Here is a 110659-nt window from a genome sequence, read left to right as displayed (position 1 = left end):
TGAGGTCTGGGCCGGAGCCGACATTGGCGGCAACCGCCGCCTTGGGGCGAATGTCCTCCCAGCTTTCCTTGTCGACTCGAACCTCGACGCCTGTGGCCTCGGTGAACCGTTTGGTATTGGCCAGCCATTGGTCCTCATCGCCCTGCACGAACGGCGACCAACGCAGCAGCCGCAGCTTTGCACCGTCCTCGGGCTTGTATGTCAATGCCTGCTGGGCGAAGGCGGGAGAGCCGGCGAAGCGGCTTCCCAGGACGCCCGCCGCGGCGCCGGCGGTGGTGCGGATCACGTCACGTCTGGTGAATTTCATGCTCGTCTCCTCCTGTCGATTTCCTTGCCGTGAGGTCCTACTGCTCGGCTCGTGTTTCAAACCGCTGTCCGGTTTCACCGTGAAAGAGATGGATGAGGCCGGGCTCTGCCGTAAGCCGGACGGTCTCGCCCGGCGTGAAGGAATGGCGTTCCCGGAAGTTCGCGACGATCTCTTCGCCACCTTCTGTCCGGCCTATGAGCTGCACTTCGGACCCTGTCGGCTCGACCACCGCGACGGTGACCGGAATGCCCTGGTCGTCGGACAGCCGCAAATGCTCGGGCCGTATTCCCAGCACCACCGGCTCGCCATTGCCGACGGAAAGTGCCGAGGCCAGCGGGACTGAAATCCCTCCCGAGCCGCGAAAGGACGGGGAGCCGTCGGTGGCAATTTCACCCCTGAGCAAATTCATCGCCGGCGAGCCGATAAAGCTGGCGACGAAGAGATTGTTCGGCCGGTCATACAGTTCCAGCGGCGGCCCGATCTGCTCGACGATGCCGTCGTGCATGACCACGATCTTGTCGGCCATGGTCATGGCTTCGATCTGGTCGTGAGTGACATAGACTGTCGTCGTCTTCAGGCGCTGGTGCAGTTCCTTGATCTCGGCGCGCATCTGCACGCGGAGCTTGGCGTCGAGATTGGACAGCGGCTCGTCGAAGAGGAAGACAGCCGGATCGCGCACGATCGCCCGACCCATGGCGACGCGCTGGCGCTGGCCGCCGGAAAGCTGTCGCGGATAGCGCGCCAGCAACGGCACCAATCCCAGGATTTCGGCGGCGCGTTGAACGCCGGCACCGCTTTCGGCCTTCGAAACACCCTTGAGCATCAACGAGAACGCCATGTTCTCGGCGACTGTCATGTGCGGGTAGAGCGCGTAGTTCTGGAAGACCATGGCGACGTCGCGTTCTTTCGGCGCCAAATTGTTGACGACACGGTCGCCAATCGCGATCTGGCCGCGCGAAATCTTTTCCAGGCCGGCTATCATCCTGAGAAGGGTCGATTTTCCGCAGCCCGACGGCCCGACCAGCGTGACGAACTCGCCGTCTTTTATATCCACGCTGACGCCGTGGAGGATCTCGACGGACCCGAACGATTTGTAGACATCGCCGATCGCGACTGAGGCCATCAATTTCCTCCCGACAGACTCCTGCGACGTCGTCGAAGGAAACCGCTTTCTATCTGGCCGCGACAGCTCCCAAGCTCCTCCCTGGTCACGCGCGATGATGAAACGGTAGCGCTACCAGACCTGCCTGTAAAGGCAAACGCCTGCCGAAAGTGGCATCAAGAATCCAGCAAGCAAGAGTTCATTATCTGGGAGAGAGGCCGTCGAACAGGAAGTCGAGGCCTTTCCGGAAAGCACCATCCCAATCGTCATCCAACAACAGGCGGAAGCCGTGGTCATTCTGGAGTAGGGCGGTGCTCTACCACGATCTGTTGGCCAACCAACGAATCTCTGCTTAGGTGTATCGTCGCACGCGATCCAGTCGGGCCAAAGCCCAATGCGGTGAAAGCGCACTTTCCGGAGGCATTCGATGCGTCGTTTGGTTCTTGCCGCTCTGCTGCTCGCCGCGCCCGGCGCCGGCTTAGCCCAGGAAAGCCTGACCGCGCTTATGTGCCAGGCCAAGCCGACACAATCCTGCGCCCTCGACATGGCCGCGGACGCGATCCGCACCGCGGCACCGCTGACGACGGAGAACTTGCCCTACGGTAGCATGGTCGAGGCAGCGTCTCGCGCTGGGCGACTCGATCTGGCGCTCGAATTCGCGGCTCAGTTGAAGAAGACGGACACGATCGCGTTGGCCGACCTGATCGCCGCTTTTGCCCGCGCCGACCGTCTGGCCGATCTGCAAGCGACCCTTTCACGCCTCGAAACGTCGGAGACTGAATACGCCTTCGTCATCGGCCCGGTTCTTATTGAACTGGGCCGCGAGGACAAACTCGCAGCCTTGCTGAAAGCCATCCAGCCTCAGTATCCGTTCCAGCTTAGCTATTGGCAGGTGCTCGGCAATTTACGCGCCGGCCGTGTGGCGGAAGCGGTGAAGCATCTGGGCGACGTGCCGGAGACAGAGCGGGAGGAGTTGGCCGGGCTGGCCGCGGAAGCGCTCTATTTCGGCGGCGAGACCGAGCGCGCCAAACCGATGCTGCCTTACCTGACCTCATCCGATCCAAGCGCCGTTCGCCGCAAGGCCTACATTGCGACGAAGACGAAGGACAAGGCGGCGGCCGACGCGGTCCTGGTCTCGTTGGCGCAGGTGCCGCCCGACGACTACCCCTATGTCGCGCCGGAAGTGATCTATGCACTGGCCGCCACGGGGCAGTGGCAAAAGGCAATCGACCTTGCACAGACACTTCCTGCGTCCGACCGGGCCTATGCCTTCATCAACGTTGCGGAACGTGCCCGCCAGCCGGAAGTCTTCGCCGTCATCGAGAAGGCGATGCGCGATGACCCTATCAACTTCAACCGCGACCGTATGGCCCGTGGCCTGGTTCGAGCGCTGACCTTGTCCGGCTACCTGCCGGTTGCGCAAACCTTCATCGATTCCGCGACGAACGACTACGACAAGGAAACGCTGGTCACCTTCGCCGCCGCCGCGCTTGCCGAAACGGGCAAGCCGTCCGAAGCGCTGCAATTTACGCGGGCGGTGGCGGACCCACGCCGCAAAGCCTGGGCGCTTTGGGAGGTTGCTTCGAAGATGCCTTGATGTCCCCCATCCCCATCAATCAAAGTCGCATAAGATAGATTATGGAACTGACACGTTGGCCAGGGGCCGAAAATTGCTTCTGATTTTCATAGGCTTGAGCCAATTGTGGCGTATTGCCTTGAGCGGATAGCCAACGCTAGGCTGTCGAAATGAAGAAGGCAAACGGCGACATCGAAGCGGCGATCGAGGTGTTCGTGCATGGCTACAGCGCCGACAGAAGCCGCACCTTTCCTTACGAGGCCAGCCGCGTCGGACCGTTGTGGCTGATGCGCGACGCCGCGCGCAAGAATCCTCGCGACTACCGCGGCGAGGAATGGGTCGTCCACGACGTCGCCGCTCAACAGGCCGATACCATAGTGCGGCAGCATGCACGGCCGGGCTTTGCCATTTCCGTTGTGATCGCGAACGAGGATCCGGACGAGCCGACACGAACCGCCTACAAAGCTCTCGGCTACCGGCTGCTTCGGACAGAAGGCTTTTTCGTCCACCGATTGCACCAGATTCCGAGCCCGCCAGCGGTTGCTTCGGTCGAACGCGTAGAGACGGCCGAACGGGCGGCGCAGTTGGGAAAGATCATCCGCAGGCAGCCGATTGCTGAGGATTTGCTCGGCGACAGCGCGCCGTTCCGCCAGTATGTGGCAGTCGATGGCGTCGATATCGTTGGGCGCGTGCGCAGCTTGGATGCCGTGGGAGCCACGTGGTGTTCGAGCATGTATGTCGAGCCTTCGCACCGGCGTCGCGGCATTGGCCAGGCTTTGATGTCGAAAATGCTGCACGACGATCGGGCGCGTGGGTCGAGGTGCTCGGTGCTGGCTGCAACCCATGCCGGGGCGCTGCTTTATCCCCGGATTGGCTACGAGCGGATTGGGACGCTGCTGATATTTGCGCCAAGGAGCCAAAAGCCCTCATGAACCTCTATTCGCATCACACTGATTCATAAGGGATTTCAATCGCCATCCCATCATAGGCCGGATCGACGTTGGCAGGTGTCTCGGCCATCACCGTGGCGTAGTCGAGCGGCACATGCATATGCGTCAGCACGGCGTGTCTTGGCGCCAATCGCCCGATCCATTCAAGCGCCTCGCCAAGCGACAGGTGACTTGGGTGCGTCCGGTACTGCAGCGCGTCGATGATCAGCACGTCGAGGTCGCGCAGCCGTTGCGCGGTGGCCTCCGGAAAGCCGCTGATGTCGGGGCAATAGGCGAGCGCGCCGATGCGAAAACCGAGCGATATGATGTCGCCATGGATCTGCGGCAACGGCTCGAGGGTGAGGGCACCCCCCTCTCCTTCGATGACCACCGGCCTGGCATGGTCGATGAGATGCGGCCTGACGATCGGCGGATAGGAACTGCCTTGCGGCGTCTCGAAACAATATCCGAACGCTTCCCGCAGCCGAAGCATCGTCGCCATGTCGGCATGGATATCGATCAGCTGGCGCTGGTCGAGAACGAAACCGCGCAGATCGTCGATGCCATGGATATGGTCGGCATGCGGATGCGTATAAACGGCCGCGTCAAGGCGCTTGACCGACGCCAGCAGCATCTGCTGGCGGAAATCAGGCCCGGTGTCGATGACGACAGTCGTGCGGCTGCCGTTGGCCGCGATCCGCTCGACCAGTGCAGCGGTGCGCATGCGCCGGTTCTTCGGATTGTCCGGATCGCAATTGCCCCAGTCGCCGGTGATGCGCGGCGTGCCCGGCGACGAGCCGCAGCCGAGAATGGTGAGGCGCAGCCGGTCGGTCATCGTTCAGGCGCTTTGCTCGACAGGCCGCGGCATCTTGCCGAACAGCCGAAAGAAATTGCCCGTCGTTAGATCAGCGATTTCAGTCTCGCTGACGCCGATCGTTTCGGCCAGCACCTTGGCTGTGTGCGCGACATAGGCCGGCTCGTTGCGTTTGCCGCGAAACGGTACGGGCGCCAGATACGGCGCGTCGGTTTCGACCAGCAGGCGGTCATGCGGCACATCGGCGGCAATGGCGCGCAACTCAGCCGAATTCTTGAAGGTCAGGATGCCTGAGAACGACACGTAGCCACCGAGAGCGACGCCCACCTCGGCAAGTCGGCGTCCGGAAGAAAAGCAATGCAGGATGAAGGGGAAGGCGCCCTTCCCTGTTTCATCCTCGAGAATATCAGCCATATCGTCATCGGCATTGCGCGAATGGATGACCAGCGGCAGCCCTGTCTCACGCGCTGCGGCGACATGGGTGCGAAAACTTTGCGCCTGCGCATCGCGTGGCGCCTTGTCGTAGAAATAGTCGAGACCGGCCTCGCCGATCGCCACCACCTTGGGGTGAGATGCCAGGCGAACAAGCTCGTTGGTGGTGACGTCCAGCTCCTCCGCCACATTGTGCGGATGCGTGCCGACGGAGCAATAGACTTCGTCGAAAGCCTCTGCAATTTCAAGAATTTGCTGAAACCGCTTCACGCGGGTCGAGATCGTCACCATGCGGCCTATACCGGCCGCCCTGGCGCGGGCGACAATGGCCGCCCGCTCCTCGGCGAAATCTGGAAAATCCAGATGGCAGTGGCTGTCGACGAGCATCAGACGTTCGCGTCCGGCTGGTCGACATAACGCGGAAACACCCCTTCGGGCACGGGCAACGCAGTGCCGGGTACCAGCGCATGGTCCGCGTGGACATGCGCGAAATCGCGGCTCTCCGCCGGCACCGCCAGCAGGTCCAGCAGTTTGTTGGCCGAGCCCGGAACGAAGGGCTGACACAGCACCGCCACGCGGCGCACGACTTCGGCGGTCGTCCACAGCACCGTTTCCATGCGTACGGGGTTGGTCTTTTTCAACGCCCATGGTGCCTCGCCGGCGAAGTAGCGATCGGCTTCCGCCACCACGCCGAAGATCGCTGCCAGCGCCAGATGGATGCCCTGCTCGGCGATCGCCTTGCGCGCGGTGTCGAGCGCGGCGGCGGCCTGATCCAGGATCGCTCTGTCTGCATCCGTCAACTCGCCACGCTGCGGCACCACGCCGCCGCAGTTCTTGGCGATCATCGACAGCGAACGCTGCGCCAGGTTGCCGAGACCATTGGCAAGATCGGCATTGGTGCGGTTGACGATCGCGTCATGGCTGTAGCTGCCGTCGTTGCCGAACGGCACCTCGCGCAGGAAGAAATAGCGCACCTGGTCGAGGCCGTAGTGCTCGACCATCGCGAAGGGATCCACGACGTTGCCAACCGATTTCGACATTTTCTCGCCGCGGTTGAACAGGAACCCATGCGCGAAAACGCGCTTCGGCAACTCAATGCCGGCTGACAGCAGAAAGGCCGGCCAATAGACCGCATGGAAGCGGACAATGTCCTTGCCGATGATGTGCGTGGCCGGCCAATAGCGCCATTGCTCGGACTTTATGTCGGGATAGCCGGCGGCGGTGATGTAATTGGTCAAGGCGTCGACCCAGACATACATCACATGCTTGTCGTCGCCGGGCACCGGCACGCCCCATTTGAAGGTCGTGCGCGAGATCGACAGATCTTTCAGCCCGGACTGGACGAAGCTCTGCACCTCGTTGCGCCGTTCGGCCGGTCCTACGAAGTCGGGCTGGCTGTCATAAAGGGCCAGCAATTTGTCCTGATAGGCGGAAAGCCGGAAGAAATAGCTTTCTTCCTCGTTCCATTCGACCGGCGAACCAAGCGGTTCACGCCGCACGCCATCCTCACCGACTGTCGTCTCGCCTTCGTCGAAATAGGCTTCCTGGCGGACCGAATACCAGCCGCTATAGCGGTCGAGATAGATGTCGCCATTGGCGGCCATCGCCTTCCAGATTGCCTGGCAGGATTCGTAGTGGCGCGGCTCGGTCGTGCGAATGTAGTCGTCATTCGAGCCGCCCAACGCCTCGGTCATCGCGCGGAAAATCGCCGAATTGCGGTCGGCCAGCGCCAGAGGCGTGATGCCTTCCTTCTCGGCCGTCTGCTGCATCTTCAGGCCATGTTCGTCGGTGCCGGTCAGGAAGAACACGTCCTTGCCGTCCAGGCGCTGGAAGCGAGCCAGCGCGTCGGTTGCAATGACCGTATAGGCGTGGCCGATATGCGGCTTGCCGTTCGGATAAAAGATCGGGGTGGTGATGTAGAATTTGTCGCGTGACATGAATGGACCGTCATGAATGTCTGAATGGAAAGGCGTGGCGGTGGATATCGTATCGGGGCAGAATTTGCCATCCCGATCCCGGAAACCCAGTCACATTCGCATTGCAGAATTCAGGCGGTCGATCATGGTCAAAGCGTGCTGCTTCTTGTCGAGATTGTAGGTGTCGGTCTCAGATATAGCGTCCAGCGCCTCATGCCAAGTGTCCGACAGCGTTTTGGCCCGTAGGAGATCGCCCGCCAATGCTGCCTGGCTTGCCGCATCCGACAACAAGTCCAGCGCGCGGCGGTTGAAGATATCGAACTGGATCGCCTGGTCGCGGCCGGCCACGGCTTCGGCAAGGCGATACGCACCGCCGACATCGCTCTTTTCGCCCGTCACCAACGCGTCGAGCGTCGAAGCGATCTCCAACCCGCCATACTGCGTCAACAGGATCGCATTGCGGGCGCTGCCCCCTGCCCGCTCGGCCAGTGCCGCGCGCGCCGCCGGATCGTCAGGTGGCGCCGGCTCGGTCGTTTCCAGCACCGCCATCAGGTCGTCGGCGTCGAGCGGCGTCAATCGCACCACCTGGCAGCGTGACCGGATCGTCGGCAGTAGGCTGCCTGGAGCATGGACGATCAGGATGAAAAGCGTTCGTGCCGGCGGCTCTTCAAGATTCTTCAGCAAGGCATTGGCGGCATTGGCGTTCATGTCGTCGGCCGGGTCGACGATGACGACCCGGTAGCTGCCGTCATGCGAGGTCAGCGACAGGAAGCGGCTGACCTTGCGGATTTCATCGACGGTGACGACCGACTTGAAGCTCTTGGTCTTGTCGTTCAACGGCCGGGTCAGATGCAACACCGAAGGATGCGCTCCGGTGGCGATCTGGCGAAACAGCGACGAAGCTGGATCGGGAATGGCTAGGCTTTCCGGCGCCTGCACGAAATCCGGGTGCTTCAACAAATGATGCGCAAGATGGAAGGCGAGCGTCGCCTTGCCGATGCCGACCGGTCCGGAGAAGATCAGCGCATGCGGCAGCTTTCCCGAACGATAGGCGGCGGTGAGCATGCCCGCGGCTTGGCTGTGCCCGATCAGAAATGGCGTTTCGGATGGCTCCGGCACGCCGTCCAGCGTGTCGTGCTGCTCGGGTGCGATGCGTTCGAAGATCATGCCGGTGTCGCCTGCCTGTTGCGCGCCGGCGTTCTTGCCTCCAGCGCCGTGAACACGGCAGCAGTGACGACATTCTCGACCGCATCGGGATCGGCGGCTGCGTCGACCACGATACAGCGTTCCGGCTCGGCAGCCGCGATCGCCAGGAACGCCTCGCGGCGAGCCTGGTGGATTGCCAGCGTCTCCTTTTCGAAGCGGTCGGCGACTGCCTCGGTGCCGCGCCGCAGCGTTGCGCGCCTCAGGCCTTCCGCCGGATCGATATCGAAGATCAGCGTCATGTCGGGCATCATGCCGTTGATGGCGACCTGCTCCAGCGCCTCCATGAACGCCGGGTCGATGCCGCCGGTGACGCCCTGATAGACGCGTGAGGAATCGAGGAAGCGGTCGCAAAGCACGACGGAGCCACGCTCGACCGCCGGCCGGATGACTTGTTCGACATGGTCGGACCGCGCGGCGGCAAAAAGCAGCGCCTCCATCTTCGGCCCGAATGGTTCGGCCGCGCCCGAAAGCAGCACATGCCTGACGGCTTCGGCGCCCGGCGAGCCGCCTGGTTCACGGGTAAGCAGGACATCGTATTTCTTGGCGCGCATCTTCCTGGCCAGCCGCTCGATCTGCGTCGACTTGCCTGCTCCTTCGCCGCCTTCGAAGGTGATGAAAAATCCGCGTGCCAACCGAGAGGCCTTCTTGTCCATGCCTGAAATGGGATTGTATTGCTCTAGATAGTCCGCGCTCGGCAAAACGTCCATGCCGTCAATTTTTTGCCTTTATGCATGTCGTTCGCCCAAAAACCGCGAGGTTATGCATATGGAATTCCTGAGATGTCTGCCCGGCACGGACCCCCACCCCAACCCCTCCCCACAAGGGGGAGGGAGACTTCCGTTGGCGCCTACCCTGGGCAAATCGCCTGTCTTTTCGGCGCCAAAGAAGAGTTAGAGGCACGCGGCAGCGTTCCCTCCCCCTTGTGGGGAGGGTTAGGGTGGGGGTCCTTCTTCGCAAGAATCCGTAGGCGATAGCCCTGCCCCAAAGCCGGGACCACTTTTGAGCGACATGCCTTAGCGCAGCCAGCCGACCGCCAGTTCCTTGACGGCATCGAGCGCGCGCTGCGGCAGTGTGCCGACGCCGATCGATTCGGCGGCGAAAAGCGGCGTCTCCTGGCTAAGCGTATCGCCGATCCAGACGCGCAGCGCGCCCACCGGTTGCCCCTCCTCCACCGGTGCTGCAACCGGGCCGTTGTAGACGATCCTGGCCGTCAGCTTGTCGCGGTTGGTGATCGGCAGGAAGATGTCGATCGGACCCTTGGCCTTCAGCATCACCCCGGATTTCGCGCCGCCGAAAACCTGGGCCTCGCCGACCACCTCATCCTTGGCGAAGATTTCGGTCTTCTCGAACGAGCGAACACCCCAGTCGAGCAGCTTTCGCGCCTCTTCGGCACGCTCCTTGTCCGAGGCCAGCCCGCTCATCGCCGCGATCACCCGTGTGCCGTTGTGGCTGACCGAACCGACGATGCCGAAACCCGACGCCTCGCTGGCGCCGACCACCAGGCCGTCGGCGCCGATGTCCATCGCCAGAAGCGGATTGCGGTTCCGCTGCAATATCTTGTTCCAGGTAAAATCCTTCTGGCCATAGTAGCGATAGAAATCCGGATAATCGCGCCATAGGTGTACGGCCAACTGCGCCAGTTCGCGCACGGTCGTCTGCTGGCCATCCGCCGGCAGGCCGGTCGAATTGACGAAGGTCGATGTCTTGAGACCGATCTGGCGAGCGCGTTCGGTCATCTGCGCGGCAAAATTGTCTTCGGATCCGGACATGCCTTCGGCGATGACGATGCAGCCGTCATTGGCCGCCTGCACGGTCACGCCCAGAATCAGGTCCTCGAGCCGGATCGACGATTTGAGCTTGGCAAACATCGTCGATGTTCCCGAAGGCGCGCCACCTCTGCGCCAGGCGTTTTCGCTGACCACGAACGTATCGTCGAGCTTCAGGCGGCCGGACTTGATGGCGTTAAACACCACTTCCATGGTCATCAGCTTGGCCATTGAGGCCGGAGGGATCGGCTTGTCGGCATCCTTCGAAAACAACACCGTTCCGGTCTCGGCGTCGATCATGAAGGCCTGCGCGGCCTTGGTCTCGAACAGCTGTGCATGGGCTGGGTTCTGGGAAAACAGCAGGAGGCCGAAAACCAGAAGCCCGGCGAGAGGCTGGAGCAAGCGAAATTGCATGATGTTCGACCCGTTGGCCGGCACCGCCGGCAAGCCCGCGAAAAGTATCAGGCTTTTCCCGCAGCGGATCAACCGCGCGTTTCGCGGCGGATCAACCGCGCAGCGGAAATCCGACCTGGCTTGCGCTCAGTTGCGCACAGCCAGTGCATCCGGCGCGCCATGCGACCATGCTGCCTGGAGCAAATCGTCCAGATTGCGGTGGCCATCGGGATAGAGATTGACCGAATACCAATCTTCGCCATCGAGCTCCGAACGCTGGATCTCGATCTTGCCGAATGCGGCAAGCTGAGCGGCAATGCGCTTGGCCTCCGCTGCATCCTCGAACGAACCGGCCGCGACGTAGTCGGTGGACAGACCGGCCGGCGGCTGCTGCCGCTTCCACGATTGAAGGATGTCGGATGGCGACATGCCGTCGCCATCCAGCGCGGCGAAAACATTGGAGGCGCGTTCGACCCGCTCGTCCGCATAGGACAGCGAAGCCATGGCAAACGGCGATTGCGGCGGCAGATTGATCTGCGGGCGCTCAGGCACGATCGGCCCGAAATCGGGCAGCGCCAGATCGCCATAAGCCGGCGCTTGTGCCGACATCACCGGCTGGACAGCCCCGGAATCTGTCAACTGGCCCGGAAACGGCACGGCAGCGGTGCCGGCAGGCAGGCTTGGCGACGGCCCGTTCATGGCCACCATGACGCCGGTCGGCAGTCCATCCGACGGATCCGGCGCCCTGTTGCCGGGGTGGTAGGAAGCCATCAGATACTGGTCGTCATTGCCGTCGAGCGGTGCACGGCCGACATATTCGACCTTCACCTGGGCGGTGCCGGTGTTGGCATAGTCGAGCATCTGGGCGGCACGCTCCGACACATCGATGATGCGGCCTTCGTGGTATGGACCGCGATCGTTGACGCGAACGATGACCGAACTGCCGGTCTTGAGATTGGTGACGCGGGCATAGCTTGGCAGCGGCATGGTTGGATGCGCCGCCGTCAGATGCGTCATGTCGTAGACTTCGCCATTGGCGGTAAGCCGGCCATGGAAGGCATCGCCGTACCAAGAGGCCAGGCCGACCTTGGCGTAGCGCTTGTCTTCCTTGGGGTAATACCACTTGCCGCGGACCTGATAGGGTTTGCCGAGCTGATCCCTGCCGCCGCCGCGCTGGATGCGCCCGTTCCGGGAGAAAACACGCGGACTTGCCTTCACGCCATATTCGGATTCGGAGAAATATTCCTTAGAGCGGGTCTTCTTGTAGACCATCGCTTTCGGCTCAGGCTGCGACGCGCAAGCCGCCAGCAAGGCGGCCGACATAGCGAACAACGCGACTGTGGCAGCGCGACGAAGACGCGGTTGCGTCACAGCCTGCATTTTCCTGATGTCCCCTTCAGTCTCAACTCAAGACGCCGCGTTCAACCATCAGAGGAGCCAAAACACTCACCCGACAAATACCAACGACGCCTAAAACCCCGATCCTTTGTGCGCAGGAATTGTTTATCACGGTATTAACCGATTGTGGCCGGAACCGGGCAAGATTGTGACGGCGGGCCATACCGAGCACCCTGAAAAGTCACCGCTTTTCGTTCTTCCGCACGAAGGTCATGTCCTGCCCCCTGCCACAGAGCGCCCAGTCCCCGCTTCTGCCGGGCCATGCCTGGCGGTTGACAGGGCTTTGTCGGGCACACTAGAGCAGTGGACCGCGACAGCTGGAGGAATGGCCGAGCGGTTTAAGGCACCGGTCTTGAAAACCGGCGTGGGTGCAAGCTCACCGTGGGTTCGAATCCCACTTCCTCCGCCAACCCGCTGATTGTATTCAGCAAAGTTTGTTGACGGAACCCTGGAGTCCTGTGGCACACCCTGCAATTTTCTACGATGCCGTTGCAGCAATAACGCAACAGCTACCGTGTTTGCAGCCTGCCTCCATGACCCGATTCGAATGCAAGGAGCATTGGAGATGTGGGGAAGCGATTAGCAGGGTTTAATCAGGTATGCTGTCGAGCCATTCAGAAACGGCTTCTGTGTATCTCTCTATGATGTCGGCGCGACCACAAAGGGTCGGAGAGGCCAGGAAGCTATAGGTCTGATTGACGACCTGCCTCAACTCATCTGCCGATAATTCGGCAGAGAACACGTTGATCACATCGAGGATATCAACCACTGCGATATCCTGGGCATACGGTTCTATGAAACGCAGCATGGCGGTTGGCGTAGCCAGCTGATCATCGGAATTCACGCCTGATGCAATGATAATGTATTTCCGTAGCCCCGCGCCATGCATCTTCGCGCGAAAATCGCTTACTCGATTCTTCCAGTCCGGCCGAACTGTTACCTCATAGGCCGAGACCAATACGTCCTCCCGGAACTCTTCGATATCGCTGAAGGTCGCGTCGAACTTATCGGAGGCATGAACATGATGCGTTCGAATCTCGTGGCCGAATCGCCGTCGATGAACATGAAGGAATCCCGCGATTAGAAACTGCTGCACGTTTCCTTCAGAGGGGATTCCTATCAGACGATAAAATAGGAGACGCGCGCGCGCATAGGTCAACACATCGGCGCCAACCGGAGGCAGAGGAGCAACCAGCTGGCGCGTTTCGGCGAAACGATATGCCATGTAGTCTGCGGCTGTCGCTCGCTGTTCGGGCGCCAGGCTCTCAAGCATTCCAGCCAGTCGATTGAAACGATTGTCGCCCTTGAGGCGAGCCGCCGACACGTTCCCCTTCCAGCCAAGGTTTTCGCCGAACGCCGTGATCGAATTGTGTAATGCGATGTGTCGGAGGTTGAGTTCGTTTGCGAGCCGTTTGTCCCCCCACTTTCCACGGATGCCGATCGGTATGGAGCTGAAATCCCACGCCGCGTCCTGGAGCTGATAGAACGTGAAAAACAAGGATGCCAAGCGGACACTGTTGGAGCCGTGGCCGAGCTGGGCATCAAGGACAGCCCGTAGGTCGCCCTTCGGAATCCTTGCCAACCGCTCGCCATCAATGAAGGCGTCGACACGCCCCAGCGCCTGACTGACAGCTTCCTCGACGAATCTGTTTCTCGTGCTCACTACGCAGCCACAAAGAGAGGCGGTGCCGCATCCGCTGGGCAATGCGTGTCATCGGACACCGCATGCCCGTTCAATTGGCTCACGACCGCTCTGGCTACCACCTCTGCCAAATCCGGAGGAACGGCATCGCCTACCTGCGTATATTGGGAAGACCGCGATCCGAAAAAACGCATCTCCCGTGGGAAGGTCTGAATGATGGCTGATTCCTCGACGGTCATGCGGCGAGCACCGGGCACTTCGCCAACCCACGGCTCGCCTCCTTCCAGGAGGTGTCGATTGTAGGCGACCGCAACATTGAGGGTATCAATCCAGTGAGTCTTGTAGCCGCCGGCTGCCGCTAGGATGGTGTGACAGGGTGCCTTGAGATCTATAGGGCGCCCGCCCCCATTGTAGACATGTCCGGCGTAAGGGCTCTTTCGCGGATCAGGAAATCTGGCAAAGACCACTGGGCATTCGGGCGGCTCGCCAATTGGGTCATGCGAGATCAAGCTGCCTGAGGCCACATAGGCCTTTCCCGTGGTCGGGCCGTGGGTGGGTTTCGGGAACCGGAAGTTGCCTCGCCGGAAACCCACGATGAAGAGCCTCCGACGCTTCTGGGATACCCCATAGTCCGCTGCATGAAGGACCCGCCAAGAGACGTTGTAACCCATCGCCTCAAACTCAGCGATGAGCGAGGCGAGATAGCCAATGCTGTTGCGCGTGGTAAGTCCTTGGACGTTTTCGGCAACGAAGGCTTCCGGGCGGACCTCACGCAGGACGCGAGCGAACTCCGGGAACATGTTGCGTGTGTCGGCGGTTGCGCGGCGGAGGCCTCCCGTGGAGAAGGGCTGGCAAGGTGGGCCGCCGTATACGACGTCGATCTTCCCCGCATAGCGCGTGAACGAGAGCCGCCGGATGTCTGTACAGAAATGCTCGGCGGCAGGCGTGTGGCCGCTATAGGTCACCACAGCATCCCGACGATGTTCCACACAGGCAAGCGGAATGATCCCGGCCCGCTTGAAGCCAATCGTCATCCCGCCGGGTCCAGAAAACAGATCGAGGCCAATCATCCGCTCTATTGAGCAGATTCGACTTGGTGCCGCAAATCCCCGCGAAAAGTCAAGTTAGCCATAGTTTAAGGCACCGGTCCTGAAAACCGGCGTGGGTGCAAGCTCACCGTGCGCTCCTCTGTTCCAGGTCGATGTATCCGAGATCATAATGCATGCCGGCCGCCCTCCTTCAGGCATGGGCGGCCGTCTTTTGGAGCGGGATGATGCGGCTCGACAAGCAGTCAGCATGTTGGCGCTGGATCGCTCAAAACTTTCGTCACCCCCGCCCAGATCAACCCGTGGTGCTCGGCACCGGCGTGTTGAGAAGCTGCTGCTCCCAAAGATACGCGATGCCGCTGCCGCCGAAGTGCTGGATGAGAATCTCGGTCAGCTCCTCGACATGCTCGGTGCGCGCCCAATCGCGTTGCCATTCGCCAGCGAGCGCCATCACGGTCATCACGTTCGCGCCGGCCGCGATCATGCGCTGGATGGCAACTTCATGAGACTCCTTCGAAATCCCGCCCGACGCGTCGGTGATCACGGTCACGTCCCAGCCTTCGCCGACTGCCTGGATCACAGGCATTGCGACGCAGACCTCGGTCCACAGGCCGGCGATGATCAGCTGCTTGCGGCCGGTCGCCTTGACGACGTTCACCACATTCTCGTCCTGCCAGGTGTTCACCCAGGTGCGATCGATGACTTCCTGGTTCGGAAATACGTCGGTGATCTGCTTAAAGAGAAGTCCACCGCGCGCCGCGATCACGCTGGTGAGAATGGTAGGCACCTTGAAGGCCTTGGCGAGCTTGGCCAGACCTGTCGAGTTGTTGACCACCATATGGGGATCGTGGCTGTTCAGGCTCGCGAGCTGGTAAGGCTGGTGGTCGATCAGAACGAGGACCGAGTCTTCTGGACGAAGAAGCGAATCAAGGCCGTTACGAGGGGTCATCAAGACTTCCTTTCTCTGCCGCTCTGGATGGCAATGGGTTCACGGGAGACATACGCCAGTGGGCGGGCGTTGCCTGGGACGCAATTTGCCGTTCCTTCTGGTGATGCGGTAGTGCCATACTCGGACAAGCTGTGTCGCGAAATGAGGAACGCCGAATTTGGACATCGAAGATCTACAGACATTCGTCGCAGTGGCCGATGCCGGGGGCGTATCGGCCGCCGCGCGCCGGCTCGGCGTCTCCAAGTCAATCGTCAGTCGGCGGCTCTTTCGGGTTGAAGCAGAACTTGGCGTCCAGCTGCTTGCACGAACGACCCGCGGGGCAGCGCTTACGGAAGCGGGGATCACGTTCAGGGACCATGCGGCCCGAGCCAGCGCCGAGATCGATACGGCCAGGGAAACGATCCTCCCGACAGGTGAGCTGCGCGGCCGCCTGAGGGTTGCCATGCCGCTCACTTTCGGCGCGACCCATTTCGCCCCCGTGCTCGCGGAAATGGCGCGTCTGCACCCGAAGCTTCACATCCATACTTCCTACAGCGATCGCTTCGTCGATCTCATCGCAGAGGGTTTCGATTGCGCGATCCGGGGCGCCTACCTTCAAGACTCCAACCTGATCGCGAAGCGCGTCGGGCCGATCCATGGAAAGCTTGTCGCAAGCCCGGATTATATTGAAGCGCACGGGTCACCCGAGACTCCGGACGAACTTGTCACCCATCAGGCCCTCATGCAGGGAACGGAAGCCTGGCAGTTCATGGATGGCAGCAAAATTGTTACCGTCCAGCCGCAGGGCAAGTTCAAGGCCGATAGCGCCACCGCGCTTGCCGCCGCCGCGGCGGCAGGTCTCGGCATCGCCTGGCTCCCCGATTGCATCACACATGAATATGTGGCCTCCGGCGCGCTGGTCCCGATCATGACACGCTATCCGGTACCTCCGGGGGCCGCGTATATCGTCCGCCCGCCGGGGCAGCATCCTACGCGGAAAGTGCGGGTGCTCACTGAGATGCTGATTGAGTATTTCAAACGCAACCCGGATCTTTGGGGTCTTGACGGCTAGGACACGAACGACCGCGCGCGTCGGCGCAAAAGCCAGAGCCTTTAACCTTTGGAAAGGGGAGATGTGGTCTTCTCAGGGGCGCAGACGGCGCGCTGGGGCGAATGAATGGATATCTTTGGCATCAAGGCGCTTTTAATCTGCGCGCTGATCTTCATTCCGTTCGAACATCTGTTTGCCGAGCGGCCGCAGAAGATTTTCCGCAAGGGGTTGGCTGTCGATCTGATCTACCTGCTGTTCAACGGCTTCATCATAAAGCTGGCCCTCATCATGATCGCGGCCGGTGCCCTCGGCGCCGCTGCAATGCTGGTTCCGCAATCGATAACGCAAGCCGTCAGCGGTCAGCCCGTCTGGCTGCAGGTCGCGGAAATCATCGTGATCACCGATATCGGCGTCTATTGGGCACATCGGGCCTTCCACAAAATCCCTGCGCTTTGGAAGTTCCATGCGGTTCACCACGGCATCGAGGACCTGGACTGGCTCGCGGCTTTCCACAATCATCCGGTCGACGCCATCGCAACAAAGGCGATATCGCTGACGCCGATCTTTTTCCTTGGCTTCTCCGAACCCTCGATCGCGGCATTTTTTATCATTTACCTTGGACACACGCTGCTTGTTCACTCGAACCTGCGCATTCCGTTCGGCCCTTTGAAGTGGCTGATAGCCAGCCCGCAGTTCCATCGCTGGCACCATGCCAACCAGCGCGAAGCCTACGACAAGAACTTCGCCGGGCAGTTGCCTTTCCTAGACATGCTCTTCGGCACCTATAATCACACCGGTGACAAGGTGCCGGAGAAGTACGGCGTCGATGATCCGATCCCCTCCACATACTTCGGTCAGATCGGCTATCCGCTCCTGCACCGCGGGAAGCTATCGGATCGAGTAACGCCGAGCACCGAAGCCTGACGGCTAATATCGCAACGCGGCCTTCGGTTTCGCGACGCACATGTGCGGCATGGTCCAACTTACGACGAGGCGATGTGGTGCATGCGCAATTCCCAACCAAGGCTGGCATGCAATCCGTCTTCATTCGCGCAATGGTTCTGATCTGGGCAGCGCTAAGTGTCCTGCTTGCGGTGCATTGGTTTGTCGACCTTGGTATGGTGGGCTTTCCGGATGGCTACATATCGCCCTTTGCAAGAGCGACCAGCCCGCTTCTCCATAGTCTGGCCACGGCATGCCTCGCCCAAGGTTTGTATGTCCTCGCTAGTGCCGCAGCGTCATCTGCGAGCTGATGCCGCTGCCAGATCTCGAATTGCCGCCGCCCCATGGAGGCAAACATTGCCTCACCCTGTCACGGTGTCGCCTGATGGCAGTAGTCGATCCGTGTCGGGTTGATTTTGGCGGGCGCCGGCAATAATTGCGGGTCTTCCCCGTTTGCTTCGAGGCGTTTCCAGCATGGAATACCACGACGACGACCTTAAGAAATTCGAAGCGCATGGCGCCACGCCTCTGCCCGCCACCAATGACGCAGGCCAGGTGGAACACGAGGGTGCAAAAATCTGGTACGCCACATATGGGGCCGGTCCTCCCGTGATTTTGTTGCATGGTGGCCTCGGCCACAGCGGCAATTGGGGCTTTCAGATTCCAGCGCTGGTCAAGGGCGGCTATCGGGTCGTGGTGATCGACAGCCGGGGCCACGGGCGCAGCACCCGCGATGAACGGCCGTACAAATACGAACTGATGGCCTCCGACGCTCTGGCCGTGATGGACACTCTGCAATTGAAAAAGGCGGCTGTGGCGGGTTGGAGCGACGGCGCATGCGTGGCTCTGATCCTTGGCATGAAAGCAGCCGATCGCATTAAAGGTGTGTTCTTCTTTGGCTGCAACATGGACCCCAGTGGCACGAAGGAAGTCGAGCCTGGTCCGGTTCTCGACCGGTGTTTCGGCCGGCACGCCAAGGACTATGCCGGACTATCGACTACCTCAGACCAATTCGCCGCATTCGTTAAGGCCGTCGGCCTGATGATGAAGACCGAACCCAACTATTCCGCCGCCGACCTGGCGCAAACGCGTGTGCCCGTGGCGATCGTTCAAAGTGAGCATGACGAGTTCATCAGGCATGAGCACGCCGACTATCTCGCCCGGAGCATCCCGGCATCGGAATTGATCATCCTGCCTGGCGTGAGCCATTTCGCGCCGCTGCAACGACCCGAGCAATTCAACCGCGTGCTGTTGGCTTTCCTCGGAAAACTTCATTCCTGAGGACATACTGCGCCACGCTCCCACCCCGGGCGCGCCGTAGGACGCCGCATGGCCGGAAGGCTTTCGAGCCCGAATCGGCTAAACCTTCGGCGCATGAATGAGACCTCACTCTATGCGCCGGTGAAGCGGTTCCTCGAAAACCTCGACTTCGTCGTGAAAGGCGAGATCGGCGGCTGCGACATCGTCGCGCTGCGCGAGGGCGAGCCGCCGATCGTCGTCATCTGCGAGCTGAAGCTGCAGTTCAATCTGGAATTGGTGCTGCAAGGTGTCGATCGCGCCGCGGCCTGCGACGAGGTATGGCTGGCCGCGCGCCTTTCGGCCCGCGGCAAGGGACGCGAAAGCGATGCCAGGTTTCGCAATCTCTGCCGCCGGCTTGGCTTCGGCCTGCTTGGCGTGACCGCGGCCGACCGGGTCGAGGTGCTTCTCAGCCCGATCGCACTGGCGCCGCGCAAGAATGCGCGCCGGCGCTCTCGCCTGGTCGACGAGCACCAGCGCCGTCGTGGCGATCCTGTTGCCGGAGGAGGATCGCGCAATCCTATCATGACGGCCTATCGCCAAAGCGCCCTCGCCTGCGCAGCCGCCATGGCGGACGGACCCAAACGTCCGCGCGATCTGAAGGCGCTGACGCCGATCGCGCCAAAGGTCCTGCAGCACAATGTCTATGGCTGGTTCGCGCGCGTCGACCGCGGCCTCTACGATCTCACCGATGCTGGCCGCGCCTCGCTGGTGCGTTGGCCGCAGCCATCGCACGATGAATCCCGACACGGAATTTTGAACGCACCGTCCAAATGATTGAAGATTCCCGCGGGGTCCGAGGCGGCCCGCTTGGTTGATTTATCCGACAAAATATGTTGCTTGTCCCGCCCATGAAGAAGCTCTGCATGACCGCCTTGGCGTCGGTGACACTGAGTTTTCCAGCCAACGCGATGGACAATGCATTGCGTGCCGGCCTGATGAAACTCGATCCTCAAACACGCCTTGAACAGCGTTGCGACGCCGAAGTGCTCGACCGCATCACCCATGACGATCGCAAGTTCAAAGCCGATCGCGTTGTCGCCTACGCCTTTGCGACGCCCGAGATGGGCGCTGACGCAATCAAAAGCCCGGGCGCTGCGTTTCGCAGCAAGGGTCAATGGTACCGGCTGAAATTCAAGTGCCAGACGGCGCCGGACCATATGGAAATTCTGCAGCTCCGCTACCGGATCGGCGACGAGATTCCGGAAGCCGATTGGGCAAAGTATAATCTCTACGATTGATTTGATCGGCCACGGTTTTGCCCGGCTGTCGGCGAGTGCCGCGGATCCCTGATCCGGCTTTGACGCAACGATGCTTCGGTGATGTCGTCACGCGTCATCCCTTGACGCCAAGGGGTCACCAAGTTAGGGCCGTCTGGATAATCGACGAACACTCGGCAAATCAGCAAGGGCTTCCGGTCGATGGACATTTTTTTCAGCGCTGCCAGCCTGACCGCCCTGCTCCAGGTCATCGCCATCGACCTCGTGCTGGCCGGTGACAATGCGATCGTCATCGGCCTGGCCGCTGCCGGCCTGCCGGTCGAACAACGCAAGCAGGCGATTCTGATCGGCGTGCTGGCGGCAACCGTTCTGCGCATCGGTTTTGCCGCGGTCACCGTCAAGCTGCTGGCAATCGTCGGCCTGCTGCTGGCCGGTGGCATTCTGCTGCTGTGGGTCTGCTGGAAGATGTATCGCGAATTGCGCACATCCCATGCCGACGAGTTGGAAGCGACCGAGGCGCTGTCTAACTCCGATCTCGACAGCGATAATGCGGTGGCCGGCAAGACGAAGCGCAAGACGCTCGGCCAGGCAGCCTTGCAGATCGTCGTCGCTGACGTGTCGATGTCGCTCGACAACGTGCTGGCGGTCGCGGGTGCCGCGCGCGATCATTTTCCGGTGCTGGTCATCGGCCTGGTGCTGTCGATCGCGCTGATGGGGCTCGCCGCGACATTCATCGCCAAGCTGCTGCATCGTCACCGCTGGATCGCATATGTCGGCCTGCTGATCATTTTCTATGTGGCTTTGGACATGGTCTATCGTGGCGCGGTGGAGGTCTGGCCGCACGTAAACGGCGCCGTCAGCTGAGATCGCGTCAGCCGCGGCTTCGATCCGGAAAGCTCGGTCCGCAGCGCAATCGCCGTGCGTTTTGCCGCATCGCGGCGCTGCCCATACCAATGCCGCAATAAGTGTGGTACTGCGCCGGCAATCCTGAAAAGCCCGGAAAACCCTTTATGTCCGCTCCCCGCGTGAGTTTTGTCAGTCTTGGATGCCCGAAGGCCCTTGTGGATTCGGAACGCATCATCACGCGCCTGCGCGCCGAAGGCTACGAAATCGCCCGCAAGCATGACGGCGCCGACCTTGTCGTCGTCAACACCTGCGGCTTTCTCGATTCCGCCCGCGACGAGTCGCTCAATGCCATCGGCTCAGCGCTTTCGGAAAACGGCCGGGTCATCGTCACCGGCTGCCTCGGCGCAGAGCCGGATGTGATCCGCGAAAAGCACCCCAATGTGCTGGCCATCACCGGGCCGCAGGCCTATGAGAGCGTGATGGCCGCCGTGCACGAGGCGGCACCGCCTTCGCACGATCCCTATATCGATCTCTTGCCGCCACAGGGTGTCAAGCTGACGCCGCGCCACTACGCCTATCTCAAGATTTCCGAAGGCTGCAACAACCGCTGCACCTTCTGTATCATTCCCGCACTGCGTGGCGACCTCGTCTCGCGGCCGGCGGCCGATGTACTGCGCGAGGCCGAGAAACTGGCCAAGGCCGGCGTCAAGGAACTCCTCGTCATCTCGCAGGACACCAGCGCCTACGGCATCGATATCAAGTACCAGACGTCCATGTTCGGCGACCGCGAAGTCCGTGCGAAATTCCTCGATCTCTCCGAGGAACTGGGCAAGCTCGGCATCTGGGTGCGCATGCACTATGTCTACCCCTACCCGCATGTCGCCGACGTCATCCCGCTGATGGCCGACGGCAAGATCCTTCCTTACCTGGATATTCCGTTCCAGCATGCTTCGCCGCAGGTGTTGAAGAACATGCGCCGGCCCGCGCACGGCGAAAAGACGCTCGAGCGCATTCGCGGCTGGCGCGAGGTCTGCCCGGATCTGGCCATCCGCTCGACCTTCATCGTCGGCTTCCCCGGCGAGACGGATGACGATTTCGAGATGCTGCTCGACTGGCTCGACGAAGCCAAGATCGATCGCGCCGGCTGCTTCAAATACGAGCCCGTCCGCGGCGCCCGCTCCAATGATCTCGGTCTCGAACAGGTCCCGCAGGAGATCAAGGAGGCGCGCTGGCACCGCTTCATGCAGCGCCAGCAGAAGATTTCAGCGACACAACTGGCCAGGAAGGTCGGCAAGCGCCTGCCGGTGCTGATCGACGAGGCGCACGGCACATCGGCAAAGGGCCGCACCAAATACGACGCGCCCGAGATCGACGGCTCGGTCCATATCCAGTCGCGCCGTCCGCTACGCGCCGGCGACATCGTCACCGTCAAGATCGACCGCGCCGACGCCTATGACCTCTATGGTTCGGCGGTCTGACAGTCGGCTATCTCGCCCCTGCGTTTACTACATCGAGCGATAATTCAGGCCGCTTAACCCGCTCAGCCGCGATCCGCTTTATGGTTCCCGGACGGTAAATGCGGGAAAGCGGATGAACACCAGACCTGCGGAACAAAATTACATCGCGACGCTGGACCTGCTCAGGCTGGCGGCCGCACTTGCTGTCGTGTTCTTCCACTATTTCTTTCGCGGCGCTATCGCCGAAGGCTATCTCGCGGAAGGTTATCCGCTTGCCGCGCCATTTGCCCTCTACGGCTATCTGGGCGTCAATCTGTTCTTCCTGATCAGCGGTTTCGTCATTGCCTGGTCGGCGGAAAACCGCAGATGGGACCAGTTTGCGGTGGCGCGGTTCGTTCGCCTCTATCCGGGCTACCTGATCTGCATGACGATCACCTTTGTGGTTCTCATTCTTGCCGGCACAACGTTGCTTTCAGCCTCGTTCAGCCAATACGCCGCCAATCTGTCGATGTTCGCACCAGCCTTCGGTCAACCTTTCATGGACGGCGTCTACTGGTCGATCGTGCTTGAACTGGTTTTCTACGGATGGGTGACGCTGGCCCTGTTCACCGGGCTCTTCCAGAAACGCAAGCTGGAGCTGGTTTTCGTCTGGCTGGCGATCTCGGCTTTGAACGAATTCTTCATCGGCAGTGGCGCGGCAAGGCTGCTGTTCATCACCGAGTTCGGACCGTTCTTCGCCGCCGGCGTGCTGGTCCACCACATCCACGCGCATGGCCGTTCACTGCCGGCCCTGCTGCTGCTCGCCGCCGCCTTCCTGATCTCCTGCGGCACTCTGTCCGTGACGCAGCACTGGATGCTTGGCCATTACGGCATCGCCGTTTCGTCGGCCAATCTCGTCGTCGCCAATGTCGTCATGCACGCGGCCTTGATCGGCGCGGTGCTGCTGCGCCACCGTGTCAGGGCATCGGCGCTCACTCTGGCGCTGGGCGGGCTGACCTATCCGCTCTACCTGCTGCACCAGGATATCGGCTATCTCGCCATCAATGCCGCGGCGCCCCTGGTCGGCAAATGGTTCGCCGCCTTCGGGTGCGTCGCGCTCATGCTCCTTGTCTCGTGGGCGATCTGGCGCAGCTGCGAACGACCCGCGCAGCGGCTGCTGAAGGTTTGGCTCGGCCGCGCGGTCGATGCCGGGCTGGCGCGGTTTCGTAGAGTCTCCGCCGAGGCACAGCCCGCCGAATGAAAAAGGGCGCCTCGCGGCGCCCTCCTCATTCGATGTTTCGCGCCGCTTACTGCGGCAGCTTGTCGTCGACGCCCTTCACATAAAAATTCATGCCGAGCAGCGTGCCGTCGTCGGCGACTTCGCCATCCTTCAGCCACGGCGTGCCGTCCTGCTTGGCGATCGGCCCGGTGAAGGGGTTCCAGCCGCCGGCGATCTTCTTCGTCGTGGCTTCAGCCATTGCCTTCACGTCGTCGGGCATGTTGGTGAAGGGCGCGAGCTTGACCGCGCCGTCCTTGATGCCGAGCCAGACATTGTCCGGCTTCCAGGTGCCGTCGAGGGCCGCCTGGACCCGGCTGATGTAATAGGGACCCCATTCGTCGGTGAGCGAGGTCAACTGTGCGTTCGGCGCGAATTTGATCATGTCGGACGATTGGCCGAAGCCGTGCAGCTTACGCTCCTCGGCCACCTGCAGGGCAGCGGTCGAATCGGTGTGCTGGACGATGATGTCGGCGCCCTGGTCGAACAGCGCCTTGGCGGCGTCGGCTTCCTTGCCCGGATCGAACCAGGAATTCACCCAGACGATCTTGGCCTTGAAGTTCGGGTTGATCGACTGGGCGCCGAGCATGAAGGAATTGATGCCCATCACCACTTCGGGGATCGGGAAGGAAACGATATAGCCGGCAACGCCCGCCTTCGATTCCTTGGCGGCGATCTGGCCGAGCACATAGCGGCCTTCATAGAAACGCGCATTGTAGATGCCGAGATTGTCGCCGGTCTTGTAGCCGGTGGCGTGCTCGAACATCACCTTGGGGAATTTCTTGGCGACCTTCACTTCCGGGTCCATGAAGCCGAAGGACGTGCCGAAGATGATCTTGCAGCCTTCGCGTGCCAGGCGCTCGAAAGCACGGTCGGCGTCAGGGCCTTCCGAGACGTTTTCGAGATAGGCGGTCTCGACCTTGTCGCCAAGCGCCTTCTCCACCTCGAGCCGGCCCTGGTCGTGCTGGTAGGAATAGCCGAAGTCGCCGATCGGGCCGGTGTATACCCAGCACGCCTTCAGCTTGTCCGCGGCCTCGGCCGATGTCGCCAGCGATAGGGCGGCGGTCGTGGTCATCAGGGCAATAAGCAGTTTTTTCATTGTGTTACCTCTCTGAGTTAAGCCTTGGAGCTTCCCGTTTGTTTTTATTGTCAACGATCCGGAACGAATGGCTGCCCCAAGGAAGCCGGCGTGTTCATCATCGTCAGACGCTTGTTGCGCGAGATTAGAACGAGAACCACGACGGTTGCCAGATAGGGCAGCGAAGAAAGGAACTGTGAAGGCACCGGAATGCCAAAAGCCTGTGCATGAAGCTGGCCGATCCACACCGCGCCGAAGATGTAGGCGCCGGCCAGTACCCGCCACGGCCGCCAAGAGGCGAACACCACCAGCGCCAGCGCGATCCAGCCGCGGCCGGCACTCATGTTCTCCACCCATTGCGGCGTGTAGACCAGCGACAGGTGACCGCCGGCGAGGCCGGCACAGGCGCCGCCGAAGATCACCGCGAGATAACGGTAGCGGATGACCTGGATGCCCAGCGCATGGGCCGAAGTGTGGCTGTCGCCGATCGAGCGCAGCGTCAGTCCGGTCCGGGTCTTGAACAGGAACCACATGACGGCTGCGGTCAGGGCGATCGAGATGTAGAAGATCGGATCCTGGCCGAACAGCAGCCTGCCGACTACAGGGATTTCTGTCAGGCCGGGAATGTAGAGGTTGGGCAGCCTTTCGCCGGGCTGGCCGACGAAACTGGTGCCCATCATGCCGGACAGGCCGAGGCCGAGCAGCGTCAACGACAGGCCGGTCGCCACCTGGTTGGTGGCTAGCGACAGCGTCATCACGGCAAACAGCAGCGAGAACACCGCGCCCATGGCAATTGCCGCCAAAAGGCCGATCCAGGGTGATCCCGTGAGATAGCTGGCGCCGAAGCCGCCGACGGCGCCCATGATCATCATGCCTTCGACGCCGAGATTGAGCACGCCGGAGCGCTCGACCACCAGTTCGCCGATGGCCGCGATCAGAAGCGGTGTTGCCGCCGTGGCGATGGTCAGAAGGATGTTTACGGTGATGTCCATCAACGGGCTTCCTTCAGCTTTGGCGTGGCTTCGAGTTTGGCTGCACCTTCCGGCTTGGTCAGCGCCAGGCCGACCAGGCGGATGCGGTAGTGGATGAGCGTGTCGCAGCCGAGCACGAAGAACAAAAGCATGCCCTGGAACACGCGCGCCACCTTGTCGGAGATGCCGAGCGCGCTTTGCACCGCTTCGCCGCCGAGATAGGTCAGCGCCAGCACCAGTCCGGCGGCAACGATGCCGAGCGGGTTGAGGCGGCCAAGGAACGCCACGATGATGGCGGTGAAGCCGTAGCCGGGCGAAATGACGGGCTGCAGCTGGCCAATAGCGCCCGAGACCTCCGAGATGCCGGCAAGCCCTGCCAGCGCACCCGACAGCAGGAAGGCAAAAAAGACCATGCGGTTGAGGCCGAAGCCGGCGAAGCGCCCTGCCCGCGGGCTCGAGCCCAGCACGCGCACCTCGAAACCTTTCAGCATGCGGCTCATCAGGATCCAGACCAGCACTGCGGCGACCAGCGCGAAGACAAAACCCCAGTTTGCCCGTCCGGCATCCGGCATCAGTTCCGGCAACACGGCCGAATCGTTGAACTGGATGGTCTGCGGGAAGCCATGGCCCTGCGGATCGCGCCAGGGTCCGCGCACCAGCCAGTCGAGGAAGAGCTGCGCGACATAGACCAGCATCAGGCTGGTCAGGATTTCGTTGGTGCCGAAGCGGGTCTTGAGCAGAGCCGGGATCGCCGCATAGGCAGCGCCGCCGACCATGCCGAGCAAAAGCATCAGCGGCAGCACCAGCGGGCCTTCGAACTGCGGAAACAGCACCGGAATGATCGAACCGACAATGCCACCGAGGATGAACTGGCCCTCGGCGCCGATGTTCCAGATGTTGGCCTTGTAGCAGACCGACAGGCCGACGGCGATCAGGATGAGCGGCGCTGCCTTGATCGCGAGCTCGTGCAACTGCCAGACCTGGCTGATCGGCTCGATGAAATAGATGCGGAATGCTGTCAACGGATTGACGCCGAGCAACGCGAACAGGACCGCACCGGCAATGATCGTCAGCGCAAAGGCGATGAATGGCGACAGGGCCGAAAACAGCGCGGAGCGCTGCGGGCGTTTGACGAGTTCGAGGCGCATCATGCCGTCTCCAGCGTGTGTTCGGCGTGGCCGGGCTCGGCGCCGCCCATCAGCAGACCGACCTTCTCGAAGGTCGCTTCGGCGATCGGCAGCGGCTTCGACAGCTCGCCATTGTGCATGACGGCGATCGCATCCGAAATTTCGAACAGCTCGTCGAGATCCTGACTGATCACCAGCACCGCCGACCCGCTGCGCGACAACTCGATGAGCGCCTGGCGGATGTGGGCGGCAGCACCGGCGTCGACGCCCCAGGTCGGCTGGTTGACCACCATGACGCTTGGCCGTCGGTCTAGTTCGCGGCCGACGATGAATTTCTGCAGATTGCCGCCCGAAAGCGCGGCGGCCTCCGGATCCGGCGCGCTCTTGCGCACATCCATCGCCTCGATGATGCGCTGGGAGGCGGCTTGGATGGCGCCGCTTTTCACCATCCCGCCGGAACCGACGAACGCCTTGCCGTCGGTTGCATGGCGCGACAGCAGCAGGTTCTCGGAAAGCTTCATGCGCGGTGCGGCGCCATGCCCGAGACGTTCTTCCGGCACGAAGGCTGCACCCAGCAGACGGCGTCCGGTGATGGTGAGGCCACCCGCGTCCTTACCGCGAATGCGCACCGAGGCGGCATCCTGCTGCAGCACCTCGCCTGAAACGGATTCGAAGAATTCGCCTTGGCCGTTGCCGGCGACGCCAGCAATGCCGATCACCTCGCCGGCGCGGACGTTCAGGCTGATAGCCTTGAGCGGGATCGAGAACGGCGTTGCCGGCTTGCGGCTGAGGTTGCGGATTTCGAGCAGCGATTGCGCCGTGGCGATGCCCTCGACCGGCGCGCGCACCACCGCCTGCACCTCGTTGCCGACCATCATGCGGGCCAGCGAAGAGGCAGTTTCCTCGCGCGGATTGCAGTGGCCGACGACCTTGCCGTGGCGCAGCACGGTGGCGCGGTCGCAGATGCGCTTGACCTCTTCGAGCCGGTGCGAAATGTAGAGGATGGATTTGCCCTCCGAACGCAGGCGCTCCAGTGTCTCGAACAGCTTGTCGGCTTCCTGCGGCGTCAGCACCGAGGTCGGTTCGTCCAAAATAATGAGCTGCGGCGTCTGCAGCAGGCAGCGGATGATCTCGATGCGCTGGCGCTCGCCCACCGACAGGTCGCCGACCAGTGATTCAGGATCGAGCGGCAGGCCATAGCTGAAGGAAAGCGCCCTCGCCTTCGCCGCGATGCTGCTGATCGGCGAGCCATCGTCCAGCGAGAGCGCGATGTTTTCGGCCGCGGTCAACGCCTCGAACAGCGAAAAATGCTGGAACACCATGCCGATGCCGAGCTTTTTCGCGACGCCCGGACTGGAAATCCTGACGGCCTGGCCGTTCCAGAAGATCTCGCCGGCATTGGGCTCCAGCGAGCCGAACAGCATCTTGACCAGCGTCGATTTGCCGGCGCCGTTTTCGCCGAGCAAAGCATGGATTTCACCCCTGGCGATGTCGAGATCGATATGATCGCACGCCGTCAGCGTGCCGAATATCTTGGTGAGTCCACGCACCTCGAGCAGGTTTGTGCCGTTTTGATTTGCACTCACAGTGCCTCCCATCTGGTTTGCCAGATATGTTCTGTGTTCCCGCAAGCATGGTAGGCGCGGCCAGCTCCCATCGGAAAGCGGCACGCGTCTTGAAAGAGCTTCAAGAATTTCAGCGGAAATTCAAGGGATAGCAAGGCAGAACGGACTAAGGGATGAGAATGGTCGTCCCTGTCGTTCTGCGCCCTTCCAGGTCGGAATGCGCCTTGCCGGCGTCCTTGAGCGCGTAGCGCTGGTTGATCTTGATCTTGACGGCGCCACTGAGCACGACCTCGAACAGGGCAGCGGCGGAGGCTTCGAGGTCCTCGCGTTTTGCATTGTAGACGAACAGCGTCGGCCTTGTTGCGAACAACGAGCCCTTCTGTGCCAGCAACGACATCGAGAACGGCGGGATCGGTCCCGAGGACTGGCCGAAGCTGACGAACATGCCAAGCGGCCTCAGGCAGTCGAGCGAAGCCGGAAACGTGTCGTTGCCGACAGAATCGTAGACGACGTCGCACTTCCGGCCGCCGGTGATGGCAGCAACCCCGGCAACGAAATCCTGTTCCTTGTAGTTGATGACATGGTCGAAACCATGCGCCTTGGCGAGTTCGATCTTGTCGGACGAGCTGGCGGTGCCGATAACGTTCGCGCCGAGGTGTTTTGCCCATTGGCCGAGGATCAGCCCGACGCCGCCGGCCGCGGCATGGAACAGGATCGTGTCGCCGGCCTTCACCTTGAACGTCCGGCGCAGCAGATATTCCGCGGTCATGCCCTTCAGCATCATCGCGGCAGCCTGTTCGTCGCTGATGCCATCCGGAACCTTGACGACGCGGCTGGCATCGATGACGCGTTCTTGCGCATAGGCCCCGGTCGTCACCGCATAGGCAATGCGGTCGCCCGACTTCAGCCAGTCGACGCCCTGGCCGACTTCCAGCACGACGCCGGCGGCTTCGCTGCCAGGGACAAGCGGGAACCCGCCCGGCGGCGGATAAAGGCCCGAGCGATGATAGACATCGATGAAATTGAGGCCGATCGCCGTGTGCCGGACCAAGATCTGCCCCGATCCCGGCTGGCCGGGGTCAGCGTCCTCATAGGTCAGGACTTCCGGGCCGCCATTGGCGTGGATGCGGATCGCTTTGGACATGGGCTAGGCTTCCTGTGGGAGTGGCTGATCAGGCCTTTTTGGCACCGAGATTTGGAAAGAACTGCATGATGCCACCGATGCAGGCAAGGTAAAGCCCTGTTATGGTGATGCCGATCTTGGTGAAGGTGCCGACCTGTTCGCCCAGCACGCCGATCTGATCGTAGAAGGCGGCAAGTGCCGCCTGCGCCAGGGCAAGCGCGCCGAAGGCGCACCACAAAAGGGTCATCGCAAGATTGATGCGCCGCAACCGCACCACCCGCACCGGATGGATGAAGTTGATCGGCACGAAAGTCAGGATGCCGGCCACCACCACCACCGCGAACGAAACCCATTGTCCGGGCTCGATGACGAACAGCGTGAACACCACCATGTTCCAGACCACTGGAAATCCCTTGAAGAAATTCTCCTTCGTCTTCATGCCGGTGTCGGCATAATAGATGGCGCTGGAGACGACGATGATCGCCGCCGACAGGAACGACAGGCCCTCGCCCATGAAGCCGCGCTGGTAGAGCGCGAAGGCGGGAATCAGGACGTAGGTCACATAGTCGATGATGTTGTCGAGCATTTCGCCCGACCAGGTCGGCAGGATTTCCTTGACCTCGAGCTTGCGCGCGATCGGCCCATCGATACCATCGACGAACAATGCCAGCCCGAGCCACCAGAACATCGCCGTCCAGCGCTCCTCGCTTGCCGCCACCAGCGACAGGAAGGCCAGGAACGAGCCTGACGCGGTCAAGAGATGGACGGAAAACGCCCTCGCCTGCGGCCAGGTGACCTTCTTCTTCGGCCGCGGAATCCGGTCGGTGATCTTTTTGGCGGCTTTTCGGGCCGTTGTGTTCTTGCTCACGGGCCACGCCAATCCAGCTTGCAGATTTCGGCCGACCGACCGGCGAAATTCCAGTTGCGGCCGAAAGCCCGCATCTTGCTCTTGTCGGACCTGGCCACGATGATCTCGGGCGCGATCCAGTATTGCGAATTGCTGATCACCGTATCCTTGTCGCGATCCTGGCCTTGGATAGGTGTCACCGCTCCGTCGATGATCTTCGGTATCTGGAAGATACGCGTTTTGTCACGCGTCTCATAGGTGATCGGCACCTGCTCGACGCCGAGGAATTTGCCGACGAGGATGGAGAGCAGCGATGTGGTTCCGCCTGCCTTGCCGGTGAAGATCTTCGTCAACGCCTTGACCGCGTAGACCGAGGCGCGGCTGTCGATGAACAGCCCCGCGGTCCAGTTGCCACGGCTCATGTAGCCGGGGATTTCCATGACCAGCCCGAGATTGAGGCCGGAGAGGTCGTCGTCGCCGAAATGGCCGGCATCGATGCGAAACCCGGCCCAGGTCTGGCAATAGCCTTCGGTCGGCGGATGACTGCCGAGGGACAGCACGCAAGGGCAAAAAACCGTGCAATTGCAGGAGAGTACAAGCTCCCCCTTCATTGCCCAGCTTTGGTCTGCCATCGAAATTTCCCCCACTATAGCGAGACTACTAGCAGCGCGGCTGCCCAGACAAGCAGTATCGCACCGGCCAGCCGGGTTGGAACCCTGCTTGCTGTTTGTTTTTCGATCAGGGTGAACAGCCCGATCAACGCCATCCAGAACACGTTCATGACGCCGACGGCGAACATCACCAGCATCAATGCCCAGCAGCAGCCGAGGCACCACAGGCCTTGGGCGATCCCAAGCTGGAAGACACGAACCGGTCTCGCGCTCCAATTCGAAAACAGGATCGAGAACGGGTTCCTGCATTTCTTCAGGCAGGCTTCCTTCAGGCCGCTGAACTGATAGAGGCCGGCCGTCAGGAGCGCCAGCGCACCGGCAATGCCGACGACCGGATCGAGCATCCCGCCTGACGAGGCGAATGCATGGGCGGCCAGCGTCATCGCCGTGAACATCACGGAGGCGGCGAGCCAGACACCGAGGTAACCGGCGACCAGCACCAGCGGATGGACGACAGGCTCGCTCTTGATGCGTGCCGTGTCGGCGATTTCGCAGTAGGTGCGGATCATCGGCGCGGCGGAAGGCAGCATCGTCGCGATGGCCATCAGGAACCACATCAAAACGAGCGCACCGGCCTGCAGGCCGAGGCTTGCGTCCAGCGGCACCGGCGAGAGGCAGAGCGCAAAGAAGCGTTCCAGGAAATCCGGCAGCGGCAGTTGCGGCAGGTTGCGCAGGATTGCGTCGCCGGGGGCGGTTACGCCCGCAATCCCGCCTTCGGCGCCGCGGATTGCCATCGCGGCAAGGGACAGCCAGGCAAGCAGAATACAGGCGCCGACAACGACGTTTACCGTGACGCGGGGATTTCGCGCGATGCTAGCCATGGCGCGGCCGGCGCGGTCGAGATGGCTGAAGTTGTCTTGCTGGCCGGTCATGTCATCCGAATGAGCCGAATCGCCGCGTTGATCAAGCGGCATGAATTGACCTATATGCTCATCGAACGGCGGGTGGACCGCCTCGCACTGCAAGCCGGAAGCCGATCTTGGAGCATGAGCAAACCGCGCGGATATTGATTGCTGGTACGGGGCCGGCAGGACTGATCGCGGCGCTTGGTTTTGCCGCCGCAGGTTTCCCGGTGACGCTGGTCGGGCCGCAGGCCACTGCCCCCGATGGCCGCACGACGGCCCTGATGAACCCCGCCTTGAAAGTGCTTGAGCGGCTGGGCGTGCTCGAAGACGTCAAGCCCAAGGCGGCGCCCCTGAAAGTGATGCGCATCGTCGACGCGACCAGCCGTCTGATCCGCAGTCCGGTCGTCACCTTCCGCGCCAGCGAGATCGACGAGGACCAATTCGGGCTGAACCTGCCCAACAGCGTCCTCAGTCCGGCACTCGCCGGCGCCGTTGCCGCGCATGCCGGCATCGAATGGCGCCGCACGATGGTGGCAAGCTGGCATCTCGAAGCCGGGCACGCCCATGCCGTCCTGGCCGACGGCACCACGGTGGACGCATCGCTGGCGGTCGCCGCCGATGGGCGGTTGTCGCCGGCGCGCCAGGCGGCCGGCATCTCGACCTCGGCTCGCGCCTACCCGCAGGCGGCGCTCGTCCTCAATTTCCGCCACAGCGGCGACCATGCCTTCACCTCGACCGAGTTTCACACCGAGACCGGTCCGTTCACGCAGGTTCCCCTGCCCGGCAATCGCTCGAGCCTGGTCTGGGTGGTGAAGCCCGAGACCGCGACCGAACTCGCCGCATTGGACGATGCGACGCTTTCGATGCGGGTCGAACAGCAGATGCAGTCGATGCTGGGCCGGGTAACGGTCGAGCCGGGCCGGCAGATCTACCCGCTTTCAGCGGTGACGCCGCTTCGTTTTGCGCGAGACCGGATCGCGCTGGTCGGGGAAGCCGCCCATGTGTTTCCGCCGATCGGCGCACAAGGCCTCAATCTCGGCATCAGGGATGTCGACGATCTGATTGGAATTGCTTGTGAAAATCGTAGTGATCCAGGTGCCGTCAAGGCACTTGCGGCCTACGATTTCAAGCGCCGGCCCGACATTCTGGCACGCAGCAGCGCGGTCAACCTGCTCAACATGTCGCTGCTCTCCGACATGCTGCCGGCCCAGATTGCCCGCGTTGCCGGGCTCGGCGTGCTCGGTGGTTTCGCGCCGCTTCGCGCTTTTTTCATGCGCGAGGGGCTTCGTCCCGGCAGCGGATTCGCGGCGCTGGCCAGCGGCCTGAGAAGGCCGGCACGCTGATAGCGACCTTCTGGACGGTCCGACAATTTGCGTCACCGCGCCTAGAGCGTCGGGCGAATTGGGTGAATCGATGTGATTCCCTTTTTGGTGGAACTGTGATTCCCTTGGGCACGGAGGTGCTTCATGGGAAAAATAACTTCGGCTGATTTGCGACTTCGGATGGTGCGGGGCATTGCAGCTGGTAAGTCGCGGCGAGCGGTGGCGGCTCAATTTGAGGTGGCTCCGTCAACGGCGGTGCGGGTGCAAGCGCGGTATGCTGCGACCGGTTCACTGGCGCCGGCGCGGCAGGGCCGCCCGGCCGGCTCTGGCAAGCTGGGGCCGTTGCGGCAGGTCATTTTGGATAAGGTGCATGCCAAACCGGACATCACGATGCCGGACCTTGGCGCCTGGCTCGAGGCTGAGCACGGGGTGAAGGTGGACCCTTCGAACCTGTCGAAGTTTCTGTGCCGGGAAGGGCTTACCTATAAAAAAAGCGCTGCTGGCGTCGGAGCAAGAACGCCCCGACGTGAAGCAAGCCAGGCGTGACTGGCGCGAGCGCCGCCAGCCGCTGATGCGATGTCAACCGGCGCGGCTGGTCTTCATCGACGAAACCAGCGTCAAGACCAACATGACGCCGTTGCGTGGCCGCGCCCCTCGCGGCGAAAGGCTGCGGGCCGACGCGCCTTTCGGCAAATGGCAAACCCAGACCTTCATCGCCGGATTGCGCTGCCATGAACTCGTGTCGCCCTGGATCATCGAAGGAGCCATGGACGGCGCGGCTTTCGATGCCTATGTCGAGACCCAGCTTGCACCAAGCCTGAGCCGTGGCGACATCGTCATCCTCGACAATCTCAACGTTCACAAAAGTCCGCGCGCCGCACAGGCCCTGGCCGAGCGCGGCGCGTGGTTCCTGTTCCTGCCCAGATACTCCCCAGACCTCAATCCCATCGAGATGGCCTTCGCCAAGCTCAAGACACTGCTGCGCAAAGCCAAAGCGCGAAACTATGACGATCTCTGGCGCGCCATCGGCAATATCTGTGATCAGTTCAGCCCAACCGAATGTTGGAACTTTCTCAAAGAGGCCAGCTATGTTGCATGTTAATCGCCCGACGCTCTAGACATCCGTTGCATGCGGCAAACTTTTGCGCCGCGTCCTGCGTAGCTTCGAGGCGCGCTTAACGCTTCGGGATTGAATTGATGCGCGGTCTGCGCCAAATAAAGCCAAGGAATTCAGTGGTGAGTACGATGAAAACAGCCAAATTCGCAATCGGACAGGTGGTTCGCCACCGGCTGTTTCCATTCAGGGGCATCATTTTCGACGTCGATCCGCAATTCGCCAACAGCGACGAATGGTACGAAGCCATCCCCGCCGACGTGCGGCCACGCAAGGATCAGCCCTTCTACCATCTGCTCGCCGAGAATTCGGAGACCGAATACATCGCCTATGTCTCCGAGCAGAATTTGCTGGAGGATCAGTCGGGCGAGCCGGTCCGGCATCCACAGATCAAGGAGATGTTCGACAAGAAGCCTGACGGGGGCTACCAGCCGAAACGGCAGTCAAGGCATTAACCTACTGAAAGACCGACGCAAAAAAGCGGGGCATGCCCGGGCATGCCCCGCTTTTTTCATTGGTCCGATAAAAATCGGCCGATCAGTTGGCGGTTTTCGCCTTGTCCTGCTCTTCCTTGAGCTTCTTGGCGAAATCCTGGTTGTTCTTGGCGACGAAATCCTGAAGCTTCTTCTGCCGGTCCTCGATGTCCGACTGCTGCAGCGCCGGGCCGTCATAGGCACCGCTGAAGCCCTGCAGGGCGATCTTGATCGGATTGGGCTGATTCTGGAAATTCACCGAGGTCAGCGTGATCGCCTGGCCCTTCTTGAACGCGGCGACGAGCTGATCGGTCAGCGGCACTTCCGCCACGCAACGATCGGGGAAGCAGATCACATAGTCGAGCTTCTGCGCCTTGCCGGTGTCGATCTGCAGGCCGATGCCGGGAGGCACCAGACGACCGGTCGGGACCGTCACCTGGAACACCTTGCGGTTCACCTTGCCCTTCAGCTCGATCAGGCTGACGCCGGTGACCAGCTGGCCGTTGCCGGCGGTGGTGATGTTCTGGACATTGCAGATATCGACGTCTTCCTGCTTGGTGCAGGCCTTGAACCAGCCTTGCGGAATCTGCTGTTGCTGCTGTGCGGAAGCAGCGGGAAGTCCTGCGCCGAGAAAGCCGACCACGCCAGCGGCCATGACCGACAGGCGATACGCGTTGCTGTTCAGGCTCGTCATGTCGTGCACTTCCTCTCAAATGATCCCGGGACCGGCTTCTTCGTGCCGTGTGGTCCAGCTACCTGTTGCCGAAATGAGGCAACAGAATGACTTCGGAGGGCGTGTTACACTGCAAGCGGTGTCGAATCCAGCCCGCTACTAGCAATTGTTGAACGTCTGGTTGGCCGGCGCGCGGCTGCCTCATGCTAGGGTGCGCACCGAATCATCAAGCCGACCTTTTTAGGAGACGGTCATGGGCCGCGTTCTTGTTTGGCTGATCACCGCCATATCGTTTCTCGCCGTTTCGCATCAGCCGGCCGCGTCTGAGCCGAAGCACGCTATCGCCATGCAGGGCGAGCCGGTGTTGCCACCCGACTATACGCATTTCAACTACGTCAATCCCGATGCGCCGAAGGGTGGCTCGATCACCTATTGCGTCGTCGGCAGCTTCGACAATCTCAACCCGTTCATTCTCAAGAGCCTGCGCACGACGGCGCGCGGCATGATGGACACGATCTTCGGCAATCTGGTCTTCGAGCCGCTGATGCAGCGCAACGCCGACGAGGCTTTTACGCTCTACGGGCTGCTGGCCGACAGCGCCGACATGGACCCGGAGCGCAAGAGCATCGAATTCCATCTCAGCCCGAAGGCCAAATGGTCGGATGGCCAACCGGTGACGCCCGAGGACGTGCTGTTCAGCTACGACGTCTACACCGAGAAAGGCCGCCCGCCTTACAGCGACCGCATGGCCAGGGTCGCCAAGCTCGAAAAGACCGGCGACCGCAGCGTGCGGTTCACCTTCAACGAAAAGGCCGATCGCGAATTCCCGCTGATCATCGCGATGACCCCGATCATCCCGAAGCACGCCTTCGACAAACAGACTTTCGACAGGACGACGCTCAAGCCGGTGATCGGCAGCGGCCCATATACGATCGCGCAGGTACAGCCCGGCCAGCGCATCGTGTTCAAGCGCAACCCGGATTACTGGGGCAAGGACGTCCCCGCCAAACGCGGTTTCGACAATTACGACCAGATCACCATCGAGTATTTCCTCAACGCCAACGCCAAGCTCGAAGCGTTCAAGAAAGGCCTTTGCGCCATCGACGACGACGGCGATCCGGTGAAGCGCGAGCGCGATCTCGATTTTCCGGCCTTCCACAAGGGCGACGTGATCGCCGAAACCTTCAACACCGGCATTCCGCCCGTGGTGACCGGTTTCCTGTTCAACACGCGGCTGCCGAAATTCGCCAACCCGGTCGTGCGGCGCGCGCTCGGCATGCTCTACGACTTCGAATGGGCCAACAAGAACCTGTTCGGCGGCAAATACACGCGCACGATGAGTTACTGGCAGAATTCCGAGCTTTCCGCGATCGGCCATCCGGCCGATGACAGAGAGAAAGCACTTCTGGCGCCCTACCCCGGTCGCGTGCCGGCCGATGTCATGGACGGCACCTACCGGCCGCCGGTGACTGACGGATCCGGCCAGGACCGCCGCGTGCTGAAGGCAGCTTTCGACCTGCTGAAAAGTGTCGGCTATCACGTGCAGAATGGAACAATGCTCGATCCCGACGGCAAACCTTTCGGTTTCGAGATTCTGACCGCCTCGCAGGACGAGGAGCGCCTTGCCGGCATCTACCAGCGCACGCTGGAGAAGATCGGCATCGATCTCACCATTCGCAGCCTCGACGGCGATCAGATCCAGTCGCGCAAGCAGCGCTTCGATTTCGAGGTTCTGGTCGGTTCAAGCGGCTTCAACAATTCGCTGTCGCCCGGCATCGAACAGACCGGGCGTTGGAGTTCGGCGGCGGCCAGGACGGAAGGCTCGTTCAATCTCGCCGGCGTCGCCGATCCGGCGGTGGACGCGGCAATCGAGGCGATGCTGCGCGCCCGCTCGAAGGAGGATTATGTTGCCGCCGTTCGCGTTCTCGACCGACTGCTGATCTCCGGCAACTACATGGTGCCGATGCAGCACAACACGCAGCAATGGATTGCCTACTGGAACTACCTGGAACATCCGCAAAAGACGCCCATATTTGGGTATCAACTGCCAAGCTGGTGGCGCAAGCCGAATTGAGGATTCAGGAGATCGAGATGAGCGAGCTGAACGCCATCACCGTCGATGTGGTGTCCGACGTCGTCTGTCCGTGGTGCTTCATCGGCCAGAAGCGGCTCGACAAGGCGATATCAGCCGTCGAGGGCACCGAGGTGCATATCCGCTGGCGGCCGTTCCAGCTCGATCCGACCATTCCGCCGCAAGGCAAGGATCGCCACGACTACATGCTGGCCAAGTTCGGCAGCGACGAGCGCATTCGCGAGTTTCATACCCGCATCGAGCCGCTGGGCGAAGCGGAAGGTATCTCCTTCGCCTTCGACGCCATCAAGGTGGCGCCGAACACGCTGGATGCGCACCGTCTGATCCGCTGGGCGGGTGCGGCCGGCGAAGCCGTGCAGAACAGGCTTGTGCGCCGGCTGTTCCAGCTGAATTTCGAGGAAGGCGCCAACATCGGCGACCATGCCGTGCTGATCGAAGCCGCCCGCGAGGCCGGCATGGACGCGTCCGTCGTTGAAACGCTTTTGCCGACCGATGCCGATGTCGAGGCGGTTCGCACCGAGATCGCCACCGCGTCGCGTATGGGCATTTCAGGCGTGCCGTGCTTCCTGCTCGAGGGCAAATACGCGGTCATGGGCGCGCAGGATGCCGATGCGCTGGCTGATGCCATTCGTCAGGTGGCGGCTGCCAAGGCGCGCGGCGAACTGGAAAAGACCGGCTGAGGCCGGCCACCCGCTCCTTCCCGACAAGAGCTACTTCACCGTCACCTTGGCCTGCAGCAACCCTGCTCGCCTGGATTCTTTGGCGTCGCACAGACGATTTCCGCTCACTTCTGTGCCTCCCGCAAGGCAATCCGGAGGATCACGGACGCAACATTTTCAGCTGTTCAACTCGGTCCTCGGTGAGAAAATCAATCGGTCCGTACGATTTTGAGTTCACAAAACCGTGTGAAAACCTTCCCTAAGGGAAGCTTCCAAGAAAATTGATACGCGATCGCCAACAATTTGAAATCAATGGCGATATTCTGATTTTTTCGCCCGATCCGACGGGGTTCCAGGCCGGCGATCTGTTGCCTCATGGCAACGGCTGCGGGGGTAATCAGTTTGGCCAGCTTTAAAATTAATGGAAAATGATCAATTGGTGTTACCATCCGTAACAAAAGAAAAAAGGTTTGGGCGGGATCGTGATTCGGGTCGGTAGACCATCGCAAGAGTCAGTACCGGAAAAAACACCGCGCGATGCCGCAGGGCGATCGCTTCTGACGCCGGTATCGTCGATGCGCAGCTTCTGGGGCCTGATGCGGGCCTACTGGTTCTCGGACCGCTGGAAGGAAGCCTGGACGCTGACGCTGGTCATCGCGCTGCTCACGGCGCTGTCCAGCAAGGCCGGTGTCTGGTTCGCCGAAGCCTCCGGCGAACTGGTCAACTCGATTGCCTTCTTCCATGACGCCGCCAACACCACGCCGCTTCGCTCGCTGCTGGTCAATGCCGGCATCCTCGTGCTGCTGGTCGTGCTCAAGGACGCCGGCTTCACCGGCATCCGCAACCTTGTCTCGGCGACATTGCACCGCAAATGGCGCGGCTGGCTGGACAGCCGCTTCAATGAAGCGCTGCTGGATGGCAATCATACGCATTTCCATGCCCAGCACACATCGACCGGCAACGGCGCGCTCGCCCCCGACAACATCGACCAGCGCGTCCAGGAATCCATCAAGGACATGACCGGCGGCGCCATCGGGCTCGCCATGGGCGTGCTGGGCGTCGCCACCTCGCTCTATTTCGTCGGCCAGAAGCTGCTCGAAAACTCCGTCGAGGTGAAGGGGCTGGAGTTCCTCGGCAGCTATGGCAGCGCCATCCTCGCCTTCCTCGCCGTCGCCACCTATGTGCCGCTGAACACCTGGATCGCGGTCAAGCTCGGCAGCTTGCTCGAGCGCCTGAACGTCAAGATGCAGCAGGCCGAAGGCAGCTATCGCGGCGAGCTGACGACCTTCCTGCGCCGCAGCTTCCATGTCGCGGCGTCTCAGGGCGAAGGCGTGCAAAAGACCATGCATGGCCGGCTCTATGTCGACATCGACGGCACCTGGTCGCGGCTGAACATCGTCAACACCGTCTACATGTCGTTCGAACTGATCTACAATTTCATCGGCGCCCGCATTGTCGCCTACGGGCCGGGCCTGGTGCCGTTCATCCACAACGGTCTCGACCTCAAGGGCTACATAACCGGCTCCGAGCTGGTCAATTCGTTGATCGGCCAGTGTTCGTGGTTCATCCACGTCATGCCCGCCATCGCCACGCTGCGCGCCAACAGCCAGCGTGTCACCGAACTGGCCAATGCGATCGAGAATGTCCAGCATCCGCAGGAATTCTACAGCCAGACCGGCCGTTCCGACTTCCAGTATGTCAGCCAGAACCCGGTTTTCGGCCTGACCATCCAGAAGCTCGAACTGGCGCATCAGGGCGAGGACGCCACGCCGTTCCTCAGCGCCGCCAATTTGCGCTTCCGGCGCGGCGAATGGACCTTCCTGAAGGGCGAGTCCGGTTGCGGCAAGACCTCGCTGATCAAGGCGATCAACGGCCTGTGGCCCTATGGCCGCGGCACCATCGTTTTCCCCGAAGGCGTGAAGAGCTTCTATGCCGCCCAGGAGGTCAAGCTGCAGCAGGTGTCGCTGAAACAGCTGGTCTGCCTGCCGGGCTCCGAGCACGACCATGGCGACGCGCAGGTCGCGTCGGCGCTGCACAAGGCCGGCCTTGGCGACTTTATCGAGCACATGGCCGACGAAAGCCGCGAAGGCAAAAGCTGGGACCAGGTCCTGTCGGGCGGCCAGAAACAGAAGCTGGTTGTGGCCCGCATCGTGCTGCAGCAGCCTGGGCTGCTGTTCCTCGACGAAGCGACCGGCGCGCTCGACCCCGATGGCAAAATTGCCTTCCACCAGGCCATCAAGGACAACTGCCCCGATGTCACGGTGATCAGCGTCATGCACGAGGCGGTGGCGCCGCGATCGATGACCGGCAGCGAATTCTATCACAGCATCGTCGCGATCGCCGACGGCGTCGCCACCAAGAAGCCGCTTGTTCCGACCCTGCCTGTCGAACTCACCACCATCCTTGCGCAGCCATTGCCGGCCCCAAGGCCGGTCGAGGACAAGTGGCTGCGTTTCTCGCGCCGGCTGAAGCAGAAATAGCGCCTTGGTGACCTTGTTGGCCGCGTGATGCGGCCGCCCTCGATCACAGTCTCGCGATCCCAGCCGCTCGCCGGCGTTTTCCTCCCTCACTGCGATTGACTTGGCAAGGCGCGCTTCTATGTTGCGCCCGCTTGCAGACAGTCAAACGCGAACCCGCAAGCGGAAAGGTCACCGCGCCATGCCTGGCGACAGTCACAGTCGAACGCAACAGCCGTCCGCCTAGACGTGACCTCCCATGGTTCATGTCCTGCCGGACGGCAAGGAGTGAACCATGAACGAATTTACCACGGTGGCGAGCGACGAAGCCGTCGCCATCGCCCGTATCCTAGCCAACGATCACGTCGCCGACATTGTCGAGGCCCTGAACAGGGAGCCGCGAGAAACCGCGACGGAACTGCTTTGTGAAGTGACGTTCGAGCGGCTGGTCGAGATTTTCGATCAGCCGGAACTCGACGGCGCTTCCGAACTCATGGAGGCGCTGCCGCGCGCCAAGGCGGGCAAGCTGCTCACCGCCATGTCGGTCGACCGTGCCGCCGACATTTTGCGCGAGCTCGACGAGCCTGCCCGTTCCGAGCTGCTCGGCGGGCTTGCACCGCCGCTGCGCGCAACGCTGCTTGCCATTCTGGGCTATCCCGAAGGCAGCGCCGCCTCGATCATGACGACGGAGTTCGTCAGCGTGCCCTCGGACTGGACCGTCGGGCAAACGCTCGACTACATCCGCAAGGTCGAGCGGACGCGCGAGACCGTCTATGCGATCTATATCGTCGATCCGCAAACGCACCTGCTTGTGCGGTCGACCGGCCTGCGCCGGCTGATCACCGGCGAGCCGGACGACCTGATCATGACGGTGGCGCCGGATCGTCTCCCGGTGACGGTCGGCCCGCTGACCGATCGCGAAACGCTGGCGCAGACGATCTCCAAATACGATCTGCTTGCCGTCCCGGTCGTCGACCACGGCAAGATCCTCGGCATCGTCACCATCGACGACATCATCGACACGATGATCGAGGAGACGACCGAGGACGCGCATCGTTTCGGCGGCATGGAGGCGCTGGACGAGCCGTACATGAAGATGAGCTTCCTTGCGATGATCAGGAAGCGCGGCGGCTGGCTGTGCGCGCTGTTCATCTCGGAGATGCTGACGGCCAACGCCATGCAGAGCTATGAGGGCGAGTTGGAGAAGGCGATCGTGCTGACGCTGTTCATCCCGCTGATCATGAGCTCGGGCGGCAATTCCGGCTCGCAGGCGACCTCGCTCGTCATCCGGGCGCTGGCGCTGCGCGAGATCGGTCTTGGCGACTGGTGGCGGGTGGCGCTGCGCGAGCTGCCCACCGGCCTCGTGCTAGGCGCCATGCTCGGCGTGGTCGGCGTCTGCCGCATCGCGCTCTGGCAGTATATGGGCTTCTACGACTACGGCCCGCACTGGCCGCTGATCGCCACGACGGTGGGTGCTGCACTGGTCGGCATCGTCACCTTCGGCTCGCTGTCGGGATCGATGTTGCCGTTCGCCCTGAAACGCATCGGCTTCGATCCGGCCAGCGCCTCGGCCCCGTTCGTCGCCACGCTGGTCGATGTCACCGGCCTGGTAATCTATTTCTCGGTGGCGCTGGTGATCCTGCGCGGCACGCTGCTGTAGCAGCCAGTGTTGGACCGAGACAATCGCATAGGGATTCTTGCGAAGAGGACCCCCACCCTAACCCTCCCCACAAGGGGGAGGGAACGCTGCCGCGTGCCTTTAATTCTTCTTTGGCGGCGAAAAGACAGGTGATTAGCCTAGGTCGGCGCCAACGGAAATCTCCCTCCCCCTTGTGGGGAGGGGCTAGGGGTGGGGGTATTCGTAGGGCGCAATCATGACGTCCTAATATGCGACTGCCCCTCGGCGTTTGCCGTCAATCGACCCGCTCGCCGTCCTTCACGCGATAAGTCGGCTTGTACATGGTGACGAGTTCTTCCGCCGCCGTCGGATGCACCGCCATCGTGCGGTCGAAATCTTCCTTGGTCAGGCCGGCCTTCAGCGGGATGGCGAGAAGCTGCGCCATCTCGCCGGCGTCCGGCCCCAATATGTGGGCGCCAAGCACTTTTTTCGACACGCCATCGACCACCAGTTTCATCAGCATCTTCTCGTCGCGCCCGGACAGCGTGTGCCGCATCGGCCGGAATGTCGCGCGGTAGATCTCGATGTCGGGGAAGCGCTTGACGGCATCGTCCTCCGACAGGCCGACCGTGCCGATCTCGGGTTGCGAAAAGACGGCGGTCGCGATCGTCTCATGGTCGGGCGCTGTCGGATTGCCCTTGAAAACGGTCTCGATGAAACACATCGCCTCATGGATCGCCACCGGCGTCAGCTGAACGCGGTTGGTGACGTCGCCGATCGCCCAGATGCTGTCGACGTTGGTGCGGGAGTATTGGTCGACGGCGATCGCGCCGGTCTTGGTCATCTCCAGGCCGATGCCTTCCAGGCCCATATTCTCGGTGTTGGGAATGCGGCCGATGGCCAGCATCACCTGATCGACCGTCAGCGTCTTGCCGCTGCTGAGAAACGCGTCGAGGCGCCCATCCGGCCGCTTGCGCACCCATTCGGTCACGGAATGGCAGAGGATCCTGATCCCCTTCTTTTCCATCGTCTCGTGCAGCATGCGCCGCAGGTCCATGTCGAAGCGGCTGAGGATCTCCTTGCCGCGATAAACCAGCGTGGTGTCGACGCCGAGACCGTGAAAAATGTTGGCGAACTCGACGGCAATGTAACCGCCGCCCTCGATCATGATCGACTTCGGCAGTTGCTTGAGGTCGAAAGCCTCGTTGGAAAAGATGCAATGTTCGTGGCCGGGCAGCGCCGGATGCGCTGCGGGTCGGCCGCCCGTGGCAATCAGGATCTGGTCGGCGGTAACCGTGCGGTCCTCACCCAGAAGATGGACGACATGCGGATCGACGATCATGGCGCGCGAATGGAAGGCCTCGCCGCCGGCGCCCTCGACATTCCGCTTGTAGATCGCCTCCAGCCGGCTGATCTCACGATCCTTGTTGGCGACCAGCGTCTGCCAGTCGAAACTGGCTTTGGGAACCGTCCAGCCATAGCCGGCGGCGTCGGCAAAATGCTCCGGAAATTGCGAGGCATAGACATAGAGCTTTTTCGGCACGCAGCCGCGGATGACGCAGGTGCCGCCGAAACGGTATTCCTCGGCGATGCCGACGCGCTTGCCGAGGGCGGCGGCGACGCGCGCCGCCCGCACCCCGCCCGAACCGCCGCCGATGACGAAAAGATCGTAGTCGTAACCGGCCATGACGGCTCCTCAGGCTTCAGAAATGTGTCAGACAGGTAGGCCGCAAAGCGTCAAAAGAAAAGCCCGGACGAGCCGGGCTTTCGCGGAAGGCGGCAAGGCCGTTTGAAATGCAGGGATCAGTTGTTGTCCGCGGGGGCCGCACCATCGGCGGGCGCTGCGCCATCGGCCGGAGCGGCGGCTCCATCCGCGGGTGCGGCAGGCGCTGCCGGCGCCTTTGCCTTGGCGGCGGCAGCCAGTGTCTCGCCGACCTGCTGGGCAAGATCGCGAGCAAGGCCGTTCTGCCAGATGTCGGCTGCCTTGACCAGGTCGCGGGTCACCGTCGGGCCGCTGTCGAGCAGCTTCTTGCCCGAATCGGAATTGTAGAAGGCGGCGATGTCGGTCAGTTCCTTTTCGGAGAACACTTTTGCGTAGGCGAGTGCGGCTTCCTTTTCGAGGTCGGCGCGGCGCGAGGCCAGCGCCAGCGCCTTCTCGCTGATCGTCTTGCCGATCAGCTCCTGCATGTCCGGGTTCTTCTGGATGAGCTGCGATTCGAGCCCGGCTGCCGCCTGCGGCAGGATGTTGTCGAACGGGTCGGTCGCGTGGATCGCCGCCACCGCCGCGCGGGCGGCCTTCAGGTGCGATTCCGTGACATCCTGCGAAAACGCCGGCGAAGAGAAGGCGAAAACGGCCGACGCCGCCAGAATGGCGCAAAGGCTGCGAACCCGGTTATGCAACATCATGATCGATAGAACTCCCTGGTTTTCGGGCGGCATGGACGGTTTGGATACCATCGCCGCCGGCGATGATGGCCGCTGACGCCAGCCCGATGAAAAGACCATGCTCAACCACGCCCGGAATGGCGTGGAGAGCATTCGAAAGCGCTCTTGTATCCGGAATGCGGCCAAAAGATGCATCGAGGATAAAATGGCCGCCGTCTGTAACAAAAGCCTGGCCCCCCGTCATCCTCAATGTGACCGGTCCGGAAAGACCGAGCTTTTCAGCCGCGGCGGCAACCGCGATTTCGGTTGCGCGCAAGCCGAACGGGTTGACTTCGATCGGCAGGGGAAAACGGCCGAGCGTCTCGACCATTTTCGAGCGGTCGGCGATGACGATCATGCGCTGGGACGCCGCGGCGACGATCTTCTCGCGCAGCAGCGCGCCGCCGCCGCCCTTGATCAGGGTCAGCTCCGGGTCGACCTCGTCGGCGCCGTCGACGGTGAGATCGAGCTCGGGCGTTTCCTCCAGCGTCGACAGCGGCACGCCAAGCTGGCGGCACAGCAAGGCGGTGCGCTCCGAAGTCGGTACGCCGATGACGGTCATGCCGGTGGCGACCTTTTCGGCAAGCAGCCGCACGAACTCTTCGGCCGTGGTGCCGGTGCCGATGCCGAGCCGCATGCCGTCGCTCACATGGGCAAGTGCCGCGCGCGCGGCTTCGACCTTCAATTGCCTTGCATCCATGTCGGTTATGCCCCGGAAATTCAGTGTTTCGGGCTCCTAGCATTTTTGCCGGTCCGGTCAAAGCGCTGCGTCGCCTGGGGATGTCGGGCATAGGAATTATTTCCTGAAACCTGTTGACCCGGTGAGGGCAGCTATGCTACATATTTGGTCATGGTGCTGATTTGCGCCAACAACCCGCCGCCGTGGCGGGTTTTTCATGTCTGGCGGCCCGCCGCGAAATGCCCGGCCCGACGGGCCGGCCAGCCCGAACGAGCTGCCCCAGCGCTTGCCTTGACGCGCCGCAGCCTTTATCGCCTGCCCATTGCATAAACTGCTCAGGACTGACCATGACCCGACCGATCATCGTGTTCGACCTCGACGGGACGCTGATCGACACAGCGCCGGACCTGCTCGACAGCCTGAACCACAGCCTTGCCGCCAGCGAGATCGCAGCGGTCGACGAAGCCGGCTTCAGGCGTTTTGTCGGTCACGGCGGCCGGGTCATGATCGAACGGGCGCACGCGGCCCATCAACGATCGCTCGCCGTCGAGGAGCACGACCGGCTGCTGAAACTTTTCCTCGACCACTACACACTCAACATCCCCGGCAAATCACGCCCCTACCCCGGTGTCGTCGAGGCGATCGCGCGCTTCGAGAACGCCGGCTATATCCTCGCCATCTGCACCAACAAATACGAAGCCAACTCGCTGGCGCTAATCGAGGCGCTCGGCCTGACCAGGCATTTCGCCGCGATTGCCGGACAGGACACGTTCGCCTTCCGCAAACCCGACCCGCGCCATCTGACCGAGACCATCAAGCTGGCCGGCGGCGACCCGCACCGCGCCCTGATGGTCGGCGATTCCCAAACCGACATCGACACAGCGAAAGCCGCCGGCATTCCGGTGGTGGCGGTCGATTTCGGCTACACCGACCGCCATGTGCGCGAGTTCGAACCTTCGGCTGTCATCTCGCATTTCGACGCGCTGACGCTCGACCTGGCGCAAAGGCTGATTGCTGCTGCGGAAGGCTGACGGGAAGGCGCACAGGCCAATGGCAAATGTGCAAAAGTTTTCGCCCTACGAATACCCCCACCCCTAACCCCTCCCCACAAGGGGGAGGGAGACTCTCGCAGGCGCTGATCTCGGCAAACCACCGAAGTTGGACGCTAAGTATAGTGAAAAGGCGCGCGGCAGCTTCCCTCCCCCTTGTGGGGAGGGTTAGGGTGGGGGTCTATCTTCGCAAGAATCTATATCGACAGGCCCTAAGGAAGCGACCGGCGTCTCCGTCAAAGACAAGGTCGACGGGCGACATATCGATCCTCGTCAGAACGCCGGACACCGCCTTGACTTCCCGCACCCGCCTCCCTTATATCGCGGCTCGCTTGGCCTTCGGGCAACGAGCGGGCGATTAGCTCAGCGGGAGAGCACACCCTTCACACGGGTGGGGTCGCAGGTTCAATCCCTGCATCGCCCACCAAAATCCGTACGGTAGTCGATTTACGGCCGCAGCGAACGCCGCCTCATTGATCAGGTTATCTTCCTCAAATACTGCTCGAATTCAGATTCGGGGATTGACGTGCGTGCGCCCGGATTTGCTCGCACGCTTGCCCGACCCGCTTGTCGCCATGGTCGTAAAAAGTCGGCGATTGTCTGGTTGTGGAGATGCGCCGGTCGAGCCGCGATCAGCGCTTCATCGAGTGCAGGATGGCCTGCATGTGCTCTTCCAGGTCGAGTTCACCCCGAGCCTCAGCGGTCAACAGGTAATCGGCCTTAGCCCGGCGGTCGCCTCGGCTGATCGCAGGATAGGAGCAAATGGCCAGCAATGCTTCCTGTTCAATCCGGTCTGCCCTCTTGCGTTCGTGGCTGCTACTGCCCGCGTGATGAACAACCCTGTGAAGCTCGACATAGGTGGCTTCATGGGCTCCGATCAGCGCCCGCAATTCGGGTGAGGCACCTTCCCCTTCGGCAAACGTCGGTTCAATGACCGAGGCCACGGCGGTGAACGCAAGAAGTGTACGGCGGGTGACTTCGGGCATGCCTCGTATCCCTGCTGTCTGATCATGCAGGCACACCATAGCACCGGCGCGACGGTTCGGAGAGATGCTCTGGGACGCGACCACGCTGTCTGCTGACAAAATGTATTCGCTCCCGCTGCTCACCCTCCTAGGGCTGGCGGGTTGAGGGCCGAAAACCGAAAAGCGCGCAGCGCGTTGGGGACCCACAAGCCATCCCTCACCCGCCTGCCGATTAACCCGGGGGCAAAGCGAGCAGTGGGACAACATCGCCCACCGGGTGCCTTCGCGCTGCCAACCGCACCCCAGCGGTCAGTGTGGCCTTAAGTCGCAACAATTGGCTTCCGAAAGCAGCGCCTCGGGCTTCATTGACGCTGCGACCAACACCATATGGTGATCCACAGCCCTCCAAAACGAGAGAAGCTCGCCCTGACGCGGTCGCACTGCGGCCGTCAGCCGGCAATGGCTATAAACTAGGAAACTGAAAACCATGCCTGAAAATATCAGACCAACTTCGAGAGACGTCCCACTCATTCAGCTAGGCGTCTATCAGTGCCGCTTCCCGGTGAGCGAAGACCCGTCGGTACCCGGCGGTTATCGTTTTTGTGCTGGGGCAACTTCGCCGGATCGCGTCTATTGCGATCACCACCACAGCATCGTGACCGCCGTCGACCCTCGTCGAACCCGTTCAGGTCTCCACCCCGCTCAACGACGCGCCGCGTAAGTTAAGCGGGCGACGGCCCCTCGAACAGGCAGCAAGGTCTCGGCGTGATGCGCTCCACATCAGTTGGGGACATCGTCGGGGGCACGACATGACGCGTGCGCATATAGCCCCCAATGAACCGTCAACATCCTATGGGCACGAATAGTGAAGCGGCGCATCGTGGTTTTTGGTGCACAGCTTTTTCTTCCGGGCAGCGGCCAATCGGTCGACGGGATGGCCCTGCATTCCAGGCTGCGGAACAAACCGGCACGCCAGCGAGTTTCTGTGCGACGGAAACTTGAGGGAAAGCCATGTCCAGATTGCTGTTGGCGACCAGCGTCGCCGTTCTTCTCGCCGGCGGGCCGGCCTTGGCCGCGGACGACAGGCCGTTGCCGCCGTCCAATGCCAAGAAGCTGTCGGAGATCCTTGCCAAGGTCGAAAAGCGCGACGGTTTTCTGTATGTGAAGGAGGTGGACTGGGACAGCGGCGCCTACACCGTCACCTACTACACGTCTGACAAGGCCAAGGTCGAAATCAATTACGACCCTGTGACCGCCGAACCGAAGTAAGGTTCGTTCGTCGGCAGGCGCGCCTATCCGATGAATACATTGGCCCGCTCTCCGCGTACTCTCTCGGCAGCTATCTCATGTGGCAGCGCCAGCCCCCACTCCGTCCGCTGCGCGGCCACCTCTCCCCCATATCCATGGGGGAGAGGAAAACCCAAGCCTTTCAAGGCCGCGACCTCGGCGGTTGGCGTTTCCTCTCCCCCACGAATGTGGGAGAGAGGTGGCTCGGCGAAGCCGAGACGGAGTGGGGGAGCGCCATATGCGATTGCCCTGCCCTCGTGGGGAGGGTTAGGTTAGGGTCCTCTTCGCAAGTTACCCTAGTATACTCATGGCAATCGGTTTTCGCCTAGAATTGTCCATTCTTGGCGTGGGGCCAGGCGCTGGCGGCGCTTTGGGCAAATGCTTGGGGGCACGCATGCGATCTTGCGTTCGAATCTTTTCCCTGCAGGTGCTCGCCACCAACCTGGCTGGCGGCATCCTTGGGGCCGCTCCGGCGCGGGCCGAGGGGCCGTCCTTCGACTGCCGCAAGGCAACTCTGCCGGCGGAAAAGGCGACCTGCGCCGATCCGCAGCTGTCAGCCATCGATCTGCTGGTCTCCAAGGCTTTCAAGGATTTCGAGCCGGCATTCGGCGGCGACAAGCGCATGATCGCCCGTGGGCTGATTGCCGACCGCAATGCCTGCGGGGGCGATACCGCCTGCATCGTCAGCGCGATGAACAATGCGCTGCAAACCTATGGCAATGCGCCGTCATGGGTGCAGGACTACAACATCGCGCTGATCGGCAAGAAGGCGCAGGAGGCCGCGGCACGCAACCCGACAGGGACCGACCAACCCCTGCCCTCGGCCATCGGGCAATGTGCGTCCACCCATATCGAGACGCTCACCACACGGCTTGGCGACGATCCCCTGGAAACGGCCGGTCCGGATGCCGGCAGTGCCGCGACATTCACCAATGGCGGCACCGCCGTTTCCTATGAGCGCGAGCCTGGGCTGGCCAGTTCCAAGGTCGGCGATGCAGCTGTGATATGCCTGATCTCGACTCCGCGGGATTGTCCTGACGGCGACGAGCGCGGCCGGGTGTACTATGGCATCGATCTCGCCATCAAAGGGTCATGGGCGCTGCCTGACTCGCAGCACATGTGCGGCGGCGCTTGAAAGTGCCATCTTGCCAGAGGAATCACTTTTTAAGGCCGCCCCCACGTCGACCCCCACTCCGTCGAGCTTCGCTCGACACCTCTCCCCCGATCGACGGGGGAGAGGAAAGGCGCGAGTTCGCCCGACCTTGGCTCCCTTCCTCTCCCTCCGGAGGGGGGAGAGGTGGCGCCGCGAAGCGGCGACGGAGTGGGGAAGCCATTCACGAAACGCGCAGCCGCCGCAAGACGCGGCACAACCCCGCAGAGGGGAGAAATGCCAATGAGGGACAGCGCCGACTTCGGCAATTGGTGGTCTCCGCCATAAGTTGGATTTGTCATTGGCCTGAAGCGATTGCCCTTGCCAAAGGGGGCTCCCCTTGCGTCAGCGCCGCTTTGATGGCTGACTGTCGCGCAAGACGCCGCATTGGGGGATGGGCATGGCGACGGCGAAGCACGTGATGAAGCGTATATTGATGATGTTAGCCGGCTATTTCGTGTCGGTGCTGGTTGGCTTGATCGCCGTGGCGGTGATCTATGGCGTGCTCAGTTCTCTCCCGAACGCCCCCAACTATTTCGATGTCATGGGCGTCTCGCCGATCGCGGTCCTGTTGGTGCCGCCGCTCGGCATGTTCGTTTATTTCCTGACGATCGTGGTGACCGCGCTGCAGACGTTGATCTTCGCGCTAATTGCCGAGTTCTTCTCGCTGCGCAATTTTCTGCTGCACATGCTCTTCGGCGCTGCCGCCGCGGTCGGTGGCTTCGCCCTGATCTGGCCGAGTGCGCCGGAGGACATGGATCCGGAGCGCTGGGTCGACATCGGCATCATCGCCGCCGCCGGCCTTGTCGCCGGGTTGCTCTATTGGCTGATTGCCGGCCGCGATGCCGGCTTCCGGAGACCGCTGTTCGAGCGCTGAATATCAGCTCGACGGCGAACGCACCGCCTCGGTGGCGTCCAGGGCCTGCTTCAGCCTCGTGTCGCGGTCATAGACGTCGCCGAAATACTCGACCTTGCCGGAGAGATCGGGCCAGGCGGTGAAATAGGCGACATAGACCGGGATCGTGCGTGTCACGTTCTCGGTCGCGTGTCCGTGCTTCAGCTTCTCGGCGATATAGTCCACCGAAGTGCCGAGCACCGCCGCCGCCATGCCGCGCGGATCCTGCAGCCGCACGCAGCCATGGCTGAGCGCGCGCATGTCACGCTGGAAGAAGGATTTCTGCGGCGTGTCGTGCATGTAGATCGCGTGCTTGTTGGGGAACAGGATCTTCAGCTCGCCCAGCGCATTGGCCTCGCTCGGCTGCTGGCGCACGCTGTAGGGGATGTTTGCGCCATAGGCGCCCCAGTTGACCGCCGACGACGGAATACGCTTGCCGCGCGAATCCGTCACCTCGTAGCCGGCCCGGTCGAGATAGCCCGGATCGTTGCGCAGCCTGGGCAGCATCTCGTTGACGATGATCGATTGCGGCACGCCCCAATAGGGATGGAAATCGACCTGCTTGATCTGGTCGTAGAAAAAGGCGGTCTGGTTGGTGGTCCGGCCGACGACGACACGCGTCTTCAGCTTTTCCTCGCCATTGTCGATGTAGCTTGCGGTGAAGGCCGGCTGGTTGATGAAGACGCGCGGGCTGCCGAGATCGGAAGGCAGCCAGCGCAGTTCCTCCAGCGCCACTTCCACCTTCAGCAGCTTGTCGGCCTTGGATGTTCCGGCCAGCGACGCAACCGTGCGCGGCCCGATGACGCCGTCGCCCTTCATGCCCGCCTTCTGCTGCACGGCCTCGATGACGGGGACCAATTCCGGAACGTAGACGTCGCTGGTCGCCAGCCTGGACAGGATCTCGCCATAGGCGCCGCCCATCTCGTCATCGAGATTGCGCGCGATCAGGGTCAGCAGCTTCGGCAGTTCCGGGCTGGTTTCGCCCGGCTTCAGCAACAGTTTGGGGTCGACGACGATTTCGTTTTCCGCACTTGCCTGCAGCGCTTCCAGTTCGACGCGCAGCGCCTGGTATTCCGCATTCTGCGGATGCCGCGATTCGAGATAGGTGCGCACCTGCTGGGTATGCGCCAGGGTTTTCAGCACGCCCTGCAGGTCGAGCGGCTTGGCCGGGAAATCATAGTAGCCGGTCATGCGGTTGGGCTCGACGCGGCCGTTCTGGGCGTCATGGGCATAGCGCAGCACGCGCGCCGACAGCGCCATCTCGAAGCGGACGAGCTCTTTCAGTTGCGCATTGGCATCAGTCGTCGATGTGCCGACAGCGGGCACCTCGACCGTATAGTCGGCGGGCGCAAGGCCATAGCTTGCAGCCTCGCCAAGCACACGCACCGCATCCTGCGCGCGGTTGTTGAGGCTGGTTCCGGTCACCCAGATAAAATCCGGATTGGCCGAGTAATAGGCGATCAGCGCCTTGGCGATGTCGGGCTCGGCGTAGAGTTCGTAATCACCCAAGCTGGCAACCGCATCACGAAACGCAGCACCCGTGGCTGACGGCACGAAAGCCGCGTCCTGCGGGGTCGCCGGCTGCGGTGCTGCGGTCAACGCCGAGAAGTCGATACGGACCAGCCGGTCGGCCTTGTAGGTGTAGTAGGACGGGCTGCTGATTTTCACACCGCCACCACCACCGCCGCCCGACACTTTTGGCTTTGGCTTGTGCTTCGGCGGCGGGGGCGGAAACTCGCCTTGCGGCGCGCGCTTGACGCCGCCGCCGAAAAGCATGTCGAAAAGCCCCTGCGCGCCGGCCTGGGGCACACCGAAAGCGAGTGTCGCCGCGATCGCCATCAGCGGCATCACTGCCTTGTTTCCTAGGAATTTCATGAATCACCCGCTCCGGCCGCAACCGGTTCCCGTTCCGCACGTCAGACCGTCTCGCTCACCCCATGGCGGATGTAAGGCGCGACTATACCGATTCATACCGATTTCGTTAAGCTTTCATAAATTTTGGAACGCCTGTTGCAGAACGGTTTCACAACATCGTGACGGCTGGAGCGGAGGGTGTTTCCGTTCCAGCCGGAAAACTGTCGAGATCAGGCGTTGGCACCACCATCGATGGTCAGCGCGGCACCGGTGACGAAACGGCCTTCCGGTCCTGCCAGCCATGCGACCATGCCGGCAATGTCCTCGGCCTTGCCGAAGCGCGGCGTCGCCATCTTCCGGCGCTGATGCTCGGCATGCGGGCCGTCGGCCGGGTTCATGTCGGTGTCGGTCGAACCGGGATGAACGACATTGGCGGTGATGCCGCGCGGGCCGAGATCGCGCGCCAGCGCCTTGGTCAGGCCGACCAGCGCAGCCTTGCTGGCCGAATAGGCCGTGAGGCTGGTGTCGGTCGCCCGCTCGGCAAGATTGCTGCCGATCGAGATGATCCTGCCGCCCTCGCCCATATGGGCTGCCGCCGCCTTGGAAGCGATGAACGGGGCTCTGAGATTGACCTCCATGGTCTCGTCGAAATCCGCGAGCGACAGCGTATCGATGGGAGCGGCGCGCCAGATCCCGGCACTGTTGACCAGGATGTCCAGCCGGCCGAATGCGGTCGCGGCGTCATCGACGGCCTTGTCTATGGCCACTGCGTCGCGGTTGTCGGCCCTGATCGCGACGGCGCGACCACCCTTGGCCTCTATATCGGCGACCACCGAGCGGGCCAACTCCTCGCCATGCACATAGGTCAGCGCGACGCTGGCGCCATCGGCCGCGAGCCTCCGCGCAATCGCGGCACCGATACCGCGACTGCCGCCGGTGACGAGCGCGGCCTTGCCGCTCAATCTGCTGGATGACATCGAATTCTCCTTTTATGTAATGATCGATACATAAATATCTGCCAGCCTTGCCCGTCGGCGTCAACTGAATTATGTATCGATCAACACAGAAAAGAGCGTCATGTCGGAACGAGGCCGCCCCCGCACCTTCGATCGAACCGCAGCCCTGCGCCGCGCGATGCAGGTGTTTTGGGCTCGTGGTTACGAAGGCGCATCGATGAGCGAGCTGACCGCCGCCATGGGCATCAACTCGCCCAGCCTCTACGCCGCCTTCGGCAGCAAGCAGGCGCTGTTCCTGGAGGCGACGGATTTCTATTCACACACCGAGGGTGCCGACATCTGGCTGGCATTGGATGAGGCTCCGACGGCGCGGCAGGCGATCGAACAATTCCTGTGCCTGACGGCGAAAGCCTATGCGCAGAGCGATCGCCCGCAGGGTTGCCTGATCACGCTCGGAGCGCTGCATCAGGATTCGAGCCGTGGCGCGATCTGCGACGATCTGCGGCGCCGTCGCGCCGAAAACCACAGCGCCCTGCAAAAGCGTCTCGATCGCGGCGTTGCCGAAGGCGAATTGCCGGCGGATTTCGATGCCAGTGCCGCCGCGACTTTCTTCGCCACCGTTCAGCACGGCATGTCGATCCAGGCACGCGACGGTGCATCGCACGATTCCCTGCTGGCGACGGTGGCCGGGGCCATGGCGGCTTGGCGAACGATGGCCGGGACCAACGCGGCGTGACAAACGCCGGCTGGTGTGCTCGAAATTCGCCAGCAAAGCCGGGAGGGACGAGAGCGTGAAAAAGGGGTATCGCGAGCTGCTGGACGAGGCGAACGCCGAGATCGAGGTGGTTTCGCCGGAGGAAGCGGCCGGACTGCTCGACGATGAGGACACCATCTTCGTCGATCTGCGCGATCCCCGCGAAGTGGAGCGCGATGGCCGTATCCCAGGCGCCCAGCATGTTACCCGCGGCATGCTGGAATTCTGGATCGACCCAGAAAGCCCCTACCACAAGCCGTTCTTCGCCTCGGGAAAGAGCTTCGTCTTCTTCTGCGCCGGCGGCTGGCGCTCGGCTCTGGCCACCAAGACAGCGCAGGACATGGGGCTTTCGCCGGTCAAGCACATCCTTGGCGGCTACACCGCCTGGAAGGCGGCCGGATTGCCGGTCGAACCCGGCGAGAAGAAGAAATAACCTCGATCGCCGCTCAATGCAGCAGCGACGGCTCGTGCGTCACGAAGCCGACCGCGCGTTCGACCACACCCTTGTCGGCAAGAATGCGGCGGTGGCCGAGCCCGTCGGCCCAGTAGAGCCGCACATGACCGCCTGCGCCGGCATAGAGCCTTGCATGATCGGCCGAGACTTCGCGGTCGTCCGGTGCGTGGATGACCAGGGTCGGCACCGCAGCCTGGGCAAGCTGGCGATCGCCGGTGAATTCGTGCAGCGGCCGGCCGGAAAGATGTTCGACGCGGTCCGCCATGGCGGCTTGCGAGCGCGGGCCGACATTGAGCATGCGGCTGAAGTCGGCAAAGATCGCCGGCAGCGAACTTGGCGCCGCGATCAGCACCAGGCGTCCGGCAGCCAGCGGTGGAATGTTCTTGACCGAACCGGCGATGGCATTGGCGGCGACGGCGCCGCCGAAGGAATGGCCGACCGCCGCCACGAAAGGACCGAACCACTCGCCGGCGACCCGCACCGCATCGACGGCATTGACCATGTTCAAGCGCCGGCCCTGCGATTGGCCATGGCCAGGCAGGTCAAGCGAAACCACCCTGTAGCCGGCGGCGCGATAGCCTTCGATCAAGGCGCGCATATATTCGGTGCGCGAGCGCCAGCCATGGACGACGAGCACCGTGCCGGCGACGCCCCTGCCCGGCTCCGGCCGGAACTCATGCACCATGACGCAGCCGGTCGCGGTCTTCAGCCGGTGATGACGCGCCTCGGTCATGAACTCGGCCGCACGGTCGACAGCGCGGCGCTCGCCATTGCTGAGCGCCTTGACATTCGGGGTGCGGCAGAACAATTCGAACGCCGCGCGTCCGGTAAGCCGCGGCGCGACACGCTCTGCCGCACCAAACACGCCCCGGATGACCTTCAGCCCGAATGATGCCATAGTGAGAATCCATCCATACGTTCAAGCATGAACATAATAGTTCAAAGATGAACAATAAACAAGAGCTACCTTGGGACAACCCGCGTTTTCGCAACTGGGTCGCGGTGGCGCGCGCCTGCCATGTGCTGGAACGCACGCTGGCGGTGAAGCTGGCGCCCCTCGATTTGAAACCGGCGCAGCTCGACGTGCTGATGAACCTCTATCGCCATCCCGGCATGTCGCAGCACGACCTTGCCCGCAAGCTGCTCGTCGGCCGCTCCAATATCACCATGCTGTTGCCGCAGCTGGAAGTGCGCGGCCTGCTGCGCCGCGACGGTGATGAGAAGGACAAGCGCATCTTGCGTCTCGCCCTGACGGAAGCCGGCGAGGCGCTGCTGATGCAGGCGCTGAAAGTGCATATGGCGCTGATCGAGAAGGCGATGAGCCAGTCGACGCCGGAACAGTGTGACATGATTGGCGAGCAGATGCGCAAGATTTATGAGGTGCTGAAGGAAGCCTAGCATCAAGGTGTGCCGAGATTCAGGTCAGGATGCACCGAAAATGGCGGCTTCCGAGAACCGGAGCGGAGCGTACTTAAAGTACGTGAGCTCAGTTCTACTGCGTGGCAGTAGAACTAGGGAAGCGCAGGAGGCCGCCATTTGCAGGCCAGCCTCACCTGAATATCGGTACACCGGCTACCACATCGTCTTCTTCGCCCGTTCCGGCCATTCCTTGTCGTAGGTCTGGCCGTCGATGGTCTTGCGGCTGGTGATTTCCAGGATCTGTCCGGGCGTCGGCAGCGACTTCGGGTCGACATGCCTTGCCAGGTTCCAAAGCTCGGAGCGGACGATGGCGCGGGCGCATTGGAAATAGACCGAATCGATATCGACGACGGTCACCGATCGCGCCGCCTTGCCATCCACCATGAACGACGCGCACAGCGCTGTATCCGTGGTGATATGAGCGCGGCCGTTGATGCGCAAAGTCGTGCCGGAGCCCGGCACCAGAAACAGCAGGCCGACGCGCGGATCACGAATGATGTTTCTGAGCGAATCGGCGCGGTTGTTGCCGCGTCGATCCGGCATCATCAGGGTTTTCGGATCGTGGATGCGCACGAAGCCGGCGAGATCGCCGCGCGGCGAGCAATCCAGCCCTTCCGGCCCGCTGGTTGCCAGGGCGACGAAGGGCGAGGCTTCGATGAAAGCGGCGTATTCGGGAATGACGTGGTCGAGTTCCTTGACCAGCGAGGCCTCGCCTGGAACGCCGTAGAGCGCCTCGAGCTGCTCGACCGTGGTGATGACGGACATTTTCTTCGTCTCCAAACCCTTGCCGGCGCTACCCCACATCGATGACATCTTCACGACAGCGATGCCCTAGCGGTCCCGGCTCAAGCCCTTTTCCGCAAGCTCTGCGAGATAGGCGGCCCAGCGCGCATCCTTTTCGTGGCCGAGCGTGTGCAGGTAATTCCAGGTAAAAATACCGGTGTCGTGGAAATCGTCGAAGGTGATGCGCACGGCATAATTGCCGACCGGCTCGATCTTCAGGATCGCGACGTTGCGCTTGCCGGGAACCGTTACCCGCTGTTCGGGCGAATGGCCCTGCACTTCGGCCGATGGCGAGGCGACGCGCAAAAGCTCCGCCGGTAGTTCGAACGGCCGATGGTCGGGAAAGGTGACGGAAAGCAATTTGCGGTCCTTCGAGACCCTGAGTTCTTTCGGTGCGGTCATGCTGTTCGATCCTGTATCATCCACCCTTCCCTACGCCGCTTCGCCAAATGGGAAAAGACCTGACAAGGCCGACCGACATGCGATGTCGGCTGAGAGATGTTACCAAAGATCAACACCGGCTATCTTGAATGCTAGGCTGTATCGTATCACATAGCGGTATATAACGACGTCGTTCACGGGAAGCGCTTGAAGCATGGACATGATCGACCCCTTTGGTCGCACGATCAGCTATCTCAGAGTGTCGGTCACCGACCGCTGCGATTTCCGCTGCACCTATTGCATGGCCGAGGACATGGCCTTCCTGCCGAAGAAGGACCTGCTGTCGCTGGAAGAGCTCGACCGGCTATGCACGGTCTTCATCGAAAAAGGCGTCAGGAAGCTGCGCCTCACCGGCGGTGAGCCGTTGGTGCGCAAGAACATCATGCATCTGGTGCGCCAGCTGTCGCGGCATCTCGACAGCGGCGCGCTGGAAGAGTTGACACTGACAACCAACGGCTCGCAACTCTCGCGCTTTGCCGCCGAACTCGCCGATTGCGGCGTCAAGCGCATCAACGTGTCGCTCGATACGCTCGATGCCGACAAGTTTCACAAGATCACCCGTTGGGGTCATCTCGACAAGGTCATGCAAGGCATCGATGCCGCGCAGGCGGCCGGGCTCAAGGTCAAGCTCAACGCGGTGGCGCTGAAGGATTTCAACGACGCCGAACTGCCCGACATGATGCGCTGGGCGCATGGCCGCGGCATGGACCTGACGGTCATCGAAACCATGCCGATGGGCGAGATCGACGCCGACCGCACCGACCAGTACCTGCCGCTGTCGCTGCTTCGCGCGGCGCTGGAACGCCAGTTCACGCTGACAGACATCCCCTTTAAGACCGGCGGCCCGGCGCGCTACGTCCATGTCGCCGAGACCGGCGGACGCCTCGGCTTCATCACGCCGATGACGCATAATTTCTGCGAGAGCTGCAACCGAGTCCGGCTGACCTGCACCGGCACGCTCTATATGTGCCTCGGCCAGGAAGACGCAGCCGACCTACGCGCGCCCTTGCGTGCCTCGGAAGGCAACGAACTGGTCTCCGATGCCATCGACGAAGCGATCGGCCGTAAGCCCAAGGGCCATGACTTCATCATCGACCGCCGCACCAGCCGTCCGTCGGTCTCGCGCCACATGAGCGTCACTGGCGGCTGATTTTTTCGCAAAGTCGTGCAAGACTTGCCGTGCGGTCATGAGCGGTCCTTCGTTGACAGGAAAGTGTCAACGTAGCAGCCTCCTGTGCATTCAGGAGGCGTTTCGATGTCGGTAGAAGTGAAGGCCGCTTCGGAAGAAGACCTCGAAGCGCTCATTCGGCTCAATCAGGTAGTTCAGGATCTACACGCGGCGCTATATCCAGACGATTTCAAGCAGGCGACCGATCCGTTAAGTGTGAGGAGATTCTTCGCGGCGCGACTGGTTGGCCCGAAGAGGAAGATCGGTATCGCGAAGGCCAATCATGTGCCGGTCGGTTACGTGTGGTTTGAGGTGCAGGCGCGGCCGGAAACCCCTTTTACTCTTCCTCGGCCCCGCATCTATGTCCATCACATCTCGGTTGTGCCGGACGCTCGTCGTCGTGGAATTGCCACGGCTTTGATGCGCCATGTTGAACAGCAGGCTCTTTCCGAAGGTATCAACGAAATAGCTTTGGATACCTGGGTCGACAATCTGGACGCCCGACAGTTCTTTATCTCACAGGGCTTTGCTGTGTTGAACGTTGCGCTTCGAAAGAAGCTTGAAGGCAGCTAAGGGTCAGGTTTCACCACTGGGACCCCCTTTCCGAGCCGAGTGAAACCCGCGCAGAAAAAGTGCGATGCACAGCCACAGATAAGCCACGGCTGCCATAATTCAACGCAATTGAGAACTGACCCGCTTGGCCTATTTGCCGACGCAAGGTACGGTTCAATGTCAGAGAAAGCAGAAGAAGCAAGGAATGAGTAAGATCGTGCCATTGCCTGGCGTTCAACCGGCGCTCCTGAAATGGGCGCGGGAGTCGGCACACCTTTCTCTGGAGGAAGTTGCCGGACGGCTCAAGAAGGCGGTCGAGGAGATCGACGCTTGGGAGTCCGGAACTAACGCGCCGTCGTATGCACAGCTCGAAAAGCTGGCATACGAACTCTACAAACGGCCATTGGCTATCTTCTTTCTGCCCTCGCCGCCCGCAGAACCTAAGCCAGAAGCTGAGTTCCGCGCTCTGCCCGACACCGATCTGCGCCGCCTAAGCCGCGAGACCGTGTTCTTGATCCGACGCGCACGGGCCTATCAGGCGTCTCTTGTCGAGCTATTTGATGGGCGCTCCCCCATCGCTGAGCCCCTCTGGAGGCGCGTGGGCCTTGACGTCTCAAAGCCCATTGCACCGCAAGCAGCGGTGGTGCGCGCCTCGCTTGACGTTCCAGCGCCAGGTGCCAACGAGTGGGGCGCCGCCGATGGAGACGAGGCGTTGAAACTCTGGCGCAAGGCCATCGAGGCTGGTGGTGTTTTCGTTTTCAAAGACACCTTCAAGCAAAGGGAAATATCGGGCTTCTGTCTTGAGCATCCCGAATTGCCCGTGGTGATGATCAACAACAGCACCACCAAGACCCGGCAGATATTCAGTTTGCTGCATGAACTTGCCCATGTCCTGATCGGCTGGCGCGCGATCAGCACTTTCGATGATGCGTCCTTGAAGCGGCTACCGCTGGCCGAGCAGAGGATCGAGCGCTTTTGCAACCAGATCGCGGCAGAGATCTTGGTGCCTGCGCAAGATTTCGCTTTGCAGGTGGCCGGCCTCCCGCAAAATGTTGAGGCCCTCTCGTCGGATCGCTTCGCCGCGTTGGCCGCCCGCTATCGCGTCAGCCGCGAGGTCATTCTGCGGCGATTCCGCGATGCGGACCGCGTTAGCCAAGACTTCTATGAAAGGCGCAAGCTCGAGTGGGACGGCCAGAGGGTCGGAAAGGAAAGCTCCGGCGGGAGCTTCTATCTCACTAAGGGTGCCTATCTCAGCGAACGGCTTATGAGCGAAGTGTTCGCGCGCTATGGCCGTCGCCAGATAAGCGTAGATGAAGCCGCTGACTTCATCGGCGTGAAGCCCAAACAAGTCGATGAATTGGAGAGCCGGTTCCTCCGGGGCCTGGCGGCGTGATCTACGTCGTGGACACCAGCAGCTTTCGAGAGCTTGAGCGGTACTATCAAGACGTATTTCCCACTTTCTGGAAGCTGTTTCAGGCCGAGGTGGACGCAGGGGAGATTGTGTCCGTTCGTGAGGTGTGGCGCGAGCTTGAGGCCTGCCCCGAGACAAACGTCATCACGTGGGCCAAAGGTAATATAGGGTTATTCAAGCCGCCCACGGCAGCGGAGGCTGCATTCGTCGGGCAGATATTCTCCGTGCCCCATTTCGCACAATTGATCTCTGCCAAAGCACAAACGACCGGCCAGCCTGTCGCCGACCCTTTTCTAATTGCCGCCGCGCAGACGTGCAGCGGCTCTGTGGTGACACAAGAGCGGCTTAAGCCGAACGCTGCAAAGATCCCAAATGTTTGCGAGCATTTTGGAATTGCTTGTACGACCTTCGAGGGTTTCCTGAAGGCGAAAGGTTGGAGTTTCTGATTTTCGAAATGCCCTGGGAACGCCAAGGCAATCAAAATCGGGCACCTGTCCAAAGGATCATTACGTCTCGCGCTTTCGTGGCGCGCCTCCGAAGGTAACGAACTGGTCGCCGATGCGATTGACGAGGCGATCGGCCGTAAGCCCAAGGGCCATGACTTCATCATCGACCGCCGCACCAGCCGTCCGTCGGTCTCGCGCCACATGAGCGTCACCGGCGGCTGATTTTTTCGAAAAATCGTGCAAGACTTGCCGTGCGGTCATCGACTTCGGGGCAAGGCATGCGGCGGCTCTTTTCAATCGTAACGTCTTTCGCTGCGATCGTGGCATGCACCGCGATTGCCGCGCCGTTCACCTATGTGAACGAGCGCTTCGGCACCGTCTGCACTTTCCCCGACGAAATCTTCACCGATCGCCAGCCTGAGCCCGACAATGGCGACGGGCAGGTATGGCTGAGCGCCGACGGCGCCAGCCTGATCTGCTCCGGCATCCTCAACATCGACGACGATACGCCGAAAGGCTTTGTCGCAGCGGAGAAGGCGAGCAAGGCGCCGGGCTACAAGGTCACCTACAGCAAGGCCGGAAAGGACTGGGCGGTGCTGTCGGGCTTGAAGGATGGAAAGATCTTCTACGAGCGTCGGCTGTTCGGCGGGGATGGCGTCATCCGTACGGTCTGGATCGACTACCCGCCGGCCTTGAAGTCGAAATACGACCCGCTGGTCGGCGCCATCGCCGGCAGTCTCAAAGGGCCGTGAGAGTTTTGGGGGACCATGAGCATTTTCAGCCACACCGCGAACAAATCCTTATCCGCAATGGTCACCTGATTTACCGGGCGCCCGTTCCGGCCTAGCGTTCGCGCTGGGACGGTTTTCATCCAACGGGGGAATACATGATGCGCAAACTTGCTCTTTCTCTGGCACTGCTTGGCCTCGCGGTCGTGCCCGCTGCGGCCCAGTCGATCGGCGGCACCTATACGGTCGCCGGCACCAACTTCGACGGCTCTGCCTATGGCGGCGAGGCGACCATCGCGCTGACCAGCGGAACGACCTGCACCATTCACTGGGAGACGGGCGGCTCATCTTCCGACGGCATCTGTATGCGCAACGATGACGCCTTCTCCGCCGGCTATGTCATGGATGAGGATATCGGCCTTGTGGTCTACAAGATGATGGGCGATGGCTCGCTGCACGGTCTGTGGACGATCGCCGGCAAGGAAGGCAATGGCAACGAGGTGCTGACGCCGAAGAAGTAAGTTCCGCCGCCATTGCAGGCGACATTCTGGGCCACAAACACGGCTGTGGCCCAGCCCTTTGCTGTTGCTGTTTCATGCCTGGCTGTTACAGGCTTGCTGCAAAGCAGAACCGGTAGCCCGTCTTGCCCCTGTCTCCAAATCTTCGCGGCGCGTTGTTCATGGTGGTGGCGATGGCCGGCTTCTGCCTCAACGACGCCATCACCAAATACTCGTCGCAATCGATGAACATGGCACAGGTCATGTTGATCCGTGGGGCTTTTGCTTCGCTTTTCGTCGGCTTGCTCGCCTGGCAGCGCGGCGCTCTCGCCCGCCCAGGCTCGATGCTGCAGCCTCTGGTGGCCTTGCGCGTGGTCAGCGAGGCCGGTGCCACTGTGAGTTTCCTCGTCGCCCTCGCCCATTTGCCGATCGCTAATGTTTCGGCGGTGCTGCAGGCGCTGCCGCTGGCGGTGACGATGGGGGCCGCACTTGTCTTCGGCGAGGCTGTCGGCTGGCGCCGCTGGCTGGCCATCGCCATCGGATTTGCCGGTGTGCTGATCATCGTGCGGCCTGGCTTCGAAGGTTTCAGCATCTACTCGCTGGCGGCGCTGGCCAGCGAGTAGATGCTGCGCGGTTCGCGACCTTGCCACCAAGCGGATTCCCAAGGCCATTCCGACATTGCTGGTGTCGACCGCGACCGCGCTTGCCATGACAATCGTCGGCGCGGCACTGTTGCCGCCGATGGGCGGCTGGACACCGATGACGGGCAACAGCACGGCCCTGTTGGCCCTGGCCGCGGTGCTGGTGCTCATCGGCTACCAATTCATCATCATGGCGATGCGGGCCGGCGACATCTCCTTCATTGCGCCGTTCCGCTACACAGCGCTTATCTGGTCGATCCTGCTTGGCCTGTTCATCTTCGCCGACATTCCCGATCTGCCGATGATCGTCGGCGCGACCATCATCATCGGCTCCGGTCTCTATGCGCTCTACCGCGAGCGGATCGTCGGTCGGCGAAAGATCGTCGCCGAAAGCACCGGACCCACCATGGTGCCGGACGGAATCTAGCCAGGTCATTGAAGGTTCTTGTGATTTCCGATGGCTGGCGTACAGGCTTCGTGGCATGAAGCGAGACATTGCGGGGATCATTCTGGCCGGCGGCCAGTCGAGACGGATGGGCGGCGGCGACAAAAGCCTGTTGCCGCTGGGCAGCGGCAGCGTACTTGACCAACTCGTGTCGCGCTTTGCCCCGCAGGTCGAATTGCTGGCGCTCAGCGCCAATGGCGATCCGGCGCGGTTCTCGCGCTTTGGACTGCCGGTGCTTGCCGACACGGTGACCGGCTTTGCCGGCCCGCTTGCCGGGATCCTGACCGGCCTCGAGTGGGCCGTTGCCAACACGGCCTGCAAGGCGATCGTCAGCGCTGCCGGCGACACGCCCTTCCTGCCGCTGGACCTTGTGGCACGGCTGGCGGCGGCCGCCGATCGCCATCCCGATTCGATTGCCGTTGCCTGCTCGGCCGGCAAGCGGCACCCGACCTTCGCGCTCTGGCCGCTCGCCTGCCGTGATGCCTTGCGGTATTTTCTGGTCGATGAAGATATAAGGCGGGTGTCGGCTTTCATCGATCGGCACGGTTGTGTCGAAGTGGAGTTCCCGGTTCCGCAATCGGCGGGGGTCGACCCCTTCTTCAACATCAACGAGCCCGATGATCTTGTCTCTGCCGAGCGGCTGTTGCAGAGCATGAAGCCATGAACAAACGTGTTTTCGGCATCACCGGCTGGAAGAACTCCGGCAAGACGACACTGACCGAAAAGCTGGTCGCCGAGCTTGTCCGGCGCGGCTGGAAAGTCTCGACAGTGAAACACGCCCATCATGATTTCGACATCGACAAGCCGGGTGCCGACAGTTTTCGCCACCGCCAGGCCGGCGCCACCGAAGTCGCGATCGTCTCCGGTGTTCGCTGGGCGTTGATGCACGAACTGCGTGGTGAGGATGAGCCGACGCTGAAGGCTGTCCTGTCACGGCTTGCGCCTTGCGATCTGGTGCTGGTCGAGGGCTACAAGCGCGAAGCCCACCGCAAGATCGAAACCCGCCGGCTGGAAGCGAAGGACCGCACGCCGCTCTCGGCAGGAGATCCCAACATCGTCGCCGTCGCCGCCGATTTTGCGGCCGAAGGCGAAGCCCTGCCGGTATTCGATCTTGACGATGCAAAGTCGATAGCCGACTTCATCGAGCGCACCACCGGGCTCGTTGCTTGAGCGTTGACGCAGCGGCAGAATAGGCTTGCCCATTTTTGTGGTTTTGCAGTTGCTTTTTTCTTGGAAAGAGTGGGAGTATCGCGCCAGCGGGCGGTCAAAAGCACCGCCCCACAGAGCCGTTCGGAACGACGGCCGGGACCATAAAGAGAGGACCATTATGCGTATTTCACTGCGTATCGCGCTTGCCGCATCGGCCGCGCTGCTGACGCTCGGCGTCGCCCAGGCCCAGGAAAAGACCCTGAGGATCGGCACCGAAGGCGCCTACCCGCCATTCAACAACCTCACCGCCGACGGTCAGCTCGTCGGCTTCGACATCGACATCGCCAAGGCGCTTTGCGATGAGATGAAGGTCAAGTGCACCTTCGTCGCCCAGGATTGGGACGGCATCATTCCCGCCCTACAGGCCGGCAAGTTCGACGCCATCGTCGCCTCGATGTCGATCACGCCCGAGCGCAAGGAGAAGGTCGACTTCTCGAACAAATACTACAACACGCCGTCGGCGCTCGCCGTGCCGAAGGACAGCACGCTGAAAGGCGTGACCAAGGAAGACCTCGCCGGCAAGACCATCGGCGTCGCCACCACGACCACGCATTTCAACTATGCCTCGAAGACCTACACCGACAGCACCGTCAAGGGCTATCCGAGCAGCCCCGAGGAGCAGGCCGATCTTGCCAATGGCCGTCTCGACGCCATCGAGGACGACATCGTCGTGCTGCAGCAGTGGCTGGATTCGCCTGATGGCGCTTGCTGCAAGATCCTCGGCCAGCCTTCGCCGCAACCGGTCGAGATCTTCGGGCCAGGTGCCGGCATTGCCGTGCGCAAGGGCGAGACCGACCTGGTCAACAAGCTCAACTCGGCCATCGACGCCATCCGCGCCAATGGAAAATACAAGGAAATTAACGACAAGTACTTCAAGTTCGACGTCTACGGCGCCGAGTCCTGATAGACAGGATCAAGACGGCGGGGAATTTCCCCGCCGTCTTTCTATTCGTTTCGGGAACGCCGTGGAGATAAGACCTGTCGATGCCAGCCCAAAGCATATGGACACTTCTCAGTTGGGGACCCGAAGGCTGGCTTGACGATATCGCCTATGGCGCGCTGATCACCGTTGCGCTTGCGCTGGCCACGCTGCCTATCGGCTTGACGATCGGCTTTTTCATTGCACTGGCCAAACAGTCCGAAGAGCCGTCGCTGCGCCTTGCCGCCAACATCTACACCACGGTCTTTCGCGGCCTGCCGGAGCTGGTGACGCTTTTCCTGTTTTTCTTCGGCATGCCGATCCTGCTGCAGCATCTAGTCCGGTATTTCCGGCCGGACGCCACCATCGACGTCAACAGCTTCGTCGCCGGCATGATCGTGCTTGCGCTGATCTTCTCGTCCTATGCCAGTGAGGTTTTTCTGTCCGCCTTCCGCGCCATTCCCAAAGGCCAATATGAGGGCGGCTACGCAATCGGGCTTTCCAACTGGCTGACCATGCGCAAGGTGATCGTGCCGCAGCTGCTGCGCATCGCGTTCCCCGGCCTGGAGAACTGCTGGCTCAGCCTGCTCAAGGACACGTCGCTGGTATCGGTCGTCGGCCTGGCCGAGACGCTGCGCAATGCCAGCATCGCCGCCCGCGTCACCAAACACGCCTTCCTGTTCTTCGGCGTCGCCTCCCTGGTCTTTCTTGGCCTGGCCGTCGTGTCTTCCTTCGCCACCAGCGCCATTCTGCGCTCGCTTGGCAGGCGGGAGGCGCAGCGATGAGCGCCACAGCCACAATGGTCGAACGGCCCCCGCCACAGGCGCGGGGTTGGCCGCGCAGGCGTGTCGCCGGTTATGCGCTGGTCTGCCTGTGGATTTTATTCGGCCTCGGCATCGTCAGCTATCTCTTCCTTGCCTGGAATCCCGATTTCTTCGCCAAATATGCGCCGGCCTATTTGCGAGGGCTTGGGGTAACGCTGTCGCTGGTTTCCATATCGATGGTGCTCGGCGCGATGCTGTCGGTGCCTGTCGCCTTTGGACGCATGTCCAGCAACCGGATCCTGTCCGGCCTCGCCTATTGCTACGTCTATTTCTTCCGCGGCACGCCGCTGCTGGTCCAGACCTATCTCGTCTACTACGGATTGGGCTCGTTCCGCGTCGAACTCCAGTCGGTTGGCCTCTGGGATTTTTTCAAGGACGCGTTCAATTGCGGCGTCTTTGCCTTTGCGCTCAACACCGCTGCCTATCAGGCTGAAATCCTGCGCGGCGCCATAGAAAGCGTGCCAAGAGGGCAATGGGAAGGAGCGGCCTCGCTTGGCCTGCACAAATTGCAGACCTTGCGAAAGATCATCCTGCCGCAAGCCTTGATCGTCGCCTTGCGGCCCTATGGCAACGAACTGATCCTAATGGTCAAGGCGTCCGCCATCGTCGCCATCATCACGGTCTATGATCTGATGGGCAATGCAAAGCTCGCCTTCGCCAACTCCTTCGACATTCAGGCCTATATCTGGGTCGCCCTCGTCTATCTGGTAATGGTCGAGATCCTGCGCCATGGCATTGAATGGATCGAGCGCCGGATCACCATTCACCTGAAACGCTGACCGTGTTCAATTCGGCTGCACCAGCCGATCTGGCCACACGCGTCTTGACGAATTGAGCGCAGGGCCTAGAGGTCTCGCGGCAAATTCCATTCTGAAGGGCAAGCTCATGGCATCTGTGGCATTTCTCGGTCTTGGCGTGATGGGCTATCCGATGGCCGGGCACTTGAAGAACAAGGGCGGGCATGACGTCACCGTCTACAACCGCACCAAGGCCAAGGCCGAGCAGTGGGTTGGCCAGCACGGCGGCAGCCTTGCCGCGACGCCGGCGCAAGCAGCCGAAGGCAAAGACTTTGTCTTCTCCTGCGTCGGCAATGACGACGATCTGCGTTCGGTGACGACGGGTCCGGGAGGAGCCTTCAAATCGATGAAGAAAGGTTCGATCTTCATCGACAATACGACGGCCTCGGCCGAGGTCGCGCGCGAGCTGGCTGCAGCAGCTGAAGCCGCCGGGTTTTCGTTCCTCGATGCACCGGTCTCCGGCGGCCAGGCAGGTGCCGAGAACGGCGTGCTGACCGTCATGGTCGGTGGCGAGCAGGCGGCATTCGACAAGGCCAGGCCTGTCATCGATGCCTTTGCCCGCATGGTCGGCCTGATGGGGTCGGCCGGCGCCGGCCAGCTCACCAAGATGATCAACCAGATCACCATCGCCGGCCTCGTCCAGGGTCTGGCCGAAGGCATCCATTTCGGCAAGAAGGCGGGGCTCGACATCGAGAAGGTGATCGAGGTCATCTCCAAGGGCGCCGCAGGCTCCTGGCAGATGGAGAACCGCCACAAGACGATGAACGCCGGCAAATATGATTTCGGCTTCGCCGTCGACTGGATGCGCAAGGACCTCGGCATCTGCCTGGCTGAAGCCGACCGCAATGGCGCCAGATTGCCGGTCACCGCGCTTGTCGACCAGTTCTACAAGGACGTGCAGGCGATGGGCGGCAAGCGCTGGGACACGTCCTCACTGCTCGCGCGTCTCGAAAAATAGGTTGCTGCGGTGACGGAGCTCTCGCCTCAATCCAGTGCCGAGGAAATTGTCGCCCACCTACGCGCCATCGGCTCGCAGGAGAACCGCCTCGGCATGTTGCGCTACGGCATCAAGATCGACCGCGCCCTTGGCATCTCGCACGGCGTGCAGCGGCAGATCGCCAGGAAGATCAAACGCAACCACGAGCGCGCCTTCGAGCTATGGGACACCGGCATCATGGAGGCGCAGTTCATCGCTTCCGTCACGGCTGACCCGCAGCGGTTTTCTACTGAAGATGCAAGGAGATGGGCAGCGAGCTTCGATTCCTGGGATATCGTCGATGGCGTCTCGGATCTCTTCGTCGACACGGACGCCTGGAAGGAACTGATCGCCGAATTCGCGGCCGACGAGCGGGAATTCGTTCGGCGCACGGCCTTTGCCATGATGGCCTGGTCTGTCGTTCATCGGAAGAAAGAGCCGGAGGCGACCTTCCTCGCCTTCCTGCCGATCATCGAAGCGCATGCCACCGACAGCCGCAATTTCGTGAAGAAAGCCGTAAACTGGGCGCTTCGGTCGATCGGCAAACGATCGATGGCTATGCATAGCGCTGCCCTTGCTGTCGCTGAACGGCTGGCGCAGTCGGCCGACAGGACGGCGCGCTGGATCGGCAAGGATGCAGTGAGGGAGCTGACCAATGCCAAGACGCTCGCGCGGATTGCCGCCAGGAAAGGCTGACGGCGCGGAAATTCGCTTCTCGGCGGTGACGCGATCGACACGCGCCGATTTCGAAAACCTGTTCGAACAGCCGGGCGGGCCGAAATATTGCTGGTGCATGGCCTGGCGCAACCTTCCCAGCCGCGAGCATGTCCCGAACGACGAGAAGAAACGGGCCATCATTTCGCTCATCGAGGCCGATACACCCGTCGGCATCCTCGCCCGCGTTGAAGGCAAAACGGTCGGCTGGTGCTCGGTTGCGCCGCGCGAGACCTATCGTCGGCTTTCCCGGCAACAGGACGACAGCGAGACAGGCGTGTGGTCGATCGTCTGCTTCTATGTGCCGAGAGCCTTGCGCGGCGGTGGATTGGCGTCGGCGCTGCTTGCCGCGGCCATCGACTACGCCTTCGCCAAGGGCGCCAGCACGATCGAGGCTTACCCGGTCGACCAGGCGTCACCGAGCTACAGCTTCATGGGTTTTCGCGATATGTTTGCGGCCCGCGGCTTCCGCGAGATCGGCATGGCCGGTTCTCGCCGACATGTGATGCGGCTCGAGCGTTGACGCTGGAGTGAGACGCGCTCGAATTGAGAGCGCCTTCGTCCCATTTGGCGGCCTCTTCGGCCCCCGATGATTTCAGGGCTGCAAAATGCTTCAGGCCCAGTGCATTACTGGGCGCTGCCGTGGAGGGGGCTATCGGTGCAAGTCGCGAAGGCCGAGTTCTTTCCATATCCATTCGAAACTGTAGGTGGCCATGGGATGGTTGGGATCTGGTTGTTTGGCCGTCTGGTTTTCGAGATATTTTAGCCAGTCGGCCGTCTTTTGCCGGCCGGCCGGGGTCCTGGCGGCTTGACGCGGTGTTTTGTTACCCAACATTGCGACCGGTTGGTCGAGAGTATCCAGATAATGCCGATCCAAGAACTGGTGAATGGTCTCTTCGGCGATTTCCGACGAAATGCTCGATGACGGCGTTTGGGTATGTCTGCCTGGCCGCTCGGCCATCATCTGTTCGACAGTGCGGATTTCTGTAAGGGGCGTCCGCACAAGATCGCCGAGGACCTGGCGGATCAGGTCCGTCCCATTTTTCGCACGCGCTGCGGAATTGGTGGACAAATGCAGGAAGCGGTCCTTCAGCTCGGCATTGCCTATCACATTCGAACCACTGTCCATCAGGGTGTCGACTGTGGTTGCCCCCGCCGTTTTTGGCTTGTCTCTACCTTGCGGCACCTCTTCCATCCAGCTCCAGAATTTCTCGCTTTCCTGCAACATGCCCGGAATTCTGCTCAGCCGGGAAGCGATGTCCTGAGGTGCCACGCCGGACGCCAAGGGAAAACGGACATTGTGGAAAACGATCTCGTCGCCGTCATTGTTTTGCAGCAATGGCCCGCGCATCACCCTGTCGAGGGTGTCAAACAACCATGACAGAGTGAATAATGATGCCATCGCCTGCAGTTCTTCATCATTCAACGCAGGTAGCTTTTTTGTTTTTTTCTTGCCGAATGTGGTTCGCAGGCCGTCGAACAATGACTCGGTAGCCTGCGGGGTGAACGGCAAAACGCCGCCCGCAAGGATGTTCTTGCCCATGACAGGTACGATCCGCGCGGCGATCCTGTCCCATTGTTTCAGCGTCTTGGTGGCGGTGCCCTCGCTAACGGTGACCGGCTCGCCTCCACGGATAAGGTCGCGCGCCACAAGGGATTGCCCCGGCACCACATTACTGACCTCATACAAGCTCATGACGGAGGTCCGCAGCGCCAGCATATAGGCCCTGGATTGCGCGCTTTCCTTCCAACCCCGGCGCTTGACATAATCATCGACGATATTTGCGGGCTGGCCATCGAACTCCTGAGTCAGGAAATCCTCGAAGGCACAGCCCCATAGGGTCATTGCCCAATCGTCGCTGACGATTCCGGCGAGGTCTTCGAATTCCATCTCGCAAGCTTCGAGAACCGGGCCGAAATGATCGTCGAAAACCTCGTTGAAACATCCTTGCCATTCGTCCCGGCCAAGAAATTTCATCAGCCCACTGAGATCATGGCCGGTTGGCATGGTGCTTCTCCATGTCTGGTGATAGCGACGACGGACGCCATCGGTTTGTAGGCATTGCAATGCTATTTTCTGCTCCGCTGTCGCGATCGGGCAAGACAATTTCGGCGGTTTCCCAACGTTTTGTTCGTATCTAACTTCCCGCGAGGATCATCGATCGCCATTCGGTGTACCGGGGCCGGTGGTGCGCCACTCGATCACACCGATCGAATTGCGTGCAAGAGCGAAAGTGTGCATTCACAGTGCGGATTAATCCGACATCTGCAAGAAGTGCTCTTGAATCACGACGGTGTGACTCGATTCAGGCGGCAGACTGGCCAAGAATGGAGCTCATGAATAACCGCCTTAAGTTAGTTGCCATCCTGGCTGTGGCGTTTGGTGTTTCCATCGGCCAAGTCTCGGCCGAAACCGCGCATATATTCTGGAAGGATCTGCGCCCGGCTACGCAATCCGCCGCCGAAAACGTCGGGCTGCCGATGATCGCGGCAAAATTGCCCGACCATGGCGAGACGTTGTCCCTCAACCTGCAGGACAAAAGCATTCAGTTGGCCGGCTATGCATTGCCGGTCGATCGCGACGGTGATCTTGTCTATCAGTTCCTGCTGGTGCCGTGGACGGGTGCCTGCAGCCACATGCCGACGCCGCCGCCCAACCAGATCGTCCTGGTCACGCCGGCTCACCCCTACAAGATGTCGGAAGCTTATCAGCCGGTCGCCGTCACCGGGGCACTGAAGCCGGACATGGAGAAGAGCCAGCTGTTCATCCTCGATGGCGTCAGCGTCATCCAGTCAGGCTACAGTGTGCGCAAGGCAGACGTGGTCGCTGTCGGCAGCGTGCCGGACACCGTCACGCTGCCGGTCAACTCGCCCTGGAGTTTCCTCAACAAAAAGAAGAACTAAGCGGGAGAACTTTGCGCAAGCTCAGGCAGCGTTGGCACCCGATTCCTTGTCCAGCACCATGTAGTCGAGCGGGATTTCGGTCGTGTACTTGATCTGCTCCATGGCGAAGGACGACGACACGTCGCGAATCTCGATCTTGGCGATCAAACGCTTGTAGAAGGCGTCGTAGGCGGCGATGTCGGGCACCACGACGCGCAGGAGATAGTCGACGTCGCCGCTCATGCGGTAGAACTCGACCACCTCGGGAAACTCCTGGATGACTTCCGAGAAACGCCGCAGCCATTCATGGCTGTGCGAATTGGTGCGGATCGACACAAAGACGGTGACGCGCACATTGACCTTTTCATGGTCGAGAATGGCGACGCGCCGCTTGATGACGCCCTCCTCCTCGAGCTTCTGGATGCGCCGCCAGCAAGGCGTCGTCGACAGCCCGACTTTCTTGGCGACGTCGGCGACCGCGAGTGTCGCGTCCTCCTGCAAGAGGCGGAGAATTTTTCTATCAAGGCGGTCCATTTTTGGCTCCCTCGGGGAATAGATTGGCTATACTCGGCCTTATCATGGCCTTTAACAAGAAAGAAATTCTGCCAATCAGCCAAAAAGCGAGTGATTTCTTGCTGAAAGATCAATCGAGGCGATAGCGGATTTCCGAGCGCAGAAAAGGCAGCAAATCCATTTCAAACCATGGATTCTTCTTCAGCCAGCCCGTGTTGCGCCACGAGGGATGCGGTAGCGGCAGCACTTTCGGACCGACGGAATTCTCCCAGATGGAGCGCCAGTCCATCACCGTTTCCGTCAGCGAGGGCCGGCGCGCCGCACCCATGTGCCAGGACTGCGCATAGATGCCGATCGTCAGCACCAGGTCGATCCGCGGCATCAAGGCCATCAAGGGCGCGCGCCAGGCCGGCGCGCATTCGCGCCTCGGCGGCAGGTCCCCGCCCTTGGCATCCTGGCCGGGAAAGCAGAAGCCCATCGGCACGATGGCGAATTTTTCGATGTCGTAGAATTCGTCGCACGTCACATCAAGCCAACTGCGCAAGCGATCGCCGGAGGCATCGGTGAACGGCATGCCCGATAGATGCACCTTAGTGCCTGGTGCCTGGCTGGCGATCAGGATACGAGCGCTGGACGAGGGTCGCAGCACCGGTCGCGGCTCATGCGGCAAAGACTTGCCGACCGGGTTTTCCACGCAGATGCGGCAAGCGCGGACCGTGGCGGTGAAGCGTTCGAGTTCGGCAGTCATTCTCAAGCTGATGCGCTTGGCCGGCTGGAGACGGCCTGGTGCCAGCGCAACACATTCGCGCATTCATCCGGCACCTTGATGCGCGCCGGCTTCATGAAGTCGACGGCGATCAGGCCGGTGATGTCGGCGATCGAATAGCTGTCGCCGGCGATGAACTCCCGGCTGCCGAGCTCATCGTCCAGCAGCCGGAGGAACGCCACGGCCTTCGGCTTGTTGGCCTCGCCCCATTCGGGGACCTGCGGGATTTCCCATTCCTTCATCGCCGGATGGATGTGACGGAAGGCCTGCGTGACGCAGCTGAGCAGATTGAATTCCATCCGTCTCTGCCACATCTCGACCTGCGCTTTGCCGAGTGCTCCGCGTCCGAACAAAGCGGGCTCCGGATGCAGCTCCTCGAAATAACGGCAGATGGCGACGGATTCGGTGATGATGGTGCCGTCGTCGAGTTCCAGCACCGGCAGACGTTGCAGGGGGTTGCGCGAGCTGACCGCCTGTTGCCTGTGCTCCAGCGCACCCATATCGACGGGCACTTGTGGAACCTCGATGCCTTTCTCGGCCAGGAAAACGCGGACCCGCCTTGGGTTGGGCGCCCGGCCACCGTCGAAGAGCTTCATCTCCATCCTCCGTTCGTTCGCGGTTCAATCACAGGATGCGCTTCACCAGAAGCGAAAAATTTCGCGCACGGCATCGCCGATTGACGCCAGCGTACCATGCTTTCTCTCGACGACTTCGCCGTGATGGCTGTCGCGCCAGTCCTGCGGCTGGTCAAACGTACCGGCCCAGATGCCGGCCTTTCCGGCACGCGCCGTGGCTTCTTCGCTCTCGAAGTCGCCGAAGGCAACCGCCCAGCCCGCCTCGACCTGCGCCCGATTGAGATCCTTGCCGCCGGCGGTGCAGTCGCCAAGCAGCCGGCCATAGCGGTCACGCTGCCAGCCGGCACAGGAGACGGGCTTGCCGGCGATCAAGCGAACGAGCGACTGACGCGCGAGCGTGCCGCAGGGATAGTCGGCGCCGTTCTTGCGGCAGGTCTGGGTATATTCCGGCGCATCGATGCCGCGCATGCGGATGCGCTCGCTGCCAAGCGTGATCGAATCGCCGTCGTTGACGACAGCCATGCCTTGCGTCTTGCGGGTTTCCACCCGGTCGAGGCGGGCCGCCAGCAGGATCAACAACCCGAGAATGATGACCGCAAGACCGTAATCCACCAGCCGGCGCCACAGGCTTCGGGGTGGCGCGACATATGGCCGGCGCCGCCTCGGCGACCACGAACGGCTCATATGGCAAACGGTTGGTTAATCATTCGAACGTAGCTTAACACTTGGAAAACCGCTGCTCGCATAAATTGAAGTTTTGATGCCCTTGCAACGCTCGAACACAGCGGACAAGTTCATTGTGGACCGCAGGAAACCTCATCGCAACAGCGATGTGGCACGCGCGGTGCGCAAGACGCGCGACCGTCTTTCGCAGCAGGCCGGCAATCCCGATTTCGATCGCGAGCTGCTGAAGCTCCACGCCCGCGCCATGACCGGCGGCGCCATCGCCATCCCGCTTCTTATCCTGGCGATCGCGGCTGCTGGTAGGCTGGCCGGCATCGGCAACGAAATCGGCCTCTGGGCGCTGTTCACGCTGACCTGCTACACCTTCGTCGTCTTCCTTGCGCGGCGCATCGAGCGCACTGAAGCTTCCGAGCTTAACCCTTTGCAAACGCGAAGGGAATTCCTGATCGGCCATTTCCTTTGCGGTCTCGGCTGGGCTTGGTTCGTCTGGCTCGGCTGCGGCGCCTGCGAGGTCGATCAGTTCCAAATCGTCAAGGTCGTGGTGCTGCTGATTGCCATGGCGGCGACCGCGGTGATGACCTCGTCTCTGCGCGGGGCGCTGTTGGCGACGTTTGCCGTTCCGGTGGCACTGTACGCCTATATCGGGTTGGAGCTGTGGATGCCGGTCGAGGCGATCATGGCCGGGCTGCTGGTCGTGTCGCTGCCCTTCTTCGCCTATGTCGCCCGTCAGCTCAATCACTCGTCCCTGATGATGTTGTCGTTCCGCTCCGAAAAGGATGCCCTGATCGCCGAGCTGGAGACGGCGAAATCGATGTCGGACGAGGCGCGGCGGCGGGCGGAAGATGCCAATCTGGCGAAATCGCGGTTCCTTGCTTCGATGAGCCACGAATTGCGCACGCCGCTCAACGCCATTCTCGGTTTTTCCGAGGTGATGTCGAACGAGGTGCTAGGGCCGATGAGCAATCCCACCTATCGCGACTACGCCCATGACGTGCACGAATCCGGCCAGCATCTGCTTGACCTGATCAACGAGATCCTCGACCTGTCGCGCATCGAGGCTGGTCGCTACCAGCTCAATGAGGAGCCGGTAATGCTGCTTGGTATCGTCGAAGATTGCTGCCACATGATGGAGTTGAGGGCGCGCAACAAGGACATCCGTGTCGTCCAGGATTTCGAGCATGAGCTGCCTCGGCTGTTCGCCGATGAACGGGCGGTGCGGCAGATCACGCTCAACCTTCTGTCGAATGCGATAAAATTCACCGCCACCGGCGGCGAAATCCGTGTCCGTGTCGGCTGGACGGCGGGCGGTGGACAATACATTTCGATCAAGGACAATGGCCCGGGCATACCGGAAGACGAGATCCCGGTGGTGCTCTCAGCCTTCGGCCAGGGCTCGATCGCCATCAAGAGCGCCGAGCAAGGCACCGGACTTGGCCTGCCGATCGTGCAAGGCCTGCTTGCCATGCATGGCGGCGAGTTCGAACTTCATTCCAAGCTGCGCGAAGGCACCGAGGCGATCGCCATCTTCCCGCTAAGCCGGGTGATGGAGGAATTGCCCGCACTGCCGACTGCGGCGGTGGCGGCGCGGCGGCGATAGGCGCCACGCCGCCCTGGGTCTATGGTCAGCAAGAAGGCGGCACTCCACAATGGCAGCAGATGATTGGCATGCCAGTGGCGTCGAGATCAAATCAGAGCGCCTTCGCCTGAAGCTGTTTACAGCCGACGATGCCGAAGACCTCTTTGCCGCCATCACTCCCGCCGTCACCCGTTTCATGCAGTGGGAACCACCTCGATCACTGGCGGCCTTTGCCGAGGTATGGCGATCCTGGCTGGCACCAATCGATGACGGATCGGATTTGCATTTTGTCGTGCGTGCATTGGCAGACGATTGCTGTCTGGGGCTTGTCGGCCTTCATGCAGCGAAGACCGCGTGTCCCGAGCTCGGGATCTGGATTAGAGAAGACGCTCAAGGAAACGGCATTGGCAGAGAGGCAATTGCTGCTGTTGCAGAATGGGCCGTCGAGACACTCGAACCGGACTGCTTCGAATATCCGGTTGCCGAAAGGAACGTGGCCGGCAGAAGAATAGCGGAACGCCTTGGGGGCGTAATAGTCGACAGACGCTCCAACCCAAAATATGCCGCTGTCGTCTACCGCATTCCCAATCTCGGGCGCTAATACGTCAAGACTCTAGCCGCGTACCGCCGCAGCCATGCCCGAACTGGTCAGTGCCGCCGCCTTGACCAGACCCGCGGCAAGGGCGGCCCCTGCCCCTTCGCCATGGCTGATGCCAAAATCAAGCAATGGGCGCAGCCCGAGCCGTTCGGCGGCGCGTGCGTGTGCCGGCTCTGGTGACAGGCTGGCCAGCAGGCAATGATCGAGCGCGGCAGGGTTGGCAGCGTGCAGCACCGCTGCGGCGGCCGTCGCGGCAAGCCCATCGAGCAGCACCGGGATCTTCTGCATCCGCGCGGCCATGATGGCGCCGGCAATTGCCGCGAATTCACGGCCGCCGACCCGGCGCAGCGCCTCGAGCGGGTCGCCGAGATGAGCGCCGTGAAAGGCCAGCGCCGCATCAACCACACCAGCCTTGCGCGCCTGCATCGCCGCATCGGCGCCCGACCCCGGGCCGACCCAATCGACGCCCCTGCCCCCGAACAGCGCCGCAAACAAGGCCGCGGCGACGGTGGAGTTGCCGACGCCGAGATCGCCGAGGCACAAGAGATCGGTGCCGCCCGCGATCGCTTCCATGCCGAAGGCCATGGTGGCGGCACAGCCGCGCTCATCCAGTGCGGCAGCCTCGGCAATGTCGGCGGTCGGGATGTGCAGGGCAAGATCGAAAACCTTTAGCCCGAGATCGTTGGCAATGCAGATCTGGTTGACCGCAGCCCCTCCAGCGGCGCAAAGCTCGACCGCGTTGGCGGTCGCCGGCACCGGGCGTGGCGAAATGCCGTGTCGTGTGGCGCCGTGATTGCCGGCAAAGACCGCCATCAGCGGTCTCGTCACCGCGGGCGGAGCCCGCCCGCTCCAGGCGGCCAGCCACGCGGCGATGTCCTCGATGCGGCCAAGCGAACTGCCCGGCTTGTCAGCCTTGGCAAACAGCGCGCGCGCGCGGGCCTCGGCTACCGTGTCGGCCGCCGGCAGATTGGCCAGCAGGTTGCGAAAATCATCGAAAGGCAGTGCGCTGGTCATCACGTTGGCGATCGTTCCCTGGAGTTGGTGAGCGGCATAGCCGCCTTGTGCGGTTGGCACAACCTCTGGGATTATGGTCCTGCATTTGCCGCAAAGCCGGCCGTGAAGGGCGCAATCGCGGGGGCTTGCATTGGCTTTACCGTTGCACCATGTGGAGGTGGAACGAGGGGTTCCGGATGGAAACCCAAGAGAAAGTCATGACGGCCATCGAATCCCCGTGCATCCTGGTCTGTTCGATCGACATGAAAACCGGCTTCTGTTTCGGTTGCGGCCGCACGCGCGAGGAAATCGGCGCATGGATCGGGATGACGCCGGAAACGCGCCGCGGCGTCATGGCTGAACTGCCGGCCCGGCTGGAAACGGTCGAGCGCCGGCCGCGCCGGGAAACGCGCCGAACCCGCATGGCGCGCGAACGCGACGCACTTTCGTGAGGCACCGATGAGCCGGTTGTTCTGGATATTGATGGCCGCGATCGGAGTGGGAGCAGTACTGCTCATGCTCAACGATTCCGCAGGCAGCACGCTTGGCGTCGAGAACAACGATTTCAGCCGGCTGGTCTGGCTGGGTGCCTTTGGCGCTCTCATCGGCGCCGGCCTGCTTCGTTCGGGCCGGCCATTGGGCGCCATGGCCCGCAACCTTGGCGCCTGGGCGGCCATCGCACTCGCGTTGATCGCCGGCTATCAATATCGCTATGAACTGCAGGATGTCGCCAGCCGGGTGACGGCGGGCCTTGTTCCCGGTAGCCCGCTCGCCCTTGGCGTCGAAGACGGTCACGCCACTGTGACACTGGACAAGGCGGACAACGGCCATTTCGAAGCCCGCATCCTGATCAACGGCAACCCGGTGCGGGCCGTTGTCGATACCGGCGCGACCAGCACCGTGCTGACATCTCAAGATGCGCTAGCCGCCGGGTTCAATCCGGCCGCGCTCAACTACACCATACCGGTTTCGACCGCCAACGGCGTGGCGCGCGCCGCGGCCGTGAAGACAGATCAGATTGCGATCGGCGGCATCATGCGCAGGGACATGCCGGTGATGATCGCCGCACCCGGCATGCTCAGCCAGAGCCTGCTCGGCATGAACTTCATCGGTTCGCTGTCGGGTTTTGACGTGCGCGGCGACCGCATGATCCTCAGGGACTGAAGTCCGCCCTCCAAACTCAGGCCGCCTCGGCCGCTACGCCATTGAGTTCGACGGCCGCGAAAGCCGTCTTCAACACGTCCGGGGCGGCGCCGGGTTTTGTCGCGTCGGTGGACAGGATCTGACGGTAGCGGCGCGCGCCGGGCAAACCGTGGAAGAGGCCGACCATATGGCGGGTGACATGGCCAAGCCGCCCGCCCTGCTCGATATGGCGTGCCGCATAGTCCGCCATGACATCGATCAGCGCGGCGAAATCGAACGCTTCGGACTTGGCACCGTAGAAGGCGGCATCGACGCCGGCCAGAATGCCAGGCGTGTGGTAAGCGGCGCGGCCAAGCATGGCGCCGTCGACATGACCGAGATGCTCTCGTGCCTCTTCAATCGACTGAATGCCGCCATTGATGCCAATGAATTCGTTATGTTTTCGGGCCTTCAGCCGATAGACCCTGCTGTAATCGAGCGGCGGGATGTCACGGTTTTCCTTGGGGCTCAGCCCTTCCAGCCACGCCTTGCGCGCATGCACCCACAGCGCGTCGGTGCCGGCATCGAAAACACCATCCGCCAGCGCATCGAGGGCCGGCTCTGGATCCTGCTCGTCGACGCCGATGCGGCATTTGACGGTCACGGGAATTGTCACCGCCGCTTTCATCGCCGCGACGCAGCCGGCGACGAGGTCAGGCACCTTCATCAGGCAGGCGCCGAACGTACCCGACTGAACGCGGTCTGACGGACAACCGACATTGAGGTTGATCTCGTCGTAGCCAAAAGCTTCGCCGACGCGCGCCGCCTCGGCAAGTTTTTGCGGATCCGAGCCGCCGAGCTGCAGCGCGACCGGATGCTCCGCGGCATCGAAACCGAGCAGCCGCTCGCGAGCGCCATGAATGACCGCGTCGGCCACCACCATCTCGGTATAGAGCAGCGCATGGCTCGTCAACTGGCGATGGAAGAACCGACAATGCCGGTCCGTCCAATCCATCATAGGTGCAATCGAGAGCCGGAACTCTTTGTAATTGCCTGTCTTTTCATTCATTCGCGGTGACTTTCGCGGCCTCATCCATACGGCCTCGCGCTGACTTAAGCGATTTTGCGGCAATTTCCTACCCGCTGTGCCGCGCCGCATCGATTCGTCGGGTGGTTTGGGCATGGAAAGGTCGCTCGTGGCCCGGAAGAGCGTGCGGTGGGGCACGAGGTGAGGTAAAAATCTGGATAGGCGGCGCCGGATGTCCACCGACGAACCGTCAATTTGCGGAGCCGCGATGGCGATGCGGCCGCCTCATCAAGGCTCATCTGCGGTTGATTTGCGGCGCCCGTCGCTTCAAGTGTGTTGTTCTTTGCCGGCGATCCCACATAGCGGCCCCAACCGCCGCACTACACAGATTCGTGATCCGTGGATATCTGAACCGCCGTAACCTCCGCGGGTTCTGTCGCGAACTTCCAGAAGAACCTGCCGCTTCCCAGCATCGCCGGGGGAGATGGGTTCGTGCAACAACGCCCATTTGGAGGACAGCATGTCAAACCGCCTGATTTCCGCCGTCGTCGCCAGTGCCTTTGCCGCCGCCATCGGCGCCGCCGCCATCGGCTCTGCATCCGCCGCGATGAGCGAGGAAGAAATGATGAAGATGCGGGAGATGACCAAGAAGGAGGTCGCTTCCGGCAAGATGGAGAAGTGTTTCGGCGTGGCGCTGAAGAGCCACAACGACTGCTACGCTGGCGCTGGAACCACCTGTGCGGGCACGGCCACCAAGGACTACCAGGGCAATGCCTTCAAGCTGGTGGCGAAGGGGACCTGCACCGCCATGACCACGCCCAAGGGCCAGGGCTCGCTGAAACCGATCACTTGATACCGAGGAAACCCGGGCGGGTGGCGTTACCATCCGCCCCATATCGATTGCCTTTCCGGGAGCCCGATCATGGACATTCCTCCGCGCGCCGGAGTGGGACTTAAGCCGCAGCACTACCGTGACATTTTGGAAACCGCGCCGGACGTCGGCTTTTTCGAGGTCCACGCCGAAAACTACATGGGGGCGGGCGGGCCACCGCACCGCTACCTCGCGGCGGTGAGCGAGCGTTATCCGCTATCGTTGCACGGCGTCGGTCTGTCGATCGGCGCGGCCAAGCCCCTTGACCAAGACCATTTGAGGCGCCTGAAAGACCTGATCGCCCGCTACCAGCCCGGCCTTTTCTCCGAGCACCTTGCATGGTCGAGTCATAGCGATGTGTTTCTGAATGATCTCCTGCCGACGCCCTACACGAGGGAAACGCTCCTGCGCATTGCCTCACACATCGACGAGGTGCAGGAAACGCTAGGCCGCCAGATGCTGCTGGAAAATCCTTCTACTTACATCGCCTTTGCCGAAAGCACCTATGCCGAACCTGATTTCATCGCCGAAGTGCAGCGCCGCACCGGCTGCGGACTGCTGCTCGACGTGAGCAACGTCCATGTTGCTTCGACCAATCAGCAGTGGGACCCGTTCGCTTATGTCGATGCCTACCCGCTCGGCGCGGTGCAGGAAATACATCTTGGCGGCTTCACGCCGGAAACCGATGAGAAAAAGAGGCCACTGCTCATCGACACCCACAACCGGCCGGTCGACCCGTTGGTTTGGCGGCTCTACGCCTACGCGATTGATAAACTCGGCCCCACGCCGACGCTGATCGAATGGGATGCCGATTTGCCGTCATGGAACGAGCTGCACGCCGAGGCCATGCGAGCCGAAGGGTATATGAAGTCTCACGCGCCACAGCAGGAGATGCGCCTTGCAACGACTGGCTGAACGGCAACAGGACTTCGCGCTGGCCCTGCTCGACGCTGCTCGCGCGACGCCCCAGGGCCTCGTGGGACCCGATGGCTTGCCAAGTCCGCGCCGCTTTGCGGTCTATCGCAACAATGTCGTGGCTGGCCTGATCGAGACGCTGAAGGAAAATTACCCGGCGGTTCACCGCATCGTCGGAGATGAATTCTTCCGTGCCTTGGCAGGGCAATTCGTAATTGCCCATCCGCCGCAGTCGCCCATCATGTTGGGCTACGGCGCGGGCTTCCCCGAATTCATCGACGAGTTCGATCCTACGGCGACACTCCCCTATCTCGCTGACGTGGCGAGGATCGAGCGCGCCTGGATCGAGGCCTATCACGCGGCCGATGCGGAGCCGATTTCCGCCAATGATCTCCTGGCGATCGATCAGCACCGCCTGGGCCGGGTCCGGCTGGCGCTCCATCCTTCACTCCGGGTGACGCGATCGCGGTTTCCCGCCCTCACCATCTGGCGCATGAACGTTGCGGGCGGCGAGCCCGCAGCTGTCGATCTCGAAGCCGGTGGAGAGGATGTCCTCATCATCCGCCCGAGCGCCGAAGTTGTAGTGCACCAACTGCCGATGGGAGCTGCGGCCCTCGTAAGGACCCTGGGCGCCGGCAAGCCAGTGGTGGCCGCGGCCATCGCCGCGCTCGAAACCGCACCGCACTTCGATCTCAGGGCGATTTTGGCCGGACTGATCGAAGCCGGCGCCTTCATCGGTTGGAGCATCGGACACGATACCGGAGATGAACCATAATGATTTCCGCGCCTGAACTGGTCCGCACACTGACGAGGTGGCTTTCCTCTGTCGCCGTGGCCGTGGCGCCGCTGTTTTTGCGAGCAGCTCTCGCAGTGCCGTTTTTCCGCTCCGGCCTCACCCGCTGGGACGGTTTTCTGCAGCTTTCGGACAGCACCATCTATCTGTTCGAAGAGGAGTTCAAGCTGCACATCTTCGGTGCCGAGTATGGTTTCCCCATGCCCGATGCCGTGGCCTTTCTGGTCGCAACCGCCGAACTCACTTTGCCGATGCTGCTGATTCTGGGCCTCGCCACCCGCTTTGCCGCCTTGGCAATGCTCGTCATGACCGGCATCATCCAGCTTGTGGTGCCCGATGGCTGGGCCAACTTCCATCTGCCCTGGGCTGCCATGGCGATCTCCGTCATTGCCCTTGGTGCGGGACCCATTTCCCTTGACCGGCTGGTCGCGCGACGATTTGTTTCGGAGGCGTATCGGCAATGACCACCCCTCCCGTGTTGAAACTTGTGAGAGGGGGAGCTGCTCCTCCGCCGCAGGTGCGGGAGCTGGATTGGTCGATCCTCATGGCAAGGGTCCAGGACGGCGATGCCAATGCCTATCGGCGGCTCCTCGAGAGCGTCACGCCATATCTCCGCGCCCACGCCGCGCGCTGTCACCGCAATCCCAGCGATGTCGAGGATGCGGTGCAGGATATACTGCTCACCCTGCACGCTGCGCGTGCGACCTACGATCCAGTGCGGCCCTTCGGTCCCTGGCTCACGGCCATTGCCAGACGCAGGCTGATCGACCGGCTGCGCCGCCAGGGCCGTCGCCGGGCCCTGGAAACGGAATCTGAGCCTAACTATGAAACCTTTGCCGATCCGTCCGCGAACCTTGAGGACATGACGAATATCCATGACATCACTGCTGCCCTCGACCGCCTTTCCTCCAGACAGCGCGAAGCCGTGCGGCTCACCAAGATCGAAGGACTGTCGCTGAAGGAGGCCTCCGCGGCGAGCGGTATGACCGTGGCGGCGCTCAAGATCGCCACCCACCGTGCCATCCGGCGTCTGCGGCAATTCTTCTCAGGCGGGAGCGAAACATGATCCCCACGGATGATCTCATCTCCGCGCTTGCGACCAATCTTAGGCCGGTCAGGCGGCTCCGTCCGCCAGTGCTGCGCGCCACCGGGTTCTTGCTCCTGGCGGCATTGATCTTCGTCATGATCGCCGCTGCCCATGGCTGGCGGCCAGGCCTCTTAGTTCGCCTGGTCGAAATCCGCTTCGCCTTGAGCCTCACGGGGGCTGTCTTCACCGGTATTCTTGCCGCAGTCGCGGCATTCCTCATCAGCCTTCCCGGCCGTTCGCGTCACTGGCTGTGGCTGCCCTTTCCGGCACTCGCCCTTTGGCTTTCCTCGATCGGCTATCAGTGCCTGAGATTCTGGATCCCGATGGTTCCCGGCAGCGCGCCTCCCGGTGAGACTGCCTCTTGCATTGCCACGTTGGTGCTGACCAGCCTGCCTTTGTCGCTCGCCTTGACCCTCATGCTGCGCCATGCAGCCAGTTTCAACCCGGCGCCAGTGATCTTCGCCGCAAGTCTTTCCGTCGCTGGTATCACCGCAGCAGCGCTGAGTCTTTTCCATCCACTCGACGCCAGCATCGAGATTCTGACGTTCAATCTCGGCACCGGATTGTTGATCGTGTTGTCGGGCGGCGCCATCAACCTATTCGTCTCGAACCGCGTAGGAAGGCCGGCATGAGCAGACCATTGATCGTCGACAATTCAAAGAACTCGCGGGCTGCGCTGTCGCTCGCTCTAGGCGGACTCTCGGCAGGTCTCCTCGCGTCGGCCTGCTGTGTCCTTCCCCTCGCCTTCGCTCTCGTGGGAATTAGTGGCGCATGGATCGCGCGCCTCACCGCGCTGGCGCCTTACCAGCCATATTTCCTCACGCTCGCAGCCGTCTCCATAGCTCTCGGATTCTGGCGCTACCGTCGCAGCGAGGCCGCCTGTCTCCCGGGCTCCCTTTGCGCCAGTCCTTTTTATCGCCGTTCCACCCGTTTCATCCTGTTGGCCGCGAGCCTAATTGCAGCGTCAGCGGCCGCTGTCGATGTCTTCGGACGGCTCAATTTGTAGGAGATCCCGCCATGCGCATCGTCATTGCAATTGTTGCGCTGCTTCTAGCCGCCTTGCCTGCCGCCGCAGCACAGCGCACCGCCACATTCTCAGTGCCCGACATGACCTGTCCGCTCTGCCCGATCACCGTTGCAACCGCGATCAGGCACCTCGACGGCATTGTCTCGGTTTCAACCGATGTCAGCGCCAAGACCGCAACGGTTGTCTTCGACGATGTCAAGACGAGCCCTGCGGCGATCGCCGATGCTTCCGCCAACGCTGGCTATGCTGCTGCATTGGTGGAGGAGCAATGATCGAGCTCACCGGCACCATCACCTGTCCCTCCTGCGGCCACCGCAGAAGCGAGACAATGCCTATCGATGCCTGCTTGCATTTCTACGAATGCGAAAGCTGCAAGACCCTCCTCAAGCCCCTAGCGGGAGATTGCTGTGTATTCTGCTCGTACGGCGATCATCCCTGTCCGCCGAAACAGGAAGAGCGGCAGTCCGGCGTCGTGGGCCAGCATCATTGCCGCTGAGGCTCATGGACGTTCTTACCTGGTGACGTTGGTACCTGGCAATCCGTGTTGCCTGGGCGGCGGCTTGAAGCTGCCAGCCGGTGCGTTGTACCAACGCGTGGGGCGCGGCTTCAGGTACGGTTTCGAGAGCTGACGTCGTTGTTGGTGGGCTCTTCAAGGAATCTGCAACGACACACCTGCCGCGCCAAGCTAGCGCAGCGCGTCGCATTCCAAGGAACCTGCGGCCTGCCTTTACCGCCTCATCGCGTAGACGTCTCAATGCTTTCGCCGCCGATCGGCAGTGCCATGTCGTCATCCAGCAGGCGGGTGATGCGGGCAAATCCGGTAAAAGCTCTCAGGCGAGTTCGTCAAGACGGCGGGCACGGATGATGCCTTGGCGAAGACTGTCGCGCTATGGGCAACCACTTCTCATCACGGAACTGCTCAAGGGAGCAGTCGGCGGCTCGTTCGCAGGAATGAAAATGGAAGAGAAGAAGAACTTTCGTGTGCAGTTTTTGCACACGAGCCCCCATAACTATTTGATTTTATTTAGTTGTCTACCCCATCCATCATCGGGGCGATGGCGAGCTTTGCTTTCGTCATGGCGTTCGGGCTGCCTTCGCGGGCACTCGTCCAATCGGGGTCTGCCAGATCGGGCCGTTGCGGCGCCTATTTAGCCTATTTGCCGCTTCTTTCAACCGCCTGGCTTTTGAGGCCGCCAGCGGGTGGCGACGCTGACCCAGAAAATTCCTCAACCTGGTCACGGACCGACCGAAAGGTTTGCGATAAGATTTCGTTTGGAAGCGCAGCGGAGGTCAACATGGGCGACCCAGCAGAGAGAAAGCCTGCCTACGATCCCCAGCAACTGGAGCCCCTGCTGGTTTCGCGGCAGCATGCGGGCGATGTCGACGGCATGACCGCCCTTTTCGAACCGGATGCGGTGATCGACTGTGGTGACGGACGCTCGCTGCGCGGCAGGGAGGCCATTCGCAGCTACTATGCCGAGATCGCCGCTTCAGGACGGAAGTTTGCAGTGGGTGAGCAGCGGCGGGCGCTCGTTTGCGGCGACCTCGCGCTCACATCGACCCGACTTCCCGACGGCGACGTGACCAGCGAGGTTGCCCGGCGGCAAGTCGATGGTAGCTGGCTTTGGGTGATCGATCGTTATTCCGTCACCTAGAGCAATTCCAGGAAAAGTATGAAACGGTTTTCCCAGGAAAAGCGCATAGCGCTTTCCCTTGGGAGTTGCATCAAAACAAAGAGTTAGAGTGGTTCGCTCCGAAGCGCATCGCAAAAACAAGACCCGCGCCGCCATGGCGCGAGACCTCGCAAGACCGTCAAGACAACAGGCTCCTACCGGCGCAATGCGTACACGCTTGCCTTGTTTTCGCCGGCCACCGGCAACGCGATGTCATCATCTAGAAGGCGCGTGATGCGCGCAAAGCCGGTGAAGGCTTTCCTTGCTTCCTCGGCAGACATCTGGCCCGACAAGGCGGCCGAGCAGCAGTTCAGCGCGCACTGATAGACCGGACCGCGTCGTCCCGTCGGCCATTTCCGCAAGAACATCATGGCCTCGGCAACACTATCGATTTCTTCGACAGGATGCCCTTGCCCGCGCGAAATCCGCACGGGCGAAAAGAAATGCAACTGGTCCATCGTTTCCTCCCGGTCGACCGCGATGCGCTCGATCGAACCCCATCAAACGCGCCATCCGCCAGTTGGTTCCACGCAGAAAATGGAATCTTTTTGAAATCTGTCAGGCGAATGCGATCACCCGTGCGGTGTTGACCGTCGCCTACATCTTCGGGAAGTGGCAGGCGACTTTGCGGCCGGGTTCGTATTCCCTCAACTGCGGCCGCTCCGAACGGCAGCGCTCCACGGCGATCGGGCATCGAGGGTGGAAACGGCACCCGGATGGAGGGTTGAGCGGGCTCGGTACGTCGCCGGTGAGGATGATGCGCTTGCGCGTCCCGCTGGGCGTCGTCTCCACGACGGGAACTGCAGAGATCAGCGCCTGGCTGTAGGGATGGGTTGGTGCTGCAAACAACTCTTCCGCCGGCCCCTCTTCGACGATCGAGCCGAGATACATGACCGCGATGCGGGTCGACACCTGGCGCACGACGGACAGGTCGTGGGCGATGAAAATATAGGTGAGTTGCAGCTTTTCCTGCAGATCGGCGAGCAGGTTGACGATTTGCGCCTGCACCGACACGTCGAGCGCGGAGACGGGTTCATCCAACACCACGAGATCGGGGTTCAAGGCAATAGCCCGCGCTATACCGACACGCTGGCGCTGCCCGCCTGAAAATTCGTGCGGAAACCGCATGACATGATCCGGCAGCAATCCGACGAGGTCGAACAGTTCCGCCACGCGTTTGGTGATCTCGCTCGACGAAAGCCTGCCGTGGATGCGCAGCGGTTCGGCCACAAGGTCGCCGACGCGCCGGCGCGGATTGAGCGAGGCCGACGGGTCCTGGAAAACCATTTGCAGGCGCCGCCGCAGCGGCCTGAGTTCCGACAGCGATTTCGAGGTGATGTCGTCACCTTCGAACAGAAGCTTGCCGTCGGAAATGTCGTAGAGCCTTACCAGGCAGCGCGCCAACGTGGACTTGCCGCATCCGGATTCACCAACCAGCCCGACCGTCTCGCCGCGGCGCACGGTCAGCGAAACATCGTCGACCGCATGGACGGTTCGCTTGCCTTCGGCGGAAAACCGGGAGCCGATCGAGAAGCGTTTTCCCAGCGAACGCGTTTCGAGGATTGGCTGGTCTTTGTCGATCATCGGTCCGCTCATGCCTGCGCCACCCGAAAGCATGCCGCGGCGTGGGTGCCGCCGCCAAGGTTGGGCTTGCCGGCCTCGCAGGGCTCGTAGTGAACTGGGCATCGCGGACCGAAAGTACAGCCTAGCGGCAATCGCAGCAACGACGGCGGCGAACCGGGAATGGCCGGCAGGCGCCGTGGTTTTTCGCCGGTCAGCGGCGGGATCGAACCGAGCAGCGCGCGTGTATAGGGGTGTCGCGGGTCGGAAAACAGCTCCGTCCGGCTGCCGCGTTCCACCACGCGGCCCGCATACATGACCATGACCCGGTCGGCGAGTTCGGAGACCACACCCATGTCATGCGTTATGAAGACGACCGCCGACTTGTGCGTCGCGCGCAGTTTGCGCACCAGGTCGAGAATGCCGGCCTGTACCGTGACGTCGAGCGCCGTGGTCGGTTCGTCTGCCACCAGCAGTGCCGGATTGCAGGACAAAGCCATTGCTATCACCGCCCGTTGCCGCATGCCGCCCGAAAGCTGGTGCGGGTAGCGCGACATCGCCTCGTGCGGGTTTGGAAAATTCACCTCGGCCAGCAGTTCTTCCACGCGATCCATCGCCTTGGACTTGCTGATGTTGCGATGCGCGCGGATCTGTTCGGCAATCTGCCAGCCGATCGTGTAGACAGGCGTCAGAGCGGTCATCGGATCCTGGAAGATCATCGCGATCTCGTTGCCGCGCAGCCGCCTGAGTTCGCGCGCGGGCAGTCCGACGAGCTCTCGGCCCTTGTAGCGGATCGAGCCTTCGATGGCGGCGTTGGGATCGGTGATGAGGCCCATGACGGCCAGCAGCGATACCGTCTTGCCGGAACCGGATTCACCGACGACACCAAGGATTTCGCTCTCATCGAGGTCGAAGGAAACGCCGTCGATGGCCCGCACCAGGCCATCATTGGTGCGGAAGGATACTCTGAGGTCGCGCACTGACAGTATCATGATGTCCTCAGGCGCGGATCGAGAAGGATGTAGACGAAATCGACGACCGCATTGGCGATGACCACGAACATCGAAGCATACATCACCGTTGCCATGATCATCGGCAGATCGAGGTTCTGCAGCGCATCATAGGTGAGCTTGCCGATGCCGTGCAGCCCGAACACCACCTCCGTCAGCAGGGCCGAGCCTCCGACCAGCGCGCCGAAGTCCAGGCCGAACAGAGTGACGAAGGCGATGAGCGACGTACGCAAGGCATGGCGCAGCAAGATGCGGGTCTCCGACAGGCCCTTGGCCCGGGCCGTACGGATATAGTCTTCCTGCAGGGATTCGATGATTGCCGCGCGCAACACGCGCCCGTAAATACCGATATAGAGAATGGACAGCGTGATCCACGGAATGACCAGGGTCAGGAACCAGCCTTTCGGATCGTCGGAGAAATTCTTGTAGCCGAGCGGCGGCACCCAGGAGAATGCCCAGCTGTCGTGGTAGCGGCTCTGGGTGACCAGGTTCATCACCTCGCCCAGCCAGTAGACCGGCATGGAAATGCCGAGCAGCCCCAATGCCATCAGCAGCTTGTCCAGCCAGCTGCCGCGCGTGGCGGCGGCGACGATGCCGATGATGATGGAGACGACGACCCACAGAATCGCTGCCCCGAACACCAGCGAGAGTGTGACCGGGATCGAATCCATGACCGCCGGCACCACCTTCCAGCCACGATTGACGAAGGAGGTCAGGTCGCCCGTGACGAAGATCTTCTCCATCATCTTCACATATTGCACGTAGAGCGGTCGGTCGAAGCCGAAGCTGTGGCGCACCGCCTCCAGCACTTCGGGCGATGCATTGCGCCCGGCGATGCGCGCCGCCGGGTCGGCGCCCGGCGTCGCGAAGAAAATCAGGAAGACGATGACCGAGATGCCGAACATCACGAACAGCATCTGACCGAAACGGCGCAGGATTGCGTAGATCATCAGTCGCGCCCCAGCCGAACCTTGGAGCGCGGGTCGAGCGCATCGCGCAGCCCGTCGCCGAAGACATTGAGCGCCATGACGGAAACCGCGATCGCCAGACCCGGCACCAGCGCCACCAGTGGTCTGGTATAGAGCAGCGCCTGTCCGTCCTGGATGATGGTGCCCCAGCTCGCGGCGGGCGGCTGCACACCAATCGAAAGGAAGGAGAGTGCCGATTCCGTGAGCATGTTCAGCGCCATCATCAGCGGCACGAAGACGATGAGCGTGGTGGTGATGTTGGGCAGAATGTCTCGCCACAGGATGCGCCATCCCGGTACGCCCAGATTGATCGCGGCGAGCACGAATTCGCTGTGACGCAGCGACAGAACCTGCCCGCGTATCGGGCGCGCCACATAGGGCACGTAGACGATGCCGATGATGATGACCGGCAGCCAAAGACTGCCGGACTCGATCTCAATCGGCCCGATCTTGATACCATGGGCGATGGTGACGATGGAAAGCGAAATCGCCAGGAGATAGATCGGAAATGCCCACAGGATGTCGAGGAAGCGCGACAGCAGCGTGTCGGTGACGCCGCCGAAATAGCCGGCGATCAATCCCGCCGCCGTGCCCAGGATCAGGGTGAAGATGGTGGCTGCTCCGGAGATCAACAGCGAAATGAGCCCGCCATAGAGCATCCTGGCCATGACATCGCGTCCCTGGCTGTCGGCGCCGAGGAAGTAATTGCCGAGCCGCCAGGTCGGGCCGAGCGGTGTGTAGCCAAGCCCGAGCCCCTCCGTCGATTGTTCCATCACCGGAACGTCGGCGCCGTCGATCTGGATGACGGCGTCGAGCGTCGAGGCGAATGGATCCACGCCGGCCCATTTCGCGTAGAGAGGCGCACTGAGGCAGGCAAGGACGATGAGGAGGAACACGGCCAGGGACGCCATGGCGGCCCTGTCTCTTGCCAGCTTCGCAAACGCGACGACCCAAGGCCCTCGCGTCTTGCGCGGCGCGGCAACAGCTACGTTCGACACGGACGTGCCCCTCCGCAGTTCGTTACTGCACCCAGGACTGGGTGATCATCCAGTTGAACTGCCGGTTGAACTTGAAATTGCCGAGGCGTTTGCTGACGAAGTCAAGCCGCTTCGGCGTGAAGAGACCGACGGCCGGTGCCTTGTCGGTAACTTGCCTGTCGATTTCGGCCCACAATTTGTCGGCGGCTTTCTGGTCGGTGACGCCGAGGTCCAATGCCTTTTGCATCTTGGTGTCGATCTCCTTGTCGCAGAAGCCGGCGATGTTGATCGAAGCGTCCGAACCTTCACGGAACGAGGCGCAGCTGAACAGGATGTTCAGGAAGTCCGAAGCCGCTGGATAGTCCTTGTACCATTGGGTGACGGACATCTGCACTTTGTTGTTGGTGTTCTGGATGTAGGTGAACTGGATGTTGGGCGAGATCGGCTTAACGTCGGCGGCATAGCCGATGCTGGTCAGCACGCTCTGCAGATAGACGCCGATGGACCGCGAAATCGCGGTGTCCTCGGCGATGATGGTCACCTTCTGACCCTTGGTGCCGGATTCCTCGACGAGCTGCTTTGCCTTGTCGAGATCGGGTGCCGACCATTTGGCGCCCGGATTCTTGGTGAAGGGGCAATAGTCTTCATGGCCGGGGAAATCCGGAGGCAGGACCTGGCACACCGGCGAGGCCAGCACCTTGCCGCCGAACAGCTTGACCAGCGTGTTGCGGTCGATCGCATAGGCAACGGCCTGACGGGCTTTTTCGTTGTCGAAGGGTGCGAGACGATTGTTTAGCGGCGCGTACCACCACGCCGAAAGCGGCGAGATGTGCAGCTGGTCCATGGACTTGCTACCCAGTTCGCCCAGGCGGTCGCTCGGCAGTGCGTCGAACATCCAGTCCGCTTCGCCGTTCTGGATCGCGGTGACGGCTGCCTCTTCGGAGAGGCCAAAATCATATTGCACGACATCCGGATAGCCGTCTGGCTGGGCGTCCTCGCTCCATTGCTTGAAATTGGGATTGCGCGATACCGTCATGCCCTTGTTGGGATCGAAGGCGGAAATCATGTAGGCACCGGTGCTGGGAATGGGCTTGGAACCCATGTCTTCCGCGGGCGTGTCCGCCGGCAGGACCACGGCGTGCGGCAAGGCAAGCTTGTAGAGCAGCTCGGCATCCGGCTTGGCGATGTTGATGGTGATGGTGCCGGCCGCTTCGTCACCGACAACGCCGCCTTCCAGCGTGCAGCTCTTGGTATCGGCCAGGCATTTGTCGGCACCGACGATGCCGGCATAGAAGGTACCGGAGGTCGGTCCGGAAACCTTGAAGATGCGCTGGAGGGAAGCGACGACGTCCTTGACGCCGAGATCCTGGCCGCTGGAGAACTTGATGCCCTTGCGCAGCTTGAAGGTGAAGGTCTTGCCGTCATTGCTGACCTGCGGCAGGGCCTCGGCCAGATCGGGAACGATGGTGAAGCCGTCCATGCCCTCGGCCTTGCGGAAGGCCACCAGGCCGTCATAGATCGGCTGGTACATCTGCCAGCCCTGGTCCGTGTAATTGATGTGCGGATCGAGCGTTCCCGCCGCGGAGCGGGCTAGGAGGCGAATGGTGCCACCTCGGTGCTCCTTGAGATATTCGGCCTGTGCTGGGGCCAGCCATGTACCGGTCAGCAATGCCGCGGCTGTTGCCGCCAGAAGCAGTTTCTTCATGTCTTGATTCCCCTTTTTTTCAATTGTCGTTGTGGTCCAGGAAGTCTCCCACCACCCGCATGCACGCATCTTGCTCTTCGACATGCGGCATGTGGCTGGAATGCTCGAATATCTCCCAGTGCGATCCCTTGATGGCGTCCTTGTAAGGCTGCACGGTCGCGGGCGTGGCCTCGTCGTGACGTCCGGAAATGATCAATGTGGGAACATCGATGGCCGGCAGGCGGTCGACGATGCTCCAATTCTTCAGCGTTCCGATGACATGGAACTCGTTCGGCCCATTCATCAGATGATAGACCGTCGGATTGCGCACGACCTGGGCGAAACTCTCGGTGACTTCGGGCGGGAAAGGCACGACCCGGCAGACATGCCGCTCGTAGAACACCATCGTCGCCGCCTGGTAGGCCGCATCGTCCGTCGTGCCGGCCTGTTCATGCCGGGTCAGTGTCTCCTGCACATCCCCAGGCAGGTCGGCGCGCAACCGGTTGGCCTCTTCGACCCACAGCTTCATGGAAGCCGGCGAGTTGGCGATGGTCAGCGACTTCAGGCCCTGCGGCCGCGTGACCGCGTATTCGGCGCCCAGCATGCCGCCCCAGCTCTGGCCGAGCACATGGAAGCCCGCCCGAATGCCGAGATGGTCGACGAGGTTTTCAAGCTCGTCGATGAACAGCCGGGGTGTCCAGAAGTCGGCCCCTTTGTCGGGCAGCAAGGTGGAATTGCCGCAGCCCAATTGGTCATAGTGGATGACGGCGCGATCCCTTCGGGCAAGGAGCTTGTAGGCATCGACATAATTGTGGGCGACGCCCGGACCGCCATGCAGGATCACCACAGGCGCCTTTTCGCCACCAAGTTCGCCGGAGATTCGATACCAGGTCTCGTAGGCGCCGAAAGCGGCCCGTCCTTCCATGCCGATGATCTCAGATGACATCCCAGTTCCCAGTGCGGTTGAAGGTATCTTGATATTCGTCCGTGACGGCGGTCGCCTAACTCATGTTGCGGGTCACCTGCACCCACTCTTCCAGCATCTGCACGCCAAATGCCGTGGCGCCTTGCCTGCCGAGGGGCCTATCGGTGTCGGCCAGTTCCTTGCTGGCAATGTCGAGATGCACCCAGGGGCGGTCTTCCGTGAAATGGCGCAGGAAGGCCGCGGCATAGGGAGCGTCGCCGTCTTCCATGTCCTTGGCATGATGCCGCAGATCCGCGAACTGCGATTGCAAACCCTCATCGTAGGCCCGGTCGAGCGGCAGCCGCCAGAACCGCTCGCCAACCGTTTCTCCGGCCGCGATCATCTGTGACGCAATGGCATCGTCGGTGCTGAACAGGCCGGCGAATATCGATCCCAGGCCACGCGTCACCGAATAGGTCAGCGTCGCCAGATCGACGATCACCGACGGGTTGAAGCGCGTGGCTGCATAATGCAGGCAGTCGGCCAGAAGCAGGCGTCCTTCCGCATCCGTGTCGAACACTTCCACGGTCTGTCCCGAGGCCGTCGTGATGATGTCGCGTGGTTTGAGCGCGGTGCCGGACGGCATGTTCTCGGCGATACCGAGAACACCGACTGCGTGTACCGGACTTCCCTGTCGGGCGAGTGCGATCAGCAGGCCGACCACAGCCGCCGCCCCACCCATGTCGGCCTTCATGTCGAACATCTGCGATCCGCCCTTGATGCAGAGGCCACCCGAATCGAAACAGACGCCCTTGCCGACGAAAGCGAGCGGTTGGGCTGGAGCACCCTTGCCGCGGTAGCGCAGGACAGCGACCCGTGGCGGCCGCGCCGAACCTGACCCAACGGCCAGGAGCGCGTTCATGCCGAGCTCTTTCAGCTGCGCGGCATCGAGCATTTCGATGTCGATGCCGGCTTCACGCAACGGTTCCAGATGATCGTGGAAATTGTCGGGATGGAGATGGTTCGGCGGCAGGTTGACCAGGGTCCGTGCATATTCGACACCATCCGCGACGGCATTGATCCGCACCAGCGCCGCGGTCAGATCCGGGCTGCTGGCCCCAACCAGTTTCACCCGCAAGGTTCGATCCGCCCCGGCGCCTTGCCGCCGGTTGCGCATGTCGAAACGATAGCGTCGCAGCCGCATACCAAGCGCGACGCGCGCCAGGATTTCGGCGCCGGACAGCTCAACGCCGGCGATGGGATCGAGGACCAGCGTGGCCGCGCATTCGCCCTTGCCCTCCAGATGCGCCGCCAGCAAGCCGCCGGCGCGCGCCAATGACAGGGTCGTTACCGCTTCGGCTTTACCCAGGGCCAGGACGATCACGCGCTTGGTCGATACTGCTTGCGGGGCAATCAGATCAATGCAGATGCCGGATTCGGTCAAGGCGGCGGGGTCGGAGCAGGCACGGGACAGAATCCCGCTCATCTCGGCATCCAGGGCCGCTGCCCGCGGGCCAAAGCCGGCTTGGGCAGGTTGCAAAATCACGAGGACGGAGGTTTCCCCGGAAATATCGTCCGCGGTTTCGAAGACCGGCGCTGGCGATTGAGGCATAGGCTGGTGGTCTCTCCAATTGCGGCGACACCGAGCAAAGCTTCGCTCTTCCTCGGTGGAGACCGGTCAAGCCGGTCTCTGCCGCAGGCGGTATGGTGCCGATGTTCCCAAATAGTCGTTTCTTGAGACGACTTAATTGCTCTTGCCTTTTGGGTATCCCCTAACCGGGCAGGCGATCAAACGCGAATTTTGCCCATGTCGATTGACAAAAACTCAACTGACAACTCATGATCGGCCAATGGCCCTACCCTCACTCAACGGCATGCGCGCTTTCGAGGCCGCCGCGCGCCTCGGCAGCGTCAAGGACGCGGCGGAAGAATTGCATCTGACGCCCTCGGCTGTCAGCCGCCACATCCGCGCGCTTGAAAGGAACCTTGGCCAGGACCTGTTCGAGCGTGGTTTTCGCCAGATAACGCCGACCATCAGGGGATCTTACTACGCGCGCAGCCTTTCCGAGGCGTTCGAGGCCATTTGGCGCGCCACCGATGACGTCAGCCTCTCCGTGGGCTCGCGCCACGGCAAGATCCAACGTGTCAGGGTCTTGTGCGTGCCCACCGTCCTGAACCTTTGGCTGGCGGACCGGTTGCCAAACTTTCGCCGGTTGCATCCGTCGGTAGATCTGGAGATCTCCACCTCAGGCAAGCGCGCCAACTTCGATTTGGCCATTGTCGACGAGTTCGTCTACAAGGCCGGCCCGGCTTTGACGCTGCTGATCCCCCTGCTGCTGACGCCGGTCTGTGCTCCTTCGCTGCTGGAAGGTCCGGTGCCGCTGCGATCGCCGGCCGATCTGGTCAATCACCACCTGATCCACGAATGCGAGACCATGAGATGGAAGCGTTGGCTGGAGCAGGAAGGCGTGCTGGAAACGACCCCAAAATCCAGCACAACTCTGGATGATTGCACGCTGATCATGCGCGAGGCGATCAATGGCGCGGGAATAGCCCTTGCGGACACGATGATGGCGCAAGATTTTCTGCAGCAAGGCAAACTTGTCGCTCCGTTTCGTGCCCGCCACACCTACCCGGCCGGCATTTACCTGCATCAGCGCCGCAGCATCGGCAACAAACCAGGCACCGGCCTATTTCAGGATTGGCTGCTCGCCGAAGTTGCCGACCACAAGCAGGTCATGGCCATCGCCTAGGTGGTCCCCCGTTACCGAAGATGTCCGGAACCACTGCTTCAGATTGAAATCCCAACGTCGAATTTCGAATCATCGACCCCCAGGTGCAGAGGCGGCCCACCATTGCGACCCCTCGATAATCGCGGTTCGCATTGAATATCTTTAAGGCCAAAGCCGGCAAATGGATCGGTTGCCGGTTCCCCCGCGTCAGGCTTAACCTGCACGGTCATCGCGTGGAGGCGCGTGGCCAATCAAGGGGAGGATATTGCAGTGACCATAGAAGGCGCATCACCTGATCTCTACAACGAGGACCTTGCCCCAGCTAAAGTTCGAAACTGGGGACCATTCTCGATCTTCAACGTCTGGACGTCGGACGTCCATAGCCTCTGGGGCTACTACCTCGCCGCCAGCCTGTTTCTGTTCTGCGGCGGCTTCGTCAATTTCATCATCGCCATCGGCATCGGCTCGCTGATCATCTATGCGCTGATGAACATGGTCGGCTATGCCGGCGTGAAGACCGGCGTGCCCTACCCCGTGCTTGCCCGCGCCTCTTTCGGCATCTGGGGCGCCAACATTCCGGCACTGGTGCGGGCCGTGGTCGCCTGCTTCTGGTATGGCGCACAGACTGCCGCCGCCTCCGGCGCCATCGTGGCGCTGCTGATCCGCTCGCAATGGTTTGCCGATTTCAACGCCAACACGCATTTCCTCGGTCATACCGGCCTGGAGGTGATCTGCTTCGTGGTCATCTGGGCGCTGCAACTGCTGATCATCCAGAACGGCATGGAAACGGTGCGCCGGTTCCAGGACTGGGCCGGTCCCGCGGTGTGGGTGATGATGCTGATCCTGGCGATCTATCTCTGCGTCAAATCCGGAAGATTTGCCTTCACCAGCGACATCCCGATGGATGTGCTGCTGGACAAGACCAAGGATGCGGGCGTACCAGGCACGCCGGGATCGTGGACGTCGCTGTTTGCGGTGGCGGCGATCTGGGTCACCTACTTTTCCGCGCTTTATCTCAATTTCTGCGATTTCGCCCGTTACGCGCCGGACAAGGCATCGCTGCGCAAGGGCAACATCTGGGGCTTGCCGATCAACCTGATCCTGTTTTCGCTGGTTGCCGGCGTCACCACCATTGCCGCCTTTGACGTCTATGGCGAAGTGCTGCTGCATCCCGACCAGATCTCGGCGAAATTCGACAGCTGGTTCCTCGCTGCGCTCGCAGCCTTGACCTTTGCGGTCGCAACCCTCGGCATCAACGTCGTCGCCAATTTCGTGTCGCCGGCCTTCGACTTCTCCAACGTCTTCCCCAGACAGATCGACTTCAAGAAGGGCGGCTATATCGCGGCCGTCATCGCACTCGTGCTCTATCCCTTCGCACCGTGGGAAGGCAGTGCCGCTTCGTTCGTCAACGTCATCGGCGCGACGATGGGGCCGATCTTCGGCGTGATGATGGTCGACTACTACCTGATCCGGAAGGGTGAGGTCGACGTCGAGGCGCTTTACAGGGAAGACGGCGAGTTCCGCTTCCAGGGCGGCTGGCACGTCAATGCCTTCATCGCCGCCGCCATCGGCGCCATCTTCTCGTCGATCTTGCCGAATTTTACCAACTGGCTGCCGTCCTGGTGGGGCGTCTATGGCTGGTTCTTCGGCGTGGCAATCGCCGGCATCATCTACTACGTGCTGCGCAGCGCCGCTTTGGGCGCAGGCGCGAAGACGGCAAAGGCTTGAAAATGAGGCAGTAGGCAGTAGGTGCTAGGGAGTAGAGAACTGCTTCCCTACTGCCTACTGCCTACTGCCTACTGCCCACCATCTCAGCCAGTCTGCGCACGGTGTTCCAATTGCGCGAGGTGCCGATACCCATGCGCTTGTGGCTGGTCGCCGCAAGCAGCCGCGAACTTGGCCTCGCGCGCGAAAAGACGACCCAGATGTCACCGCCGACCGACACAACCTTCTCGTCCTCGGCGACATAGGCTTGAAGCGCCGCTACGGCATCCACCTGCACCGGCTGGCGCATCACGCGCACGGCCACCTGGTCGCCCGCCTCGGCGGATTCGGCCGGGAACGGATTGCCGGCGGCAAGCTTCAGCCAGTCCTGGGCACCGCGCACGATGATATCGACATGGCGGCCGAAGGTCTTTTCGAAGGCTGCTTCCAGCCGCTGTTCCAGATCGGCAATGTCCGTTGCCGGCGCCTCGAACAACAGGTTGCCTGTCGCCACCAGCGTGCGCGGGTTGTTCAGCCCGAGCTGTTCCGCCATGGCCTTGAGATCGGCCATGACGACCCGGCGCCCCTCGCCCAGGATGATGCTGTAGAGCAGCGCGACATAGGTCTGCATTGCCGCTAATCCGGTCGCTACACCAGCCGGCTCTGCTCCACCGCCGCCTCGATGAAACTGGCGAACAGCGGATGCGGGTCGAGCGGCCGGCTTTTCAGTTCCGGGTGATACTGCACGCCGATGAACCAGGGATGGTCTGGATACTCGACCGTTTCCGGCAGCACGCCGTCGGGCGACATGCCGGCAAACACCAGGCCGCAATCCTCGAGCCGCTCCTTGTAGTCGACATTGACCTCGTAGCGGTGGCGATGGCGCTCGGAAATCTGCGTGTCGCCATAGATCTCGGCGATCTTGGAGCCCCTGGCGAGCTCGGCCTGATAGGCACCGAGCCGCATCGTGCCGCCGAGGTCGCCGGTTTCGCGGCGCTTTTCCAGCATGTTGCCTTTCAGCCATTCGGTCATCAGGCCGACGACCGGTTCCTCGGTCGGGCCAAACTCGGTCGAAGATGCATGCTCGACGCCGGCCAGCGACCGCGCCGCCTCGATGCAGGCCATCTGCATGCCGAAGCAGATGCCGAAATACGGCACCTTTCGCTCACGCGCGAATTTCGCCGCCAGGATCTTGCCTTCGGAACCGCGCTCGCCAAAGCCGCCGGGAACCAGGATACCATGCACCTTTTCCAGCCAGGGCGTCGGATCCTCCTTTTCGAAGATCTCCGATTCGATCCAGTCGAGCTTGACCTTGACGTGGTTGGCGAGGCCGCCATGCGAGAGCGCCTCGATCAGCGATTTGTAGGCATCCTTGAGGCCGGTATATTTGCCGACCACGGCGATAGTCACCTCGCCTTCCGGATTGTGGATGCGGCTGGATACCGCCTGCCAGGGCTCCATGCGCGGCTTCGGCGCTGGATCGATGCCGAAGGCGGCCAGCACTTCCGAATCGAGCCCTTCCTTGTGATAGGCCATCGGCACATCGTAGATATGCGACACGTCGAGCGCCTGGATCACGGCACTTTCGCGCACATTGCAGAACAGCGACAGTTTTCTGCGTTCTTCCTTGGGAATAGCGCGGTCGGCGCGAACCAGCAGGATATCGGGCGCGATGCCGATGCCGCGCAGTTCCTTGACCGAATGCTGGGTCGGCTTGGTCTTCAGTTCGCCGGCCGTCGGGATGTAGGGCATCAGCGTCAGATGCACGTAGACGGCGTTATTGCGCGGCAGGTCGTTGCCGAGCTGGCGTATAGCTTCCAGGAACGGCATTGCCTCGATGTCGCCGACCGTGCCGCCGATCTCGCACAGCACGAAATCATAGTCGTCATTGCCGTTGAGGACGAAATTCTTGATCTCGTCGGTAACGTGCGGAATGACCTGCACGGTGGCGCCGAGATAATCGCCGCGCCGCTCGCGCTCGATAATGTTCTTGTAGATGCGGCCGGTGGTGATGTTGTCCTGCTGATTGGCGGAGCGGCCCGTGAAGCGCTCGTAATGGCCAAGATCAAGATCGGTTTCGGCACCATCGTCGGTGACGAAAACCTCGCCGTGCTGGTACGGCGACATCGTTCCCGGATCGACATTGAGGTAAGGATCGAGTTTTTTGATGCGTGCGCGATAGCCTCGCGCCTGCAGGAGAGCCCCAAGGGCCGCTGCGGCAATGCCTTTTCCAAGTGAGGAAACCACGCCGCCTGTGATGAATACATATCGCGCCATGGGAGTCATCGCTTAACGCGGCCGGATTGATTCCGCCAGAGAAAAAACCACCGCGAAGGTTTTTTCCCAAGAAGGCGCTTGGACCATGATCCCGAAAAGTGGAATCCGGTTTTCTCGGACAAACGGTTTCCGTTTGTCTCGGACAAACGATTTCCGTTTGTCTCGGGGATCATGACCGAACAGGCTCGATCGTGAACAGGGCAAAACAAAAGGGCCGGCTGAGCCGGCCCTTTCGGCAGGATGACGAAAACGTCAGATGATGACGACCTTGGTGCCAACCCTGACGCGGCTGTAGAGGTCCATGACGTGCTCGTTGATCATGCGGAAGCAGCCATTCGAGGCGCTGGTTCCGATCGACTGCGGCGCGATGGTGCCGTGGATGCGCAGATGCGTGTCCTTCTTGCCGTCATAGAGATAGATGGCGCGTGCGCCGAGCGGATTCTGGCCACCGCCGGGCATGCCGTCCTTGTACTGGCCATAATGCTTCGGCTCGCGCTTCTGCATGTCCAGCGTCGGAATCCAGCGCGGCCATTCCTGCTTGTCGCCGACCGCAACCGTGCCCTTGAACTGCAGGCCCTCGCGGCCGACCGCAATGGCGTAGCGGCGAGCGGTGGAGGACGATTCGACGAGGTAGAGGCGGCGCGCGCTGGTGTCGATGACAATGGTGCCGGCATCGTAGCCGCTGAATTCCACGTCCTGCGGCACGAATTCCGGTTTCACCTTGAACTGCTTCTTGGCTTCCCTCTTGGCGAGAACCTGGTCGAGAGCTCGGGTCTCGGGAAGATATGAAATCGACGACCCGGACGTGGTGCCGCCGAAGAGGCCGGCGAACAGGCCGCCGCTGCTGCTCGGCTGCTTCTGGCCGATAACCTCGCTGCGCAGCTCGCCATTGTTGCCGGTCAAGGCGACGTTCATGGCCTCTGCCGGAAGCGGCTCGGCCGACTGGATTGGCGCGATCGGTGCGATTGGCTCGATGATCTTGGCAACCAGCTTCTTGGCTGGCTTGGCATCGGCCACCTCGGCTGCTGGCGCGCTCTTGCCCCTCTTGGCGAGGAACGCCTGCCGTTCAGCGTCGGCCCTGGCCTTGGCCGCCTCGCGCATCGCCAGTTTCCTGGCTTCGAGCGCCTTGGCTTTGGCGGCTTCCTTGTCGGCAACGATCTTGGCTTCGATCTTCTTGATCTGGGCGAGGTCGTCCGGGGTCGGGTTTTTCTTCTTCTTGAGAAGCTTCAATTGCGACGCATCACTCTTGACGGCGACATTGATGGCGCCGGTTTTCTCAACTGAAGGTGCGGCCATATTTGCCGGCGCGCCGGCGAAGGCTGGGGAACTCATGCCGAGTGCGGCGCAAAGTCCCAGGAAAATGAAGCTGCGAAGCTGCATGGCGAAGATCCGATCGTTCTATGCTTGTTGCCCACGGCGTCGCCCAGCGCCCCCCAAGGGCGCCGGAAATGCCGCGCGCAATCTATAGTCGAATAAGCGCGGGGGCCTCAAGCGCGAGGCCGCGCCTCACCCAGTGGAATCTTCGTGATCTTGCTGCATTTGCCGCGACTGTGTTCAAACGAGCACAGATCGCGGCTTCAGGCGCCAAAGACTACTGATTCGGGACCTGCGGGGTCGCCGGTGCGGCGGGGGTCGTGCCGTTGGTCGTCGGCGGCGTCGAACCGGCGGCAGGTGCCGTGGCCGGGCCAGTCGCCGGAGCCGCGGCGTCGTTGCCGGACGGCGGCGTCGGCGTGGTGCTGCCGGCGGGCGCAGGGGTGGTCGTGCCGGGCAATTGGTTGAGCACGCCCTTGCCGTCCGATGCTGCGGGCACGCGGTCGAGGATGTCGGTCGGCTTCTCGCCGTAGCGAGCGACGATCGACAGTGTCAGCGACGTGGCGAAGAATGCGGCCGCCAGGATCGCCGTCGCACGTGTCAGCGCATTGGCCGCACCGCGCGCGGTCATGAAGCCGGAGCCGCCACCGATGCCAAGGCCGCCGCCTTCGGAACGCTGCAGCAGCACCACGCCGACAAGGGCGAGCACGACCATGAGATGGATGACGATCAGTACGGTTTCCATAGTTTATCCTGGCAAGGCCTTGCCCGGCCGCGGATACGGCCGGTGAATTGGAGGCGGCTCAATACAATGCTTTGATGGCATTTCCAAGCCCGTGGCCGGAATATGGGAAGCAACGCCTTCTTTGCAACGATTTCCAGCGCCGGGAGCCCGTCCGGCGTGGCGAACATCTTCAACCGATGTTGCGATAAGCCTCGGCGATACCGAGAAAATCCGCCGCTTTCAGGCTGGCGCCGCCGACCAGCGCGCCGTCGACATTCTTGACGCCCAGCAGTTCGACCGCGTTTGAGGGCTTGACCGAGCCGCCATAGAGAATGCGTACCTTCGCCGCGACGCTGCCGAGCTTTTCCGATAGCTTTTCGCGGATATGTGCGTGTGCTTCGGCCACATCGGCGACGGTCGGCGTCAGGCCGGTGCCGATCGCCCATACCGGCTCGTAGGCAATGATGGTGTTGGACGGTGTGGCGCTTGGCGGCACCGAGCCGTCGACCTGCCGCGACAGCACGTCCAGCGTCGCGCCCGCTTCGCGCTGCTGATGCGTCTCGCCGATGCAGATGACGGCCACAAGCCCTGCACGCCAGGCGGCGGATGCCTTGGCCTGGACCGTCGCGTCATCCTCACCGCGTTGCTCGCGGCATTCGGAATGGCCGACGATGACATGGCTGGCGCCCGCGTCCCTGAGCATTTCAGCCGAGATACAGCCGGTGTAGGCGCCGCTCTCCTTGGTGTGGCAATCCTCACCGCCGGCATGCACCGGCGTACGCGACAGGATCTCGGCGGCGTGCGCAAGCAGGGTTGCGGGAACGCAGACCAGCGCTTCGGTCTCCGCGTCAAGTCCGCTCATGAAACCGTTGCCGATCATCCTGAGCTCATTGAGCGAGGCACTGGTGCCGTTCATTTTCCAGTTGCCGGCGACGAGCGGGCGAATTCCTGGCGTCATGGTTTGCTTCTCCGGGCGATATCGGGGCTCTGGCCCTCACTACCAAAATCAGGCCACAAAGCAATCGACAGTGGACCGGAAGGGCGCTATTGCGCTTGTTTCAGACTCGGCGCATGCGAAAATGCGCATAAATCGGAAGTAAAAATGCTTGGTATATTGAGAAGCGCGGCAGGCACCTGGGTCGCGAAGGGGCTGTTGGTGCTGCTGGTGCTCAGCTTTTTGGTCTGGGGCGTTTCCGGACGGCTGATGGGCGGTCTCGCAGGCCATGATTCGGTCATTACCGCTGGCGGAACCAAGGTGTCGATCAACGAATACCGTCTCGCCTATAATCGCCAGCTCGCGGTCATGTCGCAGCAGTTCGGCCAGCGCCTCAGCCACGAACAGGCAAAGGCGCTCGGCATCGATAACCAGGTGCTGGCTCAGCTCGTTTCGTGGGCCGTCCTCGACGAACAGGCCCGCAAGCTGGGTCTCGGCCTTTCCCAGGACCGGCTGGCCGACCTGACGCGTGAGGATCCGGCCTTCAGGGGGCCTGGCGGCCAGTTCGACCGAAAGGCGTTCGACTACGTGATGCAGCAGATCGGCATGCGGCCAAAGGATTATCTGAAGAACCGTGCCCAGGAGGTGGTGCGCCAGCAGATCGTCGAGGCGGTCTCGGACGGCCTCAAGGCCCCGGACACTTTCTTCAAGGCGGTTGCGCTCTATCGCGGCGAAGACCGCACCATCGACTATCTGACGCTGCCCAAGGCACTGGTCGAGCCAGTCGAGGCGCCGTCCGACAGCGTGCTTTCGGCCTATTTCGAAGCCAACAAGAAGACCTACGCGGCACCCGAATACCGCAAATTCTCCTATGTCCGCCTTGAGCCGGTCGACATCATGGATACGACCGCCGTCACCGACAGCCAGGTCAGCGACGACTACAACAAGAACAAGGCCCGCTACACCACGCCGGAACTGCGCACCATCGAGCAGCTTGTCTTCAAGACGCCGGACGCGGCCAAGGCCGCGCTCGATTCGCTTAAGGCCGGCGCCACTTTCGACAAGCTCGTCACGGCGGAAGGCAAGACCCCCGCCGACACGCTGCTCGGCACGCTGTCGAAGGACAAGATCGCCGACAAGGCGGTCGCCGACGCGGCCTTCGCGCTCAATGCCAATGAAGTCAGCCAGGTCGTGCAAGGTGCCTTCGGCCCGGTGCTGCTGCGCGTCACCGAGATCAAGCCCGAGGTGGTGAAACCGCTGGCAGAAGTGTCCGACCAGATCCGCAAGGATCTGGCGCTGGGCGAGGCAAGCCGCATCCTTCTGGATGTGCGTGACAATTACGAGGACACCCGCGCCGCCGGCGGTTCGCTGGCCGACGCCGCCACCAAGCTGAAGCTGAAGGTCGTCACGATCGATGCCATCGACCGCAGCGGGCTGCGGCCCGACGCAAGCATCGTCAAGGACCTGCCGCAATCGCCGGAGCTGATCAAGGCGGTCTTCGACGCTGAACCCGGCACGGAGAACGATGCCTTGACCACCGCCGACAATGGCTTCGTCTTCTATGAGGTGGCTTCCATTACGCCGGCTCGCGACCGGACGCAGGACGAGGTTCGCCCAAAAGTCGTCGCCGACTGGACGGCGGCCGAGACAACCAAGCGACTTGCCGCCAAGGCCGATGAGTTGGAAAAACGGCTCAAGGCCGGCGCCACGCTCGACGTCATCGCTGGCGAGTTGAAACTGGAAAAGCAGACCAAGCGCGGCGTCAAGCGCGAGGCCGACGACGTCGATTTCGGCAAGGAGGGTGCGGCTGCGATGTTCGGCGTCGGCGAAGGCGGCACCGGCCTGATCCCCTCGCCCACCGGTGACGGGCAGATCCTGTACAAGGTCGCCGAAGTGTTCGAGCCGGCCGGGGCCGATGCCAGCTCGGTGCCGGATGACGCACAGAAATCCTTCACCTCCGGCATGTCGGAAGATCTGCTCGACCAATTGGTGGCGCAGTTGCAGACGCAATACGACGTTCGCATCGATCAGGCCGCAGTCGCCCAAGCCTCGACAAGATGAGCGCGTTGAAAACCCATATCGCCAAGGTTGCGACCGGAACCGCTCTTTCCTTCGAGGAAGCGCGCGAAGCCTTCGACATCATCATGTCGGGCGACGCGACGCCCGGCCAGATCGGCGGCTTCCTGATGGCGCTGCGCGTGCGCGGCGAGACGGTGAGCGAGATTTCCGGCGCTGTCGCCACCATGCGCGCCAAGATGCTGCGCGTCGACGCCCCCCCTGGCGCCATCGATATCGTCGGCACCGGCGGTGACAACTCCCACAGCGTCAACATTTCGACGGCATCGGCCTTCGTCATCGCCGGCAGCGGTGTGCCGGTCGCCAAGCACGGCAATCGCGGTCTGTCGTCGCTGACCGGTTCCGCCGACGTGCTCGTCGCGCTCGGGGTCAAGATCGACATCTCTCCCGAATCGATAGGCCATTGCATCCATGAGGCGGGCGTCGGCTTCATGTTCGCGCCCGCGCACCATCCGGCGATGAAGCACGTTGGCCCGACCCGCGTCGAGCTAGGCACCCGCACCATCTTCAACCTGCTCGGGCCGCTCTCCAATCCGGCTGGCGTCGTCAGGCAGATGGTCGGTGTGTTCCTGCCCGAATGGATCCTGCCGGTGGCCGAAACGCTGAACGCACTTGGGGCCGAGCATGCCTGGGTTGTCCATGGCGACGGCTATGACGAGATCACCACCACAGGCGAGACGCATGTCGCCGAACTGATCGGCGGCGAGATCCGCAGTTTCACCCTGACCCCCGAAGCGGTCGGACTGGCGCGCCACAGCAAGGATGAGTTGCGCGGCGGCGACGCGGCCTACAACGCGGAGGCATTGCGCGCTATGCTGGGTGGCGCTGCCGGTGCCTATCGCGACACTGTGCTGATGAATGCCGGCGCCGGACTGGTGGTGGCGGGCAAGGCGACGACGCTTAGCGACGGCATCGTGACGGCGGCGCAAGCCATCGACAGCGGCCGAGCCCTGCAAGTGCTCGACAGGCTGGTCGAGATTTCGAACGGATAGAGCGTGTCTGACATTCTTCGCAAGATCGAGGCCTACAAGCGCAACGAGATCGCGGCGGCGAAGACACGTGTGCCGCTCGCCGAGATCAAGGCGCGAGCCAAGGATGCGGACGCACCGCGCGGCTTTCTTGCCGCACTCGAAGCGAAGCGCCAATCCGGCGCCTTCGCGCTCATTGCCGAGATCAAGAAGGCAAGCCCATCCAAGGGCCTGATCCGCGCCGATTTCGATCCACCGGCGCTGGCGCGGGCCTATGCCAAAGGCGGCGCCGCCTGTCTTTCGGTGCTGACCGATGCGCCGTCTTTCCAGGGCGCGCCGGAATTTCTCACCAGGGCGCGAGCCGCCGTCGCCCTGCCCGCTCTGCGCAAGGATTTCCTGTTCGATCCGTATCAGGTCTACGAAGCCCGTGCCTGGGGCGCTGACGCCATCCTGATCATCATGGCCAGCGTCGACGACGCACTGGCGAGCGAGCTTGAAGCGACGGCATTCGAACTCGGCATGGATGCGCTGATAGAAGTGCATGACGAGGCCGAGACGCAGCGCGCGCTAAAGCTATCGTCGCGGCTGATCGGCATCAACAACCGCAATCTGCGCACATTCGAGACCAGTCTCGACACCTCGGAGCGGTTGGCGACGATGGTGCCGGCCGATCGCTTGCTGGTCAGCGAGAGCGGCATTTTCTCGCATGACGACTGCCTCAGGCTGCAAAAGAACGACATCGGCACCTTCCTTGTCGGCGAGAGCCTGATGCGGCAACAGGACGTCACCACCGCGACCCGCCTGCTTCTGACAGGCAAGGCGCCAGATGCATCGGCCCGAAAATCGGAATCGATTTTCGGAGAGCACGATGCATAGATTCAAAGTGATAGAGCGTACTTTGTGCGTCCGAATGGACGCACGTCGCTCTATGGCCATCTGACGATGACATCAGGCCTCACCCATCTTGGCGCGCAGGGCGAGGCCAACATGGTCGATGTCGGCGACAAGGCGGAGACGACGCGCACGGCGATCGCCGAAGGCTTTGTCGCGATGCAGCTCGAGACCCTGAAGATGATCCTCGCAGGCAACGCCAAGAAGGGCGACGTGCTCGGCACCGCGCGCATTGCCGGCATCATGGCGGCGAAGAAGACGCATGAACTGATCCCGCTCTGCCATCCGCTGCTTCTGACCAAGGTTTCCGTCGACATCGAGCCCGACCATGGCTTGCCCGGCCTGAAGGTCACCGCGCTGGCGCGCGTCACTGGCAAGACGGGCGTCGAGATGGAAGCGCTGACCGCCGCTTCGGTCGCCTGCCTGACCATCTACGACATGGCCAAGGCGGTGGACCGCGCCATGGTCATCTCCGGCATCCGGCTGGTCGAAAAGACCGGCGGCAAGTCGGGCGACTACAAGGCGAGCGCCTGATGGCGTTGGTTCCGGTCGCCGAGGCGCTCGACCGCCTGCTGGAAGGCGCTGCGCCATTGGCCGGTGAAAGCGTTCCGCTCTTCGAGGCCGTGGACCGTGTGCTGGCAGAACCGGTCGTCGCGCTCCGCACCCAACCGCCTTTCAATGCTTCCGCCATGGACGGCTACGCGGCCCGCGCCGCGGATGTGGCGTCGGTGCCATCGAGACTTTCGGTGATCGGCATGGCGCCGGCCGGGCGTGGCTTCAGCGGTACGGTCGGCAAGGCACAGGCGGTGCGCATCTTCACCGGCGCGCCGCTGCCCGAAGGCGCAGACACCATCGTCATTCAGGAGAATGTCCGCGACCTCGGTAATGCCGACATCGAAGTGATCGAACCCACTGCAAAAGGACGCAACATCCGCCGCCTCGGCCTCGACTTTTCAACAGGCGACGTGCTGTTGGAAAAAGGTCGCGTGCTCGATCCGGCGGCGCTGTCGCTTGCGGCATCGGCCAACCATCCCCGGGTCAACGTGGTGAAACGGCCGCTGGTCGCCATCATCGCCACCGGCGACGAATTGTTGCCGCCCGGCAGCGAACTGGGGCCGGACCAGATCATCTCGTCGAATGCCTACGGCGTCGCCGCGACAGCACAATCGGTCGGCGCCCGCGCGCTCGATCTCGGCATTGCCGCCGATCGCAAGGAAGCCATCGCTGAATTGGTGCAGAAAGCGGTCGCGGCCGGTGCGGACGTCATCGTCACCTTGGGCGGCGCCTCGGTCGGCGATCATGACCTGATCCACGACGTGCTGACCGGCGAAGGCATGATGCTCGGCTTCTGGAAGATCGCCATGCGCCCCGGCAAGCCGCTGATGTTCGGCCGCCTCGGCGATATCAGGTGCGTCGGCCTGCCCGGCAACCCTGTGGCAAGCCTGGTTTGCTCGCAGCTGTTCCTGAAGCCGCTGCTGGCGCGGTTAGGCGGCCGCGATCATCGCCAGGATATGCGCACGGCGCGATTGGGCGCCGCAATGCGGGCCAACGACCTGCGTCAGGACTATGTTCGGGCCGTGGTCAAGGAAGATGACGGCGTGCTGGTGGCAACCCCGTTCGGCATCCAGGATTCCTCGATGCTGAGAATGCTTGCCGACGCCAATGGGCTGATCGTGCGCGCTCCGTTCGCCCCTGCAGCGGCTGCCGGCGAGGCCTGCAGCGTTTTGATGCTGCGCTGAGAAATCCCAGACAAGCGCTTCATAACAGAAGAGAAAACGATCCCGGCCTATTCCGAAATCAACGTCCGTGTCAGCGGATGCATCGGGTCGGCAAGGCCGTCGACGATGCTGAAATGATGCCGGTCGGGCTCGACCACGGCGCTGGTGGTGGCGCCGAGGCCGGTCCAGACGTTGGCGAGAAGCGCATTCTGGCGCAGGAATTCGGCGCGCTCACCGCCACCGGCCCAGCAGGTGATGCGGGCACCATCCATGGGCCGCAGCAGCGCTGGACTTTCAGCCAGCGCCTCCTCTTCGTCGATTGCCAGTGCCTTGTTCATTTCCGTGCGCATGATCGGACGCAAATCGTGGAGGCCTGAAATCGAGACGACATGGCGTATGCGCCGCGCCACATCGGCGGCCAGCGGCGTGGTCGTCGTCACCATTCGGGTTGCCAGGTGACCGCCAGCCGAATGTCCGGTCAGCATCAGCGGCCCGTCGACCATTGCCGCCGCCTTGCCGATCGCCGCGCCAACCTCCCGGACGATGCCGGCAAGGCGTATGTCCGGGCACAGAGTGTAGGACGGCATCGCAACGGCAAAACCGCTGCCGACCGCGCCATTGGCGAGGTGCGACCACAGGCTCTTGTCGGTCTCCAGCCAGTAACCGCCATGGACAACCACCACCAGCCCCTTGGGTGCGGCATCGGGAAGGAAAAGATCAAGCCGATTGCGCGGCCCGTCGCCATAGGCGATGTCGAGCCGTGCCCGGCCCTCCACCGAGAGCGTGTCACGAAATGCTCGCGCTGGCTCCGCCCACGCGGCCGGCCAGCGATCACTGCCGGCGATGTTCGCGCCGTTGGCATAGGCATCATCCCAATCGACGATGTGACGTTCGAGCATCCCGCCCTCCCCAAACCGGCATCACTTATGCGCTAGCAATGGTCATCGCCACACCATGCGTCAATGCTCCAGGGCAAAACATTTTAGGCTTGAAACAAATTTCGACTGGTGCGATCCTGCGCCAATGAACAGCCGACAATGGGAGGTCTGCTGTGCTGCCCAAAACATGCAGATGTCCGCCCTATTCGGGTGGCAACGTCGAGCAAGGTTTGACTGAGCGGCACGAAGCCTCCTCTGGGAAACAGGACACCTTTTCCACCACACCGGCCAGGCATCTCGCCCTGGTCAGGCAGCAGACGGGATAGCGGCGACATGCTTGGGCCTTCAGCGCATATCGACACGTTCACGCGCGATCACCTGCCGCCGCCGGAGCAATGGCCGGACTTCCTTCTGGATGGCTTCGACTATCCCGAACGCCTCAACGCCGGTGTCGAACTGACCGACAGGCTGGTCGAGAAAGGGCTGGGCGACCACACCGCACTGATCGGCAATGGCCGCCGCCGCACCTACAAGGAACTGTCCGACTGGACGAACAGGCTGGCCCATGCGCTGGTCGAGAATTATGGCGTCAAGCCGGGCAACCGGGTGCTGATCCGCTCGGCCAACAACCCCGCAATGGTCGCCTGCTGGCTGGCTGCCACCAAGATCGGCGCCGTGGTCGTCAACACCATGCCGATGCTGCGCGCCGGCGAGCTCGCCAAGATCGTCGACAAGGCTGAAATCACCGTCGCGCTCTGCGACACAAGGCTGATGGACGAGATGACCGCCTGCGCCAAGGGCAGCGCGTTCTTGAAACAGGTTATTGGCTTCGACGGCACCGCCAACCATGATGCCGAACTCGATCGTGCCGCGCTCGACAAGCCGGTGACGTTTCGCGCCGTCGACACCGGCCGCGACGACGTCGCCCTGCTCGGCTTCACCTCGGGCACGACCGGCGTGCCGAAGGCGACGATGCATTTTCACCGCGACCTCCTGATCATCGCCGACGCCTATGCCCGCGAAATCCTGGAGGTGACGCCGGACGACATCTTCGTCGGCTCGCCGCCGCTCGCCTTCACCTTCGGCCTTGGCGGGCTCGCCATCTTCCCGCTCCGCTTCGGCGCCGCGGCGACGCTGCTGGAACAGGCGACACCGCCCAACATGATCCACATCATCGAGACCTACAAAGCGACGATCTCCTTCACCGCGCCGACCGCCTACCGCGCCATGCTCAAGGCCATGGATGAAGGTGCCGATTTGTCATCGCTGCGCGTCGCCGTTTCGGCCGGCGAGACCTTGCCCGCTCCGGTTTTCGAAGAGTGGACGCAAAAGACCGGCAAGCCGATCCTCGACGGCATCGGTGCCACCGAGATGCTGCATATCTTCATCTCCAATCGCTTTGGCGACATGAAGCCCGCGTCGACCGGCAAGCCGGTAGGCGGCTACGAGGCGCGCATCGTCGACGACGAGATGCGCGAGCTGCCGCGCGGTGCGACCGGCAGGCTGGCGGTGCGTGGCCCGACCGGCTGCCGCTACTTGGCCGATGACAGGCAGAAGGAATATGTGCGCGACGGCTGGAACCTCACCGGCGACACCTTCATGCAGGACGAGGACGGCTTCTTCCATTTCGCCGCCCGCTCCGACGAC

At 62.0% G+C, this 110659-nt stretch carries 113 protein-coding genes, 2 tRNA genes and 2 pseudogenes (2 of these 117 running past the window's edge); 66 read left to right on the top strand and 51 right to left on the bottom strand.

Features of this window, described 5'->3' with window-relative positions; all coding sequences use genetic code 11:
* Positions 1-307, bottom strand: the start of a protein-coding gene (locus ACSQ3L_RS20005) for an ABC transporter substrate-binding protein (protein WP_436161513.1). Its footprint begins 1019 nt before the window's first position; only the first 307 of its 1326 coding nucleotides appear in the window; it begins with the start codon at positions 305-307; its stop codon lies off the left edge, out of view.
* Between the two features lie 37 nt (positions 308-344).
* Positions 345-1430 (bottom strand): ABC transporter ATP-binding protein, encoded by a 1086-nt coding sequence (locus ACSQ3L_RS20000; RefSeq protein WP_436161512.1) that lies wholly within the window; start codon positions 1428-1430, stop codon positions 345-347.
* A gap of 406 nt (positions 1431-1836) precedes the next feature.
* Here ACSQ3L_RS20000 and ACSQ3L_RS19995 point away from each other — a divergent pair, with 406 nt between their 5' ends.
* A complete protein-coding gene (locus ACSQ3L_RS19995; RefSeq protein WP_436161511.1) occupies positions 1837-3006 on the top strand; it encodes a hypothetical protein in 1170 nt (389 codons plus the stop codon).
* Between the two features lie 149 nt (positions 3007-3155).
* Complete coding sequence (locus ACSQ3L_RS19990) at positions 3156-3917, top strand: GNAT family N-acetyltransferase (RefSeq protein ID WP_436161510.1); 762 nt, start codon at positions 3156-3158, stop codon at positions 3915-3917.
* A gap of 13 nt (positions 3918-3930) precedes the next feature.
* Here ACSQ3L_RS19990 and ACSQ3L_RS19985 read toward each other — a convergent pair whose 3' ends face one another.
* From ACSQ3L_RS19985 to ACSQ3L_RS19955, 7 genes are all read right to left on the bottom strand, one after another.
* Positions 3931-4749, bottom strand: coding sequence for an MBL fold metallo-hydrolase (locus tag ACSQ3L_RS19985; protein ID WP_436161509.1), 819 nt, complete (start codon positions 4747-4749; stop codon positions 3931-3933).
* A gap of 3 nt (positions 4750-4752) precedes the next feature.
* On the bottom strand, positions 4753-5547 hold the full coding sequence (locus ACSQ3L_RS19980; protein ID WP_436161508.1) for a TatD family hydrolase: 795 nt from the start codon (positions 5545-5547) through the stop codon (positions 4753-4755).
* Positions 5547-7097, bottom strand: coding sequence for a methionine--tRNA ligase (metG, locus tag ACSQ3L_RS19975; protein WP_436161507.1), 1551 nt, complete (start codon positions 7095-7097; stop codon positions 5547-5549). Before metG ends, ACSQ3L_RS19980 begins: the two co-directional genes overlap by 1 nt.
* A 90-nt stretch (positions 7098-7187) precedes the next feature.
* Positions 7188-8243: a DNA polymerase III subunit delta' gene (locus ACSQ3L_RS19970; protein ID WP_436161506.1), complete on the bottom strand. Its 1056-nt coding sequence runs from the start codon at positions 8241-8243 to the stop codon at positions 7188-7190.
* Positions 8240-8914, bottom strand: coding sequence for a dTMP kinase (tmk, locus tag ACSQ3L_RS19965; RefSeq protein ID WP_436163488.1), 675 nt, complete (start codon positions 8912-8914; stop codon positions 8240-8242). The genes ACSQ3L_RS19970 and tmk overlap by 4 nt, the downstream gene beginning before the upstream one ends.
* Positions 8915-9295: 381 nt before the next feature.
* Complete coding sequence (locus ACSQ3L_RS19960) at positions 9296-10462, bottom strand: D-alanyl-D-alanine carboxypeptidase family protein (RefSeq protein WP_436161505.1); 1167 nt, start codon at positions 10460-10462, stop codon at positions 9296-9298.
* Between the two features lie 126 nt (positions 10463-10588).
* The gene (locus ACSQ3L_RS19955) at positions 10589-11821 is read right to left on the bottom strand and encodes a septal ring lytic transglycosylase RlpA family protein (protein ID WP_436161504.1); all 1233 of its coding nucleotides are present in this window, start codon (positions 11819-11821) and stop codon (positions 10589-10591) included.
* Between the two features lie 337 nt (positions 11822-12158).
* On the opposite strand from ACSQ3L_RS19955, the gene ACSQ3L_RS19950 reads away from it, so the two are divergent.
* Positions 12159-12248, top strand: a tRNA-Ser gene (locus tag ACSQ3L_RS19950).
* 180 nt (positions 12249-12428) lie between these two features.
* On the opposite strand, the gene ACSQ3L_RS19945 is transcribed toward ACSQ3L_RS19950, so the two are convergent.
* The 3 genes from ACSQ3L_RS19945 to ACSQ3L_RS19935 form a co-directional block, all read right to left on the bottom strand.
* Positions 12429-13502 (bottom strand): hypothetical protein, encoded by a 1074-nt coding sequence (locus ACSQ3L_RS19945; protein ID WP_436161503.1) that lies wholly within the window; start codon positions 13500-13502, stop codon positions 12429-12431.
* On the bottom strand, positions 13502-14551 hold the full coding sequence (locus ACSQ3L_RS19940) for a DNA cytosine methyltransferase (protein WP_436161502.1): 1050 nt from the start codon (positions 14549-14551) through the stop codon (positions 13502-13504). Before ACSQ3L_RS19940 ends, ACSQ3L_RS19945 begins: the two co-directional genes overlap by 1 nt.
* A 271-nt stretch (positions 14552-14822) precedes the next feature.
* On the bottom strand, positions 14823-15476 hold the full coding sequence (locus ACSQ3L_RS19935) for a hydrolase (protein ID WP_436161501.1): 654 nt from the start codon (positions 15474-15476) through the stop codon (positions 14823-14825).
* 157 nt (positions 15477-15633) lie between these two features.
* Between ACSQ3L_RS19935 and ACSQ3L_RS19930 the strand changes: the two genes are divergently transcribed.
* From ACSQ3L_RS19930 to ACSQ3L_RS19895, 8 genes are all read left to right on the top strand, one after another.
* Positions 15634-16527, top strand: coding sequence for a LysR family transcriptional regulator (locus ACSQ3L_RS19930; protein WP_436161500.1), 894 nt, complete (start codon positions 15634-15636; stop codon positions 16525-16527).
* 105 nt (positions 16528-16632) lie between these two features.
* Entirely contained in the window at positions 16633-17430 is a 798-nt protein-coding gene (locus ACSQ3L_RS19925; RefSeq protein WP_436161499.1) for a sterol desaturase family protein, read from the top strand.
* 492 nt (positions 17431-17922) lie between these two features.
* Complete coding sequence (locus tag ACSQ3L_RS19920) at positions 17923-18729, top strand: alpha/beta fold hydrolase (RefSeq protein WP_436161498.1); 807 nt, start codon at positions 17923-17925, stop codon at positions 18727-18729.
* A gap of 93 nt (positions 18730-18822) precedes the next feature.
* Complete coding sequence (locus ACSQ3L_RS19915; protein ID WP_436161497.1) at positions 18823-19521, top strand: DUF2161 domain-containing phosphodiesterase; 699 nt, start codon at positions 18823-18825, stop codon at positions 19519-19521.
* Between the two features lie 56 nt (positions 19522-19577).
* Positions 19578-19985 (top strand): DUF930 domain-containing protein, encoded by a 408-nt coding sequence (locus tag ACSQ3L_RS19910; RefSeq protein WP_436161496.1) that lies wholly within the window; start codon positions 19578-19580, stop codon positions 19983-19985.
* Positions 19986-20165: 180 nt separating this feature from the next.
* Positions 20166-20828 carry a TerC family protein gene (locus tag ACSQ3L_RS19905; RefSeq protein ID WP_436161495.1) on the top strand — a complete coding sequence of 221 codons (663 nt, stop codon included), beginning with the start codon at positions 20166-20168 and terminating at the stop codon, positions 20826-20828.
* Positions 20829-20974: 146 nt separating this feature from the next.
* The gene (gene rimO / locus ACSQ3L_RS19900; protein ID WP_436161494.1) at positions 20975-22288 is read left to right on the top strand and encodes a 30S ribosomal protein S12 methylthiotransferase RimO; all 1314 of its coding nucleotides are present in this window, start codon (positions 20975-20977) and stop codon (positions 22286-22288) included.
* A gap of 112 nt (positions 22289-22400) precedes the next feature.
* Positions 22401-23507, top strand: a complete 1107-nt coding sequence (locus tag ACSQ3L_RS19895) for an acyltransferase family protein (RefSeq protein WP_436161493.1) — start codon at positions 22401-22403, stop codon at positions 23505-23507.
* Between the two features lie 46 nt (positions 23508-23553).
* Here ACSQ3L_RS19895 and ACSQ3L_RS19890 read toward each other — a convergent pair whose 3' ends face one another.
* From ACSQ3L_RS19890 to ACSQ3L_RS19855, 8 genes are all read right to left on the bottom strand, one after another.
* Positions 23554-24621 carry a BMP family ABC transporter substrate-binding protein gene (locus tag ACSQ3L_RS19890; RefSeq protein ID WP_436161492.1) on the bottom strand — a complete coding sequence of 356 codons (1068 nt, stop codon included), beginning with the start codon at positions 24619-24621 and terminating at the stop codon, positions 23554-23556.
* A gap of 50 nt (positions 24622-24671) precedes the next feature.
* A complete protein-coding gene (locus ACSQ3L_RS19885; RefSeq protein ID WP_436161491.1) occupies positions 24672-25592 on the bottom strand; it encodes an ABC transporter permease in 921 nt (306 codons plus the stop codon).
* On the bottom strand, positions 25592-26722 hold the full coding sequence (locus ACSQ3L_RS19880) for an ABC transporter permease (protein ID WP_436161490.1): 1131 nt from the start codon (positions 26720-26722) through the stop codon (positions 25592-25594). Before ACSQ3L_RS19880 ends, ACSQ3L_RS19885 begins: the two co-directional genes overlap by 1 nt.
* Entirely contained in the window at positions 26719-28296 is a 1578-nt protein-coding gene (locus ACSQ3L_RS19875) for an ABC transporter ATP-binding protein (RefSeq protein ID WP_436161489.1), read from the bottom strand. Before ACSQ3L_RS19875 ends, ACSQ3L_RS19880 begins: the two co-directional genes overlap by 4 nt.
* Positions 28297-28429: 133 nt before the next feature.
* Positions 28430-29407, bottom strand: coding sequence for a quinone oxidoreductase family protein (locus ACSQ3L_RS19870; RefSeq protein ID WP_436161488.1), 978 nt, complete (start codon positions 29405-29407; stop codon positions 28430-28432).
* Between the two features lie 28 nt (positions 29408-29435).
* On the bottom strand, positions 29436-30254 hold the full coding sequence (pcsA, locus tag ACSQ3L_RS19865) for a phosphatidylcholine synthase (RefSeq protein WP_292335613.1): 819 nt from the start codon (positions 30252-30254) through the stop codon (positions 29436-29438).
* Positions 30251-30865 (bottom strand): DUF1326 domain-containing protein, encoded by a 615-nt coding sequence (locus ACSQ3L_RS19860; protein WP_436161487.1) that lies wholly within the window; start codon positions 30863-30865, stop codon positions 30251-30253. Before ACSQ3L_RS19860 ends, pcsA begins: the two co-directional genes overlap by 4 nt.
* A gap of 14 nt (positions 30866-30879) precedes the next feature.
* On the bottom strand, positions 30880-31776 hold the full coding sequence (locus ACSQ3L_RS19855; RefSeq protein WP_436161486.1) for a DUF2182 domain-containing protein: 897 nt from the start codon (positions 31774-31776) through the stop codon (positions 30880-30882).
* A 107-nt stretch (positions 31777-31883) separates the two neighbouring features.
* On the opposite strand from ACSQ3L_RS19855, the gene ACSQ3L_RS19850 reads away from it, so the two are divergent.
* The 3 genes from ACSQ3L_RS19850 to hspQ all read left to right on the top strand — a co-directional run bounded on the left by ACSQ3L_RS19850 (position 31884) and on the right by hspQ (position 34640).
* On the top strand, positions 31884-33092 hold the full coding sequence (locus ACSQ3L_RS19850; RefSeq protein WP_436161485.1) for a UbiH/UbiF family hydroxylase: 1209 nt from the start codon (positions 31884-31886) through the stop codon (positions 33090-33092).
* Between the two features lie 123 nt (positions 33093-33215).
* Positions 33216-34173, top strand: a protein-coding gene (locus tag ACSQ3L_RS19845) for an IS630 family transposase (protein WP_436161484.1) whose coding sequence is annotated in 2 segments (ribosomal slippage) — positions 33216-33566 and positions 33568-34173 — 957 coding nt in all. Because the reading frame shifts where the segments join, the coding sequence is not laid out codon by codon here.
* A 143-nt stretch (positions 34174-34316) separates the two neighbouring features.
* On the top strand, positions 34317-34640 hold the full coding sequence (gene hspQ / locus ACSQ3L_RS19840) for a heat shock protein HspQ (protein WP_292188637.1): 324 nt from the start codon (positions 34317-34319) through the stop codon (positions 34638-34640).
* A gap of 82 nt (positions 34641-34722) precedes the next feature.
* Here the strand turns inward: hspQ and ACSQ3L_RS19835 are convergent, their stop codons facing one another.
* A complete protein-coding gene (locus tag ACSQ3L_RS19835; RefSeq protein ID WP_013531658.1) occupies positions 34723-35352 on the bottom strand; it encodes an invasion associated locus B family protein in 630 nt (209 codons plus the stop codon).
* Between the two features lie 232 nt (positions 35353-35584).
* Between ACSQ3L_RS19835 and ACSQ3L_RS19830 the strand changes: the two genes are divergently transcribed.
* From ACSQ3L_RS19830 to mgtE, 4 genes are all read left to right on the top strand, one after another.
* On the top strand, positions 35585-37405 hold the full coding sequence (locus ACSQ3L_RS19830) for an extracellular solute-binding protein (RefSeq protein ID WP_436161483.1): 1821 nt from the start codon (positions 35585-35587) through the stop codon (positions 37403-37405).
* A gap of 17 nt (positions 37406-37422) precedes the next feature.
* Positions 37423-38103: a DsbA family oxidoreductase gene (locus ACSQ3L_RS19825; RefSeq protein ID WP_436161482.1), complete on the top strand. Its 681-nt coding sequence runs from the start codon at positions 37423-37425 to the stop codon at positions 38101-38103.
* A 554-nt stretch (positions 38104-38657) separates the two neighbouring features.
* Positions 38658-40562 carry an ABC transporter ATP-binding protein/permease gene (locus tag ACSQ3L_RS19820; RefSeq protein WP_436161481.1) on the top strand — a complete coding sequence of 635 codons (1905 nt, stop codon included), beginning with the start codon at positions 38658-38660 and terminating at the stop codon, positions 40560-40562.
* A 271-nt stretch (positions 40563-40833) separates the two neighbouring features.
* On the top strand, positions 40834-42198 hold the full coding sequence (gene mgtE / locus ACSQ3L_RS19815; RefSeq protein ID WP_436161480.1) for a magnesium transporter: 1365 nt from the start codon (positions 40834-40836) through the stop codon (positions 42196-42198).
* 253 nt (positions 42199-42451) lie between these two features.
* Here the strand turns inward: mgtE and gor are convergent, their stop codons facing one another.
* The 3 genes from gor to rpiA all read right to left on the bottom strand — a co-directional run bounded on the left by gor (position 42452) and on the right by rpiA (position 45280).
* Positions 42452-43843 (bottom strand): glutathione-disulfide reductase, encoded by a 1392-nt coding sequence (gene gor, locus ACSQ3L_RS19810; RefSeq protein ID WP_436161479.1) that lies wholly within the window; start codon positions 43841-43843, stop codon positions 42452-42454.
* Between the two features lie 116 nt (positions 43844-43959).
* The gene (locus ACSQ3L_RS19805) at positions 43960-44562 is read right to left on the bottom strand and encodes a DUF2059 domain-containing protein (RefSeq protein WP_436161478.1); all 603 of its coding nucleotides are present in this window, start codon (positions 44560-44562) and stop codon (positions 43960-43962) included.
* The gene (gene rpiA / locus ACSQ3L_RS19800; protein ID WP_436161477.1) at positions 44549-45280 is read right to left on the bottom strand and encodes a ribose-5-phosphate isomerase RpiA; all 732 of its coding nucleotides are present in this window, start codon (positions 45278-45280) and stop codon (positions 44549-44551) included. Before rpiA ends, ACSQ3L_RS19805 begins: the two co-directional genes overlap by 14 nt.
* Positions 45281-45606: 326 nt before the next feature.
* Between rpiA and ACSQ3L_RS19795 the strand changes: the two genes are divergently transcribed.
* Positions 45607-46290, top strand: a complete 684-nt coding sequence (locus ACSQ3L_RS19795; RefSeq protein ID WP_436161476.1) for a phosphoglycolate phosphatase — start codon at positions 45607-45609, stop codon at positions 46288-46290.
* A 370-nt stretch (positions 46291-46660) separates the two neighbouring features.
* Positions 46661-46735 (top strand) — tRNA-Val (locus ACSQ3L_RS19790).
* 205 nt (positions 46736-46940) lie between these two features.
* On the opposite strand, the gene ACSQ3L_RS19785 is transcribed toward ACSQ3L_RS19790, so the two are convergent.
* Positions 46941-47294 (bottom strand): hypothetical protein, encoded by a 354-nt coding sequence (locus ACSQ3L_RS19785; protein ID WP_436161475.1) that lies wholly within the window; start codon positions 47292-47294, stop codon positions 46941-46943.
* A gap of 466 nt (positions 47295-47760) precedes the next feature.
* On the opposite strand from ACSQ3L_RS19785, the gene ACSQ3L_RS19780 reads away from it, so the two are divergent.
* The 4 genes from ACSQ3L_RS19780 (at position 47761) to ACSQ3L_RS19765 (ending at position 50587) form a co-directional block, all read left to right on the top strand.
* A complete protein-coding gene (locus ACSQ3L_RS19780) occupies positions 47761-47994 on the top strand; it encodes a GcrA family cell cycle regulator (protein ID WP_436161474.1) in 234 nt (77 codons plus the stop codon).
* 290 nt (positions 47995-48284) lie between these two features.
* Positions 48285-48542, top strand: coding sequence for a PepSY domain-containing protein (locus tag ACSQ3L_RS19775; protein ID WP_292647556.1), 258 nt, complete (start codon positions 48285-48287; stop codon positions 48540-48542).
* 412 nt (positions 48543-48954) lie between these two features.
* On the top strand, positions 48955-49695 hold the full coding sequence (locus ACSQ3L_RS19770; RefSeq protein ID WP_436161473.1) for a lysozyme inhibitor LprI family protein: 741 nt from the start codon (positions 48955-48957) through the stop codon (positions 49693-49695).
* A 409-nt stretch (positions 49696-50104) separates the two neighbouring features.
* The gene (locus ACSQ3L_RS19765) at positions 50105-50587 is read left to right on the top strand and encodes a hypothetical protein (protein ID WP_436161472.1); all 483 of its coding nucleotides are present in this window, start codon (positions 50105-50107) and stop codon (positions 50585-50587) included.
* A gap of 3 nt (positions 50588-50590) precedes the next feature.
* On the opposite strand, the gene ACSQ3L_RS19760 is transcribed toward ACSQ3L_RS19765, so the two are convergent.
* Both ACSQ3L_RS19760 and ACSQ3L_RS19755 read right to left on the bottom strand, forming a co-directional pair.
* Positions 50591-52480: a L,D-transpeptidase family protein gene (locus ACSQ3L_RS19760; RefSeq protein ID WP_436161471.1), complete on the bottom strand. Its 1890-nt coding sequence runs from the start codon at positions 52478-52480 to the stop codon at positions 50591-50593.
* A gap of 209 nt (positions 52481-52689) precedes the next feature.
* Positions 52690-53436, bottom strand: coding sequence for a 3-oxoacyl-ACP reductase family protein (locus ACSQ3L_RS19755; RefSeq protein WP_436161470.1), 747 nt, complete (start codon positions 53434-53436; stop codon positions 52690-52692).
* 100 nt (positions 53437-53536) lie between these two features.
* On the opposite strand from ACSQ3L_RS19755, the gene ACSQ3L_RS19750 reads away from it, so the two are divergent.
* Both ACSQ3L_RS19750 and ACSQ3L_RS19745 read left to right on the top strand, forming a co-directional pair.
* Complete coding sequence (locus tag ACSQ3L_RS19750; protein ID WP_436161469.1) at positions 53537-54151, top strand: TetR/AcrR family transcriptional regulator; 615 nt, start codon at positions 53537-53539, stop codon at positions 54149-54151.
* A 55-nt stretch (positions 54152-54206) separates the two neighbouring features.
* Positions 54207-54602, top strand: coding sequence for a rhodanese-like domain-containing protein (locus tag ACSQ3L_RS19745; RefSeq protein WP_436161468.1), 396 nt, complete (start codon positions 54207-54209; stop codon positions 54600-54602).
* Positions 54603-54615: 13 nt separating this feature from the next.
* Here ACSQ3L_RS19745 and ACSQ3L_RS19740 read toward each other — a convergent pair whose 3' ends face one another.
* On the bottom strand, positions 54616-55521 hold the full coding sequence (locus ACSQ3L_RS19740) for an alpha/beta hydrolase (RefSeq protein ID WP_436161467.1): 906 nt from the start codon (positions 55519-55521) through the stop codon (positions 54616-54618).
* A gap of 47 nt (positions 55522-55568) precedes the next feature.
* On the opposite strand from ACSQ3L_RS19740, the gene ACSQ3L_RS19735 reads away from it, so the two are divergent.
* Positions 55569-56021 (top strand): MarR family winged helix-turn-helix transcriptional regulator, encoded by a 453-nt coding sequence (locus tag ACSQ3L_RS19735; protein WP_436161466.1) that lies wholly within the window; start codon positions 55569-55571, stop codon positions 56019-56021.
* A 174-nt stretch (positions 56022-56195) separates the two neighbouring features.
* Here ACSQ3L_RS19735 and ACSQ3L_RS19730 read toward each other — a convergent pair whose 3' ends face one another.
* Positions 56196-56807, bottom strand: a complete 612-nt coding sequence (locus ACSQ3L_RS19730) for a pyridoxamine 5'-phosphate oxidase family protein (protein WP_436161465.1) — start codon at positions 56805-56807, stop codon at positions 56196-56198.
* 66 nt (positions 56808-56873) lie between these two features.
* Positions 56874-57227 carry a gamma-butyrobetaine hydroxylase-like domain-containing protein gene (locus ACSQ3L_RS19725; protein WP_436161464.1) on the bottom strand — a complete coding sequence of 118 codons (354 nt, stop codon included), beginning with the start codon at positions 57225-57227 and terminating at the stop codon, positions 56874-56876.
* Between the two features lie 193 nt (positions 57228-57420).
* Between ACSQ3L_RS19725 and moaA the strand changes: the two genes are divergently transcribed.
* The 16 genes and pseudogenes from moaA (at position 57421) to ACSQ3L_RS19645 (ending at position 69116) form a co-directional block, all read left to right on the top strand.
* Positions 57421-58416 carry a GTP 3',8-cyclase MoaA gene (gene moaA / locus ACSQ3L_RS19720; RefSeq protein WP_436161463.1) on the top strand — a complete coding sequence of 332 codons (996 nt, stop codon included), beginning with the start codon at positions 57421-57423 and terminating at the stop codon, positions 58414-58416.
* Between the two features lie 105 nt (positions 58417-58521).
* Positions 58522-59007 carry an N-acetyltransferase family protein gene (locus tag ACSQ3L_RS19715; RefSeq protein WP_436161462.1) on the top strand — a complete coding sequence of 162 codons (486 nt, stop codon included), beginning with the start codon at positions 58522-58524 and terminating at the stop codon, positions 59005-59007.
* Positions 59008-59191: 184 nt separating this feature from the next.
* Positions 59192-60379: an ImmA/IrrE family metallo-endopeptidase gene (locus tag ACSQ3L_RS19710; RefSeq protein WP_436161461.1), complete on the top strand. Its 1188-nt coding sequence runs from the start codon at positions 59192-59194 to the stop codon at positions 60377-60379.
* Positions 60376-60843, top strand: a complete 468-nt coding sequence (locus tag ACSQ3L_RS19705; protein WP_436161460.1) for a PIN domain-containing protein — start codon at positions 60376-60378, stop codon at positions 60841-60843. Before ACSQ3L_RS19710 ends, ACSQ3L_RS19705 begins: the two co-directional genes overlap by 4 nt.
* Positions 60844-60903: 60 nt before the next feature.
* Positions 60904-61065 (top strand): annotated as a pseudogene (locus ACSQ3L_RS19700) (GTP 3',8-cyclase MoaA); the annotation flags it as partial.
* A 56-nt stretch (positions 61066-61121) separates the two neighbouring features.
* A complete protein-coding gene (locus tag ACSQ3L_RS19695) occupies positions 61122-61595 on the top strand; it encodes a hypothetical protein (RefSeq protein ID WP_436161459.1) in 474 nt (157 codons plus the stop codon).
* A 137-nt stretch (positions 61596-61732) separates the two neighbouring features.
* Positions 61733-62092, top strand: coding sequence for a hypothetical protein (locus ACSQ3L_RS19690; RefSeq protein ID WP_436163487.1), 360 nt, complete (start codon positions 61733-61735; stop codon positions 62090-62092).
* A gap of 122 nt (positions 62093-62214) precedes the next feature.
* Positions 62215-63136: pseudogene (locus ACSQ3L_RS19685) on the top strand (DMT family transporter).
* A gap of 55 nt (positions 63137-63191) precedes the next feature.
* Positions 63192-63818, top strand: coding sequence for a molybdenum cofactor guanylyltransferase MobA (gene mobA / locus ACSQ3L_RS19680; protein ID WP_436161458.1), 627 nt, complete (start codon positions 63192-63194; stop codon positions 63816-63818).
* Complete coding sequence (gene mobB / locus ACSQ3L_RS19675; protein ID WP_436161457.1) at positions 63815-64324, top strand: molybdopterin-guanine dinucleotide biosynthesis protein B; 510 nt, start codon at positions 63815-63817, stop codon at positions 64322-64324. Before mobA ends, mobB begins: the two co-directional genes overlap by 4 nt.
* A 157-nt stretch (positions 64325-64481) precedes the next feature.
* A complete protein-coding gene (locus ACSQ3L_RS19670) occupies positions 64482-65267 on the top strand; it encodes an ABC transporter substrate-binding protein (RefSeq protein WP_436161456.1) in 786 nt (261 codons plus the stop codon).
* A gap of 80 nt (positions 65268-65347) precedes the next feature.
* A complete protein-coding gene (locus ACSQ3L_RS19665; RefSeq protein WP_436161455.1) occupies positions 65348-66067 on the top strand; it encodes an ABC transporter permease in 720 nt (239 codons plus the stop codon).
* Positions 66064-66885: an ABC transporter permease gene (locus tag ACSQ3L_RS19660; protein ID WP_436161454.1), complete on the top strand. Its 822-nt coding sequence runs from the start codon at positions 66064-66066 to the stop codon at positions 66883-66885. Before ACSQ3L_RS19665 ends, ACSQ3L_RS19660 begins: the two co-directional genes overlap by 4 nt.
* A gap of 91 nt (positions 66886-66976) precedes the next feature.
* Entirely contained in the window at positions 66977-67861 is an 885-nt protein-coding gene (locus ACSQ3L_RS19655; protein ID WP_436163486.1) for an NAD(P)-dependent oxidoreductase, read from the top strand.
* A gap of 9 nt (positions 67862-67870) precedes the next feature.
* Positions 67871-68575, top strand: coding sequence for a DNA alkylation repair protein (locus tag ACSQ3L_RS19650; RefSeq protein WP_436161453.1), 705 nt, complete (start codon positions 67871-67873; stop codon positions 68573-68575).
* Positions 68535-69116: a GNAT family N-acetyltransferase gene (locus ACSQ3L_RS19645; RefSeq protein ID WP_436161452.1), complete on the top strand. Its 582-nt coding sequence runs from the start codon at positions 68535-68537 to the stop codon at positions 69114-69116. Before ACSQ3L_RS19650 ends, ACSQ3L_RS19645 begins: the two co-directional genes overlap by 41 nt.
* A gap of 129 nt (positions 69117-69245) precedes the next feature.
* Here ACSQ3L_RS19645 and ACSQ3L_RS19640 read toward each other — a convergent pair whose 3' ends face one another.
* On the bottom strand, positions 69246-70601 hold the full coding sequence (locus tag ACSQ3L_RS19640; RefSeq protein ID WP_436161451.1) for a hypothetical protein: 1356 nt from the start codon (positions 70599-70601) through the stop codon (positions 69246-69248).
* 329 nt (positions 70602-70930) lie between these two features.
* On the opposite strand from ACSQ3L_RS19640, the gene ACSQ3L_RS19635 reads away from it, so the two are divergent.
* Positions 70931-71497: a DUF3299 domain-containing protein gene (locus ACSQ3L_RS19635; protein WP_436161450.1), complete on the top strand. Its 567-nt coding sequence runs from the start codon at positions 70931-70933 to the stop codon at positions 71495-71497.
* A gap of 21 nt (positions 71498-71518) precedes the next feature.
* Here ACSQ3L_RS19635 and ACSQ3L_RS19630 read toward each other — a convergent pair whose 3' ends face one another.
* The 4 genes from ACSQ3L_RS19630 to ACSQ3L_RS19615 all read right to left on the bottom strand — a co-directional run bounded on the left by ACSQ3L_RS19630 (position 71519) and on the right by ACSQ3L_RS19615 (position 74014).
* On the bottom strand, positions 71519-72010 hold the full coding sequence (locus tag ACSQ3L_RS19630; protein ID WP_006205209.1) for an Lrp/AsnC family transcriptional regulator: 492 nt from the start codon (positions 72008-72010) through the stop codon (positions 71519-71521).
* A gap of 109 nt (positions 72011-72119) precedes the next feature.
* A complete protein-coding gene (locus ACSQ3L_RS19625) occupies positions 72120-72800 on the bottom strand; it encodes a uracil-DNA glycosylase family protein (protein ID WP_436161449.1) in 681 nt (226 codons plus the stop codon).
* Complete coding sequence (locus tag ACSQ3L_RS19620; protein ID WP_436161448.1) at positions 72740-73351, bottom strand: glutathione S-transferase; 612 nt, start codon at positions 73349-73351, stop codon at positions 72740-72742. Before ACSQ3L_RS19620 ends, ACSQ3L_RS19625 begins: the two co-directional genes overlap by 61 nt.
* A 42-nt stretch (positions 73352-73393) precedes the next feature.
* On the bottom strand, positions 73394-74014 hold the full coding sequence (locus ACSQ3L_RS19615) for a thermonuclease family protein (protein WP_436161447.1): 621 nt from the start codon (positions 74012-74014) through the stop codon (positions 73394-73396).
* A 76-nt stretch (positions 74015-74090) separates the two neighbouring features.
* Between ACSQ3L_RS19615 and ACSQ3L_RS19610 the strand changes: the two genes are divergently transcribed.
* Both ACSQ3L_RS19610 and ACSQ3L_RS19605 read left to right on the top strand, forming a co-directional pair.
* Complete coding sequence (locus ACSQ3L_RS19610) at positions 74091-75611, top strand: sensor histidine kinase (RefSeq protein WP_436161446.1); 1521 nt, start codon at positions 74091-74093, stop codon at positions 75609-75611.
* 49 nt (positions 75612-75660) lie between these two features.
* Positions 75661-76191: a GNAT family N-acetyltransferase gene (locus ACSQ3L_RS19605; RefSeq protein WP_436161445.1), complete on the top strand. Its 531-nt coding sequence runs from the start codon at positions 75661-75663 to the stop codon at positions 76189-76191.
* Between the two features lie 12 nt (positions 76192-76203).
* On the opposite strand, the gene ACSQ3L_RS19600 is transcribed toward ACSQ3L_RS19605, so the two are convergent.
* A complete protein-coding gene (locus tag ACSQ3L_RS19600; RefSeq protein WP_436163485.1) occupies positions 76204-77202 on the bottom strand; it encodes a nicotinate-nucleotide--dimethylbenzimidazole phosphoribosyltransferase in 999 nt (332 codons plus the stop codon).
* Between the two features lie 197 nt (positions 77203-77399).
* On the opposite strand from ACSQ3L_RS19600, the gene ACSQ3L_RS19595 reads away from it, so the two are divergent.
* Positions 77400-77633 (top strand): DUF1289 domain-containing protein, encoded by a 234-nt coding sequence (locus ACSQ3L_RS19595; protein WP_436161444.1) that lies wholly within the window; start codon positions 77400-77402, stop codon positions 77631-77633.
* Positions 77634-77640: 7 nt separating this feature from the next.
* Positions 77641-78345 (top strand): TIGR02281 family clan AA aspartic protease, encoded by a 705-nt coding sequence (locus ACSQ3L_RS19590; protein ID WP_436161443.1) that lies wholly within the window; start codon positions 77641-77643, stop codon positions 78343-78345.
* Between the two features lie 16 nt (positions 78346-78361).
* Here ACSQ3L_RS19590 and dusA read toward each other — a convergent pair whose 3' ends face one another.
* Positions 78362-79372 carry a tRNA dihydrouridine(20/20a) synthase DusA gene (gene dusA / locus ACSQ3L_RS19585; RefSeq protein ID WP_436161442.1) on the bottom strand — a complete coding sequence of 337 codons (1011 nt, stop codon included), beginning with the start codon at positions 79370-79372 and terminating at the stop codon, positions 78362-78364.
* Between the two features lie 478 nt (positions 79373-79850).
* Between dusA and ACSQ3L_RS19580 the strand changes: the two genes are divergently transcribed.
* From ACSQ3L_RS19580 to ACSQ3L_RS19535, 10 genes are all read left to right on the top strand, one after another.
* Positions 79851-80183 (top strand): BufA1 family periplasmic bufferin-type metallophore, encoded by a 333-nt coding sequence (locus ACSQ3L_RS19580; protein ID WP_436161441.1) that lies wholly within the window; start codon positions 79851-79853, stop codon positions 80181-80183.
* Positions 80184-80252: 69 nt separating this feature from the next.
* On the top strand, positions 80253-81116 hold the full coding sequence (bufB, locus tag ACSQ3L_RS19575) for an MNIO family bufferin maturase (protein WP_436161440.1): 864 nt from the start codon (positions 80253-80255) through the stop codon (positions 81114-81116).
* Positions 81100-81891 carry an HvfC/BufC N-terminal domain-containing protein gene (locus ACSQ3L_RS19570; RefSeq protein ID WP_436161439.1) on the top strand — a complete coding sequence of 264 codons (792 nt, stop codon included), beginning with the start codon at positions 81100-81102 and terminating at the stop codon, positions 81889-81891. Before bufB ends, ACSQ3L_RS19570 begins: the two co-directional genes overlap by 17 nt.
* The gene (locus ACSQ3L_RS19565; RefSeq protein WP_436161438.1) at positions 81891-82373 is read left to right on the top strand and encodes a DoxX family protein; all 483 of its coding nucleotides are present in this window, start codon (positions 81891-81893) and stop codon (positions 82371-82373) included. Before ACSQ3L_RS19570 ends, ACSQ3L_RS19565 begins: the two co-directional genes overlap by 1 nt.
* Positions 82370-82975: a sigma-70 family RNA polymerase sigma factor gene (locus ACSQ3L_RS19560; protein WP_436161437.1), complete on the top strand. Its 606-nt coding sequence runs from the start codon at positions 82370-82372 to the stop codon at positions 82973-82975. Before ACSQ3L_RS19565 ends, ACSQ3L_RS19560 begins: the two co-directional genes overlap by 4 nt.
* Positions 82972-83628, top strand: coding sequence for an NrsF family protein (locus ACSQ3L_RS19555; protein ID WP_436161436.1), 657 nt, complete (start codon positions 82972-82974; stop codon positions 83626-83628). The genes ACSQ3L_RS19560 and ACSQ3L_RS19555 overlap by 4 nt, the downstream gene beginning before the upstream one ends.
* Positions 83625-84002 (top strand): mercuric transporter MerT family protein, encoded by a 378-nt coding sequence (locus ACSQ3L_RS19550; RefSeq protein ID WP_436161435.1) that lies wholly within the window; start codon positions 83625-83627, stop codon positions 84000-84002. The genes ACSQ3L_RS19555 and ACSQ3L_RS19550 overlap by 4 nt, the downstream gene beginning before the upstream one ends.
* Positions 84003-84013: 11 nt before the next feature.
* Positions 84014-84295 (top strand): heavy-metal-associated domain-containing protein, encoded by a 282-nt coding sequence (locus ACSQ3L_RS19545; RefSeq protein ID WP_436161434.1) that lies wholly within the window; start codon positions 84014-84016, stop codon positions 84293-84295.
* Complete coding sequence (locus ACSQ3L_RS19540) at positions 84292-84519, top strand: GDCCVxC domain-containing (seleno)protein (RefSeq protein ID WP_436161433.1); 228 nt, start codon at positions 84292-84294, stop codon at positions 84517-84519. The genes ACSQ3L_RS19545 and ACSQ3L_RS19540 overlap by 4 nt, the downstream gene beginning before the upstream one ends.
* A 799-nt stretch (positions 84520-85318) precedes the next feature.
* Positions 85319-85678 (top strand): YybH family protein, encoded by a 360-nt coding sequence (locus ACSQ3L_RS19535; protein WP_436161432.1) that lies wholly within the window; start codon positions 85319-85321, stop codon positions 85676-85678.
* Positions 85679-85851: 173 nt separating this feature from the next.
* Here the strand turns inward: ACSQ3L_RS19535 and ACSQ3L_RS19530 are convergent, their stop codons facing one another.
* The 8 genes from ACSQ3L_RS19530 to ACSQ3L_RS19495 all read right to left on the bottom strand — a co-directional run bounded on the left by ACSQ3L_RS19530 (position 85852) and on the right by ACSQ3L_RS19495 (position 94411).
* Positions 85852-86154 carry a DUF982 domain-containing protein gene (locus ACSQ3L_RS19530; RefSeq protein WP_436161431.1) on the bottom strand — a complete coding sequence of 101 codons (303 nt, stop codon included), beginning with the start codon at positions 86152-86154 and terminating at the stop codon, positions 85852-85854.
* 139 nt (positions 86155-86293) lie between these two features.
* Entirely contained in the window at positions 86294-87280 is a 987-nt protein-coding gene (locus tag ACSQ3L_RS19525; protein WP_436161430.1) for an ABC transporter ATP-binding protein, read from the bottom strand.
* A gap of 8 nt (positions 87281-87288) precedes the next feature.
* On the bottom strand, positions 87289-88248 hold the full coding sequence (locus ACSQ3L_RS19520; RefSeq protein WP_436161429.1) for an ABC transporter ATP-binding protein: 960 nt from the start codon (positions 88246-88248) through the stop codon (positions 87289-87291).
* Complete coding sequence (locus tag ACSQ3L_RS19515) at positions 88245-89216, bottom strand: ABC transporter permease (protein ID WP_436161428.1); 972 nt, start codon at positions 89214-89216, stop codon at positions 88245-88247. The genes ACSQ3L_RS19520 and ACSQ3L_RS19515 overlap by 4 nt, the downstream gene beginning before the upstream one ends.
* Positions 89216-90232, bottom strand: coding sequence for an ABC transporter permease (locus ACSQ3L_RS19510; protein ID WP_436161427.1), 1017 nt, complete (start codon positions 90230-90232; stop codon positions 89216-89218). Before ACSQ3L_RS19510 ends, ACSQ3L_RS19515 begins: the two co-directional genes overlap by 1 nt.
* A 22-nt stretch (positions 90233-90254) precedes the next feature.
* Positions 90255-91916 carry an ABC transporter substrate-binding protein gene (locus tag ACSQ3L_RS19505; protein WP_436161426.1) on the bottom strand — a complete coding sequence of 554 codons (1662 nt, stop codon included), beginning with the start codon at positions 91914-91916 and terminating at the stop codon, positions 90255-90257.
* A 19-nt stretch (positions 91917-91935) separates the two neighbouring features.
* Positions 91936-92841 (bottom strand): proline iminopeptidase-family hydrolase, encoded by a 906-nt coding sequence (locus ACSQ3L_RS19500; RefSeq protein WP_436161425.1) that lies wholly within the window; start codon positions 92839-92841, stop codon positions 91936-91938.
* Positions 92842-92896: 55 nt separating this feature from the next.
* On the bottom strand, positions 92897-94411 hold the full coding sequence (locus ACSQ3L_RS19495) for a leucyl aminopeptidase (protein ID WP_436161424.1): 1515 nt from the start codon (positions 94409-94411) through the stop codon (positions 92897-92899).
* Between the two features lie 238 nt (positions 94412-94649).
* Between ACSQ3L_RS19495 and ACSQ3L_RS19490 the strand changes: the two genes are divergently transcribed.
* Entirely contained in the window at positions 94650-95552 is a 903-nt protein-coding gene (locus tag ACSQ3L_RS19490) for a LysR substrate-binding domain-containing protein (protein WP_436163484.1), read from the top strand.
* A gap of 249 nt (positions 95553-95801) precedes the next feature.
* Positions 95802-97259 (top strand): NCS1 family nucleobase:cation symporter-1, encoded by a 1458-nt coding sequence (locus ACSQ3L_RS19485; protein WP_436161423.1) that lies wholly within the window; start codon positions 95802-95804, stop codon positions 97257-97259.
* 61 nt (positions 97260-97320) lie between these two features.
* Here the strand turns inward: ACSQ3L_RS19485 and ACSQ3L_RS19480 are convergent, their stop codons facing one another.
* The 5 genes from ACSQ3L_RS19480 to tpiA all read right to left on the bottom strand — a co-directional run bounded on the left by ACSQ3L_RS19480 (position 97321) and on the right by tpiA (position 102505).
* On the bottom strand, positions 97321-97866 hold the full coding sequence (locus ACSQ3L_RS19480) for a DUF1697 domain-containing protein (RefSeq protein WP_436161422.1): 546 nt from the start codon (positions 97864-97866) through the stop codon (positions 97321-97323).
* A 17-nt stretch (positions 97867-97883) separates the two neighbouring features.
* Positions 97884-99521 (bottom strand): CTP synthase, encoded by a 1638-nt coding sequence (locus ACSQ3L_RS19475; protein ID WP_436161421.1) that lies wholly within the window; start codon positions 99519-99521, stop codon positions 97884-97886.
* 243 nt (positions 99522-99764) lie between these two features.
* A complete protein-coding gene (locus ACSQ3L_RS19470) occupies positions 99765-100892 on the bottom strand; it encodes a L,D-transpeptidase (protein ID WP_436161420.1) in 1128 nt (375 codons plus the stop codon).
* Between the two features lie 211 nt (positions 100893-101103).
* On the bottom strand, positions 101104-101568 hold the full coding sequence (gene secG, locus ACSQ3L_RS19465) for a preprotein translocase subunit SecG (RefSeq protein WP_436161419.1): 465 nt from the start codon (positions 101566-101568) through the stop codon (positions 101104-101106).
* A 169-nt stretch (positions 101569-101737) separates the two neighbouring features.
* Complete coding sequence (gene tpiA, locus ACSQ3L_RS19460; RefSeq protein ID WP_436161418.1) at positions 101738-102505, bottom strand: triose-phosphate isomerase; 768 nt, start codon at positions 102503-102505, stop codon at positions 101738-101740.
* Positions 102506-102649: 144 nt separating this feature from the next.
* Between tpiA and ACSQ3L_RS19455 the strand changes: the two genes are divergently transcribed.
* From ACSQ3L_RS19455 to ACSQ3L_RS19435, 5 genes are all read left to right on the top strand, one after another.
* The gene (locus ACSQ3L_RS19455; RefSeq protein ID WP_436161417.1) at positions 102650-104542 is read left to right on the top strand and encodes a SurA N-terminal domain-containing protein; all 1893 of its coding nucleotides are present in this window, start codon (positions 102650-102652) and stop codon (positions 104540-104542) included.
* The gene (trpD, locus tag ACSQ3L_RS19450) at positions 104539-105549 is read left to right on the top strand and encodes an anthranilate phosphoribosyltransferase (RefSeq protein ID WP_436161416.1); all 1011 of its coding nucleotides are present in this window, start codon (positions 104539-104541) and stop codon (positions 105547-105549) included. Before ACSQ3L_RS19455 ends, trpD begins: the two co-directional genes overlap by 4 nt.
* A 3-nt stretch (positions 105550-105552) precedes the next feature.
* Positions 105553-106401 carry an indole-3-glycerol phosphate synthase TrpC gene (gene trpC, locus ACSQ3L_RS19445; protein ID WP_436161415.1) on the top strand — a complete coding sequence of 283 codons (849 nt, stop codon included), beginning with the start codon at positions 105553-105555 and terminating at the stop codon, positions 106399-106401.
* A 66-nt stretch (positions 106402-106467) separates the two neighbouring features.
* On the top strand, positions 106468-106950 hold the full coding sequence (gene moaC / locus ACSQ3L_RS19440) for a cyclic pyranopterin monophosphate synthase MoaC (RefSeq protein ID WP_436163483.1): 483 nt from the start codon (positions 106468-106470) through the stop codon (positions 106948-106950).
* Positions 106950-108155 carry a molybdopterin molybdotransferase MoeA gene (locus ACSQ3L_RS19435; RefSeq protein WP_436161414.1) on the top strand — a complete coding sequence of 402 codons (1206 nt, stop codon included), beginning with the start codon at positions 106950-106952 and terminating at the stop codon, positions 108153-108155. The genes moaC and ACSQ3L_RS19435 overlap by 1 nt, the downstream gene beginning before the upstream one ends.
* A gap of 47 nt (positions 108156-108202) precedes the next feature.
* Here ACSQ3L_RS19435 and ACSQ3L_RS19430 read toward each other — a convergent pair whose 3' ends face one another.
* Entirely contained in the window at positions 108203-109033 is an 831-nt protein-coding gene (locus tag ACSQ3L_RS19430) for an alpha/beta hydrolase (protein ID WP_436161413.1), read from the bottom strand.
* Between the two features lie 312 nt (positions 109034-109345).
* On the opposite strand from ACSQ3L_RS19430, the gene ACSQ3L_RS19425 reads away from it, so the two are divergent.
* Positions 109346-110659, top strand: partial view of an AMP-binding protein gene (locus ACSQ3L_RS19425; RefSeq protein ID WP_436161412.1) — the 5' portion only. The gene runs 312 nt beyond the window's last position; the window shows 1314 of its 1626 coding nt (coding positions 1-1314); the start codon lies at positions 109346-109348; its stop codon lies beyond the right edge, outside the window.

The sequence above is a fragment of the Mesorhizobium sp. LjRoot246 genome (genome assembly GCF_964254115.1).
In the GTDB taxonomy this organism is placed as follows: domain Bacteria; phylum Pseudomonadota; class Alphaproteobacteria; order Rhizobiales; family Rhizobiaceae; genus Mesorhizobium.
This window is presented reverse-complemented; position numbering and strand designations above follow the sequence as displayed.

What these genes read in the sequence shown, in the direction of transcription:
- ACSQ3L_RS19535 (WP_436161432.1), top strand. Translation starts at nt 85,319, where the DNA reads ATGGGCGACCCAGCAGAGAGAAAGCCTGCCTACGATCCCCAGCAACTG.
- gor (WP_436161479.1), bottom strand. Translation starts at nt 43,843, where the DNA reads ATGGCCGGTTACGACTACGATCTTTTCGTCATCGGCGGCGGTTCGGGC.
- ACSQ3L_RS19760 (WP_436161471.1), bottom strand. Translation starts at nt 52,480, where the DNA reads ATGAAATTCCTAGGAAACAAGGCAGTGATGCCGCTGATGGCGATCGCG.
- ACSQ3L_RS19540 (WP_436161433.1), top strand. Translation starts at nt 84,292, where the DNA reads ATGATCGAGCTCACCGGCACCATCACCTGTCCCTCCTGCGGCCACCGC.
- dusA (WP_436161442.1), bottom strand. Translation starts at nt 79,372, where the DNA reads ATGAATGAAAAGACAGGCAATTACAAAGAGTTCCGGCTCTCGATTGCA.
- ACSQ3L_RS19895 (WP_436161493.1), top strand. Translation starts at nt 22,401, where the DNA reads ATGAACACCAGACCTGCGGAACAAAATTACATCGCGACGCTGGACCTG.
- moaA (WP_436161463.1), top strand. Translation starts at nt 57,421, where the DNA reads ATGGACATGATCGACCCCTTTGGTCGCACGATCAGCTATCTCAGAGTG.
- ACSQ3L_RS19725 (WP_436161464.1), bottom strand. Translation starts at nt 57,227, where the DNA reads ATGACCGCACCGAAAGAACTCAGGGTCTCGAAGGACCGCAAATTGCTT.
- ACSQ3L_RS19635 (WP_436161450.1), top strand. Translation starts at nt 70,931, where the DNA reads ATGAATAACCGCCTTAAGTTAGTTGCCATCCTGGCTGTGGCGTTTGGT.
- ACSQ3L_RS19750 (WP_436161469.1), top strand. Translation starts at nt 53,537, where the DNA reads ATGTCGGAACGAGGCCGCCCCCGCACCTTCGATCGAACCGCAGCCCTG.
- ACSQ3L_RS19825 (WP_436161482.1), top strand. Translation starts at nt 37,423, where the DNA reads ATGAGCGAGCTGAACGCCATCACCGTCGATGTGGTGTCCGACGTCGTC.
- ACSQ3L_RS19710 (WP_436161461.1), top strand. Translation starts at nt 59,192, where the DNA reads ATGAGTAAGATCGTGCCATTGCCTGGCGTTCAACCGGCGCTCCTGAAA.
- ACSQ3L_RS19545 (WP_436161434.1), top strand. Translation starts at nt 84,014, where the DNA reads ATGCGCATCGTCATTGCAATTGTTGCGCTGCTTCTAGCCGCCTTGCCT.
- ACSQ3L_RS19755 (WP_436161470.1), bottom strand. Translation starts at nt 53,436, where the DNA reads ATGTCATCCAGCAGATTGAGCGGCAAGGCCGCGCTCGTCACCGGCGGC.
- ACSQ3L_RS19880 (WP_436161490.1), bottom strand. Translation starts at nt 26,722, where the DNA reads ATGATGCGCCTCGAACTCGTCAAACGCCCGCAGCGCTCCGCGCTGTTT.
- ACSQ3L_RS19525 (WP_436161430.1), bottom strand. Translation starts at nt 87,280, where the DNA reads ATGATCGACAAAGACCAGCCAATCCTCGAAACGCGTTCGCTGGGAAAA.
- ACSQ3L_RS19775 (WP_292647556.1), top strand. Translation starts at nt 48,285, where the DNA reads ATGTCCAGATTGCTGTTGGCGACCAGCGTCGCCGTTCTTCTCGCCGGC.
- ACSQ3L_RS19780 (WP_436161474.1), top strand. Translation starts at nt 47,761, where the DNA reads ATGCCTGAAAATATCAGACCAACTTCGAGAGACGTCCCACTCATTCAG.
- ACSQ3L_RS19915 (WP_436161497.1), top strand. Translation starts at nt 18,823, where the DNA reads ATGAATGAGACCTCACTCTATGCGCCGGTGAAGCGGTTCCTCGAAAAC.
- ACSQ3L_RS19715 (WP_436161462.1), top strand. Translation starts at nt 58,522, where the DNA reads ATGTCGGTAGAAGTGAAGGCCGCTTCGGAAGAAGACCTCGAAGCGCTC.
- ACSQ3L_RS19560 (WP_436161437.1), top strand. Translation starts at nt 82,370, where the DNA reads ATGACCACCCCTCCCGTGTTGAAACTTGTGAGAGGGGGAGCTGCTCCT.
- ACSQ3L_RS19640 (WP_436161451.1), bottom strand. Translation starts at nt 70,601, where the DNA reads ATGCCAACCGGCCATGATCTCAGTGGGCTGATGAAATTTCTTGGCCGG.
- ACSQ3L_RS19785 (WP_436161475.1), bottom strand. Translation starts at nt 47,294, where the DNA reads ATGCCCGAAGTCACCCGCCGTACACTTCTTGCGTTCACCGCCGTGGCC.
- ACSQ3L_RS19740 (WP_436161467.1), bottom strand. Translation starts at nt 55,521, where the DNA reads ATGGCATCATTCGGGCTGAAGGTCATCCGGGGCGTGTTTGGTGCGGCA.
- ACSQ3L_RS19820 (WP_436161481.1), top strand. Translation starts at nt 38,658, where the DNA reads ATGCGCAGCTTCTGGGGCCTGATGCGGGCCTACTGGTTCTCGGACCGC.
- ACSQ3L_RS19620 (WP_436161448.1), bottom strand. Translation starts at nt 73,351, where the DNA reads ATGAAGCTCTTCGACGGTGGCCGGGCGCCCAACCCAAGGCGGGTCCGC.
- ACSQ3L_RS19490 (WP_436163484.1), top strand. Translation starts at nt 94,650, where the DNA reads ATGGCCCTACCCTCACTCAACGGCATGCGCGCTTTCGAGGCCGCCGCG.
- ACSQ3L_RS19690 (WP_436163487.1), top strand. Translation starts at nt 61,733, where the DNA reads ATGCGCAAACTTGCTCTTTCTCTGGCACTGCTTGGCCTCGCGGTCGTG.
- ACSQ3L_RS19580 (WP_436161441.1), top strand. Translation starts at nt 79,851, where the DNA reads ATGTCAAACCGCCTGATTTCCGCCGTCGTCGCCAGTGCCTTTGCCGCC.
- ACSQ3L_RS19610 (WP_436161446.1), top strand. Translation starts at nt 74,091, where the DNA reads ATGCCCTTGCAACGCTCGAACACAGCGGACAAGTTCATTGTGGACCGC.
- bufB (WP_436161440.1), top strand. Translation starts at nt 80,253, where the DNA reads ATGGACATTCCTCCGCGCGCCGGAGTGGGACTTAAGCCGCAGCACTAC.
- mobA (WP_436161458.1), top strand. Translation starts at nt 63,192, where the DNA reads ATGAAGCGAGACATTGCGGGGATCATTCTGGCCGGCGGCCAGTCGAGA.
- ACSQ3L_RS19660 (WP_436161454.1), top strand. Translation starts at nt 66,064, where the DNA reads ATGAGCGCCACAGCCACAATGGTCGAACGGCCCCCGCCACAGGCGCGG.
- trpD (WP_436161416.1), top strand. Translation starts at nt 104,539, where the DNA reads ATGAGCGCGTTGAAAACCCATATCGCCAAGGTTGCGACCGGAACCGCT.
- ACSQ3L_RS19520 (WP_436161429.1), bottom strand. Translation starts at nt 88,248, where the DNA reads ATGATACTGTCAGTGCGCGACCTCAGAGTATCCTTCCGCACCAATGAT.
- ACSQ3L_RS19600 (WP_436163485.1), bottom strand. Translation starts at nt 77,202, where the DNA reads ATGACCAGCGCACTGCCTTTCGATGATTTTCGCAACCTGCTGGCCAAT.
- ACSQ3L_RS19430 (WP_436161413.1), bottom strand. Translation starts at nt 109,033, where the DNA reads ATGCTCGAACGTCACATCGTCGATTGGGATGATGCCTATGCCAACGGC.
- ACSQ3L_RS19555 (WP_436161436.1), top strand. Translation starts at nt 82,972, where the DNA reads ATGATCCCCACGGATGATCTCATCTCCGCGCTTGCGACCAATCTTAGG.
- ACSQ3L_RS19985 (WP_436161509.1), bottom strand. Translation starts at nt 4,749, where the DNA reads ATGACCGACCGGCTGCGCCTCACCATTCTCGGCTGCGGCTCGTCGCCG.
- ACSQ3L_RS19870 (WP_436161488.1), bottom strand. Translation starts at nt 29,407, where the DNA reads ATGTCCAAAGCGATCCGCATCCACGCCAATGGCGGCCCGGAAGTCCTG.
- ACSQ3L_RS19835 (WP_013531658.1), bottom strand. Translation starts at nt 35,352, where the DNA reads ATGACGAGCCTGAACAGCAACGCGTATCGCCTGTCGGTCATGGCCGCT.
- ACSQ3L_RS19500 (WP_436161425.1), bottom strand. Translation starts at nt 92,841, where the DNA reads ATGTCATCTGAGATCATCGGCATGGAAGGACGGGCCGCTTTCGGCGCC.
- rpiA (WP_436161477.1), bottom strand. Translation starts at nt 45,280, where the DNA reads ATGGATGCAAGGCAATTGAAGGTCGAAGCCGCGCGCGCGGCACTTGCC.
- ACSQ3L_RS19980 (WP_436161508.1), bottom strand. Translation starts at nt 5,547, where the DNA reads ATGCTCGTCGACAGCCACTGCCATCTGGATTTTCCAGATTTCGCCGAG.
- ACSQ3L_RS19480 (WP_436161422.1), bottom strand. Translation starts at nt 97,866, where the DNA reads ATGCAGACCTATGTCGCGCTGCTCTACAGCATCATCCTGGGCGAGGGG.
- ACSQ3L_RS19925 (WP_436161499.1), top strand. Translation starts at nt 16,633, where the DNA reads ATGGATATCTTTGGCATCAAGGCGCTTTTAATCTGCGCGCTGATCTTC.
- ACSQ3L_RS19730 (WP_436161465.1), bottom strand. Translation starts at nt 56,807, where the DNA reads ATGTCCGTCATCACCACGGTCGAGCAGCTCGAGGCGCTCTACGGCGTT.
- ACSQ3L_RS19550 (WP_436161435.1), top strand. Translation starts at nt 83,625, where the DNA reads ATGAGCAGACCATTGATCGTCGACAATTCAAAGAACTCGCGGGCTGCG.
- hspQ (WP_292188637.1), top strand. Translation starts at nt 34,317, where the DNA reads ATGAAAACAGCCAAATTCGCAATCGGACAGGTGGTTCGCCACCGGCTG.
- ACSQ3L_RS19920 (WP_436161498.1), top strand. Translation starts at nt 17,923, where the DNA reads ATGGAATACCACGACGACGACCTTAAGAAATTCGAAGCGCATGGCGCC.
- ACSQ3L_RS19995 (WP_436161511.1), top strand. Translation starts at nt 1,837, where the DNA reads ATGCGTCGTTTGGTTCTTGCCGCTCTGCTGCTCGCCGCGCCCGGCGCC.
- ACSQ3L_RS19905 (WP_436161495.1), top strand. Translation starts at nt 20,166, where the DNA reads ATGGACATTTTTTTCAGCGCTGCCAGCCTGACCGCCCTGCTCCAGGTC.
- mobB (WP_436161457.1), top strand. Translation starts at nt 63,815, where the DNA reads ATGAACAAACGTGTTTTCGGCATCACCGGCTGGAAGAACTCCGGCAAG.
- ACSQ3L_RS19435 (WP_436161414.1), top strand. Translation starts at nt 106,950, where the DNA reads ATGGCGTTGGTTCCGGTCGCCGAGGCGCTCGACCGCCTGCTGGAAGGC.
- ACSQ3L_RS19970 (WP_436161506.1), bottom strand. Translation starts at nt 8,243, where the DNA reads ATGATCTTCGAACGCATCGCACCCGAGCAGCACGACACGCTGGACGGC.
- mgtE (WP_436161480.1), top strand. Translation starts at nt 40,834, where the DNA reads ATGAACGAATTTACCACGGTGGCGAGCGACGAAGCCGTCGCCATCGCC.
- ACSQ3L_RS19625 (WP_436161449.1), bottom strand. Translation starts at nt 72,800, where the DNA reads ATGCGCGAATGTGTTGCGCTGGCACCAGGCCGTCTCCAGCCGGCCAAG.
- ACSQ3L_RS19595 (WP_436161444.1), top strand. Translation starts at nt 77,400, where the DNA reads ATGACGGCCATCGAATCCCCGTGCATCCTGGTCTGTTCGATCGACATG.
- ACSQ3L_RS19875 (WP_436161489.1), bottom strand. Translation starts at nt 28,296, where the DNA reads ATGGGAGGCACTGTGAGTGCAAATCAAAACGGCACAAACCTGCTCGAG.
- ACSQ3L_RS19990 (WP_436161510.1), top strand. Translation starts at nt 3,156, where the DNA reads ATGAAGAAGGCAAACGGCGACATCGAAGCGGCGATCGAGGTGTTCGTG.
- tpiA (WP_436161418.1), bottom strand. Translation starts at nt 102,505, where the DNA reads ATGACGCCAGGAATTCGCCCGCTCGTCGCCGGCAACTGGAAAATGAAC.
- ACSQ3L_RS19735 (WP_436161466.1), top strand. Translation starts at nt 55,569, where the DNA reads ATGAACAATAAACAAGAGCTACCTTGGGACAACCCGCGTTTTCGCAAC.
- ACSQ3L_RS19855 (WP_436161486.1), bottom strand. Translation starts at nt 31,776, where the DNA reads ATGACCGGCCAGCAAGACAACTTCAGCCATCTCGACCGCGCCGGCCGC.
- ACSQ3L_RS19615 (WP_436161447.1), bottom strand. Translation starts at nt 74,014, where the DNA reads ATGAGCCGTTCGTGGTCGCCGAGGCGGCGCCGGCCATATGTCGCGCCA.
- ACSQ3L_RS19665 (WP_436161455.1), top strand. Translation starts at nt 65,348, where the DNA reads ATGCCAGCCCAAAGCATATGGACACTTCTCAGTTGGGGACCCGAAGGC.
- secG (WP_436161419.1), bottom strand. Translation starts at nt 101,568, where the DNA reads ATGGAAACCGTACTGATCGTCATCCATCTCATGGTCGTGCTCGCCCTT.
- ACSQ3L_RS19805 (WP_436161478.1), bottom strand. Translation starts at nt 44,562, where the DNA reads ATGATGTTGCATAACCGGGTTCGCAGCCTTTGCGCCATTCTGGCGGCG.
- ACSQ3L_RS19960 (WP_436161505.1), bottom strand. Translation starts at nt 10,462, where the DNA reads ATGCAATTTCGCTTGCTCCAGCCTCTCGCCGGGCTTCTGGTTTTCGGC.
- ACSQ3L_RS19565 (WP_436161438.1), top strand. Translation starts at nt 81,891, where the DNA reads ATGATTTCCGCGCCTGAACTGGTCCGCACACTGACGAGGTGGCTTTCC.
- rimO (WP_436161494.1), top strand. Translation starts at nt 20,975, where the DNA reads ATGTCCGCTCCCCGCGTGAGTTTTGTCAGTCTTGGATGCCCGAAGGCC.
- ACSQ3L_RS19495 (WP_436161424.1), bottom strand. Translation starts at nt 94,411, where the DNA reads ATGCCTCAATCGCCAGCGCCGGTCTTCGAAACCGCGGACGATATTTCC.
- ACSQ3L_RS19475 (WP_436161421.1), bottom strand. Translation starts at nt 99,521, where the DNA reads ATGACTCCCATGGCGCGATATGTATTCATCACAGGCGGCGTGGTTTCC.
- ACSQ3L_RS19530 (WP_436161431.1), bottom strand. Translation starts at nt 86,154, where the DNA reads ATGGACCAGTTGCATTTCTTTTCGCCCGTGCGGATTTCGCGCGGGCAA.
- ACSQ3L_RS19795 (WP_436161476.1), top strand. Translation starts at nt 45,607, where the DNA reads ATGACCCGACCGATCATCGTGTTCGACCTCGACGGGACGCTGATCGAC.
- ACSQ3L_RS20000 (WP_436161512.1), bottom strand. Translation starts at nt 1,430, where the DNA reads ATGGCCTCAGTCGCGATCGGCGATGTCTACAAATCGTTCGGGTCCGTC.
- ACSQ3L_RS19670 (WP_436161456.1), top strand. Translation starts at nt 64,482, where the DNA reads ATGCGTATTTCACTGCGTATCGCGCTTGCCGCATCGGCCGCGCTGCTG.
- ACSQ3L_RS19770 (WP_436161473.1), top strand. Translation starts at nt 48,955, where the DNA reads ATGCGATCTTGCGTTCGAATCTTTTCCCTGCAGGTGCTCGCCACCAAC.
- metG (WP_436161507.1), bottom strand. Translation starts at nt 7,097, where the DNA reads ATGTCACGCGACAAATTCTACATCACCACCCCGATCTTTTATCCGAAC.
- ACSQ3L_RS19505 (WP_436161426.1), bottom strand. Translation starts at nt 91,916, where the DNA reads ATGAAGAAACTGCTTCTGGCGGCAACAGCCGCGGCATTGCTGACCGGT.
- ACSQ3L_RS19455 (WP_436161417.1), top strand. Translation starts at nt 102,650, where the DNA reads ATGCTTGGTATATTGAGAAGCGCGGCAGGCACCTGGGTCGCGAAGGGG.
- ACSQ3L_RS19470 (WP_436161420.1), bottom strand. Translation starts at nt 100,892, where the DNA reads ATGCAGCTTCGCAGCTTCATTTTCCTGGGACTTTGCGCCGCACTCGGC.
- ACSQ3L_RS19645 (WP_436161452.1), top strand. Translation starts at nt 68,535, where the DNA reads ATGCCAAGACGCTCGCGCGGATTGCCGCCAGGAAAGGCTGACGGCGCG.
- ACSQ3L_RS19695 (WP_436161459.1), top strand. Translation starts at nt 61,122, where the DNA reads ATGCGGCGGCTCTTTTCAATCGTAACGTCTTTCGCTGCGATCGTGGCA.
- ACSQ3L_RS19515 (WP_436161428.1), bottom strand. Translation starts at nt 89,216, where the DNA reads ATGATCTACGCAATCCTGCGCCGTTTCGGTCAGATGCTGTTCGTGATG.
- ACSQ3L_RS19955 (WP_436161504.1), bottom strand. Translation starts at nt 11,821, where the DNA reads ATGCAGGCTGTGACGCAACCGCGTCTTCGTCGCGCTGCCACAGTCGCG.
- ACSQ3L_RS19935 (WP_436161501.1), bottom strand. Translation starts at nt 15,476, where the DNA reads ATGACCCCTCGTAACGGCCTTGATTCGCTTCTTCGTCCAGAAGACTCG.
- ACSQ3L_RS19765 (WP_436161472.1), top strand. Translation starts at nt 50,105, where the DNA reads ATGGGCATGGCGACGGCGAAGCACGTGATGAAGCGTATATTGATGATG.
- ACSQ3L_RS19605 (WP_436161445.1), top strand. Translation starts at nt 75,661, where the DNA reads ATGGCAGCAGATGATTGGCATGCCAGTGGCGTCGAGATCAAATCAGAG.
- ACSQ3L_RS19630 (WP_006205209.1), bottom strand. Translation starts at nt 72,010, where the DNA reads ATGGACCGCCTTGATAGAAAAATTCTCCGCCTCTTGCAGGAGGACGCG.
- ACSQ3L_RS19910 (WP_436161496.1), top strand. Translation starts at nt 19,578, where the DNA reads ATGTTGCTTGTCCCGCCCATGAAGAAGCTCTGCATGACCGCCTTGGCG.
- moaC (WP_436163483.1), top strand. Translation starts at nt 106,468, where the DNA reads ATGACATCAGGCCTCACCCATCTTGGCGCGCAGGGCGAGGCCAACATG.
- ACSQ3L_RS19860 (WP_436161487.1), bottom strand. Translation starts at nt 30,865, where the DNA reads ATGGCAGACCAAAGCTGGGCAATGAAGGGGGAGCTTGTACTCTCCTGC.
- ACSQ3L_RS19830 (WP_436161483.1), top strand. Translation starts at nt 35,585, where the DNA reads ATGGGCCGCGTTCTTGTTTGGCTGATCACCGCCATATCGTTTCTCGCC.
- ACSQ3L_RS19940 (WP_436161502.1), bottom strand. Translation starts at nt 14,551, where the DNA reads ATGATTGGCCTCGATCTGTTTTCTGGACCCGGCGGGATGACGATTGGC.
- ACSQ3L_RS19890 (WP_436161492.1), bottom strand. Translation starts at nt 24,621, where the DNA reads ATGAAAAAACTGCTTATTGCCCTGATGACCACGACCGCCGCCCTATCG.
- ACSQ3L_RS19590 (WP_436161443.1), top strand. Translation starts at nt 77,641, where the DNA reads ATGAGCCGGTTGTTCTGGATATTGATGGCCGCGATCGGAGTGGGAGCA.
- ACSQ3L_RS19885 (WP_436161491.1), bottom strand. Translation starts at nt 25,592, where the DNA reads ATGGACATCACCGTAAACATCCTTCTGACCATCGCCACGGCGGCAACA.